This is a genomic window from Mycolicibacterium neoaurum ATCC 25795, assembly GCF_000691525.1.
Lineage (GTDB): Bacteria > Actinomycetota > Actinomycetes > Mycobacteriales > Mycobacteriaceae > Mycobacterium > Mycobacterium neoaurum.
On sequence record NZ_JMDW01000009.1, the window covers coordinates 1 to 114,579 of the forward strand.

Annotated in this window: 116 protein-coding genes (1 of these 116 only partly in view); 82 read left to right on the top strand and 34 right to left on the bottom strand. The window is 67.3% G+C overall.

Translation table 11 applies throughout. From position 1 onward, the window contains the following. Positions 1-132: 132 nt before the first annotated feature. The 10 genes from IC40_RS0111885 to IC40_RS0111930 all read left to right on the top strand — a co-directional run bounded on the left by IC40_RS0111885 (position 133) and on the right by IC40_RS0111930 (position 8,527). Positions 133-489, top strand: a complete 357-nt coding sequence (locus IC40_RS0111885) for a hypothetical protein (RefSeq protein WP_030134931.1) — start codon at positions 133-135, stop codon at positions 487-489. Next, on the top strand, positions 486-1,313 hold the full coding sequence (locus tag IC40_RS0111890) for a DUF1206 domain-containing protein (protein WP_030134932.1): 828 nt from the start codon (positions 486-488) through the stop codon (positions 1,311-1,313). Before IC40_RS0111885 ends, IC40_RS0111890 begins: the two co-directional genes overlap by 4 nt. Positions 1,314-1,359: 46 nt before the next feature. Beyond that, positions 1,360-1,839 carry an MSMEG_6728 family protein gene (locus tag IC40_RS0111895; RefSeq protein WP_030134933.1) on the top strand — a complete coding sequence of 160 codons (480 nt, stop codon included), beginning with the start codon at positions 1,360-1,362 and terminating at the stop codon, positions 1,837-1,839. A 65-nt stretch (positions 1,840-1,904) separates the two neighbouring features. Next, on the top strand, positions 1,905-2,402 hold the full coding sequence (locus IC40_RS0111900) for a GAF domain-containing protein (protein WP_036469966.1): 498 nt from the start codon (positions 1,905-1,907) through the stop codon (positions 2,400-2,402). 94 nt (positions 2,403-2,496) lie between these two features. After that, positions 2,497-2,865 carry a YraN family protein gene (locus IC40_RS0111905; protein ID WP_030134935.1) on the top strand — a complete coding sequence of 123 codons (369 nt, stop codon included), beginning with the start codon at positions 2,497-2,499 and terminating at the stop codon, positions 2,863-2,865. Then, a complete protein-coding gene (locus tag IC40_RS0111910; RefSeq protein ID WP_030134936.1) occupies positions 2,865-4,376 on the top strand; it encodes a YifB family Mg chelatase-like AAA ATPase in 1,512 nt (503 codons plus the stop codon). The genes IC40_RS0111905 and IC40_RS0111910 overlap by 1 nt, the downstream gene beginning before the upstream one ends. Then, positions 4,373-5,500 carry a DNA-processing protein DprA gene (dprA, locus tag IC40_RS0111915; protein ID WP_030134937.1) on the top strand — a complete coding sequence of 376 codons (1,128 nt, stop codon included), beginning with the start codon at positions 4,373-4,375 and terminating at the stop codon, positions 5,498-5,500. Before IC40_RS0111910 ends, dprA begins: the two co-directional genes overlap by 4 nt. Before the next feature lie 76 nt (positions 5,501-5,576). After that, positions 5,577-6,428, top strand: coding sequence for a siderophore-interacting protein (locus IC40_RS0111920; protein ID WP_030134938.1), 852 nt, complete (start codon positions 5,577-5,579; stop codon positions 6,426-6,428). A gap of 4 nt (positions 6,429-6,432) precedes the next feature. Then, positions 6,433-7,593 carry a lactate 2-monooxygenase gene (locus IC40_RS0111925; protein ID WP_030134939.1) on the top strand — a complete coding sequence of 387 codons (1,161 nt, stop codon included), beginning with the start codon at positions 6,433-6,435 and terminating at the stop codon, positions 7,591-7,593. Positions 7,594-7,639: 46 nt separating this feature from the next. Continuing rightward, entirely contained in the window at positions 7,640-8,527 is an 888-nt protein-coding gene (locus tag IC40_RS0111930) for a tyrosine recombinase XerC (protein ID WP_036469968.1), read from the top strand. 37 nt (positions 8,528-8,564) lie between these two features. Here IC40_RS0111930 and IC40_RS0111935 read toward each other — a convergent pair whose 3' ends face one another. Further along, on the bottom strand, positions 8,565-9,059 hold the full coding sequence (locus tag IC40_RS0111935) for a M23 family metallopeptidase (protein ID WP_030134941.1): 495 nt from the start codon (positions 9,057-9,059) through the stop codon (positions 8,565-8,567). A 311-nt stretch (positions 9,060-9,370) separates the two neighbouring features. On the opposite strand from IC40_RS0111935, the gene rpsB reads away from it, so the two are divergent. The 3 genes from rpsB (at position 9,371) to IC40_RS0111950 (ending at position 12,522) form a co-directional block, all read left to right on the top strand. After that, positions 9,371-10,195: a 30S ribosomal protein S2 gene (rpsB, locus tag IC40_RS0111940; RefSeq protein ID WP_030134942.1), complete on the top strand. Its 825-nt coding sequence runs from the start codon at positions 9,371-9,373 to the stop codon at positions 10,193-10,195. Between the two features lie 21 nt (positions 10,196-10,216). Beyond that, the gene (gene tsf, locus IC40_RS0111945; protein WP_030134943.1) at positions 10,217-11,032 is read left to right on the top strand and encodes a translation elongation factor Ts; all 816 of its coding nucleotides are present in this window, start codon (positions 10,217-10,219) and stop codon (positions 11,030-11,032) included. A gap of 95 nt (positions 11,033-11,127) precedes the next feature. Further along, positions 11,128-12,522, top strand: a complete 1,395-nt coding sequence (locus tag IC40_RS0111950; protein ID WP_030134944.1) for an amidase — start codon at positions 11,128-11,130, stop codon at positions 12,520-12,522. An 11-nt stretch (positions 12,523-12,533) separates the two neighbouring features. Here the strand turns inward: IC40_RS0111950 and IC40_RS0111955 are convergent, their stop codons facing one another. Then, the gene (locus IC40_RS0111955) at positions 12,534-12,965 is read right to left on the bottom strand and encodes a MarR family winged helix-turn-helix transcriptional regulator (protein WP_030134945.1); all 432 of its coding nucleotides are present in this window, start codon (positions 12,963-12,965) and stop codon (positions 12,534-12,536) included. A gap of 45 nt (positions 12,966-13,010) precedes the next feature. Between IC40_RS0111955 and IC40_RS0111960 the strand changes: the two genes are divergently transcribed. The 5 genes from IC40_RS0111960 to rlmN all read left to right on the top strand — a co-directional run bounded on the left by IC40_RS0111960 (position 13,011) and on the right by rlmN (position 17,194). Then, the gene (locus IC40_RS0111960; RefSeq protein ID WP_030134946.1) at positions 13,011-13,697 is read left to right on the top strand and encodes a class I SAM-dependent methyltransferase; all 687 of its coding nucleotides are present in this window, start codon (positions 13,011-13,013) and stop codon (positions 13,695-13,697) included. Between the two features lie 105 nt (positions 13,698-13,802). Then, positions 13,803-14,546 carry a UMP kinase gene (gene pyrH / locus IC40_RS0111965; RefSeq protein WP_019511997.1) on the top strand — a complete coding sequence of 248 codons (744 nt, stop codon included), beginning with the start codon at positions 13,803-13,805 and terminating at the stop codon, positions 14,544-14,546. A gap of 24 nt (positions 14,547-14,570) precedes the next feature. Continuing rightward, the gene (frr, locus tag IC40_RS0111970; RefSeq protein ID WP_030134947.1) at positions 14,571-15,128 is read left to right on the top strand and encodes a ribosome recycling factor; all 558 of its coding nucleotides are present in this window, start codon (positions 14,571-14,573) and stop codon (positions 15,126-15,128) included. Continuing rightward, positions 15,128-15,997, top strand: a complete 870-nt coding sequence (locus IC40_RS0111975; protein ID WP_030134948.1) for a phosphatidate cytidylyltransferase — start codon at positions 15,128-15,130, stop codon at positions 15,995-15,997. The genes frr and IC40_RS0111975 overlap by 1 nt, the downstream gene beginning before the upstream one ends. A gap of 99 nt (positions 15,998-16,096) precedes the next feature. Beyond that, positions 16,097-17,194 (top strand): dual-specificity RNA methyltransferase RlmN, encoded by a 1,098-nt coding sequence (gene rlmN, locus IC40_RS0111980; protein WP_030134949.1) that lies wholly within the window; start codon positions 16,097-16,099, stop codon positions 17,192-17,194. 20 nt (positions 17,195-17,214) lie between these two features. On the opposite strand, the gene IC40_RS0111985 is transcribed toward rlmN, so the two are convergent. Next, entirely contained in the window at positions 17,215-17,754 is a 540-nt protein-coding gene (locus IC40_RS0111985; protein ID WP_030134950.1) for a TetR/AcrR family transcriptional regulator, read from the bottom strand. Positions 17,755-17,893: 139 nt separating this feature from the next. Between IC40_RS0111985 and IC40_RS0111990 the strand changes: the two genes are divergently transcribed. After that, positions 17,894-19,051, top strand: coding sequence for a CoA transferase (locus IC40_RS0111990; protein WP_030134951.1), 1,158 nt, complete (start codon positions 17,894-17,896; stop codon positions 19,049-19,051). Here the strand turns inward: IC40_RS0111990 and IC40_RS0111995 are convergent. The 3 genes from IC40_RS0111995 to IC40_RS0112005 form a co-directional block, all read right to left on the bottom strand. Next, a complete protein-coding gene (locus IC40_RS0111995; protein ID WP_030134952.1) occupies positions 19,039-21,252 on the bottom strand; it encodes a glycoside hydrolase family 3 C-terminal domain-containing protein in 2,214 nt (737 codons plus the stop codon). The genes IC40_RS0111990 and IC40_RS0111995 overlap by 13 nt on opposite strands. 106 nt (positions 21,253-21,358) lie before the next feature. Beyond that, positions 21,359-22,054 (bottom strand): DUF427 domain-containing protein, encoded by a 696-nt coding sequence (locus IC40_RS0112000; protein ID WP_030134953.1) that lies wholly within the window; start codon positions 22,052-22,054, stop codon positions 21,359-21,361. A 118-nt stretch (positions 22,055-22,172) separates the two neighbouring features. Continuing rightward, entirely contained in the window at positions 22,173-22,427 is a 255-nt protein-coding gene (locus IC40_RS0112005; RefSeq protein WP_019512003.1) for a DUF2631 domain-containing protein, read from the bottom strand. Between the two features lie 139 nt (positions 22,428-22,566). Between IC40_RS0112005 and IC40_RS0112010 the strand changes: the two genes are divergently transcribed. Continuing rightward, the gene (locus IC40_RS0112010) at positions 22,567-24,045 is read left to right on the top strand and encodes an amino acid permease (RefSeq protein WP_030134954.1); all 1,479 of its coding nucleotides are present in this window, start codon (positions 22,567-22,569) and stop codon (positions 24,043-24,045) included. Between the two features lie 9 nt (positions 24,046-24,054). Here IC40_RS0112010 and IC40_RS0112015 read toward each other — a convergent pair whose 3' ends face one another. The 3 genes from IC40_RS0112015 to IC40_RS0112025 form a co-directional block, all read right to left on the bottom strand. Next, on the bottom strand, positions 24,055-25,764 hold the full coding sequence (locus tag IC40_RS0112015; protein ID WP_030134955.1) for a cytochrome c biogenesis protein DipZ: 1,710 nt from the start codon (positions 25,762-25,764) through the stop codon (positions 24,055-24,057). A gap of 92 nt (positions 25,765-25,856) precedes the next feature. Continuing rightward, positions 25,857-26,459: a fasciclin domain-containing protein gene (locus IC40_RS0112020; protein ID WP_030134956.1), complete on the bottom strand. Its 603-nt coding sequence runs from the start codon at positions 26,457-26,459 to the stop codon at positions 25,857-25,859. A gap of 173 nt (positions 26,460-26,632) precedes the next feature. Next, the gene (locus tag IC40_RS0112025) at positions 26,633-27,316 is read right to left on the bottom strand and encodes a fasciclin domain-containing protein (RefSeq protein WP_030134957.1); all 684 of its coding nucleotides are present in this window, start codon (positions 27,314-27,316) and stop codon (positions 26,633-26,635) included. A 121-nt stretch (positions 27,317-27,437) separates the two neighbouring features. On the opposite strand from IC40_RS0112025, the gene dxr reads away from it, so the two are divergent. The 17 genes from dxr to nicT all read left to right on the top strand — a co-directional run bounded on the left by dxr (position 27,438) and on the right by nicT (position 44,811). Next, on the top strand, positions 27,438-28,601 hold the full coding sequence (gene dxr / locus IC40_RS0112030) for a 1-deoxy-D-xylulose-5-phosphate reductoisomerase (RefSeq protein WP_030134958.1): 1,164 nt from the start codon (positions 27,438-27,440) through the stop codon (positions 28,599-28,601). Further along, on the top strand, positions 28,598-29,836 hold the full coding sequence (locus tag IC40_RS0112035) for a M50 family metallopeptidase (protein ID WP_030134959.1): 1,239 nt from the start codon (positions 28,598-28,600) through the stop codon (positions 29,834-29,836). Before dxr ends, IC40_RS0112035 begins: the two co-directional genes overlap by 4 nt. A 10-nt stretch (positions 29,837-29,846) precedes the next feature. Then, positions 29,847-31,004: a flavodoxin-dependent (E)-4-hydroxy-3-methylbut-2-enyl-diphosphate synthase gene (gene ispG / locus IC40_RS0112040; RefSeq protein ID WP_030134960.1), complete on the top strand. Its 1,158-nt coding sequence runs from the start codon at positions 29,847-29,849 to the stop codon at positions 31,002-31,004. Between the two features lie 59 nt (positions 31,005-31,063). After that, positions 31,064-31,918 carry a GNAT family N-acetyltransferase gene (locus tag IC40_RS0112045; RefSeq protein WP_030134961.1) on the top strand — a complete coding sequence of 285 codons (855 nt, stop codon included), beginning with the start codon at positions 31,064-31,066 and terminating at the stop codon, positions 31,916-31,918. A 123-nt stretch (positions 31,919-32,041) separates the two neighbouring features. Beyond that, entirely contained in the window at positions 32,042-33,886 is a 1,845-nt protein-coding gene (locus tag IC40_RS0112050; RefSeq protein WP_030134962.1) for a penicillin-binding transpeptidase domain-containing protein, read from the top strand. Positions 33,887-33,895: 9 nt separating this feature from the next. Next, positions 33,896-34,495 carry a DUF1707 SHOCT-like domain-containing protein gene (locus tag IC40_RS0112055; RefSeq protein WP_036461701.1) on the top strand — a complete coding sequence of 200 codons (600 nt, stop codon included), beginning with the start codon at positions 33,896-33,898 and terminating at the stop codon, positions 34,493-34,495. Positions 34,496-34,505: 10 nt separating this feature from the next. Next, on the top strand, positions 34,506-35,363 hold the full coding sequence (map, locus tag IC40_RS0112060) for a type I methionyl aminopeptidase (protein WP_030134964.1): 858 nt from the start codon (positions 34,506-34,508) through the stop codon (positions 35,361-35,363). Next, the gene (locus IC40_RS0112065; RefSeq protein WP_030134965.1) at positions 35,360-36,841 is read left to right on the top strand and encodes a cobyric acid synthase; all 1,482 of its coding nucleotides are present in this window, start codon (positions 35,360-35,362) and stop codon (positions 36,839-36,841) included. Before map ends, IC40_RS0112065 begins: the two co-directional genes overlap by 4 nt. A 9-nt stretch (positions 36,842-36,850) precedes the next feature. Continuing rightward, positions 36,851-37,519, top strand: coding sequence for a hypothetical protein (locus tag IC40_RS0112070; protein WP_191293390.1), 669 nt, complete (start codon positions 36,851-36,853; stop codon positions 37,517-37,519). A 52-nt stretch (positions 37,520-37,571) separates the two neighbouring features. Next, positions 37,572-38,135, top strand: coding sequence for an alpha/beta hydrolase (locus tag IC40_RS0112075; protein WP_030134967.1), 564 nt, complete (start codon positions 37,572-37,574; stop codon positions 38,133-38,135). A gap of 113 nt (positions 38,136-38,248) precedes the next feature. Beyond that, positions 38,249-39,610: a glutamine synthetase family protein gene (locus IC40_RS0112080; protein WP_030134968.1), complete on the top strand. Its 1,362-nt coding sequence runs from the start codon at positions 38,249-38,251 to the stop codon at positions 39,608-39,610. Continuing rightward, entirely contained in the window at positions 39,597-40,397 is an 801-nt protein-coding gene (locus tag IC40_RS0112085; RefSeq protein ID WP_042509558.1) for a gamma-glutamyl-gamma-aminobutyrate hydrolase family protein, read from the top strand. Before IC40_RS0112080 ends, IC40_RS0112085 begins: the two co-directional genes overlap by 14 nt. Next, complete coding sequence (locus IC40_RS0112090; protein ID WP_030134970.1) at positions 40,394-41,761, top strand: aldehyde dehydrogenase family protein; 1,368 nt, start codon at positions 40,394-40,396, stop codon at positions 41,759-41,761. Before IC40_RS0112085 ends, IC40_RS0112090 begins: the two co-directional genes overlap by 4 nt. Positions 41,762-41,772: 11 nt before the next feature. Then, positions 41,773-42,546, top strand: coding sequence for a 3-oxoacyl-ACP reductase (locus IC40_RS0112095; protein ID WP_030134971.1), 774 nt, complete (start codon positions 41,773-41,775; stop codon positions 42,544-42,546). A 12-nt stretch (positions 42,547-42,558) separates the two neighbouring features. Continuing rightward, positions 42,559-43,287 carry a FadR/GntR family transcriptional regulator gene (locus tag IC40_RS0112100; RefSeq protein WP_030134972.1) on the top strand — a complete coding sequence of 243 codons (729 nt, stop codon included), beginning with the start codon at positions 42,559-42,561 and terminating at the stop codon, positions 43,285-43,287. A 42-nt stretch (positions 43,288-43,329) separates the two neighbouring features. Further along, complete coding sequence (locus IC40_RS0112105; protein WP_030134973.1) at positions 43,330-43,650, top strand: ArsR/SmtB family transcription factor; 321 nt, start codon at positions 43,330-43,332, stop codon at positions 43,648-43,650. A 72-nt stretch (positions 43,651-43,722) separates the two neighbouring features. Next, positions 43,723-44,811 carry a Nickel transporter NicT gene (gene nicT, locus IC40_RS0112110; protein ID WP_030134974.1) on the top strand — a complete coding sequence of 363 codons (1,089 nt, stop codon included), beginning with the start codon at positions 43,723-43,725 and terminating at the stop codon, positions 44,809-44,811. Positions 44,812-44,816: 5 nt separating this feature from the next. Here nicT and mtr read toward each other — a convergent pair whose 3' ends face one another. Further along, complete coding sequence (gene mtr, locus IC40_RS0112115) at positions 44,817-46,208, bottom strand: mycothione reductase (protein WP_030134975.1); 1,392 nt, start codon at positions 46,206-46,208, stop codon at positions 44,817-44,819. Positions 46,209-46,217: 9 nt separating this feature from the next. Continuing rightward, complete coding sequence (locus IC40_RS0112120) at positions 46,218-47,210, bottom strand: alpha/beta hydrolase (RefSeq protein ID WP_036461695.1); 993 nt, start codon at positions 47,208-47,210, stop codon at positions 46,218-46,220. 144 nt (positions 47,211-47,354) lie between these two features. Here IC40_RS0112120 and mqo point away from each other — a divergent pair, with 144 nt between their 5' ends. From mqo to IC40_RS0112165, 9 genes are all read left to right on the top strand, one after another. Continuing rightward, positions 47,355-48,794, top strand: coding sequence for a malate dehydrogenase (quinone) (gene mqo, locus IC40_RS0112125; protein ID WP_234411569.1), 1,440 nt, complete (start codon positions 47,355-47,357; stop codon positions 48,792-48,794). A gap of 13 nt (positions 48,795-48,807) precedes the next feature. Continuing rightward, entirely contained in the window at positions 48,808-49,272 is a 465-nt protein-coding gene (locus IC40_RS0112130; RefSeq protein ID WP_030134978.1) for a GNAT family N-acetyltransferase, read from the top strand. Beyond that, on the top strand, positions 49,269-51,122 hold the full coding sequence (locus IC40_RS0112135; RefSeq protein ID WP_030134979.1) for a magnesium chelatase subunit D family protein: 1,854 nt from the start codon (positions 49,269-49,271) through the stop codon (positions 51,120-51,122). Before IC40_RS0112130 ends, IC40_RS0112135 begins: the two co-directional genes overlap by 4 nt. 19 nt (positions 51,123-51,141) lie before the next feature. After that, positions 51,142-51,756, top strand: a complete 615-nt coding sequence (cobO, locus tag IC40_RS0112140) for a cob(I)yrinic acid a,c-diamide adenosyltransferase (RefSeq protein ID WP_030134980.1) — start codon at positions 51,142-51,144, stop codon at positions 51,754-51,756. Next, positions 51,750-53,108, top strand: coding sequence for a cobyrinic acid a,c-diamide synthase CobB (locus tag IC40_RS0112145; protein WP_030134981.1), 1,359 nt, complete (start codon positions 51,750-51,752; stop codon positions 53,106-53,108). The genes cobO and IC40_RS0112145 overlap by 7 nt, the downstream gene beginning before the upstream one ends. A gap of 19 nt (positions 53,109-53,127) precedes the next feature. Beyond that, on the top strand, positions 53,128-54,354 hold the full coding sequence (cobA, locus tag IC40_RS0112150) for a uroporphyrinogen-III C-methyltransferase (protein WP_030134982.1): 1,227 nt from the start codon (positions 53,128-53,130) through the stop codon (positions 54,352-54,354). 126 nt (positions 54,355-54,480) lie between these two features. Next, on the top strand, positions 54,481-55,971 hold the full coding sequence (locus tag IC40_RS0112155; protein ID WP_090559176.1) for an MFS transporter: 1,491 nt from the start codon (positions 54,481-54,483) through the stop codon (positions 55,969-55,971). Between the two features lie 204 nt (positions 55,972-56,175). After that, positions 56,176-56,850, top strand: a complete 675-nt coding sequence (locus IC40_RS0112160) for a 4a-hydroxytetrahydrobiopterin dehydratase family protein (RefSeq protein WP_030134984.1) — start codon at positions 56,176-56,178, stop codon at positions 56,848-56,850. Positions 56,851-56,928: 78 nt separating this feature from the next. Beyond that, on the top strand, positions 56,929-58,686 hold the full coding sequence (locus tag IC40_RS0112165; protein WP_030134985.1) for a proline--tRNA ligase: 1,758 nt from the start codon (positions 56,929-56,931) through the stop codon (positions 58,684-58,686). Here IC40_RS0112165 and IC40_RS0112170 read toward each other — a convergent pair. Then, positions 58,683-59,177: a ferritin-like domain-containing protein gene (locus IC40_RS0112170; protein ID WP_030134986.1), complete on the bottom strand. Its 495-nt coding sequence runs from the start codon at positions 59,175-59,177 to the stop codon at positions 58,683-58,685. The genes IC40_RS0112165 and IC40_RS0112170 overlap by 4 nt on opposite strands. Beyond that, positions 59,174-59,701 carry a hypothetical protein gene (locus IC40_RS0112175; RefSeq protein WP_036469974.1) on the bottom strand — a complete coding sequence of 176 codons (528 nt, stop codon included), beginning with the start codon at positions 59,699-59,701 and terminating at the stop codon, positions 59,174-59,176. The genes IC40_RS0112170 and IC40_RS0112175 overlap by 4 nt, the downstream gene beginning before the upstream one ends. Positions 59,702-59,836: 135 nt before the next feature. Between IC40_RS0112175 and rimP the strand changes: the two genes are divergently transcribed. The 7 genes from rimP to IC40_RS0112205 all read left to right on the top strand — a co-directional run bounded on the left by rimP (position 59,837) and on the right by IC40_RS0112205 (position 67,462). Then, positions 59,837-60,379, top strand: a complete 543-nt coding sequence (rimP, locus tag IC40_RS0112180; protein ID WP_030134988.1) for a ribosome maturation factor RimP — start codon at positions 59,837-59,839, stop codon at positions 60,377-60,379. After that, entirely contained in the window at positions 60,376-61,398 is a 1,023-nt protein-coding gene (gene nusA, locus IC40_RS0112185) for a transcription termination factor NusA (protein WP_030134989.1), read from the top strand. The genes rimP and nusA overlap by 4 nt, the downstream gene beginning before the upstream one ends. Positions 61,399-61,537: 139 nt before the next feature. Continuing rightward, entirely contained in the window at positions 61,538-61,789 is a 252-nt protein-coding gene (locus IC40_RS27270) for a YlxR family protein (RefSeq protein WP_308194176.1), read from the top strand. A gap of 101 nt (positions 61,790-61,890) precedes the next feature. Continuing rightward, positions 61,891-64,674 (top strand): translation initiation factor IF-2, encoded by a 2,784-nt coding sequence (gene infB / locus IC40_RS0112190; RefSeq protein WP_030134990.1) that lies wholly within the window; start codon positions 61,891-61,893, stop codon positions 64,672-64,674. A 2-nt stretch (positions 64,675-64,676) separates the two neighbouring features. After that, on the top strand, positions 64,677-65,171 hold the full coding sequence (gene rbfA, locus IC40_RS0112195) for a 30S ribosome-binding factor RbfA (RefSeq protein ID WP_030134991.1): 495 nt from the start codon (positions 64,677-64,679) through the stop codon (positions 65,169-65,171). Continuing rightward, the gene (locus IC40_RS0112200; protein ID WP_030134992.1) at positions 65,146-66,156 is read left to right on the top strand and encodes a DHH family phosphoesterase; all 1,011 of its coding nucleotides are present in this window, start codon (positions 65,146-65,148) and stop codon (positions 66,154-66,156) included. The genes rbfA and IC40_RS0112200 overlap by 26 nt, the downstream gene beginning before the upstream one ends. After that, on the top strand, positions 66,119-67,462 hold the full coding sequence (locus IC40_RS0112205; RefSeq protein WP_042509686.1) for an MATE family efflux transporter: 1,344 nt from the start codon (positions 66,119-66,121) through the stop codon (positions 67,460-67,462). The genes IC40_RS0112200 and IC40_RS0112205 overlap by 38 nt, the downstream gene beginning before the upstream one ends. A 20-nt stretch (positions 67,463-67,482) precedes the next feature. Here IC40_RS0112205 and IC40_RS0112210 read toward each other — a convergent pair whose 3' ends face one another. The 5 genes from IC40_RS0112210 to IC40_RS0112230 all read right to left on the bottom strand — a co-directional run bounded on the left by IC40_RS0112210 (position 67,483) and on the right by IC40_RS0112230 (position 72,580). Further along, entirely contained in the window at positions 67,483-68,430 is a 948-nt protein-coding gene (locus IC40_RS0112210) for an alpha/beta hydrolase (protein ID WP_030134994.1), read from the bottom strand. A gap of 210 nt (positions 68,431-68,640) precedes the next feature. Next, positions 68,641-69,453, bottom strand: a complete 813-nt coding sequence (locus tag IC40_RS0112215) for an ABC transporter ATP-binding protein (RefSeq protein WP_030134995.1) — start codon at positions 69,451-69,453, stop codon at positions 68,641-68,643. A gap of 13 nt (positions 69,454-69,466) precedes the next feature. Next, positions 69,467-70,507 carry an ABC transporter substrate-binding protein gene (locus IC40_RS0112220; protein WP_030134996.1) on the bottom strand — a complete coding sequence of 347 codons (1,041 nt, stop codon included), beginning with the start codon at positions 70,505-70,507 and terminating at the stop codon, positions 69,467-69,469. Positions 70,508-70,532: 25 nt separating this feature from the next. Beyond that, complete coding sequence (locus IC40_RS0112225) at positions 70,533-71,417, bottom strand: ABC transporter permease (RefSeq protein ID WP_030134997.1); 885 nt, start codon at positions 71,415-71,417, stop codon at positions 70,533-70,535. Positions 71,418-71,548: 131 nt separating this feature from the next. Beyond that, complete coding sequence (locus IC40_RS0112230) at positions 71,549-72,580, bottom strand: LacI family DNA-binding transcriptional regulator (RefSeq protein ID WP_030134998.1); 1,032 nt, start codon at positions 72,578-72,580, stop codon at positions 71,549-71,551. A 170-nt stretch (positions 72,581-72,750) separates the two neighbouring features. Between IC40_RS0112230 and IC40_RS0112235 the strand changes: the two genes are divergently transcribed. Genes IC40_RS0112235 through IC40_RS0112250 form a run of 4 tightly spaced genes read left to right on the top strand, consistent with a single transcriptional unit; the run spans position 72,751 to position 77,061 of the window. Further along, on the top strand, positions 72,751-73,917 hold the full coding sequence (locus IC40_RS0112235; RefSeq protein WP_036469915.1) for a Gfo/Idh/MocA family protein: 1,167 nt from the start codon (positions 72,751-72,753) through the stop codon (positions 73,915-73,917). Further along, the gene (locus tag IC40_RS0112240) at positions 73,914-75,101 is read left to right on the top strand and encodes a dihydrodipicolinate synthase family protein (protein WP_110783316.1); all 1,188 of its coding nucleotides are present in this window, start codon (positions 73,914-73,916) and stop codon (positions 75,099-75,101) included. The genes IC40_RS0112235 and IC40_RS0112240 overlap by 4 nt, the downstream gene beginning before the upstream one ends. Next, positions 75,098-75,928: a sugar phosphate isomerase/epimerase family protein gene (locus IC40_RS0112245; RefSeq protein ID WP_030135001.1), complete on the top strand. Its 831-nt coding sequence runs from the start codon at positions 75,098-75,100 to the stop codon at positions 75,926-75,928. Before IC40_RS0112240 ends, IC40_RS0112245 begins: the two co-directional genes overlap by 4 nt. Next, entirely contained in the window at positions 75,925-77,061 is a 1,137-nt protein-coding gene (locus IC40_RS0112250) for a glycerate kinase (protein ID WP_036469917.1), read from the top strand. Before IC40_RS0112245 ends, IC40_RS0112250 begins: the two co-directional genes overlap by 4 nt. Here the strand turns inward: IC40_RS0112250 and deoC are convergent. From deoC to IC40_RS0112290, 8 genes are all read right to left on the bottom strand, one after another. Continuing rightward, positions 77,026-77,712, bottom strand: a complete 687-nt coding sequence (deoC, locus tag IC40_RS0112255; RefSeq protein WP_030135003.1) for a deoxyribose-phosphate aldolase — start codon at positions 77,710-77,712, stop codon at positions 77,026-77,028. The two genes, IC40_RS0112250 and deoC, sit on opposite strands and share 36 nt — an antisense overlap. Positions 77,713-77,738: 26 nt before the next feature. After that, positions 77,739-78,737 (bottom strand): ABC transporter permease, encoded by a 999-nt coding sequence (locus IC40_RS0112260; RefSeq protein WP_030135004.1) that lies wholly within the window; start codon positions 78,735-78,737, stop codon positions 77,739-77,741. Further along, the gene (locus tag IC40_RS0112265) at positions 78,730-80,286 is read right to left on the bottom strand and encodes a sugar ABC transporter ATP-binding protein (protein ID WP_081843424.1); all 1,557 of its coding nucleotides are present in this window, start codon (positions 80,284-80,286) and stop codon (positions 78,730-78,732) included. The genes IC40_RS0112260 and IC40_RS0112265 overlap by 8 nt, the downstream gene beginning before the upstream one ends. Beyond that, on the bottom strand, positions 80,283-81,269 hold the full coding sequence (locus IC40_RS0112270; protein WP_042509687.1) for a sugar-binding transcriptional regulator: 987 nt from the start codon (positions 81,267-81,269) through the stop codon (positions 80,283-80,285). The genes IC40_RS0112265 and IC40_RS0112270 overlap by 4 nt, the downstream gene beginning before the upstream one ends. Continuing rightward, positions 81,269-82,822: an FGGY-family carbohydrate kinase gene (locus IC40_RS0112275; protein WP_030135007.1), complete on the bottom strand. Its 1,554-nt coding sequence runs from the start codon at positions 82,820-82,822 to the stop codon at positions 81,269-81,271. The genes IC40_RS0112270 and IC40_RS0112275 overlap by 1 nt, the downstream gene beginning before the upstream one ends. Positions 82,823-82,824: 2 nt before the next feature. Then, complete coding sequence (locus IC40_RS0112280) at positions 82,825-83,913, bottom strand: galactitol-1-phosphate 5-dehydrogenase (RefSeq protein WP_036469920.1); 1,089 nt, start codon at positions 83,911-83,913, stop codon at positions 82,825-82,827. A 44-nt stretch (positions 83,914-83,957) separates the two neighbouring features. Next, positions 83,958-84,956: a substrate-binding domain-containing protein gene (locus IC40_RS0112285; RefSeq protein ID WP_030135009.1), complete on the bottom strand. Its 999-nt coding sequence runs from the start codon at positions 84,954-84,956 to the stop codon at positions 83,958-83,960. 140 nt (positions 84,957-85,096) lie between these two features. Beyond that, positions 85,097-85,852 carry an enoyl-CoA hydratase gene (locus IC40_RS0112290; RefSeq protein WP_030135010.1) on the bottom strand — a complete coding sequence of 252 codons (756 nt, stop codon included), beginning with the start codon at positions 85,850-85,852 and terminating at the stop codon, positions 85,097-85,099. Positions 85,853-85,907: 55 nt separating this feature from the next. Between IC40_RS0112290 and IC40_RS0112295 the strand changes: the two genes are divergently transcribed. Beyond that, positions 85,908-86,171, top strand: a complete 264-nt coding sequence (locus IC40_RS0112295; RefSeq protein WP_030135011.1) for a DUF2277 domain-containing protein — start codon at positions 85,908-85,910, stop codon at positions 86,169-86,171. Next, the gene (locus IC40_RS0112300; protein WP_030135012.1) at positions 86,168-86,716 is read left to right on the top strand and encodes a DUF1802 family protein; all 549 of its coding nucleotides are present in this window, start codon (positions 86,168-86,170) and stop codon (positions 86,714-86,716) included. Before IC40_RS0112295 ends, IC40_RS0112300 begins: the two co-directional genes overlap by 4 nt. Here the strand turns inward: IC40_RS0112300 and IC40_RS0112305 are convergent. After that, the gene (locus IC40_RS0112305) at positions 86,659-88,311 is read right to left on the bottom strand and encodes a CocE/NonD family hydrolase (protein ID WP_081843425.1); all 1,653 of its coding nucleotides are present in this window, start codon (positions 88,309-88,311) and stop codon (positions 86,659-86,661) included. The genes IC40_RS0112300 and IC40_RS0112305 overlap by 58 nt on opposite strands. 68 nt (positions 88,312-88,379) lie before the next feature. Continuing rightward, on the bottom strand, positions 88,380-88,952 hold the full coding sequence (locus IC40_RS0112310) for a DUF3558 domain-containing protein (protein ID WP_030135014.1): 573 nt from the start codon (positions 88,950-88,952) through the stop codon (positions 88,380-88,382). Positions 88,953-89,086: 134 nt separating this feature from the next. On the opposite strand from IC40_RS0112310, the gene IC40_RS0112315 reads away from it, so the two are divergent. The 4 genes from IC40_RS0112315 (at position 89,087) to IC40_RS0112330 (ending at position 92,443) form a co-directional block, all read left to right on the top strand. Further along, positions 89,087-90,061 (top strand): ACP phosphodiesterase PptH, encoded by a 975-nt coding sequence (locus tag IC40_RS0112315; protein WP_036469922.1) that lies wholly within the window; start codon positions 89,087-89,089, stop codon positions 90,059-90,061. After that, positions 90,062-90,718: a 4'-phosphopantetheinyl transferase PptT gene (gene pptT, locus IC40_RS0112320; protein ID WP_030135016.1), complete on the top strand. Its 657-nt coding sequence runs from the start codon at positions 90,062-90,064 to the stop codon at positions 90,716-90,718. After that, positions 90,715-91,647, top strand: a complete 933-nt coding sequence (gene truB / locus IC40_RS0112325) for a tRNA pseudouridine(55) synthase TruB (protein WP_036469924.1) — start codon at positions 90,715-90,717, stop codon at positions 91,645-91,647. Before pptT ends, truB begins: the two co-directional genes overlap by 4 nt. 181 nt (positions 91,648-91,828) lie before the next feature. Continuing rightward, on the top strand, positions 91,829-92,443 hold the full coding sequence (locus IC40_RS0112330) for a type II toxin-antitoxin system Rv0910 family toxin (protein ID WP_051644323.1): 615 nt from the start codon (positions 91,829-91,831) through the stop codon (positions 92,441-92,443). On the opposite strand, the gene mntR is transcribed toward IC40_RS0112330, so the two are convergent. Then, on the bottom strand, positions 92,440-93,144 hold the full coding sequence (gene mntR / locus IC40_RS0112335) for a manganese-binding transcriptional regulator MntR (RefSeq protein ID WP_030135019.1): 705 nt from the start codon (positions 93,142-93,144) through the stop codon (positions 92,440-92,442). The two genes, IC40_RS0112330 and mntR, sit on opposite strands and share 4 nt — an antisense overlap. Before the next feature lie 76 nt (positions 93,145-93,220). Between mntR and IC40_RS0112340 the strand changes: the two genes are divergently transcribed. From IC40_RS0112340 to bla, 7 genes are all read left to right on the top strand, one after another. Continuing rightward, positions 93,221-94,198, top strand: a complete 978-nt coding sequence (locus tag IC40_RS0112340) for a bifunctional riboflavin kinase/FAD synthetase (protein ID WP_030135020.1) — start codon at positions 93,221-93,223, stop codon at positions 94,196-94,198. Between the two features lie 97 nt (positions 94,199-94,295). Beyond that, entirely contained in the window at positions 94,296-94,565 is a 270-nt protein-coding gene (gene rpsO / locus IC40_RS0112345; protein WP_030135021.1) for a 30S ribosomal protein S15, read from the top strand. A gap of 44 nt (positions 94,566-94,609) precedes the next feature. Beyond that, positions 94,610-95,062 carry an LppU family putative lipoprotein gene (gene lppU / locus IC40_RS0112350; protein WP_051936972.1) on the top strand — a complete coding sequence of 151 codons (453 nt, stop codon included), beginning with the start codon at positions 94,610-94,612 and terminating at the stop codon, positions 95,060-95,062. 264 nt (positions 95,063-95,326) lie between these two features. Further along, positions 95,327-97,582 (top strand): polyribonucleotide nucleotidyltransferase, encoded by a 2,256-nt coding sequence (locus IC40_RS0112355; protein WP_030135023.1) that lies wholly within the window; start codon positions 95,327-95,329, stop codon positions 97,580-97,582. A gap of 149 nt (positions 97,583-97,731) precedes the next feature. Beyond that, positions 97,732-99,378, top strand: a complete 1,647-nt coding sequence (locus IC40_RS0112360) for a glutamate synthase-related protein (protein ID WP_081843426.1) — start codon at positions 97,732-97,734, stop codon at positions 99,376-99,378. 91 nt (positions 99,379-99,469) lie between these two features. Next, positions 99,470-100,756 carry a M16 family metallopeptidase gene (locus IC40_RS0112365; RefSeq protein WP_030135025.1) on the top strand — a complete coding sequence of 429 codons (1,287 nt, stop codon included), beginning with the start codon at positions 99,470-99,472 and terminating at the stop codon, positions 100,754-100,756. Between the two features lie 14 nt (positions 100,757-100,770). Beyond that, the gene (bla, locus tag IC40_RS0112370; RefSeq protein ID WP_090559186.1) at positions 100,771-101,667 is read left to right on the top strand and encodes a class A beta-lactamase; all 897 of its coding nucleotides are present in this window, start codon (positions 100,771-100,773) and stop codon (positions 101,665-101,667) included. A gap of 18 nt (positions 101,668-101,685) precedes the next feature. Here the strand turns inward: bla and ald are convergent, their stop codons facing one another. Continuing rightward, positions 101,686-102,813 (bottom strand): alanine dehydrogenase, encoded by a 1,128-nt coding sequence (gene ald, locus IC40_RS0112375; RefSeq protein ID WP_030135027.1) that lies wholly within the window; start codon positions 102,811-102,813, stop codon positions 101,686-101,688. A gap of 92 nt (positions 102,814-102,905) precedes the next feature. Here ald and aldR point away from each other — a divergent pair, with 92 nt between their 5' ends. Further along, positions 102,906-103,421 carry an HTH-type transcriptional regulator AldR gene (aldR, locus tag IC40_RS0112380; RefSeq protein WP_030135028.1) on the top strand — a complete coding sequence of 172 codons (516 nt, stop codon included), beginning with the start codon at positions 102,906-102,908 and terminating at the stop codon, positions 103,419-103,421. Further along, entirely contained in the window at positions 103,418-104,248 is an 831-nt protein-coding gene (locus IC40_RS0112385) for a hypothetical protein (protein ID WP_191293379.1), read from the top strand. The genes aldR and IC40_RS0112385 overlap by 4 nt, the downstream gene beginning before the upstream one ends. A 10-nt stretch (positions 104,249-104,258) precedes the next feature. On the opposite strand, the gene IC40_RS0112390 is transcribed toward IC40_RS0112385, so the two are convergent. Continuing rightward, positions 104,259-105,170, bottom strand: a complete 912-nt coding sequence (locus IC40_RS0112390) for an NAD-dependent epimerase/dehydratase family protein (protein ID WP_030135030.1) — start codon at positions 105,168-105,170, stop codon at positions 104,259-104,261. Between the two features lie 9 nt (positions 105,171-105,179). Beyond that, complete coding sequence (locus tag IC40_RS0112395) at positions 105,180-105,938, bottom strand: META domain-containing protein (RefSeq protein ID WP_030135031.1); 759 nt, start codon at positions 105,936-105,938, stop codon at positions 105,180-105,182. Between the two features lie 42 nt (positions 105,939-105,980). On the opposite strand from IC40_RS0112395, the gene dapB reads away from it, so the two are divergent. From dapB to IC40_RS0112415, 4 genes are all read left to right on the top strand, one after another. Further along, entirely contained in the window at positions 105,981-106,718 is a 738-nt protein-coding gene (dapB, locus tag IC40_RS0112400) for a 4-hydroxy-tetrahydrodipicolinate reductase (protein WP_030135032.1), read from the top strand. After that, the gene (locus IC40_RS0112405; RefSeq protein ID WP_030135033.1) at positions 106,715-107,185 is read left to right on the top strand and encodes a membrane protein; all 471 of its coding nucleotides are present in this window, start codon (positions 106,715-106,717) and stop codon (positions 107,183-107,185) included. The genes dapB and IC40_RS0112405 overlap by 4 nt, the downstream gene beginning before the upstream one ends. Positions 107,186-107,229: 44 nt before the next feature. Then, entirely contained in the window at positions 107,230-107,637 is a 408-nt protein-coding gene (locus IC40_RS0112410) for a flavodoxin family protein (protein WP_042509779.1), read from the top strand. A 107-nt stretch (positions 107,638-107,744) separates the two neighbouring features. Continuing rightward, positions 107,745-108,203, top strand: a complete 459-nt coding sequence (locus IC40_RS0112415) for a hypothetical protein (RefSeq protein WP_030135035.1) — start codon at positions 107,745-107,747, stop codon at positions 108,201-108,203. A gap of 1 nt (position 108,204) precedes the next feature. Here IC40_RS0112415 and IC40_RS0112420 read toward each other — a convergent pair whose 3' ends face one another. Beyond that, positions 108,205-108,942 (bottom strand): dienelactone hydrolase family protein, encoded by a 738-nt coding sequence (locus IC40_RS0112420; protein WP_030135036.1) that lies wholly within the window; start codon positions 108,940-108,942, stop codon positions 108,205-108,207. A 114-nt stretch (positions 108,943-109,056) separates the two neighbouring features. Here IC40_RS0112420 and IC40_RS0112425 point away from each other — a divergent pair, with 114 nt between their 5' ends. From IC40_RS0112425 to IC40_RS0112445, 5 genes are all read left to right on the top strand, one after another. Next, complete coding sequence (locus tag IC40_RS0112425; RefSeq protein WP_042509780.1) at positions 109,057-109,815, top strand: thymidylate synthase; 759 nt, start codon at positions 109,057-109,059, stop codon at positions 109,813-109,815. Continuing rightward, positions 109,812-110,276, top strand: coding sequence for a dihydrofolate reductase (locus IC40_RS0112430; RefSeq protein WP_030135038.1), 465 nt, complete (start codon positions 109,812-109,814; stop codon positions 110,274-110,276). The genes IC40_RS0112425 and IC40_RS0112430 overlap by 4 nt, the downstream gene beginning before the upstream one ends. Before the next feature lie 34 nt (positions 110,277-110,310). After that, entirely contained in the window at positions 110,311-111,528 is a 1,218-nt protein-coding gene (locus IC40_RS0112435; RefSeq protein WP_030135039.1) for a winged helix-turn-helix domain-containing protein, read from the top strand. Positions 111,529-111,602: 74 nt separating this feature from the next. Then, a complete protein-coding gene (locus tag IC40_RS0112440) occupies positions 111,603-112,706 on the top strand; it encodes a GGDEF domain-containing protein (RefSeq protein ID WP_030135040.1) in 1,104 nt (367 codons plus the stop codon). A 77-nt stretch (positions 112,707-112,783) separates the two neighbouring features. Beyond that, positions 112,784-113,389: an SDR family oxidoreductase gene (locus IC40_RS0112445; RefSeq protein WP_030135041.1), complete on the top strand. Its 606-nt coding sequence runs from the start codon at positions 112,784-112,786 to the stop codon at positions 113,387-113,389. A 32-nt stretch (positions 113,390-113,421) separates the two neighbouring features. On the opposite strand, the gene IC40_RS0112450 is transcribed toward IC40_RS0112445, so the two are convergent. Further along, positions 113,422-113,997, bottom strand: coding sequence for a tRNA-specific adenosine deaminase (locus tag IC40_RS0112450; protein ID WP_030135042.1), 576 nt, complete (start codon positions 113,995-113,997; stop codon positions 113,422-113,424). A gap of 130 nt (positions 113,998-114,127) precedes the next feature. Between IC40_RS0112450 and dapA the strand changes: the two genes are divergently transcribed. After that, positions 114,128-114,579 carry the 5' portion of a 4-hydroxy-tetrahydrodipicolinate synthase gene (dapA, locus tag IC40_RS0112455; RefSeq protein ID WP_234411616.1) on the top strand. 397 nt of this gene lie beyond the right edge of the window, so only the first 452 of its 849 coding nucleotides appear in the window; it begins with the start codon at positions 114,128-114,130; the stop codon falls past the right edge of the window.

The window sequence follows — 114,579 nt, forward strand, 5'->3', positions numbered from 1 at the left end:
GCGCCGTAGTCGTAATCGAGGTCGGGCAGGGTGTATTCAGCCACCGGGTTTCCTTTCGTTGCGGGTGCCTCCGCCAAGGTAGAACCTGAAGCAGCCTTGAGGTCAACCGTCGGCTGCGTCACCATGGGTGCCATGGCGAAGTACGACGTCAACCCGGCAGGCGTGCAGTGGGCTGCGGAGCTGATCGACAAACGGCAGTATGTGCTCGACAGCGACTGGGGTGAGGTGCAGCCCGGCGCCGATGCGCAGAACTCCTATCTGGAGGATCACTCCTGGGCGGACTACGCGCGCTGGCACCTGGGTTTGACCGACGGTGCCACCGATGGGACCAAGGCCCGATATGCGTTCGCATACGGCGACTTTCGTCGCGTACACCGGTCGGGTCTCATCGCGTGCGTGTACCGGGCGGCGCAATGGCGGCACAAGGCTGTCGAATTGGCCGCACATGATCTGTTGCAGCAGTTGGACAAAGCGGCCGGAATAGCGTGACCGGCCCAAGCTGGAGCGCTGTCAAGGGCGCGGTGAATCGGGCCACCGGAAGTCGGACCGTCGAGTCGATCGCCCGCATCGGATACCCCGTGAGCGGGATGTTGCATCTGTTGATCGCCTACATCATCGCGCGCATCGCATTCGGGTTCCGGGGAGAGGCTGATCAGACCGGGGCATTGGCGGTGCTTGCCGGTCAGCGCGGCGGGTCGATGTCGTTATGGGTGGTGGCATTCGGTCTGTTCGCGTTGGCGATGTGGCGATTGGCCGAGGTGGTGCTCGGGTTGCATCCGGGTGAGAGCGCCGCCGCGGACAAGCGGGATACGCCATTGGTCAACCGGCTCAAGGCGCTCGGACTGGCCGTCGTCTATCTGGCGCTGGCCTTCGCGGCGGCGCAGTTCGCGATCGGGGTGGGCAGGCAGGGTAGTGAGCGGGCCGCCGGGCTGAGCGCGCGGCTGATGCAGACCGGCGGTGGCAAGGCCGTTCTGGTCGCCGTCGGGTTGGCGATCGCGGTGTTCGGCGGCTACTTCATCTACAAAGGCGCGTCGCGGAGATTCCTCGGCGACCTCACGGTGCGGGGTGGGCAGTTGATAACCACGCTGGGGTTGGTCGGTCATGTCGGGGAAGGTCTCGTGTTGTGTGCGGCCGGGATCTCGGTGATCGCGGCATCGTTCCTGCATGATCCGGCGCGGGCGACGGGACTGGATGCGGCGGTGCGGGCGCTGGGGCAGACGGAGTATGGCCAGGTGAGCTTGCTGGCCGCGGCGGTCGGTTTTGCGGCCTATGGGTTGTACAGCATTGCGCTGACCCGGTATTCGCGGATGTGAGTGGTGCCCGCGTGTGAGGTGCGAGCGGTGCGGGTAATCGTCGCGCATGCAGACGTTCCTGCCGTATGCGGGATTCGCCCAGAGCGCCGAGGTGCTCGATGCGAAGCGCCTCGGTAAGCAACGGGTCGAGGCCATCCAGCTGTTGCGGGCGTTGACGGTGCCCGGCTACGGCTGGCGACGGCATCCCGCTGCGGCGATGTGGGCAGGCTACGAGGAGGCGTTGGTGCGGTATGGACTCGATGTCTGTGCTGCGTGGATCGAGCGCGGGCATGGTGACACCTGTGCGGCGACGCTGGTATCGGATCTGACCCAGACAACCGACGTCACGGCGATACGTTCCCAGGATCGGCTGCGCTCCGACGGTGAGCTGCCTCCCTGGTTGGGGGATGCCTTGTTTCATCGCAGCCATCAATCGGCCCTGGTGCGCAAGGATCCTGCGCATTACGGCCCGATCTTTCCCGGTGTCGAGGACGATCTTGCCTACGTGTGGCCCGCATCGGACCGGGAGCGGCGCGTGCCGGTCTAGGTTGGCAAGATCACCGCCGAGCCGAACCATTGCGTGCGTACCAGGGCGCCACGATAATCACGGTCATGAGCCAAGCCGAGCCACACAAGACCGACTCCACCCCGGCGCTGTCCGGGGTAGCGCCGCAGCTGGCGGAGTTGGCCGCGCGGCTGGGGGTCAAGTCGGTGCTGGTGATGCGCTCGGATCCGGACTCTATGGTCGTCGCCGCCACCGCCGGCGAGGCGACCAAGCATTACACCGTGGGTGCGGCGGGCAAGAAGGCCGGAACGGACGACAGCCGGACTCCGCTGTATTGCGAGCGGGTGGTCGACACCGATGAGGCACTGTTCGTTCAGGATTCGCGAGTCGACGCGACCTTTGCCGGTAACGAGGACGAGACCGAATTCGGATTGCACAACTATCTCGGTGTTGCCGTACACGATGCCGATGGGCGAGTGGTCGGCACGGTCTGCGTATTGGACGACACGGCGCGGGAATACACCACCGACGAGCGTGCCGAGCTGGACCGGGTGCGCGCCGAGGTCGAGAAGGTGGTGGCCACCCACAGCGATGCGCTGGGGTGAATGCGTCTGTGGATGAATCGGTGATTGTGGATAAGTAGGTTTTCGTCGGTCGTTGGTGGCGGTGGGTGTCCGTGGCCGGGTGCAGGGTCGGGGCATGGAAACCTGGACCCGCGCCGAGATCGGGGCTTTGGGCGAGCAGATTGCGGCGGATCATCTGAGCTCGCTCGGTTTGACGGTGCTGGAGCGTAATTGGCGGTGCCGCTTCGGCGAGTTGGATGTGATCGCGTTCGATCCGGTGTCTCGGGTCGTGGTGTTCGTGGAGGTGAAGGCGCGCACCAGTGATCGGTTCGGCGGTGTCGCGTATGCCGTCACCCCGGAGAAGGTGCGCCGGTTGCGGCGGTTGGCGGGGCTGTGGCTGGCGGCGCATCCCGGGCGTTATGCCGGGCTGCGCCTCGACGTGATCGGAATCCGATTCGGGCGCAGCCGGGAGCCGGAGCTGCGTCATCTCGAGGCGGTCGGCTGATGGCGTTGGGGCGGGCGTTCGCGGTGGCCATCCGCGGGTTGGATGGCATCACGGTGGAGATCGAGGCCGATATCACCAGCGGTCTGCCAGGGGTGTTCCTGGTGGGGTTGCCCGATACCGCCTTGCAGGAGGCACGGAATCGGGTGCGGGCGGCGATCACCAATTGCGGAAACAGTTGGCCCGACACCCGGTTGACGTTGGCGCTGTCGCCGGCGACATTGCCCAAGGGTGGCTCGGCCTATGACCTGGCGTTGGCCTCGGCGGTGTTGTCGGCACAGCTCAAGCAGCAGTGGCCGGCGTTGGAGAAGACGGTGTTGCTGGGCGAGTTGGCGCTCGATGGCCGGGTGCGGCCCGTCAACGGTGTGTTGCCCGCGGTGTTGGCGGCCAAGCGTGACGGTTGGCCCGCGGTGGTGGTCCCGGTCGGAAACCTGGCCGAGGCCAGCCTGGTCGAGGGCATCGAGGTATGGGGTGTGCAGAGCTTGCGGCAATTGCATGCCTGGTTCAAGGGCGCGGGGCGGTTGACCGGCCGGATCGAGGATGTGGAGACGCCGTCGGCGCCGCCGTGCCCGGATCTGGCTGATCTCATCGGGCAAACCGAGGCGCGGATGGCCGTCGAGATCGCGGCGGCGGGGGCGCATCATCTGTTGTTCACGGGTCCGCCAGGTATCGGGAAAACGATGCTGGCGCAACGGTTGCCGGGTCTGCTCCCGGTGTTGACCGACGAGGAGTCCATCGAGGTCACGGCCATTCACTCGATCGCGGGCACCTTGTCGCCGGACACCCCGCTGATCACCAGGGCACCGTTCATCGCGCCGCACCACTCCTCGACCGTGGCGGCGATGGTCGGTGGTGGTACGGGACTGGCGCGCCCCGGCGCGGTCAGCCGGGCCCACCGCGGGGTGCTCTTCCTCGACGAATGTGCCGAGATCGCCACGAGTGTGTTGGAAGCATTGCGAACTCCCCTGGAGGACGGCGAGATCCGGTTGGCCCGCCGTGACGGCGTGGCCCGGTACCCGGCGCGATTCCAACTGGTCATGGCGGCCAACCCGTGCCCGTGCGCTCCCACGAATCCGGCCGACTGCCTGTGCAATCCGGGAGCCAAACGACGCTATCTTGGCAAGCTGTCCGGCCCGCTCATGGATCGCGTCGATCTCAAGGTCGAGATGCATCCGATACGCTCGGGCGCCTTCACCCACGATGTGGCGGAACCGACCGCGGCGGTGCGCGACCGGGTCGCGGTGGCCCGCGCCACGGCAGCCGAGCGCTGGCAACGATTGGGTGTGCGGACCAATGCCGAGGTACCCGGAACGGCCTTGCGCACCGCTTTCCGGCCCGGCAATGCCACGATGGCGGTGCTGCGGGCGGCGGTGGACCGCGGAAAGCTCAACCTGCGCGGTGCCGACCGCACGTTGCGGATCGCATGGTCGATCGCCGATCTGGCCGGCGCGCAATCACCGACGCCCGAGCACGTGGCCACCGCGTTGAGCTTCCGTCAAGGGGGTGCGCGATGACCGACGATGTGCGGCGCGCCTGGGCGTACCTGTCGCGAGTCGCCGAGCCGCCCAACCATGAACTCGCGAAACTGGTTGCCACACATGGTCCCGTCGAGGCCGCCGCGATCATCCGGGCCGGGTCCGAACCGGACGAGTTGCGTAACGCGGTGTCCGCGCGCCGGGATATCGACCGTGCCGCAGCGGATCTGGAGATGCTCGATCGGCGCGGTGGCCGACTGATCACCGTCGATGATCCGCAGTGGCCACACCTGGCGTTCGGGGTGTTCGGCTCGTCGGATGTCACCGGCCGCCAATCTGGCCGATCCCCGCTGGTGTTGTGGGCGCTGGGGCCCGCAGCGCTCGATGATGTGGCGGCACGGTCGGCGGCCATCGTGGGAACCCGGGCGTGTACGTCCTACGGTGAGCACATGGCGGCCGATCTGGCCGCCGGTCTGGCCGAGCGCGATGTGGCCGTGGTGTCCGGCGGTGCGTACGGCATCGACGGTGCCGCGCACCGCTCGGTGCTGGGGATCGACGGCGTCACCGTGGCGGTACTGGCCTGCGGTGTCGACGTGTCCTACCCCGCTGGGCATTCCGGAATGCTGCATCGGATCGCGGCGAGCGGTCTGGTGCTCAGCGAGTACGCACCGGGGGAGCGGCCCACCCGGTACCGGTTCCTGACCCGCAACCGGCTGGTGGCCGCGCTCGGCGGGGCGACGGTGGTGGTCGAGGCGGGGTTGCGCAGTGGCGCGGCGAACACGGCGGCCTGGGCCAGGGCGATGGGCAGGACAGTGTGCGCCGTGCCCGGACCGGTCACCTCGGCTGCCTCGGCTGGGTGTCATGTATTGATCAGGAACGGGACGGCGGAATTGGTCGGCCGCGCCGAGGAGATCGTCGAAATCGTCGGCAGGATAGGCGAACTTGCCGATGATCCGGAGCATCCGCAGATGCCCCTCGACGGATTGTCCAGAGATGAGATGCGGGTGTACGAGGCGTTGCCCGCGCGCGGGTTGCGCAGCGTCGAGCAGATCGCCGTCGACGCCGGCGTACCGCCCGAGCACGTGCTCGGGCCGTTGGCGCTCCTGGAGATCGCAGGGCGGGTGGAGCGTCGCGACGGGCGGTGGCGGATCACCTACGGCTGACGCGGAGCCCACCACGACCCAAGTGTGGCTCGTAGAGTGGTGAACGGACCAGCTGACGATATTGCGAGGTAGTGCCATGGCAGGACGCCCTATTCACACATTCGAGGTGATCAGCAAGCTGCAGCTGACACCGCACATGATTCGCCTGGTGCTCGGCGGCGTCGGGTTCGACACCTTCAAACCCGGCGGGTTCACCGACTCCTACGTCAAGATCGTCATCGTCCCGGCCGATGTCGACGTCGTGGCACTGCCGCACCCGTTGACCCTGGACAGCTTCAACGAGCTGCCCGAGTCCAAGCGTCCGACGGTGCGCACGTACACGGTGCGCAGCATCGACGACGCCACACGTCAGATCGCCATCGACTTCGTCGTGCACGGCGAACTGGGCGTGGCAGGTCCCTGGGCGGCGGCCGCCGAACCGGGACAGCAGGTGTATCTGATGGGACCCAGCGGCGCCTATGCACCCGATCCGGCGGCCGACTGGCATCTGCTCGCCGGTGACGAGTCGGCGATACCCGCCATCAGTGCGGCGTTGGAAGCGCTGCCGCCCAACGCAATCGGCCAGGCCTTCATCGAAGTCAGTGGCCCCGACGACGTGCTTGAACTGATCGGTCCGGAGGGCGTCGACGTGCACTGGATCTACCGCGGTGGCCGCGCCGATCTGGTCAGCGAAAGTCAGGCAGGCGACCACGCCCCGCTGATCACCGCGGTGAAGGAGGCGAAGTGGCTGCCCGGACAGGTCCAGGTCTTCGTGCACGGCGAAGCACAGGCCGTGATGCACAATCTGCGGCCATACCTGCGCAAGGAACGCGGTGTCGAGGCCAAGTGGGCGTCCATCTCGGGCTACTGGCGCCGCGGCCGCACCGAAGAAACTTTCCGCGAATGGAAGTCGGAGCTAGCCAAAGCCGAGGCGGGCCAGACAGACTGACCCCATGGCATACGGCGACTACCAGCTGGAGATCTACCTACAAGGGCTGGCGGGGGTGCTGCCGTCGTATCCGATCCTGTTCGCCGAACTGGAACAGCGAGCCGAATACGCGTTGTCACCGTCTGTGTGGTCCTACGTGGCCGGCGGAGCGGGTGACGAGCGCACCCAACGGGTGAACGTCACCGCGTTCGAGCGCTGGGGTCTGATCCCGCGGATGGGGGTCGGGGCCACCGAACGACATCTCGAGATCGAGTTGTTCGGTCTGACACTGCCGTCCCCGGTCTTCATGGCGCCCATCGGCGTCACCGGCATCTGCAGCCAGGACGGTCATGGTGATCTCGCCGTCGCCCGGGCCGCGGCACGGACCGGGGTGCCGATGACGGTCTCGACCCTGACGGCCGATCCGCTGGAGGACGTCGCAGCCGAATTCGGCGACACCCCCGGTTTCTTCCAGCTCTACACCCCCAAGGACCGGGACTTGGCCGCCAGCCTGGTCTCGCGGGCCGAGAAGGCCGGCTATAAGGCCATCATCGTCACCCTCGACACCTGGGTGCCGGGCTGGCGCCCACGCGACCTGAGCACCTCCAACTTCCCGCAGCTACGCGGCAAATGCCTGTCCAATTACATGAGCGACCCGGTGTTCCGGGCCAGCCTGGCCCAATCACCCGAAGAGAATCCGCAGGCCGCGATCCTGAAATGGGTGAGCACCTTCGGTCAACCCGTGACGTGGGATGACCTGCGCTGGCTGCGGGACCAGACGACGCTGCCGCTGATCGTCAAGGGCATCCAGCACCCCGACGATGTCCGGCACTCCATCGACGCCGGGATGGACGGCATCTATTGCTCCAACCACGGCGGCAGGCAGGCCAACGGCGGGTTGCCTGCCATCGACTGCCTGCCCGAGGTGATCGAGGCCGCCGACGGGGTGCCGGTGCTTTTCGACTCCGGCATCCGCAGCGGTACCGACATAGTCAAGGCACTGGCATTGGGTGCCTCCGCCGTCGGCGTCGGCCGGCCCTATGTCTACGGACTCGCGCTCGGCGGCACCGACGGGGTGGTCCACGTGCTGCGGTCGCTGCTGGCCGAGACCGACCTGACGATGGCCATCGATGGCTATCGCAGCCTGGCCGATCTCACCCCGGACTCGTTGCGGCGCGTCCACTAGACACCTTCGGTAATTCTGCGACCGTGAAGCTGTGACCGAGCCACCGATCGAGACCCTGCTCGTGGAATTCGACGAGTATCTCGAGTTGAACCGCGGGCGATCGGCACATACCCGCCGGGCCTATCTGTCCGACCTGCGTTCGCTGTTCGAGTTCACCGGCGGCGGACTGAGCACCCTGACCCTGCCGCGGCTGCGGTCCTGGCTGGCCGCTCAGGCCGGTGCCGGGGCGGCGCGCAGCACGCTGGCCAGGCGCACCTCCGCGGTGAAGACCTTCACCGGCTGGGCACTGCACCGCGGGCTGCTCGGCACCGACCCGGCCGCGCGGCTGCAGACACCGAAATCGCACCGCGTGCTGCCTGCCGTGCTACGTCAAGACCAGGCCCTCGATGCCATGGATGCCCTCAGTATCGGTGCGCAGCAACATGATCCGCTGGCCCTGCGGGACAGGGTGATCGTCGAGCTGCTGTATGCGACGGGGATCCGGGTCAGCGAGCTGTGCGGCCTGGATGTCGACGATATCGATTCCGCGCGCCGGCTGCTGCGGGTCCTGGGCAAGGGCAACAAGGAGCGCACCGTGCCCTACGGCGAACCCGCCGAGGATGCGCTGACGGCCTGGCTGCAGACCGGTCGACCCGCGCTGGCCACCGCACACTCGGGTCCGGCGCTGCTGTTGGGCGCCCGCGGCGGTCGGCTGGATCAGCGGCAGGCGCGCACCGTGGTGCACCAGACCATGGCTGCCGTCGACGGGGCGCCCGATCTAGGCCCGCACGGCCTTCGGCACAGTGCGGCCACCCACCTGCTCGAAGGCGGTGCAGATCTCCGTGTGGTCCAGGAACTGCTAGGCCACTCGACGTTGGCGACCACCCAGCTCTACACCCACGTCAGCGTGGCCAGGCTGCGCTCGGTGCACGATCAGGCTCATCCGCGGGCTTGATCGTGATTTCGGCGCGCTCGCGCTCGGTGAGCGGACGTCAGCGCGCCGAAATCGGCTTGAGCACGATCGGTGTCCCTGCCAGCAGCCCCAACGGATCGACATAGTCCGCCCGCGCGGCCGGGCCCCACATCGCGCCCCAGTGCAGGCAGGCGTTCACCGGGCAGCCGGGATGACCGGCGCGCAGGGTGCCCAGCGCGGTCCGCGCCGCGACACGCTGCCCGGCCCGCACCGCGGCTTCGACCGGCTCATAGCTGGTCCGCAACCCGCCCGGATGCTGCACCGATACCAGCGGCCGACCGGCCAGCACCGCGGCGAACACGACGACACCCTCGGCTGCCGCGTACACGGTCTGCCCGTCGCTCCCGCCCAGATCGACGCCCCGATGACCGGACCGCCAATTCGGCTGCGGGGCGTCGAAACCCCGGGTGACCGCGGGGTCGGGTCGCAACGGCCAGGACAACCGCGCCGTCTCGGCCCACGCCGGCGCCGCCGCGGTCAGCGCCGCGACGACGATGGTCACAGTCCATCTCATCTGCCCAGTTCAGCGCGCTATCGTGGGAATCGGAACCCCGCACCGGCCGACTGTGGACGAACAGGCGTTTGTGGAATCCGCGCGTGGTAAAAGCACCTGTTCCCACGGTGTAAACTTCTTCCCGCAGCTCACATCCGTGGGCTGACTTCGCGCGTCTGCATCGCAGTGCTGTCCTTTCGAACCGGACAGCGTTGCAACCAGCATGCCGGGCGGTCCCGACCGGGAAACCGGACGGGTCCGGCAGCAGCAGGCGCCAGGGCGCGGCATCAACCGATGTCGGGCATCAACCGAACACCTAGTGAGGTACCACCATGGCCGTCGTGACCATGAAGCAGCTGCTCGACAGCGGCACCCATTTCGGACACCAGACCCGGCGCTGGAACCCCAAGATGAAGCGGTTCATCTTCACCGACCGCAACGGCATCTACATCATCGATCTGCAGCAGACGCTGACCTACATCGACTCGGCTTACGAGTTCGTCAAGGAAACCGTGGCCCACGGCGGCAGCATCATGTTCGTCGGTACCAAGAAGCAGGCGCAGGAATCGATCGCCGAAGAGGCGACCCGCGTGGGCATGCCCTACGTGAACCAGCGCTGGCTCGGCGGCATGCTCACCAACTTCTCCACCGTGCACAAGCGCCTTCAGCGGATGAAGGAGCTGGAGGCCATGGAGCAGACCGGTGGCTTCGAGGGTCGCACCAAGAAGGAAATCCTCATGCTCACGCGTGAGAAGAACAAGCTGGAGCGCTCGCTCGGCGGTATCCGGGACATGGCCAAGGTTCCCTCGGCTGTCTGGGTCGTCGACACCAACAAGGAGCACCTGGCCGTTGCCGAGGCCCGCAAGCTGAACATCCCGGTCATCGCGATCCTGGACACCAACTGCGATCCCGACGTGGTCGACTACCCGATCCCGGGTAACGACGACGCCATCCGCTCGGCTGCGCTGCTGACCAAGGTGATCGCCTCCGCGGTCGCCGAGGGTCTGCAGGCTCGCTCGGGCGCCGGCAAGGCCGAGGCAGGCCAGGACGCCGCCGCCGAGCCGCTCGCCGAGTGGGAGCAGGAGCTGCTCGCCGGTGCGACCACCGGTGCCGCAGAGGGCGCTCCCGCCGCCGAGACCACCACTGACGCTTCCTAAATCTTTTCAGGAGAAGGCTTTATGGCTAACTACACCGCTGCCGACGTCAAGCGCCTGCGGGAGCTGACCGGCGCCGGAATGATGGACTGTAAGAACGCGCTGGCCGAATCGGACGGCGATTTCGACAAGGCCGTCGAGCTGCTGCGCATCAAGGGCGCCAAGGATGTCGGCAAGCGCGCCGAGCGCGCGACCGCCGAGGGTCTGGTGGCCGCCAAGGACGGCGTGCTGATCGAGCTCAACTCGGAGACCGACTTCGTCGCCAAGAACGCCGAGTTCCAGGGTCTTGCCGACACGATCGTGGCTGCCGCACTGGAGGCGAAGGCCGGCGATGTCGAGGCGCTCAACGCAGCCAAGGTCGGCGATTCGACGGTCGAGCAGGCCGTTGCCGACCTGTCGGCCAAGATCGGCGAGAAGCTGGTCCTGCGCCGCGCCGCGTACTTCGACGGTCAGGTGGAGACCTACCTGCACAAGCGCGCCGCGGATCTGCCGCCGGCCGTGGGTGTGCTGGTGGAGTACACCGGTGATGACAAGAGTGCCGCGCACACCGTGGCCCTGCAGATCGCCGCGCTGAAGGCCAAGTACCTCACCCGTGAGGACGTGCCGGAGGACATCGTCGCCAACGAGCGTCGTATCGCCGAAGAGACCGCCAAGGCCGAGGGCAAGCCCGAGCAGGCGCTGCCCAAGATCGTGGAGGGTCGCGTGACCGGCTTCTACAAGGACGTCGTGCTGCTGGACCAGCCGTCGGTGTCCGACAACAAGAAGACCGTCAAGGCGCTCCTCGACGAGGCAGGCGTGACCGTGACCCGGTTCGTCCGCTTCGAGGTCGGCCAGAACTAACACGTTTCGTCCCGCCAGAACCCCGCGTCACCTCGGTGACGCGGGGTTCTCTGCTTTGGTGCGGCGCCGTGGTACGGACTGGTACCGTCGGTCGAATGGCCCGCATCCACGCTTTCGGCGATGACGCTCTCGGTGACCACGACGCGGTCGGATTGGCGGCCGCGTTGCGCGCCGGGGCGGTATCGCGCGCCGAGGTCATCGAGGCAGCCGTCGCCCGCGCCGAAGCGGTCGACCCCGCACTGAACGGATTGGCCTACCGCGCCTACGACCGGGCGCGCGTATCCGCCGCACGGGGTGGCTTCTTCGCCGGAGTGCCCACCTTCATCAAGGACAACGCCGACGTGGCCGGTATGCCCACGATGGATGGCACCGACGCCTGGACGCCGCGGCCCGCACCCGCCGACGGTGATTTCGCGCGCGCCTATCTGGGTACCGGACTTGTCGCACTGGGCAAGACGCAGCTCTCGGAGTTCGGGTTCAGCGCCTCGGCCGAGCATCCGCGCCTCGGTGCGGTGCGCAACCCGTGGGACACCGATCACACCGCGGGCGCGTCGTCATCGGGATCAGGTGCGTTCGTCGCCGCCGGTGTGGTCCCGATCGCCCATGCCAACGACGGTGGTGGTTCGATTCGCATCCCGGCCGCGTGCAACGGACTGGTCGGCCTGAAGCCGACAAGGGGTCGACTGCCGCTGGACCGGCAGATGCGTCAGATGCCGCTGCGCATCGTCGCCAATGGTGTCGTGACGCGGTCGGTCCGCGACACCGCCGCCTTCTACCGGGAGATGGAGCTGCTCTATCGCAATCCCAAGCTCCCTGCCATCGGTGACGTGACCGGACCGGGGCGGCGTCGCCTGCGTATCGCGGTCACCACCGAATCGATTGCGCGCGAGGCAGGCCCGCAGATGCGTGAGGCGACGATGAAGACTGCGGCGCTGTTGGAGGGTCTCGGCCACCAGGTCACCGAGATCGCCAATCCGATCCCGTCGTCGTTCATCAACGACTTCCTGCAGTACTGGTCGTTGCTTGCCTTCGCGCTCGTGCGTGGTGGTAAGCGCACCTTCGGGCCCAGCTTCGACCCGGACCGGCTGGACAACCTGACGCGGGGGCTGGAGCGGGTGGCAGCCCGCAATCTGCACCGCATGCCGCTGGTCATCGCCCGACTGTCGCGGATCCGCCGGATCACCGCGCAACTGGGGCATCGATACGACGTCCTCTTGATGCCCACGCTGGCCGATGTCACGCCGCGGATCGGGCACCTCGACCCCACCTCGGACTATCAGCAGATCATCGACCGGCTGATCGACTGGGTGGCCTTCACTCCGCTACAGAACATCACCGGTGACCCGGCTATCTCCTTGCCGCTCAGCACATCTGATGACGGGTTGCCGCTCGGTGCGATGTTCTCCGCAACGCAGGGCAACGAGCGCGTCCTGTTGGAGCTGGCTTTCGAGCTTGAGCAGGCCAGCCCGTTCGCGCGTATCCAGGACTGACGCTTGCGAACCTAGTCGCGCTCCGCGCCGACCGCGGCCAGGATCCGCTTCAGCGCGCTGCGATCGGTATCGCTCAGCCGGCCGAGCACGCGGTGCTCTGCCGCCCGGATGCCCTCATCGGTGCGCGTGAGCAGCATCCGGCCCTCGCGGGTCAGTTCGGCCGGTCGGGCGCGCCCGGAGGGCACGCTGGCCGGCCGCGTCACCAGACCCCGTTCCTGCAATGCACGCAGCACCATGTTCGTCGCCTGCGGCGAGACCGAAAGGTCCCGCGCCAGATCGGCATTGGACCGGCCCGGCGACTTGGACAGGATGCGCATGCAGAGATATTGCGGGAAGGCGAGGTTCAACGGTTCGAGGACACTGGCGGTCACGTCGGCGCGCAACCGCATCGCGGCGCGGTGCAGCAGATAACCCAATGGCTGGTCCGCCTGCGAAGAAGACATGTCAACCATGTTGACACATATCAACCAGGTTGATATACCGGATTCATGACGACGCCCGAGCCGCAGGAAATGTTCGAACAGGCCTACCGGGGTGATGCGCCCGAGTTCCAGGGCGTCCGTCCGCCGTGGAGTATCGGTGCGCCGCAACCCGAGATCGCGGCGCTCATCGAGGCCGGCAGGGTGCACGGTGACGTCTTGGATGCCGGATGCGGTGAGGCGGCCACCGCGCTGGAACTCGCGGCCCGGGGTTTGACCACCGTCGGCCTGGATCAGTCGCCGACGGCCATCGAGCTCGCCCGTGCCGAGGCGGCCCGTCGCGGGCTGGCGAATGCCACCTTCGAGGTGGCCGATATCAGCTCGTTCACCGGCTATGACGGCCGCTTCGGCACCATCATCGACTCCACGCTGTTCCACTCGATGCCGGTGGAGTTGCGAGAGGGATATCAAGAGTCCATCGTGCGGGCGGCCGCACCGGGCGCGTCCTATTACGTGCTGGTCTTCGACGCCGGGGCGCTGCCCGCCGGCGGACCGGTCAACGCCGTCACCGAGCCCGAACTGCGGGAGGTGGTCGGCAGGTACTGGCAGATCGACGAGATCCGTCCCGCCCGCATCCATGCCAACTTGCCCGACGCGGTCCTGGCGGCCGGACCTTTCGCCGGCAACGACATCCGAGACGAGCCCACCGGCCTCAAATCGGTGGGTGCGTGGTTGCTTTCCGCCCATCTGGCCTGACTGCCGAACCGTTCACAACGTGCCCCTGCGACCCGAGCGTCGCAGGGGCACGTTGATGAGGCAGGATTGTCTGCGAATTCTGTGTCGCGGGACCGAAGGAGTCTGATGGCAGAGCCAGGCAGCGCCAGCCCCGGAGTCATTCGACCCGCCTATACGCGGGTCCTGCTCAAGCTCGGTGGGGAGATGTTCGGCGGGGGACAGGTGGGACTGGACCCCGATGTCGTCGCCCTGGTGGCACGCCAGATCGCCGACGTCGTGCGGGCCGGTGCGCAGGTCGCCGTCGTCATCGGTGGCGGCAACTTCTTCCGGGGCGCCCAATTGCAGCAGCGCGGTATGGAACGCACTCGCAGCGACTACATGGGCATGCTCGGCACCGTCATGAACAGCCTTGCGCTGCAGGATTTCCTGCAGAAAGAGGGCATCGACACGCGGGTGCAGACCGCCATCACCATGGGGCAGGTCGCCGAGCCCTACATCCCGCTGCGGGCGCGCCGGCATCTGGAGAAGGGCCGGGTGGTCATCTTCGGTGCAGGCATGGGCTTGCCATACTTCTCCACCGACACCACCGCCGCGCAGCGCGCGCTGGAGATCGGCGCCGAGGTGGTCCTGATGGCCAAGGCCGTCGACGGTGTCTTCACCGCGGACCCCCGCAAGGTGCCCGATGCCGAGCTGCTGACCACCATCACCCACCGCGAGGTGATCGACCGGGGACTGCAGGTGGCCGATTCGACCGCCTTCAGCCTCTGCATGGACAACGGCATGCCGATTCTGGTGTTCAATCTCCTCACCGATGGCAATATCGCGCGAGCGGTTGCAGGTGAGAAGATCGGAACCCTGGTCACCAGCTGAGCGCGCCTTGAAGGAGATAGACACGTGATCGACGAAACCCTCTTCGACGCCGAGGAGAAGATGGAGAAGGCGGTGTCGGTGGCTCGCGACGACCTGTCGTCGATCCGCACCGGCCGCGCCAATCCGGGCATGTTCTCCCGGCTGAACATCGACTACTACGGTTCGATGACCCCGATCACCCAGCTTTCCAGCATCAACGTGCCGGAGGCGCGGTTGGTCGTGATCAAGCCGTACGAGGCCAACCAGCTCAAGGCCATCGAGGACGCGATCCGCAACTCGGACCTGGGGGTCAACCCGTCCAACGACGGCAGCGTCATCCGGATCTCGATTCCGCAGCTCACCGAGGAACGCCGTCGCGAATTGGTCAAGCAGGCCAAGGGCAAGGGCGAGGACGCCAAGGTGTCGGTGCGCAACATCCGGCGCAAAGCCATGGACGAACTGGCCCGCATCAAGAAGGACGGCGAGGCCGGCGAGGACGAGGTCGGGCGCGCCGAGAAGGATCTGGACAAGACCACCGGGCAGTACGTGGCCCAGATCGACGAACTGGTCAAGCACAAAGAAGGCGAGCTGTTGGAGGTCTGATGACCTCTCAGCAGCGCAGTCCCGTGGTAGACGCCGAAAAACCGAAGAAATCCTCGCGTGCGGGTCGGGACCTGCCCGCGGCCATCGCTGTCGGTGTCGTGCTCGGCGGTATGGCCATCGGGACGTTGTTGTTCGCCCCGCTGTGGTGGCTGCCGCTGCTGGCCGTTGCCATCGCCATCGCCACCCACGAGGTGATCCGGCGGTTGCGCGAGCACGGCTTCGTCCTACCGACCGTGCCGTTGCTGGTCGGTGGCCAGGCGATGATCTGGCTGACGTGGCCGTTCGGCGCCGCCGGACTGCTGGGCGCCTATGCGGGCACCGTCGTGATCTGCATGTTCTGGCGGCTGTTGGGCCAAGGACTGAACAAACAACCCATCAACTATCTGCGCGATATCGCGGCGTCGGTGCTGCTCGCGACGTGGGTGCCGTTGTTCGCGGCGTTCACCGCGCTGCTGATCTTCGCCGACGACGGTGGGGAACGGGTGTTCACCATCATCGCCACCGTCGTGTTCGCCGATATCGGTGGTTACGTCGCCGGCGTCCTGTTCGGTAAACACCTGATGGCTCCGGCGATCAGCCCCAAGAAGTCCTGGGAGGGGATGGGCGGCTCGCTGGTCTTCGGCACCGCCGCCGCGATCCTGTCGGTGGCTTTCCTGCTGGACCGGCCGGCCTGGATCGGTGTACCGCTGGGTGTGCTGCTGGTCATCACCGGCGTCCTCGGGGACCTGGTCGAATCTCAGGTCAAACGCGACCTCGGCATCAAGGACATGGGCACGTTGCTACCCGGGCACGGCGGCATCATGGATCGCATCGACGCGATGCTGCCCTCGGCCGTCGTCGGCTGGATCGTGCTGACGCTGCTCGCCTGACTGTGATTTGTGGCGCCGCAGCCGCCATGGTCGCGGCTCAGACTCCGCAAATCGCAGATTGGTGGCGTGGCCGCGCCGGATGAGATACTGGACCGGATCATGGCCGTTTCCCTTCCGCTGGTTTTCGACGCTCCGCGACGCGCGCTGCCGCCGCGGCATCTTGCCGACCTCGACGCCGACGGCCGGATCGCCGCCGTCACCGAGCTGGGGCTGCCGAAATTCCGGGCCAAACAGCTGGCCAATCACTATTACGGCAGGCTGAGCGCCGACCCGCGGGAGATGACCGATCTGCCCGCCGCGGTGCGCGAACAGGTGGCCGAATCGCTGTTCCCCACCCTCATCCAGCCGGCAAAGCAGATCCAGTGCGATGCCGGTGAGACCCGCAAGACGCTGTGGCGCGCGGTCGACGGAACCACCTTCGAGTCGGTGTTGATGCGTTATCCGCAGCGCAACACCGTGTGCATCTCCTCACAGGCCGGGTGCGGGATGGCATGCCCGTTCTGCGCGACGGGCCAGGGCGGACTGCAGCGCAATCTGTCCACCGCCGAGATTCTGGAACAGGTGCGCGCGGCATCGGTCGCAATGCGCGATGACCATGACGGCCGACTGTCCAACATCGTCTTCATGGGGATGGGGGAGCCGCTTGCCAACTACAACCGGGTACTGGCCGCCGTCCGAAGAATCACCGCATCATCGCCTGACGGCTTCGGTATCAGTGCGCGGTCGGTGACGGTGTCGACCGTCGGGCTGGCGCCGGCCATTCGCAGGCTTGCCGACGAGAGGCTCGGCGTGACGTTGGCGGTCTCGCTGCATACCCCCGACGACGAACTGCGCGACACCCTGGTCCCGGTGAACAACCGCTGGAGTGTCGACGAGGTGCTCGACGCCGCGCGCTACTACGCCGATTCGACCGGACGCCGGGTGTCCATCGAGTACGCGCTGATCCGCGATGTCAACGATCAGCCCTGGCGCGCGGATCTTCTCGGCAAGAAGCTGCACAGCAAGCTCGGCCCACTGGTCCACGTGAACCTGATCCCGCTGAACCCCACCCCGGGTAGTAAATGGGATGCAAGCCCCAAACCGGTCGAGCGTGAGTTCGTGCGACGGGTGCAGGCCAAGGGAGTGTCATGCACCGTGCGGGATACCCGTGGCCGCGAGATCGCGGCAGCCTGCGGGCAACTGGCGGCCGAAGGCTGACCTAGCGAGGACGTCGCTGATCACTTGATGCCGACGGCGTGCCGCAGTTGCGCCAGGAACTGACCGTCGTCATCACTGCGGACGATGTAGTGCGAGATGGCCACTCGGATCGCCGTCGCGGCCTTCACATCGGCGTTCGAGCCGGTCAACAACTTCAGTAACCGGGCTCGCATCACGGGGATGACGTGACCGAGTTCGGCGATGACCACCTCGGGCTCGATGTCCACCACCCGCACCCCGGAGTAGGCCTGCTGGTACTCGACGATGAAACGCAATGCGGCATCCAGCTTTTCGGTGCCACGCAGACCGGCGGTGGCGTTGCTCATGCCGGTGTCGAACATCTCGCTTTCGTAGGCGCCGAAGGCGCGCAACAACTCTTCCTTCGAGGCGAACCAGCGATACAACGTCGGACGGGACACCCCGGCTTGCAGTGCGACCTCGGACAGACTCAATTTGGTCTGCCCGTGGCGTCCGAGTACCTCCGCCGTGGCGGCCAGGATCCTTCGCCGCGTCGAGGTGTCCTCCCCGGAATCTGACTGGGTGGGCAGGGGCTTGTTCACGATCACGATGGTAGTTGCTGTCGGATCGCCGACGGGACCGTAAGGTCGGGACCGTGTCGAGGTGGCCCCGACGTCGATATGAAAAACCGCGGTCCCGCCGTTGGCCGTTACCGGAAGGATCCTCGTGACAGCAGGACCGATGCACGGATTCCGGGTGATCGAACTCGGAGTGTGGGTAGCCGCGCCGGCTGCCGGGGCAATCCTGGCCGACTGGGGCGCCGATGTCATCAAGATCGAGCCGCCGGGCGGAGATCCCGCGCGCGCCTTCGGCCGGATGATGGGTCTGGACGATGACATGGGTATCGCGTCCAACCCGCCTTTCCAGATGGACAACCGCGCCAAGCGCAGCATCGTGCTCGATCTGACCGAATCGAGCGGTCGGGCCACGGCGTTGGACCTCCTCGGCACCGCCGATGTGTTCCTCACCAACATCCGGCCAGGCGCTCTTTCGCGGTTGGGCCTGGATTTCTCCACGGTGGCCGCGGTCAACCCGCGGTTGGTCTACGGGTTGATCACCGGGTACGGCACCGAGGGCCCCGATGCCGACCGGGCCGCCTATGACGTCGCCGCGTTCTGGGCTCGTGCCGGCATCGCCGACCTCCTGACACGACCGGGGGACACCCCGCCGTTCCAGCGTGGCGGAATGGGTGACCACTCCGCCGCGATGACCCTGGCGGCCGCCGTGTGTGCGGCGTTGCTGGCCCGGACGCGCACCGGCACAGGGCAACTGGTCACCACATCGCTGTACCGGCAGGGTGCGTATACCGTCAGCTTCGACTTGAACACGGTGCTGATGACCGGGCAGCAGATCGCGATCGGGCAACGCGAAGCCATGGGTAACCCCTGCATGAACAACTACGCCGCGGGCGATGGTCGTCGCTTCTGGATCGTCGGCCTGGATGTCTCCCGGCACTGGCCGTCGCTGTGCCGGGTCGTCGGCCGCGACGAGTGGCTACACCGGTATCCGACACCGCGGGACCGGTTCACCCACGCGCGCGAGATCATCGCCGAACTCGACGACATCTTCGCCTGCCGCCCCTTGGCGGACTGGGAGCAGGTGTTCGCCGGTGAGCCGGACTTCTTCTGGTCACCGATCAACACCCTCGACGATGTGCTCGCCGACGCGCAGTTCCATGCGGCCGGAGGAATCGTCGATGTGCCCGAAGGGAATTCGAGCGCTCCGATGGTGGCCAGCCCTGTCGATTTCTCCGGCACGCCGTGGCAACCGCGCGGGCGCGCCCCCGAACTGGGCGAGCACACCGAAGAAATCCTCACCGAATTGTCTCAGGACCGCTGACGGTTCACCTCGCCGATCAGCTGGGCTACCTGCTCGTGGCTGACCGATCCACCGCTCAACGACGTGATCCGGCCGACCGGGATGGATGCCAGCATGCGGATCATGTCGCCACCCGGGACGGCGCCCTGACCCTCGTTCTGACCCATACCGGACATCGCGGCAGCCAGGATCGGCGCGGCCACCGGGTCGGCCAGCAGTTCGCCGAGGGTGGATTCCAGGGTGAACGGTGCGATCGCGGTATCACCGGTCACGCCGACGGTGGCGTGCAACCGCAGATCCCGGCTCGACGCACCGGCGTGCACCGTGTAGTCGCCGGTTTCGACCGTCCAGCGCGCCGAGTCAACATCCCAGTACGCGAGTTCGTTCCGGGGAATGGCGACTTCCACGATGCGTCGGTCACCTGGGGCCAATGTCACATCACCGAACCCGACGAGCCACTGCGGCGGCCGGGACACCCGGGATCCGGGCAAGCCGGCGTAGATCTGCACCACCTCCCGACCTGTCCGGTCGCCGGTATTGGTCACCGTCACGCGCACGGTCAGTTCGTGGGTGCCCGCGTGCACGACGAGGTCGTCATAGTCGAAGCTGGTGTAGGACAGCCCGTGCCCGAACGGAAAGGTGACCGCCAGATCGCGCGCGCCGTACCACCGGTAGCCCACGAAAACCCTTTCGCCGTAGATGATTCGGCCGTCCTCGGGAGTGAAGTTCAGGTATCCGGGGCAGTCCTGCAGACGCGCCGGTACGGTCTCGGTCAGCCGGCCTGACGGATTGACCGCACCGAACAGCACATCGGCGATGGCGGCCCCGCCGCCCTGGCCGAGTAGGGCGCCATCGAGGATCGCCGGCGCCAGTTCGGCGACGGTGTCGAGTCTGACGATGCCGCCGTGGGAGAGCACTGCCACGGTGCGCGGTTGCGCCTGCACGACCGCCGCCAGCAGTTGCAGCTGCTCGTCGGGCAGGTCGATGTGGGTGCGGTCGAAGCCCTCCGACTCCTCCTCGGCGGGCAGGCCGAGAAAGACGACTGCGACATCGGCCGCGCGCGCCGCCTCCAGGGTGTCCTCGGTGATGCCGTCAGCATGACTGACCGATCCGGCACGAGAACGGATCTCGTCGAGCGGGATGTCGAGGCGGGTCGGGTTCACATGGGAACTGCCGCCGCCCTGATAGCGCGGGTTCGTCGCGAAGCCACCGACCACCGCGACCGACGACGCCGGGGACAGCGGGAGCAGATCTGCTTCGTTCTTGAGCAACACGATGGAGCGGGCCGCCGCGGTACGCGCCAGGCCATGGTGCTCGTCGACGTCGAAAGATGTTGTGCTGTCGGCGTGTTCGGAGGCCTTGTTGGCGAGCCGCGCCACCCGGGCGGCGGCACGCGCCACCACGGCGGCATCCAGGGCCCCGGACTGGACCGCAGCGCTGACCTCGGTATCGGTCATCCCGCCGGTGGCGGGCATCTCCAGATCCAGTCCCGCCGCGACGGCGGTGACCCGGTCGCGAACCGCGCCCCAGTCGCTGACCACCACACCGTCGAAACCCCACTCGTCGCGCAGCACGGTGGACAGCAACCACTCGTTCTCCGCTGCGTATACCCCATTGATGCGGTTGTAGGAGCACATCACGGTCCACGGCTGCTCGCGGGTGATGATGCGTTCGAAGGCGCGTAGATAGATCTCCCGCAGCGTGCGCTCGTCGACCTGCGAACTGGCCCGCATCCGGTCGTCCTCGGCGTTGTTGGCGGCGAAGTGTTTCAGCGAGGCGCCGACGCCGCGGCTCTGCACACCGGCCACCCATGCCGCACCGAGCACGCCGGCGATCAGCGGGTCCTCGGAGAAGTACTCGAAGTTACGGCCGCAGCGGGGATCTCGTTTGATGTTGACACCCGGTCCGAGCAGCACCCCGACGCCCAGCGCCCGGCTCTCGGTGCCCAGCGCCTCGCCGACCCGGCGCACCAGATCCGGATCCCAGGACTGGCCCAGTGCCACCGCCGGCGGGAAACAGGTGGCAGGTTCGCTGGCCCCGATGCCGACGTGGTCGGGGTTGCCCGACTGTTTTCGCACCCCGTGCGGGCCGTCGGTCAGCACGATCGACGGGATATCGCCGACGGCCTTGGTGGTCCAGAACGTCTCGCCGCTGCCAAGTGCGGCCTGCTCGGCCGTGGTCAGGGCGGTGGTGGGGTCGGTGTGCTCGGTCACCGTGACCATTGTCCATACGGGTGTGCGTATGGGGTGCCGGCTCGTGCGAGATTCCGGCGCGCACCGGTCGGTTCGGGCCGACGTTATCCGGGAAAGCCCTACTGCGCGGCCCGATTCAACACCCGCGACCCGACTTGCTCGTCGGCAGCTCGGCGGTCATCTCGACACGCGTCTCGTCGAAGCTGAGAAAGCCGGCGATGGCCATCGATTCCGGGGGTGTGTCCGGATAACTCCACGCGATGTCCGGCAGCACCCTGTTGTCGACCGCGGCAGACCAGTATCGGGCGTGGCCCTTGTAGTTGCAGTAGCTCGTTGTCGGGCTGGGTTGCAGGAGATCCGTGCGCACCATCGCCGGGTCGACGTACAGCCTCGGCGCCAACGCTGTCTCGTAGACGATCACGGTGTCGGTGGTATCGACCAGGACGGTGCCTGCGATGCTGACCCGCAGCCCGCGGCCGGAAGGCAGGCAGTCCACCCGGTGATACGGGTTGGGTGGATAGTGGACGAGTCTTCGCCCCTCCTCCATCCAGACGTCGACGGCGTCCCACGGCACGCGCACGTACCCGGGTCGCTCGCGGACCGGCTCGGTGGGCAATCCGTGGATCTCGCAGGCCGGGAAGGCGTAGCCGAGGGGATGGTCGCGGCGGTGTACCAGCAGCGCAGCTTCGGTGTCGATCACGGTGCTGCCGTTCAGGACCGCCTGGACCCGGCGGGGATGCGGTTCGATGAAGACCACGTCGGTCGGGACGGCCGGGAAGAACCTGCCCGCCGGATCCCGGCTGAAGGGCCCATGACCGGCGTACAGCGTCATAACGCAGAACTTTACAGATCAGTAGTGAGTTGTCACTTTGAACATGTCCTGCCGTTCACGGCGATGAAAAACGCCCCGGAACCCATGGGCTCCGGGGCGTTCTCGTGCGGTGTGTGTGTTAGCGGTACCAGCCGCGGCTGCGGGCGATCCAGTCGCGCGCCACGATGCCGAGGATCAGCACGGCGAAGAAGATGAGGAAGACGTCCTCGACGTGTCCGACATGGTTGCCGTGGGTCATCACGACCAGGAAGATCGCGGCGAAGATGCCGATGATGTGCAGCACCCGCGGGTTCTCCACAGACCAGCCCCATGCCGCCGAGGGCACATCTTCGGTATCGACGCCGTTGTGACGCTCGACCTCGGTGCTGGACACGCCTTCTCCTCACGCCCGGTGGACAGTGCGCCCATTCTGGCACACCTCGATGATCGAGCCCGAACGAGGTTCGCGAGCAGGCCCGCATACAGGGCCGAAAAAGAGGTGGAAAAGGGCCGGTAGTGGGTACGTTGCGTGCGTGACGGAACGATTGCGCAGGAAGTCCGTAGAGCAGTCCATCGCCGATACCGACGAACCGGGGACGCGGCTGCGCAAGGATCTGACCTGGTGGGACCTGACGGTCTTCGGAGTGTCGGTCGTCGTGGGCGCCGGCATCTTCACCGTCACCGCCTCGACCGCGGCCAACATCACCGGCCCGGCGATCTCGGTGTCGTTCCTCCTGGCTGCGGTCACCTGTGGGCTGGCCGCCCTGTGTTACGCCGAATTCGCCTCGACGGTGCCGGTGGCAGGTAGTGCTTACACGTTCTCCTATGCGACCTTCGGCGAATTCATCGCCTGGATCATCGGCTGGGATCTGATCCTGGAGTTCGCCGTCGGCGCTGCCGTCGTCGCCAAGGGGTGGTCGAGCTATCTGGGAACGGTGTTCGGTTTCTCCGGTGGCGTCGTCGCGGTCGGACCGCTCGATTTCGATTGGGGTGCCCTGTTGATCGTCGGCACCGTCGCGGCACTGCTGGCACTCGGCACCAAACTGTCCTCGCACTTCAGCCTTGTCATCACCGCTATCAAGGTGTCGGTGGTGCTGCTGGTGGTGATCGTCGGCGCCTTTTACATCAAGATGGCCAACTACACACCCTTCATCCCGCCGACCGAATCAGGGGAGTCCGCGGGGTCCGGTGTGGACCAGTCGGTGTTCTCGCTGCTGACCGGCGCGGCGGGCAGCCACTACGGCATCTACGGTCTGCTGGCGGGTGCGTCGATCGTCTTCTTCGCCTTCATCGGTTTCGACGTGGTCGCGACGACGGCCGAGGAGACCAGGAATCCCCAGCGCGACGTCGCCAGGGGCATCCTGGCCTCGTTGGCGATCGTTACCGTCCTCTACGTCGCGGTGTCGGTGGTGCTGTCCGGGATGGCCTCCTACGTCGACATGAAGGAGGCCGGTGGTGGACATCCCAACCTGGCCACCGCGTTCGAACTCAATGGTGTGGACTGGGCCGCGAAAGTCATCTCCATCGGAGCGCTGGCGGGCCTGACCACCGTGGTGATGGTGCTGATGCTCGGCCTGTCGCGCGTGCTGTTCGCGATGTCGCGTGACGGACTGCTCCCTCGGTCGCTGGCCCGCACCGGCTCCCGGGGCACCCCGGTGCGGATCACCGTCATCGTGGCTGTGCTCGTGGCGCTGGCCGCCTCGCTGTTCCCGGTCAACCGGCTCGAAGAGATGGTCAACGTCGGCACGTTGTTCGCCTTTGTGCTGGTGTCGGCGGGTGTCATCGTGCTGCGGCGCAGTCGCCCGGATCTCGAACGTGGCTTCCGGGTGCCGTGGGTGCCGCTGCTGCCGATTGCCTCGATCGTCGCATGTCTGTGGTTGATGCTGAACCTGACCGCGCTGACCTGGATCAGGTTCATCGCGTGGATGGCCCTAGGCGTGCTGATCTACCTTGCCTACGGCCGCAGGCATTCGCTACTCGGTCAGCGGCAGGCGCTGGACGGGAAGATCTGAGCTGTCGAGTCAGCCATAGGTGAACGAAAACGCCTGCAGCCCAGCGTCGAGTGACACTTCGACGGTGCCGGTACCCGCGGGATCGTCGGCGATGATCTGGCGCATGTTCGGCGGGCCGCTGACCGCCAACTCGCGGGTGACGCCGTCGCGGGTGACCCGCACGGTGCCGTTGCCGCCGACGACGAGATAGACGTTGCGCGCGCGATAGTTCAGCCGGATCGTCGCACCGTCAGCCCGCGCGGTGATGCCCTGATAGTCCAGTGCCCACGGCCCACGCAGAGCGAAGCTGTCCGGGGCGAGCCGGTCCGGGAAGTCGAAGGTGTGGCTGCCCTCGTCGTACACGCCGGTGCCGCCGTAGTTGACCACCTTGCCGACGCTGAAGTACGTCTCCGGTGTGGTGGGCGCGGTCGGGGTGTCATCGGAGCGTTCGGTGGCGGCCGGCAGGGCGCTGTCATCACCATCGGAGAGAAGTTGGCGGATCAACTTTTCGGTGGTCGCGTAGTCGCCCTCGCCGAACTTGATGTGCCGTACCACGCCCTGCTTGTCGATCAGGTAGTGGGCGGGCCAGTAACGGTTGCGATAGTTCGTCCAGGTCGAGAAGTTGTTGTCCATCGCCACCGGATAGGTGATGCCGAGGTCAGCGGCACCGCTGACGACATTGGCCTCCTCCTTCTCGAAGGCGTACTCGGGGGTGTGCACCCCGATGACCTCCAGGCCGCGATCCCGGTAGGCCGCATACCAGTCGACCAGATGCGGTGTGGCGCGCTGACAGTTGATACACGAGTAGGCCCAGAAGTCGATCATTACCACCTTGCCGCGCAACGATTTCAGTTCGATCGGTGCGTTGCCCGGCGTATTGAGCCACTTCGTGATGCCCTTGATATCCGGTGCGGTACCGCAGCTCTCCAGCTCGGGCGCGCCGTTGGTGCAGTTCGACAACTCGGCATTCTGATCGTTGACCAACCCGCCGAGGTTGAGTTTCTCGCGCAGCTGCTCCTCGCCGCCGACGCGGTCCTGCAGGGCGGCGGTGTAATCGGGGATGGTGCGCTGTAGCGCCGCCGGCAGGTTGAACACCAGTGCCACGGCCAACATGATCGTGACGAGGCCTGCGGTCACGCGGATCTCACGCTGCCGGCGACGGAACGCCGCGACCCGCTCGGTGACCCGCCGCCCGGCCAGCGCGAAGAACAGCAGCGGCAGGGCCGCGCCGATCGCGAATGACAGCGTCAGTGCGATGATATCGGCCCCGATGCTGCCCGTGGCGCCGGCGACGACGATCGCGGCCAGCACCGGACCCGCGCACGGTACGTACAGCACGCCCAGGGTGAGGCCCAGTACGAAACCGCTGGTGCCCGAACCGAACTGCCGCTGCGGCAGCAGAGCGAACGGTTTCTCCAACAGCGCTTCGAATCGCGGGAAGATCAACCCCAGGCCGATCGCGATTAACGCCACCAGCGCCACCCAGCGGATGGCGTCCTGGGGCAGGTGCAGCATCGACAGCAAAGCCGATCCGGCGAGGGTGACCAGACTGAAGCTGAGCACCAGGCCGGCGATCACCAGATACGGCCGCAGCCGCGAGGTCAGCGCCGAGCGCGCAGGTGCATTGGTGTCCCCGCTCTGGGTCCCGGAAAAGAAGACGACCGGCAACACCGGCAGGATGCACGGCGAGATGCCGGTGATCAGGCCACCGAGGAAACCGATCGCGATCAGAGTGACCATATGAGTTATTCGTCACGGCAACGCAATTGGATGGCCCGAATACACATCAGCCCGACCGCGGTTGCGGCCGGGCTGATGTGGTGGAGAACAGATCACATGGGCGGCATCAGCACGGTGTCGATGAGGTAGACGGTGGCGTTGGCGGTCTGCACGCCCCCGCACACCACGTTGGCATCGTTGACCTTCAGCTCGGCGGGCATGGCCATGTTCGGCACGGTGACGTTCACCTCGGCGCCCTGCATGGTCTTGTGCACACCGACCACCTGCTCGGGGCTGGCCTGACCCTCGACCACGTGATAGGTCAGGATGCTGGTCAGCAGCGCCGAGTCGGTCTTGAGACGTTCGATGGTCGCGGGATCGATCTTCGCGAACGCCTCATCGGTGGGCGCGAACACCGTCAGCGCGGGTGCGCTGTTCAGGGTGTCGACCAGATTCACGTGCGGGTTGAGCTGACCCGAGAGCGCCTGGGTGAGGGTCTTGAGCATCGGGTTGTTCGCCGCCGCAAAGGCCACCGGATCGGCGGCCATACCGGTCACCGAGGCCGGACCCACGGGATTCTGGGCGGCGTAGGCGGCGCAGCCGGGGCCGACCGGCGCGGCCTGGGCGACTCCGGCGGAGGCGAACATGAGGCCGGTGGCGGCGGCTGCGGTACATGCGATGCCGGCGAGCTTGCGGGTGTTCAGCGAGAGGGTCATCGGTCGAATCCTTTTACTTGGTCGTCTTCACGTTTCGTATGAGGGAGTCAGACAGCGGTGCCGTCGATGGGGCCCGACGGCGGTGCCGTCGATGGGGCGGGACGGCGGTGCCGTCGAGGGGCGAGGCAGCCCGGTCGGGGGAACGGGCTGCCTCGCCGGTTCGGTGCCGGCTATCAGGCAGCCGGGGGCATCAGGACGGTGTCGATCATGTAGACGGTGGCGTTGGCGGTCTTCACACCGCCGCAGACCAGGCCTGCGTCGCCGACCTTGAGGTCGTTGCCCGCACCGGTAACGGTGACCGGGGCGCCCTGAACGGTGGTGTGCTCGCCGGCGACCTGGTCGGGGCTGGCCTGGCCGGGGACCACGTGATAGGTCAGGATCGAGGTCAGCAGGTCCGAGTCGGTCTTGAGGGTCTCCAGCGTGGCCGGATCGATCTTGGCGAACGCGTCATCGGTCGGGGCGAACACGGTGAACTCGCCGCCGTTGAGGGTGTCGACCAGGTTGACGTTCGGGTTCAGCTGGCCCGAGAGCGCCTGGGTGAGGGTCTTGAGCATCGGGTTGTTGGAGGCGGCGACGGTCACCGGATCGGCGGCCATGCCGGTCACCGAGCCGGGTCCTTCGGGATTCTGTTCGGCGTATGCGGCGCAGCCCGAACCGATCAGGTTGCCGGCGGGCGCGGCCATGCTGGAGGTGGTCTCCGGTGCCGCCATCGATGAGGTCATCGAGGAGATTGAGGAACTGGCTTCACTGGCACTGCTCTCGACTGACGAAGAGCCGCCCGAACAGGCGGACAGCCCGAGCGCCGCGACGGCGGCGAATCCGGCGAATGCGATGCGATGCTGGTGGGTCAATGTCATGAGACTCAACTTCCTTGTTGGCGGGTGGCTGGTACCGACCCGGTTGGCCCTACATCGCTCATTCGGTGCCCACCGCGGCCCGGATGGGTCTACACCGGAATTCGTGTCCGGGCGGGGCACAATGGTCGGTGTGAGTTCTGACCGCCGGCGCGTGCTGATCCTGGGTAGTACCGGATCGATCGGCACCCAGGCCCTCGATGTGATCGCCGCGAACCCGGACAGTTTCGAAGTGGTCGGGCTGGCCGCCGGTGGCGGCAACGCCGAATTGCTGGCCCGCCAGGCCGCCGAGACCGGTGTGACGAACGTGGCCGTCGCCGACCCCGAAGCACCCATCGAGGCCCGCTACCGCGGACCGGAGGCCGCCACCCGACTCGTCGAGGACACCGACGCCGATGTCGTGCTCAACGCGCTCGTCGGGGCCTTGGGTCTCAAGCCCACCCTGGCTGCGCTGCACAGCGGCGCCCGGCTGGCGCTGGCGAACAAGGAATCCCTTGTCGCAGGCGGTCCGCTCGCCCTTGCCGCGGCGGCCCCCGGCCAGATCGTGCCGGTGGACTCCGAGCATTCCGCGCTGGCGCAGTGTCTGCGCGGCGGGACCGCCGACGAGGTCGCCAGTCTGGTGCTGACCGCATCGGGCGGACCGTTCCGGGGCTGGTCGGCGCAGGCGTTGGAGGATGTCACCCCCGAGCAGGCCGGCGCCCATCCGACCTGGTCGATGGGTCCGATGAACACCTTGAACTCGGCGACCCTGGTCAACAAGGGTCTTGAGCTGATCGAGACGCACCTGCTGTTCGGGGTCGACTACGACCGCATCGAGGTGGTCGTGCATCCCCAGTCGATCGTGCACTCGATGGTCACCTTCACCGACGGCTCGACGCTGGCCCAGGCCAGTCCGCCGGATATGAAGCTGCCGATCGCCCTGGCGCTGGGATGGCCGGCACGGGTGCCCGGCGCCGCCGCGGCATGTGATTGGTCCACAGCCTCGACCTGGACATTCGAGCCGCTCGATGCGTCGGTGTTCCCGGCCGTCGACCTGGCCCGCGAGGCCGGCCGCCGGGGCGGCAGCCTGACCGCGGTGTACAACGCCGCCAACGAGGAAGCGGCGGCGGCGTTCCTCGACGGCCGGATCCGTTTCCCGGCGATTGTCCGAACCGTTGCCGATGTGCTGCACGCCGCAGATCAGTGGGCCGCGCAACCAGCTACCGTGGAAGAGATACTCGAAGCGCAGGACTGGGCCCGAGCACGGGCCGGCAGCGCCATCGACCGGGAGGTAGTCGGAAGCCGATGATGTTCACTGTCGGCATCGTGCTCTTCGCACTGGCCATCCTCGCGTCGGTGGCGTTGCATGAGTGTGGCCACATGTGGGTTGCCCGGGCCACCGGGATGAAGGTGCGCCGCTACTTCGTCGGCTTCGGTCCGACGCTGTGGTCGACTCGGCGACCCAACAAGCTCGGCAGCACCGAGTACGGCATCAAGGCCGTCCCGCTCGGCGGGTTCTGCGATATCGCAGGGATGACCGCAGTCGACGAGATCGCCGACGAGGACCGGCCCTACGCGATGTACCGCCAGAAGGTGTGGAAGCGCGTCGCGGTGTTGTTCGCCGGTCCCGCGATGAACTTCGTCATCGGCCTCGTGCTCATCTACGGCATCGCCGTCGTGTGGGGTCTGCCCAGCCTCACGCCGCCGCCGACGACCGCTGTGATCGGTGAAACCGCCTGTGTGGCACCGCAGGTGGCCAAGGAAGGCGACAACCCCTACGGTCCGTGCCCGCAGCCAGGCCCCGGCCCGGCGGCGCTGGCGGGTCTGAAGCCCGGGGACACCATCGTCAAGGTCGGCGAGACCGAGGTGTCGACATTCCCGGAGATGGCGGCCGAGATCCGCAAGCTCGACGGCCCGGTCCAGGTGGTCTACGAGCGAGACGGCCAGCGCCTGTCCACCGTCGTCGACGTCGCCCGCACCCAGCGTTTCACCTCGGCCGAGGCGGCCACCCCGGACACCGTCGGCGCCATCGGTGTCAGCGCGGTGCAGCCGCCGGGACCCACGCAGTACAACCCGTTGACCGCCGTCCCGGCGACCTTCACCTTCACCGGTGATCTGGCCGTCGAGCTCGGCAAGGCGCTGGCGAAGATCCCCACCAAGATCGGCGCCCTCGTCGATGCCATCGGCGGTGGGGAACGGGACAAGGAAACCCCGATCTCGGTGGTGGGTGCCTCGATCATCGGCGGTGAGACCGTCGACGCCGGGCTGTGGGTGGCCTTCTGGTTCTTCCTGGCCCAGCTGAATTTCGTGCTGGGAGCGGTCAACCTGATCCCGCTGCTGCCCTTCGACGGTGGTCACATCGCGGTGGCCACCTACGAGAAATTACGGAACATGTTCCGTGCGGCCCGCGGCAAAGTCGCCGCGGAACCGGTCAACTATCTCAAGCTGATGCCCGCCACCTACGTAGTGCTGGCGGTGGTCGCCGGGTACATGCTGTTGACGGTCACCGCCGACTTTGTCAACCCGATCAGCATCTTCGACTAGGAGTTCGACTGTGACGTCCATCGGCCTCGGCATGCCGGCCCCGCCGCCGCCCGTGCTGGCCCCCCGCCGCAAGACCCGGCAGCTCAAGGTCGGCGATGTCGGTGTGGGCAGTGAATCCCCGATCTCGGTGCAGTCCATGTGCACCACCAAGACCCATGACATCAACTCGACGCTGCAGCAGATCGCCGAGTTGACCGCCTCCGGGTGCGATATCGTCCGCGTCGCCTGCCCGCGTCAGGAAGACGCCGACGCGCTGCCGATCATCGCCAAGAAGGCCAACATCCCGGTCATCGCGGACATCCACTTCCAGCCCAAGTACATCTTCGCCGCCATCGACGCCGGATGTGCGGCGGTGCGGGTCAACCCCGGCAACATCAAGGAATTCGACGGCCGGGTCAAGGAAGTGGCCAAAGCCGCGGGCGCGGCGGGTATTCCGATCCGGATCGGGGTCAACGCCGGCTCGCTGGACAAGCGCATGCTGGAGAAGTACGGCAAGGCGACCCCGGAGGCGCTGGTCGAATCCGCGTTGTGGGAGGCCTCGCTGTTCGAGGAGCACGGGTTCGGCGACATCAAGATCAGCGTCAAGCACAATGACCCCGTCGTCATGGTCGAGGCCTACGAGCAGTTGGCTGCCCAGTGCGACTACCCGCTGCACCTGGGTGTCACCGAGGCCGGGCCGGCGTTCCAGGGCACCATCAAGTCCGCCGTCGCGTTCGGGGCGTTGCTCTCCCGGGGGATCGGCGACACCATCCGTGTCTCCTTGTCGGCGCCGCCCGCCGAGGAGATCAAGGTCGGCACACAGATCCTGGAGTCGCTGAACCTGCGTCCGCGCGGCTTGGAGATCGTCTCCTGCCCGTCCTGCGGACGCGCCCAGGTCGACGTGTACACGCTTGCCAACGAGGTCTCGGCCGGCCTGGACGGGCTCGATGTGCCGCTGCGGGTCGCCGTGATGGGCTGTGTGGTCAACGGACCCGGTGAGGCACGGGAGGCCGACCTGGGGGTGGCCTCGGGTAACGGTAAGGGGCAGATCTTCGTCAAGGGTGAGGTCGTCAAGACCGTGCCCGAGGCCCAGATCGTGGAAACCCTGATCGAGGAGGCCATGCGCATCGCCGGGGAGGCCGACGCGCAGGGAACTCCCTCCGGTCCGCCGGTTGTCACCGTAAGCTGAGAAACGGCCCTGCGCAGCGGGGCCACCATCATAGGCCGGCCCCGAGAAAGAGTTCCCTAATGTCGGCTCCGCCGCTGTCCCGCTTCGCCGCAGACCGCAGGGTCTCGGTGGTGCGCGACCTGGAGCCGGTGCGCGTGGTCTTGGACCAGGATCCCGTCGCCGCATGCATGGTGGCCTGCCGGGTACAGGAATTCGGGGTGGACCCCAGTGCCATCGGCGGCGAGCTGTGGACACGCCGGCGGCCGGCCGAATCCCTGTGCTACGCCGGGGCGAATCTGATCCCGCTGCGTGGCGGTGGCGATGATCTGGCTGCGTTCGCGGCCAAGGCGCTCAGTGGCCCCCGGCGCTGTTCCTCCCTCGTCGGCCGGGCCGAGCTGGTGATGCCCATGTGGCGGCATCTGGCGCCCGGGTGGGGACCGGCCCGAGATGTCCGTGATGACCAACCACTGATGGCGCTGAGCGATGCCCCGGTCTGCGCGCCCGACCCGGCGGTTCGCCAGGTGCGGATGGAAGAACTGGACACCTACCTGGTGGCCGCCATCGAGATGTTCATCGGTGAGGTCGGTATCGATCCTCGGATGGGTGATGGCGGCCGCAGCTACCGCCGCCGGGTCGCGGGCCTTATCGCCGCGGGGCGGGCCTGGGCACGATTCGAACGGGGCGAGGTCGTCTTCAAGGCGGAGATCGGTTCGCAGTCACCGACGGTCGGACAGATCCAGGGTGTCTGGGTACACCCGGACTGGCGCGGCCGAGGGCTGGGAGCCGCCGGGACCGCGGCGGTGTCGGACGCGGTGCTGCGCAGCGGTCGCATTGCAAGCCTGTATGTCAACGGGTTCAACCACATCGCGCGCGCGACGTACGCCCGGATCGGTTTCACCCAGGTCGGTACGTTCGCCACGATCCTGCTGGACTGAGATCGACGTTTCTGTGGTCCGCGCGCGCCGTGGACCGCACAAGTGTTGATCTCGACGCAATCACAGTTGTGTGTCGGTGCGCCTCCGCCGTCGGCGCGCGTCACGCTTTTAACATCTGTCTCAATGACAACACAGGCATCGGTGACCACATCCGCATCACGGCGTGCGCGGCTGCGCACCGCGGTCGCCGTGCTGGCGGTCGCTGCCCTGGGCATCTCGCTGAGCGCCTGCACGCCGAAACCCGACGGGCCCGAACCCGCGGCCGCGAGGTTTTTCGCGGCGCTGTCCACCGGTGACACCGCGGCCGCGGCGGCTCTTGCCGACAAGCCCGAGGAAGCCAAGGAGGCGCTCAACGAGGCATGGGCAGGTCTGCAGGCCAACCGGCTGGACACCCAGATCACCGGATCGAAGTACGAACTCGACACCGGCACCGTGAAATACCGCTACACCTGGCACCTGCCCAAGGAACGCACCTGGACCTATGACGGTGAACTCAACATGGTGCGCAACGAAGGGCAGTGGGAGGTCCGGTGGACCACCACCGGCCTGCATCCGGGTCTCGGCGCCAATCAGACCCTGGCGCTGCGCGCCGATCCGCCGCGGCGGGCCTCGGTCAACGAACGCTCCGGCAGCGACGTGTTGGTGCCCGGCTACCTGTACCACTACGCCCTCGACGCACGTGCCGCCGGCGCCGAGCTGATGCCGACGGCCCGCGCCATCGTCGATGCGCTGCGACCGTTCGACGCCACCCTCGACGCCCAGCGGCTGGCGGAGGAGGCCAGCTCGAAGGCCACCCCGCTGAGCCTGATCACCCTGCGCAAGACCGACCACGACCGGGTGTTCGCCGCGATCGGCTCCCGACCAGGCGTGGTGGCCACGCCGCAACCGGAGATGCTGCCGACCGACGAGAAGTTCGCCCCGGCGATCGTGCAGGAGGTCAAGAAGGCGGTCAGCGGCGACCTGGCCGGCGAGCCGGGTTGGCGGGTGGTCAGCGTGAACCAGAACGGTGTCGATGTCGCCGTGCTCAGCGAGGAGCCCGGCACCCCGGCGCCGTCGGTGACGATCAGTTTGGACCGCTCGGTGCAGAACGCGGCGCAGGATGCCGTCGACATGGTCGGCAAGAAGGCGATGATCGTGGCGATCAAGCCGTCGACCGGTGAGATCCTGGCCGTGGCGCAGAACGCCGCCGCCGACGTCGACGGCCCCACCGCGACGATGGGTCTCTACCCGCCGGGGTCGACGTTCAAGATCGTCACCGCGGCCGCGGCTCTCGAACGCGATATGGCCACCCCCAACACCCTGCTCGGCTGCCCGGGCACCCTGGACATCGGGCATCGCACCGTGACCAACTACAACGCCTTCGATCTCGGCACCGTGCCGCTGTCGCGGGCCTTCGCCAATTCCTGCAACACCACCTTCGCCGAATTGGCCAGCGTGATGCCACCGCGCGGACTGACCACCGCAGCGGCCCGTTACGGACTGGGTCCCGATTTCATCGTCGACGGTGTGCCGACGGTCACCGGATCGGTGCCGCCCACGGTGGATCTGGCCGAACGGACCGAGGACGGTTTCGGCCAGGGCAAGGTGCTGGCCAGCCCCTTCGGCATGGCCCTCGTCGCAGCGACGGTCGCCGCGGGCAAGACCCCGGTGCCGCATCTGATCGAGGGACGTCAGACCGAGATCCACGGGCAGGCGGGCGAGCCGCTGAACCCGGAGATCGTCGACGGACTGCGGCCGATGATGCGGCTGGTGGTGACCAATGGCACCGCCAAGGACCTCAACGGACTCGGCGATGTACGGGGCAAGACCGGTGAGGCCGAGTTCGACGGCGGCTCACACGCCTGGTTCACCGGGTATCGCGGAGACATGGCGTTCGCCGCCCTCATCGTCGGCGGCGGCAGCTCGGAGTACGCGGTACGGATGTGCCGCGACATGCTCAACGGGCTGCCCCCGGACTACTTGGCCTAGCCTGGACCGGTGACCGACGATCTGACGCTGCGGGTCTCCGATGCGGACCGCAACGGCACTCTGCGCAGACTGCACAACGCCGTCGCGCTCGGGCTCATCGATATCCAGGAGTTCGAGGAGCGCTCCGCGCTGGTGGCCTCGGCCCGGCTGCATTCGGATCTGACCGCCCTCGTCGACGACCTGCCCGGCCCCGGTGCGATCGTCACCTCCGCCGCCGACCGGGTCGAACTGCGCGGGGTGATGGGTTCGCTGAAACGCCAGGGGGAGTGGGTGGTTCCGACCCGGCTGGCGCTCACCCGGCGGATGGGCTCGGTGGATCTGGACCTCACCCGAGCCCGGTTCGCCGGACCGATGGTGGTGGTCGAACTGGACCTCAAGTTCGGTTCGTTGGACCTGCGCCTGCCCGCCGGTGCCAGCGCCTCGATCGACGATGTCGAGGTGGTGGTCGGCAGCGCCCGCGATCATCGCGTGGACGCGCCCGCCGAAGGCACCCCGCACATCATCCTGACCGGCAAGGTGGTCTGCGGGTCGGTGGACATCCGCGGGCCGCGGCGGAACTGGAAGCCGAGCCTGCGGACACCGGTACGGCGCGGTCCCCGATCTCGGTAGGCTGACAGTCATGCCTGTTCGTGCCCCATTGCGCTCCGGAGAGCTGTCACCGACCCTGCCGGTGCCCAAATCGATCGAGCGGCCGGAGTACGCCTGGAAGCCCACAGCAGTCGAGGGCAGCGAGCCCTGGGTCCAGACCCCGGAGGTCATCGAGAAGATGCGTGTCGCCGGGCGCATCGCCGCGGGCGCGCTGCTCGAGGCGGGCAAGGCCGTCGCACCCGGTGTCACCACCGACCACCTCGACCGGGTGGCCCACGAATACATGATCGACCACGGCGCCTACCCGTCGACGCTCGGCTACAAGGGCTTTCCCAAATCGTGCTGCACCTCGCTCAACGAGGTCATCTGTCACGGCATCCCGGATTCCACGGTGATCGCCGACGGTGACATCGTCAACATCGACGTCACCGCCTATATCGGCGGCGTGCACGGCGATACGAACGCAACCTTTCTGGCCGGCGATGTCTCCGAGGAACACCGGCTGCTCGTGGAGCGCACCCACGAGGCGACCATGAGGGCGATCAAGGCGGTCAAACCCGGCCGCCAGCTCTCGATCGTCGGACGGGTCATCGAGGCGTACGCCAACCGGTTCGGCTACAACGTCGTTCGCGATTTCACCGGCCACGGTATCGGTGAGACGTTCCACAACGGATTGGTCGTGCTGCACTACGACCAGCCGGCCGTCGATACGGTGCTCGAGCCCGGGATGACGTTCACCATCGAACCGATGATCAACCTCGGATCGCTGGACTACGAGATCTGGGATGACGGGTGGACGGTGGCCACCCGGGACCTGAAGTGGACGGCCCAGTTCGAGCACACGCTCGTCGTCACCGAGGACGGTGCCGAGATTCTGACCCTGCCTTGAGGGGCGCACTGCTGATCGCCGGCACCACCTCAGATGCGGGTAAGTCGATGGTGGTGGCCGGTCTCTGTAAATTGTTGGCGCGCAGGGGCATCAGCGTCGCGCCGTTCAAGGCGCAGAACATGAGCAACAACTCGGCGGTGACGGTCGAGGGCGGTGAGATCGGTCGGGCGCAGGCGGTCCAGGCCCGCGCCTGTGGGCTGGCACCCAGCGTGCGATTCAATCCCGTGTTGCTCAAACCCGGCAGCGATCGCACCTCGCAGCTGGTGGTGCGCGGCCAGGTCGCCGGCACCATGGCCGCCGGCGACTATTTCACCAGGCGCACCCAGCTCGCCGAGATCGTCAACGACGAATTACGTTCCCTGCGATCCGAATTCGATGTCGTGATCTGCGAGGGTGCCGGCTCGCCTGCCGAGATCAACCTGCGCGCCACCGACCTGTCGAACATGGGGCTGGCGCGCGCCGCCGACCTGCCGGTGGTCGTGGTCGGTGATATCGACCGCGGTGGCCTGCTGGCCCATCTGTTCGGCACCGTCGCCGTGCTGTCACCGGAGGACCAGCGACTGGTCAGCGGCTTCCTTGTCAACAAGTTCCGCGGCGATCCGGGGCTGCTGGCGCCCGGGCTGGACCAGCTGCGCGGGCTGACCGGCCGCCCCACCTACGGGGTGGTCCCGTATCTGGACGAGCTGTGGATGGACACCGAGGACTCGTTGTCGGTACAGGCCGGCCGCACGTTGGGTGCACCGGTACCTGCCCTGGGCCGTGATGGGCTGCGCGTCGGTGCGATCCGGCTGCCGCGCATCTCCAATTCCACCGACGTCGAGGCGCTGGCCTGCGAACCCGGTGTGGAGGTGCACTGGATCACCGAACCCACCGAGCTCGCCGACGTCGACGTGGTGGTGCTGCCGGGCAGCAAGGCCACGGTGTCCGATCTGGACTGGTTGCGGGCCCGTGGGCTGGCCGACGCGGTGACCGCCCACGCGGCGGCCGGTGGTCCGGTGCTCGGTGTGTGCGGTGGCTTCCAGATGCTGTGCCGATCTATCGACGATCCGGTCGAGTCGAAGGCCGGCACCGTCGACGGACTGGGCCTGCTGGCCGCCGATATCGTGTTCGCGCAGCAGAAGACGTTGCGGCACTGGGAGTCTCCGCTGACGGGCTATGAGATTCACCACGGTCAGGTGGTCGGCGGCGCGGAGGCCGACTGGCTGGGTGTCGGCATCCGGCGAGGCCAGGTGTACGGCACCCACTGGCACGGACTGCTCGACAACGACGAACTGCGCCGGGCTTGGCTGGCCGAGGTCGCCGAGGCTGCCGGGCGTACCGGCTTCGTGGTGGCGACCGACGTCAGCGTGCCCGCCCGTCGCGATGCCCAGCTCGACGCGATGGCCGACGCGTTGCAGGCGCATGTCGACATCGAGGCGATGCTGGCGCTGCTCGCCGGCGCCCCGCAGCGACCCGTGATCACCCACCACGCTCGGTAGCCTGGGCCCATGATGTGCGCACTCCGGTGGTTGTCCGTATTGGTCGCCGTGCTGGCGACGCTGACGGGCTGCACGAGCGCCGTTTCGGGCACGCCGACGTGGCCCGGTGCGCGCCTGGAGAAGGTGGTGCTGACGGCGGCCGATTTCCCCGACGGTGTGCAGTACGACCGCATCATCGAGGAGGAAGGGGTACCCGACGGAGCCGGCGGACCGCCGCCCATGCTCTCGGACCCGCCGGGGTGCAGCGAGGGATTCAGCAAGTCGATCGGCGCCACGGCCGAGCGCGGAGCGGGCAGCGCCGCGAAATACGTCGTCGGCTACAACGGGGCGCGGATGCTGATCACCGTGTTGAGCTGGTCCCTGGATACCGAGACGCTGCAGGCGATCGCCGAACGTTGTGAACGCTTCGTCACCTATTTCGGGCCGGGATCGCCCTCGATCCCGATGACAACGACCGCACTGGACACCGACCGCGACGGCGCGCTGGTCTATCAGCAGACCATGGAGCTGGGCGGGGCTCGCAGCAGCGTCTTCTTCTCGTTCGAGAACGTGGGTTCGATGGCGGTGTTCGGCGTCGCCTTTCCCACCCCGGATCCCCGGATCCCGGTCAAAGCGACGCTGCCACAGACCTTTCTGGAGGCGATGGGCAAGCAGGCCGAACGCTTGGAACAGCCGTGAAGACCGGTGAAAACAGCCCCGCCGGACAGCGGGATGACCTAGCGTGACCGAGATGCCCACCACGACCGTGACCGTCGACGGAACTGGATTCGCGGTGGCCGTCGCAGGTCCGGAGAGCGCCGGGGTGGTGGTGCTGCTCGGCTCGGCACAACTCGCGCCCGCCGCCTATGACGGTGTGTGCCAGCGACTGCACACCGCATCGCTGCGCACCGTGGTGATCGCCGCACATCCGCGCCTGGATGCGGCGACGGTCATCGCCATCATGGACAGCCTCGACATCCGGTGGAGCACACTGGTCGGCGACCGGGCCGGCGCAGAGATAGCCTGGGAGCTCGCCGCGACCCGACTGGACCGGTTCACCGGCCTGGTGGTGATCGACCGTGGTCACCCGCGGGTCACCGATGAGGCCGGTGTGATCCGCAACGAGAACTGCAAGCCGGTCGAGGTCGCCACGACCGTATTGGTCAGCACCGCCGTGGCTGCCGATATCGCCAAGGCCAGCCAGCGCTATGTCTACGGCGAGTTCCGTCTCGTCGAATTGCTGGGCCGGCGCAACGCCGGCGAGTCGACCGCGCAATTGGCTGCCGAGATCGTGATGCGCACCAGCACCTGGTGACTTTGCCCCCGACCTGGCGGGTCCTCTCGCTTTCCATTGGTCTGATGGCCTACCTTTAGAGGTGACGGCTGGGTCGATGCCGATCCGCGCCGAGCCGACAGGACGGAGCCAGCATGCTGACGCAAGCCGAATTGGAGCGTCTCGTCGCCGCCGGAGAGATCGACACGGTCATCGTCGCCTTCCCCGACATGCAGGGCAGGCTGACCGGTAAACGGGTATCGGCACGGCTGTTCGTCGAGGAAGTTGCCGCCCACGGCGCCGAATGCTGTAACTACCTGCTGGCCGTCGACGTGGACATGAACACCGTCGAGGGTTACGCAATGTCCAGCTGGGAAACCGGCTACGGCGATATGGTGATGACCCCCGACTTCGACACGCTGCGCCTGCTGCCGTGGTTGCCCGGCTCGGCGCTGCTGATGGCCGATCTGTCGTTCACCGACGGCACGCCGGTCGCCCCGGCGCCGCGCAGCATCCTGGCCGCGCAGCTCAAACGGCTGGCCGACCGCGGGCTGAGCGCGTATGTGGGCACCGAGCTGGAGTTCATGGTTTTCGACGACACCTTCCGCGATGCGTGGAAGGCCGGCTACCGCGGGCTGACCCCGGCCAGCGACTACAACATCGACTACGCGATGTTGGCCTCGACCCGGATGGAACCGCTACTGCGCGATATCCGACTCGGCATGGACGGCGCCGGAATGTACTGCGAGGGCGTCAAGGGGGAGTGCAATCTCGGCCAGCAGGAGATCGCCTTCCGGTACGACGAAGCGCTGGTCACCTGCGACAACCACACCATCTACAAGAACGGTGCCAAGGAAATCGCCGACCAGCACGGCAAGTCGTTGACCTTCATGGCCAAGTTCGACGAACGCGAAGGCAACAGCTGCCATATCCACATATCTCTTCGGGGTGCCGGTGGGGACAACGACGGAGCGGCCGTCTTCGCCGATGACAATGATCCGCTCGGGATGTCGGCGATGTTTCGCAGCTTCGTGGCCGGCCAGCTCGCCACGCTGCGCGAGATGAGCCTGTGGTATGCGCCGAACATCAACTCCTACAAGAGATTCGCCGACGGCAGTTTCGCCCCGACCGCGGTGGCCTGGGGGCTGGACAACCGGACCTGCGCGCTGCGCGTCGTCGGGCACGGCCAGGGCATGCGGATGGAGAACCGGGCACCCGGTGGCGATGTCAACCAGTACCTGGCCGTATCGGCGCTGATCGCCGGTGGGCTCTACGGTATCGACAACGAGCTGGAACTCCCGGATGCGTTGGCGGGCAATGCCTATACCAGCGGTGCCGACCGCCTGCCGACCACTCTGGCCGAGGCCGCCGATCTCTTCGAGGCATCGCAGGTCGCGCGCGACGCGTTCGGGGACGAGGTTGTCGAGCACTACCTGAACAACGCTCGGGTCGAGCTGAAGGCCTTCAACGCCGCGGTCACCGACTGGGAGAGGGTACGGGGTTTTGAGCGGCTCTGAGAATCCCGAAACACACCCCGGGTCGCTCCGCTCCAGCCCGCCGATCCTGGGCCTGACGACGTATCTGCAGCAGGCCCAGACCGGTGTCTGGGACGTGCAGGCCAGCTTCCTGCCCGCCATCTATCTGCAGGGGGTGAACCTGGCCGGCGGCACCGCGGTACTGCTGCCGCCCCAGCGGCCCGACGTCGCCGACCGGGTGCTCGACGGTCTCGACGGATTGGTCATCACCGGAGGTCGCGATGTCGATCCCGCGACGTACGGCCAGGGCAGGCACCCGCTGACCGACGAGCCTGCCGGTGACCGCGATGCCTGGGAATTCGCCCTCGTCGAGCGGGCGTTGGCGCGTCGGCTTCCGGTGCTCGGGATCTGCCGCGGTGCACAGGTTCTCAACGTCGTGCTCGGGGGCACGCTGCACCAGCATCTGCCCGATGTGCTCGGGCACAGCCGCCACCAACTCGGCAATGCGGTGTTCACCACCTCGGCGGTGGTGACGGTGCCCGGAACCCGGCTTGCCGCATTGATCGGTGAGAGCACCGACGCCCAGTGCTATCACCACCAGGGCATCGACCGGCTCGGGCGCGGGCTGATCGTCAGCGCGCTCGACGGTGCCGACCGCACCATCGAAGCCGTGGAACTCGACCCCGGCGCCCACCCGGATCAGTTCGCCATCGCCGTGCAATGGCATCCCGAGGAGCGTCTGGACGATCTGCGCCTGTTCGCCGCCGTCGTCGCCGCCGCCCGGGAGCACGCGCACACCAGACATCCATCGACAGAAAGCGTTTCATGACCAGCTGTGACGTCATCAACCCGGCGACCGAGGAGGTGCTGCGCCAGGTCGAACTGCTCGACGTCGCCGCCGTCGACGATGCGGTGGCCCGTGCCGTCGTCGCGCAACGGAAGTGGGCCCGGCTCGCACCCGCGGAGCGGGCTGCCGCACTGCGTGCCTTCGCCGCGGCCGTGGACACCCACATCGGCGAACTCGCCGCCCTCGAGGTGGCCAACTCCGGGCACCCGATCGGCCAGGCCGAATGGGAGGCCGCCCATGTCCGGGATGTGCTGACCTTCTATGCGGCGAGCCCGGAACGCCTGTCCGGCAAGCAGATCCCGGTCGCCGGCGGCATCGACGTGACGTTCAACGAACCACTCGGAGTGGTGGGCATCATCACCCCGTGGAACTTCCCGATGACCATCGCGTCCTGGGGATTCGCTCCCGCGCTGGCCGCAGGCAATGCCGTCTTGGTCAAACCCGCCGAGTGGACCCCGCTGACCACGTTGCGGCTGGCCGAGCTGGCCGTCACCGCCGGCCTGGACCCCGACCTGTTCCAGGTGCTGCCCGGGGCGGGCCCGGTGGTGGGGGAGCGGTTCGTCACCCACGAGAACGTTCGCAAGGTCGTCTTCACCGGCTCCACTGCGGTCGGCACCCGGGTGATGGCAGGGGCCGCCGCGCACGTCAAGCGGGTGACCCTGGAACTGGGTGGCAAGAGCGCCAACATCATCTTCGACGATTGCGATCTCGAGCGAGCGGCGGCGACAGCACCCTACGGCGTTTTCGACAACGCCGGACAGGACTGTTGCGCGCGCAGCCGGATCCTGGTGCAGCGCAATGTCTACGAGCGATTCATGGAACTCCTTGAGCCCGCCGTTGCCGGGGTCAGGGTGGGTGACCCGTCATCACCGGCGACCGAGATGGGGCCGCTGGTATCGCGCAAGCATTGGGAGTCGGTGCGTAGCTACGTGCCCGACGACGCGCCGATCGCGTTCCGCGGATCTGCACCGCAGGGCCCCGGCTTCTGGTTCCCGCCGACTGTCCTGACCCCGCAGCGCACCGACCGCACCGTCACCGAGGAGATCTTCGGACCCGTCGTCACGGTGCTGCCCTTCGACGACGAGGCCGACGCCATCGCGCTGGCCAACGACACCGAATACGGGTTGTCCGGTTCGATCTGGACCGACAACCTGTCGCGGGCGTTGCGGGTGTCGCGTGCCGTCGAGGCGGGCAACCTGAGCGTCAACTCGCATTCGTCGGTCCGCTACACCACCCCCTTCGGTGGATTCAAGCAATCCGGTCTCGGCCGCGAGCTCGGCCCGGATGCGCCGCTGTCCTTCACCGAGACCAAGAACGTGTTCATCGCCGTCGGCGAAGCCCAGTAGAGGAGAGGCAAGTGGATCTGACCCAGCGACTCAAGGACAAGGTCGCCGTCATCACCGGCGGCGCCAGCGGGATAGGTCTGGCCGCCGCGAAGCGCATGCAGGCCGAGGGCGCCATCGTGGTCATCGGTGATGTGGACCCGGCCACCGGTCAGTCGGTCGCCAACGATCTCAATGTGACATTCGTCCAGGTCGATGTCTCCGACCCGATCGCGGTGGACAACCTTTTCGACACCGCCTTCGAGGTACACGGCGGGGTGGACATCGCCTTCAACAACGCCGGAATCAGCCCGCCCGAGGATGACCTGATCGAGAACACCAGCCTGGATGCTTGGCAGCGGGTGCAGGACATAAACCTCAAATCGGTCTTCCTCTGCTCGAAAGCCGCACTGCGGCACATGGTTCCCGCGCAGCGCGGGTCGATCATCAACACCGCGTCGTTCGTCGCGGTGATGGGTTCGGCGACCTCCCAGATCTCCTACACCGCCTCCAAGGGCGGCGTGCTGGCGATGTCGCGTGAGCTCGGTGTTCAGTTCGCGCGCCAGGGTATTCGGGTCAACGCGTTGTGCCCGGGGCCGGTGAACACCCCGCTGCTCAAGGAATTGTTCGCCAAGGATCCCGAGCGGGCGGCGCGCAGGCTGGTGCACGTGCCGGTCGGCCGGTTCGCTGAGCCCGAGGAGCTCGCCGCCGCCGTGGCCTTCCTGGCCAGCGATGACGCGTCGTTCATCACCGGCTCGTCGTTCCTCGTCGACGGCGGCATCAGCTCGGCCTACGTGACACCGCTGTAAGGGAGGCTTCCGTTGTCGGTGGGACCGGATCCGCAGCCTGCCAGTGATGCCTTGTTGCGTCCGGTCCGGCTCGGCAACGCGTTCGAGGACACCGTGGGCAGGCTGCTGCAGATGATTCGGCTCGGGGTGTTGGCCCCCGGTGACTCGTTGCCACCGGAACGGGAGCTCGCCGCCCGGCTCGGTGTCAGCCGCGACACCGTGCGCGAGGCCATCAAATCGCTGGCAGATACCGGCTATCTGGTCTCCAAACGCGGCCGTTACGGCGGCACCTTCCTGGCCGACGCGCTGCCCGAGCATGCGCAGGCCGGCGACGGTGACACGGTCACCCGCGATGTCCTCGATGATGTGCTGCGGCTGCGCGAGATCCTGGAGGTGGGGGCGGCGCGGACGGCGGCCACTCGCACCCTGACCGAGGCCGAGGCCGCCGAATTGCGCTCGCGCTGCGCGGATGTCCGCGGTGCCGCCGCCGAGGACTACCGAAGGCTGGACTCACGTTTGCACCTGGCCATCGCCGAGGCCGCCGGTTCGGTCTCCTTGGTGCCGCTGGTAGCCGAGAACCGGATGCGGATCAATGCATTGCTCGACCAGATCCCGCTGCTGGGCCGCAACATCTCGCACTCGGACGAACAGCACGATGCCATCGTCGAGGCCATCCTGGCCGGGGACGCCGGCGCCGCCGCCGACGCCATGTGCGCGCACCTTGCCGGCTCGGCGGCGCTGCTGCACGGCTTCCTGGACTGAGCACCGCGACGAACACCGCGGTCGGCGACTAGATTGCCAGTCATGGAGGACGCGTCGGCGGTAGGAAAGGCGTCATCGGCGCTGACCGATGTCGACACCGGTGAATGGGCCCGTCGCTTCGATCTGTTGTCCGACGCACACCGGCTGGAGATCCTGCTCAGCCTGCACCGTGTGCCGGGCATCTGTGTCGGCGATCTTGCCGCAGCCCTGAACCGGTCGGAAAATGCCGTCTCACAAGCGCTTCGAGTGCTACGCGGGCAGGGCTGGGTGGAGAGCACTCGCACCGGCCGAACGGTGAGCTACCGGCTCGACGACGAGATCGTGCACGATCTGCTGCATTGGATCGGCGCCGGTCACAGCTGAGGCGAGCGCGGGGAGCGGACCGGACATCTTTTCGCTTGGACAGATGTTGGAGTGTCGGCTTAGGCTCGGTCGATGAACACCCCCGCGCCTCGGTCGAGCACGCTCACCTTCGACCGAACCGACTGGATGACGATCGCCGCAATGGCCGTCGTCGTGGTCTCGTTGCACGCTTTCGGCTGGGGAGTGCTTGTGCTGGGGGTTGCGCCCCAACACATCACGCTCGGATCGGCCGGGGTCTTCGGCGTCGGTCTCGGGGTCACCGCCTACCTGCTCGGCGTCCGGCACGCGTTCGACGCCGACCATATCGCCGTCATCGACAACACCACCCGCAAGTTGGTCGGTGAGGGCAGGCGATCGATGTCGACGGGCTTCTGGTTCTCGCTCGGACATTCCAGCGTCGTCTTCGGATTGGCGCTGCTGCTCGCGCTCGGGGTGCGGGCGCTGGCCGGCCCCGTGCAGGATGAGAGCTCGTCGATGCTGCAGACCCTCGGACTCATCGGTTCGGTGGTCGCGGGGACATTCCTCATCCTGATCGGGGTGACGAACCTGTTCGCGGTGGTGGGTATCGCCAAGGTGTTGCGCGATATGCGCTCCGGTGACTTCGACGAGGCCGAGCTCGAGCGTCAACTGAACAATCGTGGCTTCCTGGCACGGCTTCTGGGCAGGGTGATGAGGCGGGTCAGCAAGCCCTGGCACCTGTATCCGGTCGGTCTGCTGATGGGTCTGGGATTCGACACTGCCACCCAGGTCGCGCTGCTGGTGTTGGCGGCGGGGACCGCGGCCTTCACGCTGCCGTGGTACGCGATCATGGTGCTGCCGGTCTTGTTCGCGGCCGGGATGAGCCTGTTCGACGCGCTCGACGGAATCTTCATGTCCCGCGCATACGGGTGGGCGTTCCTGCATCCGGTCCGCAAGGTGTACTACAACCTGACCGTGACGGTGCTTTCGGTGTTCGTCGCACTCGCCGTGGGCGTCATCGTGTTGGCCGGATTGGTCACCGATCGCTTCGGCCTGGAGACCGGTGTGCTGGCCGCGATCGGTTCGGCCGATCTCGAATTCGTCGGCTTCATGATCGTCGGAATGTTCGTCGGTACCTGGCTGATCGCCTTGGCGTACTGGCGGTTCGGGCGCGTCGAGCAGCGCTGGAGCGGCAGCGTCTGATCTCGCTAGACCAGACCCAGCAGCGCGTTCTCGATGACCTCGGGCAGCGCGGGATGAATCCAATACTGCCCGGTGGCAACCTCTTTGGCGGTCTGGCCAAAGCTGATCGCCTGGATCAACGGCTGGATGATCGACGATGCCTGATACCCCATGATGTGCGCGCCGAGTAGCTTGCCGGTCGCCCGGTCGCCGATGAGCTTGGCGATCCCGGTGGTGTCCTCCATGGCCCAGCCGTAGGCGGTGTCGCCGTAGCTCTGCACCTTGACGATGACATCGTGACCGGCGTCGCGGGCCTGGGCCTCGGTGAGTCCGACGGTGGCCAGTTGGGGATCGGTGAACACCGCCGAGGGCACATACCGGTGGTCGCTGGCGATCATCGCTGCGGTGTCGTCCCAGTCCCGCAGCAGGTTGTGCCGCACCACCCGCATCTCATGGTTGGCCACGTGCTTGAGCTGATAATTCGAGGACACGTCGCCCAGGGCCCACACCCCGCGCGCGCTGGTGCGCTGGAACTCGTCGACGACGATCATGCCATCGGAGACGTCGACGCCCGCCAGTTCGGCATCGAGCTGATCGCCGTTGGGCCGACGACCGGTGGCCACCAGCAGCATGTCGGCGGCCAACTCGGTGCCGTCGTCGAGTTCGAGGACGACACCGTCGCCGTCCTGCGGGCGCGAGCCCACGACGTTGACGTGCGTCCGCAGATCCCATTTCTGGGCGGCCAGATCGGTGAAACGGTGGCACAGCGTCTCGTCGCAATGGGTCAGCAGACCAGGTCCGCGCACCACGATGGTGATCCGCACGCCGAGTGCGGAGAACACGTGCGCGAACTCCGCGGCGACGAAACCGCCACCGACGATCACGAGCTGCTCGGGCAGTTCGTCGATGCGCATGATGTTGTCGCTGGTGTAGTACCGGACCCCGCACTCGGTGATCGCCGGCGGGATGACCGCCCGTGCGCCGGCGGCGATCACCACCTGATCAGAGCTGAACTGCGCGCCGTCCTCGGTGCGCAGCGTGTAACGCCCATCGGATACGCCGCTGAATCGGGTGTGACTGCCGTAGACGTCGATATTGGGCAGGCTGCGCTTGTAGGCCTCGCCGCCGCTGGCGATGGGGTCGATCCGGCCGAAGACCCGTGCGACGATATCGGGCCAGCGGATCTTGTCGATATGAGCATCCACGCCGTACTGCGCGCTGTGGCGCACGGTGTGGGCGACCTCCGCGGCGTAGACGAACATCTTGGTCGGAATGCAGCCGACGTTCAGGCAGGTGCCGCCGAAGACGCCCTGCTCACAGATGGCGATGCGCATGTCGGCGTAGCGGGGGTCGACGTTCGGGTCGGGGATGCTGTTACCCGAACCGGTGCCGATGATCGTCAGGTCGTAATGCTGCATATGAGAGTCCTATCCGGCATGGGGCGCGGTCGATGTGGTCCCGCTCGTCAGATACCAGTCCAGCCACGTATCGAGTTCGCGGTAGGCCGCGGCCCGCGGTTCGGGCAGCGAGAGGAATACGTCGTGCTTGGCGTCGGTGATGGGCACGACCGTGAGCCGATTGCCGACACAGCCTGCCCAGCGCGCGATCTGGTCGACGTCGAGCACCGCGTCGCCGCGCTGGATCAGGTCCGGGTCGGAGACCTCGGCGACGCTGTGGTCCGAACGCAGGATGAGGCTGGGCACCCCGATATCGAGGCCCCGGTGTAACCGTCTCTGCCCCCGGCGGATTGCGTTGATCCAGCCGAAGGTGATCGGGAATCCGCCGACGGGCTTCCAGTCCAGGTTGTAGTCGAACTCGCCGGCGAAGTCGCGGTGCAGGGTGGTGCCGTAGCCACCCACGCCGGGCTTGCGGACCACCGTCAGCTTGCGGACGCGCGCCAGCGCCATCAGTGCCGCGGAAGTGGGTGGGGTGCGCAGGACCGCCGGGCCGTGCAGGTCGAGGAAGGGGCTGTTGAGCACCAGCCCGGTGATCGGGCCGGTGGCGCCGCGCCGGTGCAGCCGATCCAGCCACAGCGAAAGGATCAGTCCACCGGCCGAATGTCCGTACATCAGCACCTGCTCGGCATCGACGGCAGTCAGTGCCGCCTGCAGCGCCGAATCGTAATGGGCCAGGTCCGAGGTGAAATGCGGGGTTTGGCCGGCCCGCCGCGACCGCCCGCACTTGGGTAGGTCCAGGGCGTAACAGGCGAATCCGCGCCCGGCCAGGTGGTCGGCCAGTTCGGTGTGGAAGAAGTAGTCGGTGTAACCGTGCACCACCAGGACCGCGCGTGCGGCCCGCGGCTGCGGACGGTCGCGCGATACCAGCGTCGCCACCAGCTCGCCCTCACCATCGGGGTCGGCACCGAGAGGCAACTGGTGCTGCCAATAGCCTGGCAAGACGTCGGGCTCCCAGCCGGTCACGTCTGCCACTCTAGTGACCCGTACGTCCGAACGGTCGGCGTGGCCGGGGCGAGCGATGCCACCGAGCCCGACGACGATAACCTTGTGGTCGTGTCTGACTCGAAGACCGTGAAGACGGACGTGGTACTCGTCGGTGCCGGCATCATGAGCGCCACCCTGAGTGCTCTGCTGCGCCTGCTCGAACCGAACTGGTCGATCACCTTGGTCGAGCGCCTCGACGGTGCGGCCGCCGAGAGCAGCGACCCGTGGAACAACGCGGGCACCGGGCATTCGGCGCTCTGTGAGCTGAACTACACGCCGCAGAACTCCGACGGCACCATCGACATCGCGAAGGCCGTCAACGTCAATGAGCAGTTCCAGGTCTCGCGTCAATTCTGGACCTACGCCGTGGAGAACGGCGTGCTGCCCGACGTGCGCAACTTCTTGAACCCGATCCCACACGTCAGCTTCGTCGAGGGCGCCGACAATGTCGCCTATCTGCGCGCCCGGTACGAGGCGTTGGTGTCCAACCCGCTGTTCTCGGGCATGGAGTACATCGATGACGCCGATGAGTTCGCCCGCCGGCTGCCTTTCATGGCCGCCAAGCGGACGTTCGCCAAGCCGGTCGCGCTGAACTGGACCCAGTCCGGTACCGATGTGGACTTCGGCTCGCTGTCGCGCCAGTTGATCGGCTACACCGCGAGTCAGGGTATGACGACGCTGTTCGGGCATGATGTGCGCGACCTGTCCAAGGATTCCGACGGCAGCTGGACGGTCAAGGTCGTCAATCGGCGCACCCGGGCCAAGCACAAGATCAAGGCGAAGTTCGTGTTCGTCGGCGCGGGCGGCGGGGCGCTTCCACTGCTGCAGAAGGCGGGCATCCCCGAGGCAAAGGGATTCGGCGGATTCCCCGTCGGCGGTCAGTGGTTGCGGTCGGCCAATCCCGAGCTCACGGCCGGACATCAGGCCAAGGTCTACGGCGCGCCGCCGCTGGGTGCGCCGCCGATGTCGGTGCCCCACCTGGACACCCGGGTGATCAACGGCAAGTCCTATCTGCTGTTCGGGCCGTTCGCCGGGTGGTCGCCCAAGTTCCTCAAGCAGGGCAAGGTCACCGATCTGCCGCTCTCGGTCAAGCCCAACAACCTGGCCTCGATGGTGGGTGTCGGACTCACCGAGATGAGCCTGCTGAAGTACCTGATCGGCCAGCTGTTGCTCAGCGAGGCAGACCGAGTCGACGCGCTGCGCGAATTCGCACCCAGCGCAGTCGATTCGGACTGGGACCTGGACATCGCAGGGCAGCGTGTGCAGGTGATCCGGCGCAAGGGTGCCGGAGGGGTGCTGGAATTCGGCACCACCGTGCTCACCGCCGCCGACGGCAGCATCGCCGGTCTGCTCGGTGCGTCCCCCGGTGCCTCGACCGCGGTACCGGCCATGCTCGAGGTGATGGAACGCTGCTTCGCAGACCGCTACCCGACCTGGTTGCCCAAGCTCAAGGAGATGGTGCCCTCGCTGGGAACCAAGCTCTCCGGCGAGCCGGCACTGTTCCGCGAGATCTGGGATCACGGCACCAAGGTGCTCAAACTCGATGCACCAGCGCCCGTATGACGGTGAGCTCACCATGACCGTCGCGCTGCGCCGAAATTGGGCCAAGGATCTCGACGCCGCCACCCTCTACGAACTGCTCAAGTTGCGTGTCGAGGTGTTCGTCGTCGAACAGGCCTGTCCCTACCCGGAACTCGACGGCCGCGACCTGCTCGCCGAGACCCGGCACTTCTGGCTGGAAGGTGAAGACGGACAGGTGATTTCGACGCTGCGACTGATGGAGGAACATCCGGGCGGGGAGAAGGTCTTCCGCATCGGCCGGGTGTGCACCAAGCGCAGCGACCGTGGCCGCGGGCACACCTCACGGCTGATGCAGGCCGCGCTCGCCGAGGTGGGCACCTATCCGTGCCGGATCGACGCGCAGACCTATCTGCAGGACATGTACGCCGCACACGGGTTCGTCCGTGAGGGCGAGGAATTCATCGAGGACGGCATTCCGCACATCGCGATGGTGCGTCCGGCATCGGGGGGTGCCGCGTGACATATCCGTTCAGCGCGTTGATCGGCCACGACCGATTGCGGCTGGCCCTGGTGCTGTGCGCGGTGCGCCCCGATATCGGAGGGGTGCTGATCCGCGGCGAGAAGGGCACCGCCAAGTCGACCGCCGTGCGCGCGCTGGCGGCCGTCCTCGCCCACGTGGACGAGGATGCGCGGTTGGTCGAACTGCCGATCGGAGCCACCGAGGACCGCGTCGTCGGGTCGCTCGATCTGCAGAAGGTGCTCCGCGAAGGTGAGCACGCTTTCTCGCCGGGACTGCTGGCGCGCGCCCACGGCGGTGTGCTCTACGTCGACGAGGTCAACCTGTTGCACGACCATCTGGTCGACGTCCTGCTGGACGCTGCCGCGATGGGCCGGGTGCACATCGAACGCGATGGTGTGTCGCACTCCCATGACGCCCGGTTCGTCCTGATCGGCACCATGAACCCCGAAGAGGGCGAGTTGCGGCCGCAGCTGCTGGATCGGTTCGGCCTCACCGTCGACGTGGCGGCCTCCCGCGATGTCGATATCCGCGTCGAGGTGATCCGGTCGAGGTTGGCCTATGAGGCCGACCCGGAAGGTTTCGCCGCCGGTTACGCCGCGGCCGATGTCGAGTTGGCCCGCCGCATCGCCACCGCTCGTGCCGCGCTCGCCGATGTCGCGCTGGGAGACAACGAGTTACGGCGTATCGCGGCGCTGTGTGCGGCGTTCGACGTGGACGGGATGCGGGCCGATCTGGTACTGGCGCGCACCGCGGTGGCGCATGCCGCATGGCGCGGCAGCACGGTCGTGGAGGAAGAAGACATCCGGGTGGCCGCGGAGCTGGCGCTGCCGCACCGCCGGCGCCGTGACCCGTTCGACGATCCCGGCCTGGATCCCGACCGGCTCGACGATGCGTTGTCACAGACCGCAGAGGCACCCGATGAGCCCGAACCCGAGCCCGAGCCGCCCGGTGGCGGCGGGGGATCGGATGCGCCCACCGAAGGTTCCGCCGCACCGGCCGATTCGTCGGAGCGCGGCGATCAGCAGCAGGCCACTCCACCACCGACCCGGTCCAGCGCACCGCCGACGTCGACATTCCGTACCCGCGCCCTGGTGGTGCCCGGGGTCGGCGAAGGAGCGCCGGGCCGACGGTCCAAGGCCCGCAACCGCACCGGCAGCACCGTCGGGTCGACCGAGGTCGTGGGCGAGGGCCACGGCACTCATGTCTTTGCGACCCTGCTGGCGGCGGTCAACAATCAGCGCCGACCCGGGCGGCCGCAGGTGCAACCCGAGGATGTGCGGCGCGCCCTCCGCGAGGGCCGCGAAGGCAATCTGGTGATCTTCGTCGTGGACGCCTCCGGTTCGATGGCGGCGCGCGACCGGATGTCGGCGGTCGGTGGGGCCGCCCTGTCGTTGTTGCGGGACGCCTATCAGCGGCGTGACAAGGTCGCGGTGATCACCTTCCGCGGCCGGCAGGCCGATGTGCTGCTGCCGCCGACATCATCGGTGTACATCGCCGGCCGGCGGTTGGCCCGGTTCGACACCGGCGGCAAAACGCCACTGGCGCAAGGCCTGCTGGCCGCGCGTGACGTGGTGGTGCGAGAGAAGGCACGCGACCGTGCGCGCCGACCACTGGTGGTGGTGCTCACCGACGGACGAGCGACCGGGGGACCGGACCCGCTGGGCCGAACCAGGACGGCGGCGCGGATGCTGCTGGCCGAAGGGGCCGCCGCGGTCGTGGTGGACTGCGAGACATCGTTCGTGCGGCTGGGTTTGGCCGAAGAGCTGGCGCGCCAGCTGGACGCCCCGGCGGTCCGGCTCGCGCACCTGCAGGCCGGGGAACTGACCTCGCTGGTCAAGACTGCGGCCTGAGAACAACCGAGGAGACCCGATGCCACAGGGACAACCGCTGACCGTGCCGGACGACGGGCTGACCACCAAGGCCCGGCGCAATGCGCCGCTGCTGGCGGTGCACACCGGGCCGGGCAAGGGGAAGTCGACCGCGGCGTTCGGGATGGCCTTGCGGGCGTGGAATCAGGGTTTCGATATCGGTGTTTTTCAGTTCGTCAAGAGCGCGAAGTGGAAAGTGGGCGAGGAGAGCGTCTTTCGGGAGCTCGGCCGGCTGCACGAGGAGCACGGCGCCGGCGGGCCCGTGCAATGGCACAAGATGGGTTCGGGCTGGTCCTGGACGCGTAAGCAGGGATCCGAGGTGGATCACGCCGAGACCGCGCGCGACGGCTGGGCCGAGATCAGCCGCCGAATCGCCGTCGGACAGCACGACTTCTACGTGCTCGACGAGTTCACCTATCCGCTCAAATGGGGCTGGATCGATGTCGACGAGGTGATTGCGACGCTGGCCGACCGACCGGGCCGCCAGCACGTGGTGATCACCGGTCGCGATGCGCCGCAGGCCCTGATCGATGCCGCCGACCTGGTCACCGAGATGACCAAGGTGAAGCATCCGATGGATGCGGGCCGCAAGGGGCAGCGGGGCATCGAGTGGTAGCTCCCGCGATCGTCATCGCCGCGCCGTCGTCGGGCAGCGGAAAGACCACGATCGCAACGGGTCTGATGGGTGCACTGCGGCGCGCCGGACGACGGGTGGCGCCGTTCAAGGTCGGCCCCGACTTCATCGACCCCGGCTACCACGCGCTCGCCGCCGGTGTGCCGGGGCGCAACCTGGATCCCGTCCTGGTGGGCGAGAACCTGATCGGACCGCTCTACCGGCACGGTGTCGCGACCGCCGACATCGCCGTCGTCGAAGGCGTGATGGGGTTGTTCGACGGGCGCATCAGTGCGCACCACACCGGCCCGGCCCAGGGGTCCACCGCGCACGTGGCCGCGCTACTCGGCGCGCCGGTGGTCCTGGTGGTCGATGCCCGCGGACAGGCCCACAGCATCGGTGCACTGCTGCACGGTTTCTCGACATTCGACAGCTCGATCCGGCTGGCCGGGGTGATCCTGAACCGGGTCGGGTCGGCGCGCCATGAACAGGTGTTGCGCCAGGGCTGTGAACAGGCCGGGGTGCCCGTGTTCGGGGCGATCCCCCGGTCGGCCGAGCTTGAGGTGCCCTCCCGCCATCTCGGATTGGTGACGGCCGTCGAATTCGGTGCGCTGGCTCAGCGTGCGGTCGCGGCGATGACCGATCTGGTCGCCCAGCACGTCGACGTGGCCGCGCTGGCCGGGGCGGCCACCGCCCACGTGCAGGCTCCCGCCTGGAGCCCGGAGCCCGAACACCGGGCCGGGGAGTCGGTCACCATCGCTCTGGCCGCCGGACGTGCGTTCAGCTTCGGCTATGCCGAACATCGCGAACTGCTGACCGCCGCCGGGGCAGATGTCGTCGACTTCGACCCGCTCACCGATCTGCTGCCCGCGGGCACCGCGGGTGTGGTCATCCCCGGCGGGTTTCCCGAACAGTTCACCACCGAGTTGTCGGCCAATGCGGCCGTGCGCACCGAGATTCGGACGCTGGCGGCCGCGGGCGGCCCCGTGCATGCCGAGTGCGCCGGCCTGACGTATCTGATGGACGATCTGGACGGCGCGCCGATGTGTGGCGTACTCGCCGGTTCGGCATCGTTCACCGAGCGGCTCACTCTGGGCTACCGGGATGCCGTCGCGGTGGCCGATTCGTCCATGCACATCGCGGGCGAGCGGGTCAGTGGGCATGAGTTCCACCGGACCGCAGTGACTTTCGCCACAGACTACGAGCCCGCGTGGGGGTTCGCGGGGACCGGCGGCCGGGACGGCGCGGTGCATGCCGGGGTACATGCGGGGTACCTGCACACGCATCCGGCCGGGCACCCGCAGGCGTGCTCGCGCTTCGTCACAGCGGCGGCAACCTTTAAGCTCGGCGGGTGACGCGCACCCGAGGAGCCCAGTGACAGACAACGCCTACCTTGTCGGTCTGCGTCTGGAGGGCCGCAAAGTCGTCGTGGTCGGCGGCGGCACCGTGGCGCAGCGCCGGCTCCCGCTTCTGGTCGCTGCCGGCGCGGAAGTCCACGTCATCACCCTGGCGGCCACCCCGGCGGTGGAAGCCTTCGGCGACTCGTCGGCGACCGTCACCGTGACCCTTCGGGCGTTCCGTGACGAAGACCTCGACGGCGCCTGGTACGCCCTGGCCGCCACCGACGATCCGGAAGTCAACGCCGCGATCGTCGCCGGCGCGGATCGGCGGCGGATCTTCTGCGTGCGCGCCGACGTCGCCCGGGAGGGCACGGCGGTCACGCCCGCCTCCTTCGAATACGAGGGGTTGTCGGTCGGAGTGCTGGCCAGCGGTGAGCACCGCCGGTCGGCGGCCATCCGCTCGGCCATCCACGAGGCGCTGCAACAGGGACTCATCAGTGACCGGGAGCGCAACACCGGCGCCGAGGGTGTGACCGTGCACGAGGGGGTTGCCCTCGTCGGTGGCGGGCCGGGGGACCCGGAGTTGATCACGGTGCGCGGCCGGCGACTGCTGGCCAATGCCGATGTCGTCGTCGCCGACCGCCTCGCTCCGCCCGAGCTGCTGGCCGAACTGCCGCCCCATGTCGAGGTGATCGACGCCGCCAAGATCCCGTACGGGCGTGCGATGGCCCAGGAGGCCATCAACGATGTGCTGATCGACCGTGCGAAGGCGGGCAAGTTCGTCGTGCGGCTCAAGGGCGGCGACCCGTTCGTCTTCGCGCGTGGCTACGAGGAGGTGATCGCGTGCGCCGAAGCAGGTGTGCCGGTGACCGTGGTACCCGGTGTCACCAGCGCCATCGGTGTGCCGGCCCTGGCCGGTGTGCCGGTGACGCATCGGCATATCACCCACGAGTTCGTCGTGGTCAGCGGCCATGTTGCGCCGGGGCACCCCGAATCGTTAGTGAATTGGGATGCGCTGGCCGCGATGTCAGGAACCATGGTGCTGCTGATGGCCGTCGAGCGGATCGAACTCTTCGCTCAGGCGCTGCTCGCGGGCGGCAGACCTGCGGATACACCGGTGATGGTGGTCCAACACGGAACGACGGCTGCGCAACGGACGGTGCGGGCCACCCTGACCGACGTTGCCGAAAAGGTACGTTCGGAGGGGATTCGACCGCCTGCGATCATCGTCATCGGGGCTGTGGCGGCGTTCGGCAGTTAAAGGATTCTTAAGATTACTGTAAGGTAACCCGGTATGACTGCTCTCAACGACGCTGGCCGGAAATCCAGCCGAGACGGTGCAGGCGGCAGCAATCGGGCCCTGCCAGTGCACGTAGGCCGAGGGGATATGCAGCAAAACGGCAAGTCACCGGCGTTCCTGCCGTCCTGGAACTTCATCGCCGCTGTCATCGCCATCGGCGGTATGCAGCTGCTGGCCACGATGGACAGCACCGTCGCCATCGTCGCGCTTCCTAAGATCCAGGACGAGCTCGGTCTTTCCGATGCCGGTCGCAGCTGGGTCATCACCGCGTATGTGCTCACATTCGGTGGGCTGATGTTGCTGGGTGGTCGCCTCGGCGACACCATCGGTCGCAAGCGCACCTTCATCGTGGGCGTCGCACTCTTCACGATCGCCTCGGTGCTCTGCGGTGTGGCCTGGGATGAGGCCACGCTGGTCATCGCCCGGTTGCTGCAGGGTGTGGGTGCGGCGATCGCCTCGCCCACCGGTTTGGCGCTGATCGCCACGACATTCCCCAAGGGACCTGCCCGCAACAGCGCGACGGCCGTGTTCGCCGCCATGACCGGTATCGGGTCGGTGATGGGCCTCGTGGTCGGCGGAGCGCTGACCGAGGTGTCGTGGCGCTGGGCCTTCCTGGTCAATGTGCCGATCGGCCTGGTGATGTTGTACCTGGCCCGCACGCACCTGCGCGAGACCGACCGCGCCCCGATGAAGCTGGACGCCGCGGGTGCCATCCTGGCGACGCTGACCTGCACCGCGGCCGTCTTCGGGTTCTCGATGGGCCCCGAGAAGGGTTGGGCCTCGCCGCTGACGCTGGCATCGTTGGCCGGCGCCGGGATCTTCGGACTGGCGTTCCTGTACGCCGAACGCACCGCGGAGAACCCGGTGGTGCCGTTCTCGCTGTTCCGTGACCGCAACCGCGTCGCCACCTTCGCGGCGGTCTTCCTGGCCGGCGGCGTGATGTTCACCCTGACGGTGCTCATCGGGCTCTACGTCCAGGACATCATGGGCTACAGCGCGCTGCGCGCCGGCATCGGCTTCATCCCATTCGTGATCGCGCTCGGCGTCGGTCTCGGCGTGTCCTCGCAACTGGTGTCCCGGTTCGCTCCGCGTTGGCTCGTGATCGCCGGCGGCGTGCTGGTCCTCGCCGCGATGATCTACGGTTCGACGCTCAACGGCGACATCCCGTACTTCCCCAACCTCGTGTTGCCCATCACCATCGGCGGGTTCGGTATCGGCATGATCGTCGTGCCGCTGACGGTCTCGGCCATCGCCGGTGTGGGCCTCGACGAGATCGGACCGGTGTCGGCGATCGCGCTGATGCTGCAGAACCTCGGTGGCCCCGTGGTGCTGGCGGTCATCCAGGCCGTCATCACCTCGCGCACGCTGTACCTGGGCGGAACGACGGGCCCGGTCAAGAACATGAACGAGGCGCAGCATCATGCGCTGGACCAGGGATATACCTACGGTCTGCTCTGGGTTGCCGCCGTCGCGGTGGTGGTCGGTGCCGCCGCGTTGTTCATCCGCTACACCGCGGAAGAGGTGGCGCACGCCCAGGAGGTCAAGGACGCCATCGACGCCGGCGAGCTGGAGAACTGAGCGCGCCCCACGGGTCGCAGGCCTCGATCGGGATGGGTAGAGAAATTTTCAGATCGATGTTTGGTTGCATCACGCGGTGGGTACATCGCTGATGGGAGCCGGTCGCCCCGGTCGTCGTGCGCCCAAAACACAAGCGTGTAATTTCTCCACACCTGTGGATGGAATCTGTGGATAACTCCGCATACATCGGAGCAGAGGCACCCGTTGCGCCGTCAGGACATCAGCACCGCGGTAGACCCGCTCGGCTGGCGCCTGGTGCTGGGGACCCTCATTGCGCACGTCCCGGTCGATTCACTGAATTCCGCCGTGCGCGTCGTCGAGCGCGCCGTGGACGCCCTGACTGCCACGGACGCAGCCGGACATCTCAGCGTCGATCTATGCGATGACCGGGTGGTGCTGCGACTGCAGGACCGGACGGCAGGGACGATCAGCGAATCGGATCTCAGGCTGGCCGCCCGGATCACCGGCACCCTGTCGGAAGCGGGATGGGTCACGGTCGCCGGTGACGCGGCGATACCGCCGCAAATCGTGGAGATCGCGATCGACGCGCTCGACATCGCATCGGTGCGCCCGTTCTGGCGGGCGATCACCGGCTATGTCGACCTCCCCGACGCGGCATACCTGCCGCCGTGGGCGCTGATCGACCCGTTGGGACGCGGACCCACGATCTGGTTCCAGCAGATGGATTCGCCGCGGCCGCAACGCAACCGGATTCACCTGGACGTCGATGTGCCACCCGAGCACGCCGGTGCGCGCATCACGGCGGCGCTGGCCGCGGGTGGACGACTCGTCTCGGATGCCGCCGCACCGGCGTTCTGGGTGCTCGCCGACGCCGAGGGCAACGAGGCCTGCATCTGCACCTGGCAGGGCCGCGACTGAAACGGGTTCGCGGGCTACCGTGTCGCCCGCGAGGCTGAATTGTCGGGCTCCTACGTCGCCCGACTAGGCTGACCGGTCGTGATCACCCGTATGTCCGAGCTGTTCCTGCGCACCCTGCGCGACGACCCTGCCGACGCCGAAGTCCCCAGCCACAAGCTGCTGATCCGCGCGGGCTATGTGCGGGCTGTCGGACCGGGCATCTACAGCTGGTTACCGCTGGGCCTGCGGGTGCTGCGCAAGATCGAGAACGTCGTGCGCAGCGAGATGAACGCCATCGGCGGCCAGGAGATCCTGCTGCCCGCGCTGCTGCCGCGCGCACCCTATGAGACCACCAACCGTTGGACCGAGTACGGCGACACCCTGTTCCGCCTCCAGGACCGTCGCAACAACGACTATCTGCTCGGCCCGACACACGAGGAACTCTTCACCCTGATGGTCAAGGGGGAGTACTCCTCCTATAAGGATCTTCCCGTCCTGCTCTACCAGATCCAGACCAAGTACCGCGACGAGGCCCGCCCCCGCGCAGGCATCCTGCGCGGCCGTGAATTCGTCATGAAGGACTCCTACTCCTTCGATCTCGACGACGACGGCCTCAAGACCGCCTACCACCACCACCGCGAGGCCTACCAGCGCATCTTCGGCCGGCTCGGGATCGACTACGTGATCGTCTCGGCAGTGTCCGGAGCCATGGGCGGCAGTGCGTCCGAGGAGTTCCTCGCCGAGAGCGAGGTCGGCGAGGACACCTTCGTGCGATGCGTCGAATCTGGCTATGCCGCCAACGTGGAGGCCGTCATCACCCGGGCACCGGAGGCGCTGCCCATCGAGGGGCAGCCGCCCGCGCAGGTGTACGACACCCCCGACGCCCCGACCATCGCGACCCTGGTCGACTGGGCCAACTCGGCCGCGCTTCCGCAATTCGGCGACCGGGCCGTCACCGCGGCCGACACCCTGAAGAACGTCCTGCTCAAGACCCGCCAGCCCGGCGGCGAGTGGGAATTGCTCGGCATCGGAGTGCCCGGTGACCGAGAGGTCGACGAGAAGCGACTCGGCGCGGCGTTGGAGCCCGCCGAGTTCGCCCTGCTCGACGATGCCGATTTCGCCGCCAACCCGTTCCTGGTGAAGGGATACGTGGGTCCGAAAGCATTGCTGGACAACGGGGTCCGGTATCTCGTCGATCCCAGAGTGGTGTTCGGCACTTCCTGGATCACCGGTGCCGATGAGCCCAACAAGCACGTGGTGGGGCTGGTCACGGGTCGTGATTTCACCCCGGATGGCACCATCGAGGCCGCCGATGTGCGCGACGGTGATCCGTCCCCGGACGGCGCCGGTGTGCTGACCTCGGCCCGCGGTATCGAGATCGGCCACATATTCCAGCTCGGCCGTAAGTACGCGGACGCGTTCAGCGCCGATGTGCTCGGTGAGAACGGCAAACCGGTGCGCCTGACCATGGGGTCCTACGGCATCGGGGTTTCGCGACTGGTCGCCGTGATCGCCGAGCAGCAACACGATGAGATCGGGCTGCGCTGGCCGGCCTCGGTCGCACCTTTTGATGTGCACGTCGTGATCGCCAACAAGGATGCCGGTGCGCGTGCCGGTGCCGAAGATCTGGCAGGCGAGCTGTCCAGGCTGGGCTTCGAGGTGCTCCTCGACGACCGCACCTCATCACCCGGGGTCAAGTTCAAGGATGCCGAACTACTCGGCATGCCCTGGATCGTTGTGGTCGGTCGCGGCTGGGCCGACGGGGTGGTCGAACTGCGCAACAGGTTCACCGGGGAGGCCAGTGAGCTCGCCGTCGCCGGTGCGGCGGCCGAGGTCGCAGCCGCGCTGAGCGGCTAACCGGCCTGTTCGGAGCCGCCCGGGAAGGCCACCGTCACCGGTGGCACCCCCAGGATGCTGCGCCACCGGGCGGCCAGCACCGCGGCCTGTGTCATGGCGGTCAGCGCAAAGGTGCGGTCCTGCGGCTCTGTGGCCTGTTCCAGCACGGCTCGCCACGCGGTGGCCGTGTCGGCCTCCATGCGGACGGCCAGCTCGGCGGCGTCGCCGGGATCGGCGACCTCGGTCGGCAGCTGATAGCCCGGTGCGGGAAGGGGTGCGGTGACCCGGCGACCGGCCAGTATCTCCAACGCCTCCTCGCGCCGTTGCCGGTGTTGGGCCATCGCCTCGGCGACCAGCCAGTTGTCCTCCGGCGTGGAGTGCGCGGACACGATGCCGTAGCCATAGATGGCGCCGTGTTCGGTGGCGACGGCGTCGAACCATGCCGCGGCGGCGGGATCCTCCGGGCGGTCCGGATCAGGGGTCGGCTCGGGTGCCGTGTTCGGCGCCGTCATGGTTTCTCGTCTCCGCCGAGCGCCACCAGATAAGCCGCGGTGCACGCCGCCGAGATGGAACCGAACAGTCCGGCGCGGTAGCCGGCCAGCTTTTCGGCCGCGCGGGCGGCTTGTTCGGCGGACCCGCGGAGTTCCTCGATGACCTTGGCGACGGTCGGTGCGGGCACGGGGGCAGACGTCGTGCTCGGGGGAGTGCCGGTCGCGGTCGTCGGACCGTCACCCCCGGTCAGCCTGGTGATCTCGGCGGCCAGCGCGTCGGCGTGGGCCGAACGTTCGGCGGCGACAGAGGTCAGCGCGGCGACCAGCGACTGACGCGATGGTCCGGTCATCGCCGTGGCCGCATCGCCGGCCAGCTCGCTGTCGGAGCGGGCCCGGTCGTATCCGGTCTGTAGATCGTCGAGGTCGGCGGGCGGGGGCGCAGGTGCGCAGGCGGTGGCGGAGCCGAGCAGGCCGAGAGCGACGCCGGCGGGCAGGGCGCCGAGCAGCAGTCGCCGCCGACTCAGGATGGGCAGGGCGCTCGGCACGCTCACATCCTGCCATGTGGGGTCGGGCCGCTCGTTTGGTGATTGTCGCGTCACGGCTGGCGTATCGTTTGGTAGTTGATTCTCCGGCCGTGCCGGTCGGAGGTTGTCCGCACAACTCAAGATGAGGAGCTCGCCGTGGCATCGGATGACCCGCTGCGGTCTGCGCGCCTTCCGTCGCGTGAGCAGGTGATCGAGCTCCTCACCGGCGAGTTCGCGCGCGCGGGTTACGAAATCGAGGATGTCACGATCACGGCCGCGCGACCGCCGAGCATCACCGTGGTCGCCGACGGCGATGCGCCGCTGGACCTGGATGCGGTGGCCGAATTGTCCCGGCTCGCCTCGGCGGCGCTGGACGAGGCCGATCGCGGTTTCGACCCGTACGTGCTCGAGGTCACGTCCCGGGGTGTGGACCGCCCGTTGACCGAGGAGAAACACTTCCGCCGGGCCAAGGGGCGCAAGGTCGCTATGACCCTTGCGGACGGGTCGGAGCTCGCCGGACGCATCGGCGCCACCGGCGACGGGGTGGTCGCCTTGGTGGTCCCGGACGGCAAGAATCTCGTCCTGCGGCCGGTGGCCGTCGGCGAGATCGTCAAAGCAATTGTGCAAGTAGAGTTTTCGAAGCCAAGTCGACGTGAGTTGGAGTTGGTCGAACAGTCAGAAGAGGGGGCCGGGTCGTGAACATCGACATGGCGGCATTACATGCCATCGAGGCGGACAAAGGCATCTCGGTCGATGTCGTGGTGGACACCATCAAATCGGCGTTGCTGACCGCTTATCGGCACACCGAAGGGCACGAGGCCGATGCGCGCATCGACGTCGACCGCAAGACCGGTGTGGTCAAGGTGATGGCCAGGGAGACCGACGCCGACGGCAACCTGATCAGCGAATGGGATGACACCCCAGAAGGTTTCGGGCGTATCGCGGCCACCACGGCCCGCCAGGTGATCCTGCAGCGGCTGCGCGACGCCGAGAACGAAAAGATGTACGGTGAGTTCTCCGCCCGCGAGGGCGACATCGTCGCCGGGGTGGTGCAGCGTGATGCCCGTGAGAACACCCGCGGCAACGTCGTGGTGCGGGTGGGGACCGAGGCCAAGGGCTCCGACGGAATGATCCGTCCCGCCGAGCAGGTACCCGGTGAGGGCTACGAGCACGGCGACCGGTTGCGCTGCTACGTCATCGGGGTGACGCGCGGCGCCCGCGAGCCCAAGATCGAGCTGTCGCGCACCCACCCGAATCTGGTGCGCAAGCTCTTCGCCCTCGAGGTCCCCGAGATCGCCGACGGTTCGGTCGACATCGTGGCGGTGGCCAGGGAGGCCGGTCACCGGTCCAAGATCGCGGTCACCTCCCGGGTCTCGGGTCTCAACGCAAAGGGAGCCTGCATCGGTCCGATGGGCCAGCGCGTCCGCAATGTGATGAGCGAGCTGTCGGGGGAGAAGATCGACATCATCGACTACGACGACGATCCGGCGCGGTTCGTCGCCAACGCGCTTTCGCCGGCCAAGGTGGTCTCGGTCACCGTCATCGACGAGAACGCCCGCGCCGCCCGTGTCGTGGTGCCCGATTTCCAGCTGTCGTTGGCCATCGGCAAGGAAGGTCAGAACGCCCGGCTCGCCGCGCGCCTGACCGGATGGCGCATCGACATCCGCAGCGATTCGGCTCCCACAGCCGATGCCGACGGCGCCGAACACGCCACGTAGAGAAGCCGGCGCGGGGTGTAGTGACACGCGATTGAAGTCTGGACGCCCCGGAACGGTAGACTGAGCCGTGATCCAGCGTGAGACTCCGGTAGACCGGCCTCGTGCGCATCGACATCCCGCGGGACCGGTGCGTACGTGTGTGGGGTGTCGGAAGCGAGCGTTGGCCGTCGATCTGGTCAGACTGTCCACCGTTTCCGACATGCCCGGCGTCAACGCCGTGACTGTGGATACAGCGGGTAATCTGCCGGGGCGGGGTGCGTGGTTGCATCCCGACCCGCAGTGTCTGGACGTGGCGCTTCGCCGGCGAGCAATCGGTCGAGCGTTGCGTATACCCGGTTCGCCGGACACCACCTTGGTGGAAGAGCTTTTCCGCCGGTTAGAGAACAGGTAGCGAAGAACATGAGCACACCGTGAAGTCCCGATGACCATGCGTCATAGCTAAACCCGAGGCGCGGCCCAACCACCGCTGTCGCCTCCAAACGAGGAGAAGTAGTGGCAGGTAAGGCCCGCGTGCACGAGTTGGCGAAGGAACTCGGTGTCACAAGTAAGGAAGTTCTCGCCCGTCTGAGCGATCAGGGCGAGTTCGTCAAATCCGCATCATCGACGGTCGAGGCCCCCGTGGCCCGTCGTCTGCGGGAATCGTTCGGCGGCGGTAAGCCGGCCGCCGACGCACCCGCTCCCAAAGCTCCCGGTAAGCCCGCGGCACCGTCCGGCGGCCCCAAGCCCGGACCCAAGCCCGCGCCCCAGGCGCCTGCCGCACCGGCTCCGGCCGCACCCGCGGCCCAGGCTCCGACGCCGGCCCCGGCTCCGACTCCGACCCCCGGTCCTGCGGCTCCCACACCCGGACCCGCACCGACGCCCGGGCCTGCACCGTCGGCACCCGCAGCTTCGGCCACTCCAGGGGCCACCCAAACCCCCGGCCCCCGTCCGGGTCCGACTCCCGGCCCCAAGCCCGCACCGCGCGCACCGCGGGTCGGCAACAATCCGTTCTCCTCGCAGGCGCCGGTCGAGCGTCCGGCTCCGCGTCCTGCCGCAGGTCCCGGCGGCCCCCGCCCGGGCCCCGGCCCCGGCGGACCACGCCCGGGCGCCCCGCGTCCCGGTGCTGCCTCGCCCGGCAACATGCCGCCTCGTCCGCCCGGCGCGCGTCCCGGTGCGACCGGTCGTCCCGGCGGTCCGCGTCCCGGACCCGGCGGTCGTCCGGCCCCGGGTGGTCGTCCCGGCGGCGGCGGTGGTGGTAACTACCGCGGCGGCGGTGCCGGTGGTGGTGCCGGAGCAGGCGCCGGTGGCGGCGCGGCCGGTGGATTCCGCGGTCGTCCCGGTGGCGGCGGCGGTGGTGGTCGCCCCGGTCAGCGCGGTGGCGCCGCAGGTGCCTTCGGTCGTCCCGGCGGTGCCCCGCGGCGCGGGCGCAAGAGCAAGCGCGCGAAAAGGGCCGAATACGAGAACATGCAGGCCCCGGTCGTCGGTGGTGTGCGGTTGCCGCACGGCAACGGCGAGACCATCCGGTTGGCCCGTGGCGCCTCGCTGAGCGATTTCGCCGACAAGATCAACGCCAACCCGGCTTCGCTGGTGCAGGCGCTGTTCAACCTCGGTGAGATGGTCACCGCCACGCAGTCGGTGGACGATTCCACACTGGAACTGCTGGGCAGCGAGATGAACTACGTCGTCCAGGTGGTCTCCCCGGAGGACGAGGACCGCGAGCTGCTGTCGTCCTTCGACCTCACCTATGGCGAGGACGAGGGCGGCGAGGAGGACCTCGAGTTCCGCCCGCCGGTGGTCACCGTGATGGGTCACGTCGACCACGGCAAGACCCGCCTGCTCGACACCATCCGTAATGCCACCGTTCGCGAGGGCGAGGCCGGTGGTATCACCCAGCACATCGGTGCCTACCAGGTCCTCACCGAACTGGACGGCAACGAGCGGCTGGTCACCTTCATCGATACCCCGGGTCACGAGGCGTTCACCGCGATGCGTGCCCGTGGCGCGAAGGCCACCGATATCGCGATCCTGGTGGTCGCCGCCGACGACGGTGTGATGCCGCAGACGGTGGAGGCCATCAACCACGCGCAGGCGGCCGATGTGCCGATCGTGGTGGCGGTCAACAAGATCGACAAGGAAGGTGCCGACCCGAGCAAGATCCGGGCGCAGCTCACCGAATACAACCTGGTGGCCGAGGAGTATGGCGGCGACACCATGTTCGTCGATATCTCCGCAAAGCAGGGCACCAACATCGATGCGCTGCTGGAAGCGGTGCTGTTGACCGCGGATGCGTCGTTGGACCTGCGGGCCAACCCCGATATGGAAGCCCAGGGTGTGGCCATCGAAGCGCACCTGGACCGCGGTCGCGGACCGGTGGCGACGGTGCTGATCCAGCGTGGCACGCTGCGCGTCGGCGACTCGATCGTCGCCGGCGATGCCTACGGTCGCGTCCGTCGCATGGTCGACGAGCACGGCGAAGATGTCGAGGAGGCGCTGCCGTCGCGTCCGGTGCAGGTGGTCGGTTTCACCTCGGTGCCCGGCGCCGGCGACAACCTGCTGGTCGTCGACGAGGACCGCATCGCCCGCCAGATCGCCGACCGGCGCAGCGCGCGCAAGCGCAACGCCCTGGCCGCGCGCAGCCGCAAGCGGATCAGCCTGGAAGACCTGGATTCGGCGCTGAAGGAAACCAGCCAGCTGAACCTGATCCTCAAGGGCGACAACGCCGGTACCGTCGAGGCGCTGGAAGAGGCCTTGATGAACATCGAGATCGACGACGAGGTGCAGTTGCGCGTCATCGACCGTGGTGTCGGTGGCGTCACCGAGACCAACGTCAACCTGGCCTCGGCCTCGGATGCCATCATCATCGGCTTCAACGTCCGTGCCGAGGGCAAGGCCACCGAGCTGGCCAACCGCGATGGTGTCGAGATCCGTTACTACTCGATCATCTACCAGGCGATCGACGAGATCGAAGCCGCGCTCAAGGGCATGCTCAAGCCCGTCTACGAGGAGAAGGAGCTCGGCCGCGCCGAGATCCGGGCGATCTTCCGCAGCTCGAAGGTCGGCAATATCGCCGGTTGCCTGGTGCAGTCGGGCATCATGCGGCGTAACGCCAAGGCCCGCCTGCTGCGTGACAACGTCGTCGTCGCCGAGAACCTCACCATCTCCTCGCTCAAGCGGGAGAAGGATGATGCCACCGAGGTGCGCGAGGGTTACGAGTGTGGTCTGACGCTGACGTACTCCGATATCAAGGAAGGCGACGTCATCGAGACCTACGAGCTGGTCGAAAAGGCGCGTACGTAGCGATGGCCGATCCAGCACGCGCACGCCGGCTGGCCAAGCGGATCTCGACGATCGTGGCCTCGGCCATCGAGTACGAGATCAAGGATCCGCGGCTGGCCGGCGTGACGATCACCGACGCGAAGGTGACCGCCGACCTGCACGACGCAACGCTGTACTACACGGTGTTGGGGCCGACTTTGGAGGACGAGCCCGATTACGCCGGTGCTGCGGCCGCCCTGGAGAGCGCGAAAGGTGTGCTGCGCTCCAAGGTGGGCTCGGGCACCGGCGTGCGGTTCACCCCGACGCTGGCCTTCGTGCGCGACACCGTCCCGGACGCGGCCAATCGGATGGAAGAACTGCTGTCGAAGGTGCGCGCGGCCGACGCCGACTTGGCGCGAGTTCGGGAGGGTGCGGTGCCGGCAGGCGATGCCGACCCGTACCGTGTGAGCGGGGGAGACGCTCGCGGGGACGAACTCGACGCTGAGGACACCGGTGACGACGACCGATACGACCGCTGAGACCGCTACCGACGCGGTCCCACCCGGCGCGCGGATCGACGCCGCGGGTGCGGCGCAGTTGTTCGATGCCGCCGATTCGATCGTCATCATCGCCCACGTCCATCCCGACGCCGACACCATCGGCGCCGGTTTGGCACTCGGGCAGGTTGCTGCGGCGGCGGGGAAGGATGTCGCGGTCAGCTTCGCGGCGCCGGACGAACTTCCCGAGTCGCTGATGACGCTGCCGGGTGGGCAGCTGCTGGTCGCACCTGCCGAGGTAACCCGAGACCCGGATCTGGTGGTCACCGTCGACATCCCATCGGTCAACCGGCTCGGCAGCCTCGGCGAGCTGACCCTTGATGCGCGCGCGGTCCTGGTCATCGACCACCACGCCTCCAACACGATGTTCGGTACCGCGAACTTCGTTGATCCCCAGGCGGATTCGACCACCATGCTGGTGGCCGAGTTGTTGGATGCCTGGGACAAGCCGATCGACGAACCGGTGGCGCACTGCCTCTACGCCGGGTTGACCACCGATACCGGCTCCTTCCGGTGGGCCAGCGCACGCGCGCACCGGTTGGCATCCCGGCTGCTGGATATCGGGGTGGACAATGCCGAGATCAGCCGTGCCCTGATGGACACCCACCCGTTCGCCTGGCTGCCGATGTTGTCGCGTGTGCTGGGTTCGGCCCGGCTGATCGAGGATGTCGCAGGTGGACGGGGGCTGGTCTACGCCGTCGTCGACCACCAGGAATGGACCGACGCCCGGCCCGAAGAGGTCGAGAGCATCGTGGATATCGTGCGCACCACCGCCCAGGCAGAGGTCGCCGCGGTGTTCAAGGAGATCGAACCACGGCAGTGGTCGGTATCGATGCGATCCAAGTCCTTCGACGTCTCGGCCGTCGCCGGTGGATTCGGTGGCGGTGGGCACCGCAAGGCGGCCGGATACTCGACGATCGGTTCGGCCGATGACGTGGTGGCAGCTCTGCGGGCCGCTCTTGGCTGAGCAGCCGGTCACCGCCCGGCGGATCGCCGGACTGGCGTTACCCGCACTGGGAGTGCTTGCCGCCGAACCTCTCTACCTACTGTTCGACCTTGCCGTCGTTGGTCGGCTCGGGGCGCTCAGTCTGGCCGGTCTGGCGATCGGCGGGTTGGTGATCTCCCTGGTCGCCTCGCAGGGCACCTTCCTGTCCTACGGCACCACCGCACGGGCGGCACGGTTCTTCGGCGCCGGTGACCGGGCGGCCGCGGTGCGTGAAGGCGTGCAGGCAACCTGGCTCGCAGTGGGTCTCGGGTTGCTGATCGTGGCCGTGGTGCAGGTCTTCGCCGATCCGCTGGTCTCGGTGCTCGCCGACGGCGGCGAGCTGGCCCACGAGACGCTGCCATGGCTGCGGATCGCCATCTGCGGGGCGCCGGCGTTGCTGATCTCGTTGGCGGGCAATGGTTGGATGCGCGGTGTCCAGGACACCGTGCGGCCCCTTCGCTACGTCGTGTTCGGTTTCGCCGTGTCGGCACTGCTGTGCCCGCTGTTGGTCTACGGCTGGCTGGGCTTGCCGCGACTGGAGTTGGCCGGCTCGGCGATCGCCAACCTGGTCGGGCAATGGCTGGCGGCGTTGTTGTTCTGCCGGGCACTGCTCGCCGAGAAGGTTCCGCTGGCGGCGACTCCTGCCGTGCTGGGTGCCCAGTTGCTGATGGGGCGTGACCTGCTGGTGCGTTCACTCGCCTTCCAGGCCTGCTTCGTCTCCGCGGCGGCGGTGGCAGCGCGGTTCGGCGCCGCCTCGGTGGCAGCCCACCAGGTGGTGCTGCAACTGTGGAGTTTTCTTGCCTTGGTGTTGGACTCGCTGGCCATCGCTGCTCAATCACTGGTCGGTGCCGCCCTCGGCGGTGGTCAGCTGAGCCACGCGAAGTCGGTGGCCGCCCGCGTCACCATCTTCTCCACCGCGGCCGCCGCGGTGCTCGCGCTGATCTTTGCCGCCGGCTCGGAGGTGATCCCGCGGTTGTTCACCTCCGATGCGGAGGTCCTCGACCAGATCGGCGTGCCGTGGTGGTTCCTGGTGGGCCAATTGATCGTCGCCGGAATCGTTTTCGCACTGGACGGGGTATTGCTCGGTGCCGGTGACGCCCGATTCATGCGTAACGCCACGGTGTGCAGTGCGTTGGTCGGCTTCCTACCGCTGATCTGGTTGTCGTTGGCGTTCGGCTGGGGATTGGCCGGCATCTGGTCGGGTCTGTCCCTTTTCATGGTGCTGCGCCTGGTGTTCGTCGGCTGGCGCACCTTCTCGGGACGCTGGCTGGTGGCAGGCACCGGATGATCCCCAGCTGAAGCCGTTCGTCAGGCTCCCAGCGTGCGCTGGATGTCACCCTTCATGGCATTGAGCTGGCTGCCCCAGTAACCCCAGCCGTGGGTGCCGTTGGGCGGGAAGTTGAACGTGCCGTTGGTGCCGCCGGCCTTTTCGTACTGGGTCTGGAAGTTGCGGTTGCTGTCCAAGGTGATGGTTTCCAGCACCTGCCCGGCGACATCGCCGCCACCGCCGAGCTCGCCGGGACGACCGGTGCCGCAGTACACCCAGATACGGGTGCCGTTGGCGACGAGCTTGCCGACGTTCACGGTCGGGTCGTTGCGCTGCCAGGCGGGTCCGCCGCCCAGGCCCCACATGTTGATCGCGTTGAATCCGCCGGCATCGGCCATGGCGAAGGTGACCAGCAGCGGCCACAGACCCTGGGAGAGGTTCAGGTAGCCCGACAGCGAGGCCGCGTAGCTGAACTGGCCGGGGTGGAAGGCGGCCAGCGTCAGCGCGGCGCTACCCGACATCGACAGTCCGACAACGGCATTGCCGTTCGGCGAGATCCCCTTGTTGGCGGCCAGGTAGTTCGGCAACTCAGAGGTCAGGAAGGTCTCCCACTGGTAGTTGTAGGTTTGGCCGTTGCCGACCGCGGGCCCCTGCCAGTTGGTGTAGAAGCTCGACATGCCGCCGACCGGCATGACGACCGATACACCCGATTCGAAGAAGGTCTCGAACGCCGCGGTCTCGATATCCCAGCCGCTGTTGTCGTCGCGGGCGCGCAGACCGTCGAGTAGATATACCGCCCGCGGGCCGCCACCTTGGAAGCGCACCGGGATATCGCGACCCATCGCGGCCGACGGAACCATCAGTGTCTCGACCGGCAACCCGGGTCGGGAGTATGCCGAGGCGGTCGTCGGCTGGACCGCCGCCACCAGCAGGAGTGCGGCCATCAGGCCGACCAGTACTCGGCGGGTCACGTTTTGCAGCTTGTTCATGGAATTGATGCCGTCCTGTCGGGCGAGCCCCCCGCGGCGCGCAGGTACGAAGATGCGGTCCGACACGGCGCCGGGCCGGACCGGTGTCACCCGTTACGTCGTGCGCTCACGGCTTTTCGTTACGACGCCTTCAATTCGCTGTCGGTGAACGGCCGTGAACACCACGGACGCCCGACGCGGCAGCGCGTCGGGCGTCCGGTCGGTGCTCGATCAGTCCGCGGCGCTGGAGCTTCCCAGCAGATCGCGGACCCGGTTGGCCACCTTGATGAACTCCGGACGTTCCATCGTCTCGGCGTAGTCCCGTTCGGCGGGGAGGTCGACGTCGAGGGTCTCGATGATGCGCCCCGGCCGTGGACTCATCACGACGACCCGGTTGGCCAGGTACACCGCCTCGGCCACCGAGTGCGTCACCAGTACGACGGTGGTGCCGGTTTCCCGCCAGATCCGGTGTAGCTCGACATTCATCTTTTCCCGGGTCAGTGCGTCGAGTGCACCGAAGGGCTCATCCATCAACAGCACCTCGGGTTGGTGCAGCAGCGCCCGGCAGAGCGAAACACGTTGCTGCATACCGCCGGACAGCTCGTGGGGCAGGGCGTTCTCGAATCCCGCGAGTCCGGTCATCTCGATCAGATAGTCGCAGCGGGACTGCGCCTCCCTGCGGGGCATGCCCCGCATTTCGGCCTGCAGCAGGATATTCTTGCGGACCGAACGCCATTCGAGCAGGGCGGCCCGCTGGAAGACATACCCGATATCGCGCTGCGGCCCCTTGACCTGCTTGCCACGCAGGCGGACGTCCCCGGAGGTGGCGGTGGTCAAGCCCGCGACCACCTTGAGCAAGGTGGACTTGCCGCAGCCAGACGGCCCGGCGATGGAGACGAACTCCCCGTGGGCCACTCGCAGGTCGACATCGTCGACGGCGGTGACGGTGGACCGTTTCGAGGAGAACGTGACGGTCAGCTTGTCGATGGAGATGGCGTCTGAGGTCACGGTGGTCCTCGGTGCGGTGATCGTTGCGGAGGTCATGGTCGGGCTCTCCCTATTGTCCCGCGGCGGCGGGGACGAATGACGACGCCCAGTAGTCGGCCGGGTCCTTGGCCGACTGCAGCAGCCCGGCCTCGCTCAGGGTGGCGATGGTGGAGGTCCAGTCCTGTTCTGCATTGGTGCCGGGGAGCTTGCCGGTGGTGGCAGGGGTGTTCAGCAGGGGAATGGTCTCCTGCCACTGCTGCAGCAGCACCTTCTCCGGCGGGGTCTGCGGGTCGACACCGACCATGGCCTTGGCGGCGGCTTCGGGATCGTTCTTGGCCGACTCGTAGGATTCGCTGACCGCATCCAGCATCGACTGCACCAGTTCGGGATTGTCGGCGATGGTCGAGTTGTGGGTGATCAACCCGTTGCTGTAGAAGTTCAACCCGGCGTCGGAGTAGCGGAAGTAGCGCATCTCGCGGCCGCTCTTGTTGGCGATGGTGGGTCCCTGGTCGTGGGCGAAACCGATCAGCCCGTCGACGCGGCCGGCCATCAACGCGGCCATCTTGCCCGCGGAGTCCAGGTTCTGCTCCTGCACCGCACCGGGTTCCAGGCCGACATCGGCGAGGTACATCGGGAACGTGGTGGTGGGGGCGTCACCGGCGGACACTGCGATGGTGCGCCCGGCCAGATCGGCCGGCTCCTCGATTCCGGAGTCGGCGAACACCTGGACGGCCGAGGGAGTGGTCTGCAGGAACACGCCGACGCTCTTGATGTCGACACCCTGGTCGATATTGCTCAACACCGCGGCGGTATCGGACCAGCCGAAGTCGACCTGCTTACCGCCGACCGCCTGCGCGGTGCGGGTGGAGCCCTGGCCGGGATCGATGGTCAGGTCGATACCGTGCTTTGCGAAGATGCCCTCTTTCACACCGAGATAGAGGGGAGCGTGCTCGCCGTAGGGGTACCAGTTCAGCATCAGCGTCACCGGGGTGCTGCCTTCACCGCCGTCGGCGGCAGAATTGTTCTGACTTGCACCCCCGCACGCGGCGAGGGTGAGCATGGCGGTGGTGGCGGCGATGGCGCCGGCGGCGCGGCGATTCAGCGAAAACATGGGTTCTCCTGTTCAGGGGTTGGTGTCAGACGGCCGCGGTCGAGGCGGAGTTGGACGTGCGGCGCGAGGCGTGCCAGGGGATGAGCAGCTTCTCGGCGATCTCGATGATGGCGAACAGCACGATTCCGAGGATGGACATGATGATCAATGCCGAGAACAGCATCGCGGTGTCCAGACTTCCGTTGGCCTGCAGGATCACATAGCCCAGACCTTCGTTGGCGCCGACGAATTCACCGACAACGGCGCCGGTGACGGCGAGGGTGGCGGCCACCTTGAGTCCGGACATCAGCTGCGGCAGGGACGCGGGGAAGCGGACTTTCATGAAGGTCTTGAACCGGCTGGCTCCCATGGTGGAGGTGAGTTCCAGGATCTCGGGATCCACCGAACGCAGACCGGCCAGCCCGGAGATCACGATGGGGAAGAAGGCCATCAGCACCGCGACCAGGATCTTGGGGGACGGGCCGAAGCCCAGCCACACGATGAACAGCGGGGCGATGGCGATCTTCGGGACCACCTGGGCGAACAGGATCAGTGGGTAGACGGTCTTCTCGAAGCTGGTCGAGTAGATCATCATGACCGCGACGAAGACGCCGACGACGGTGGCGATGAGGAAACCGATGACCGTCTCCCAGGTGGTCACCCAGGTGTTGGCCGCGAGGTATGCCGCGTTCTGCTGGGTCGCGGCCCAGGTGTCGGCCGGCGAGGGAAGGATGTAGGGCGCAACGAGTTCGGCCTCGGTGACTGCCCACCAGCCGGCCAGCAGCGCGAGCACCAGAGCGATCGGCCGCCAGGTGTTCGACAACGTGCGTCCCGGTGAGAATGATCGGCGAGCCCGTCCGGACCCGGGGCGCGACTGTGCCCGCGTGCCGGTGTCCGGTGATTGGACGCGGGCCGATGCGGTTACCGCCATGGAATGTCCTCTAGTTCGCAGTGAACGGGATGAACCCGTTGGGAATGCGCTTTCCGAAGCAATTCCGACAGTAACGTGACCTGGCGCACACTGTCAACAAAGCGGTGGCGCGCGTCTCGTAGAGCTGAGAATCAACTCAGTTTGGTGCTGTCCCGTAGCACGATCCGGCCGGGGATGCGCTCGCGGAGATCGTCGGCTCCGTCGTGATTGCGTAACGCCAAATCGACTGCACGCACGCCGATTTCCTCGAGTGGAAGGATCACCGTGGTGAGGCTGGGGGTGTGGTCGCGCAGGGTCGGTATATCGTCGAACCCTGCCACGCAGATATCTCGCGGGACACTCAGGCCCAGCTCCCGCCATGCGGCGATCGCCCCGATGGCCATCACGTCGGTGACCGCGAACACGCAGACCGGCGGTGTCATCGCACCCGGGTGCAGATCCAGTGCGGCCGCGAGCCGGCGGGCGGCCGAATGGCCACCGTCGCGGTCGAAATCTCCGGATACCTCCACCAGCGGGGTCAATCCGTGTCTGCCGAGCGCCTCGACGAATCCGTTGCGCCGGTCCACCGAGGTGCGGATGTTGCCCGGTCCGCCGATCACGGCGAACTGCCGGTGTCCGGACGCCACCAGTGCATCGGCCAATTCGGCTGAGGCAAAATGATTTTCGGGCTCGACGGCGCCGCCGAAGGCCAACGGTTGGCCGACCACCACGACCCGGCCGCCATTGGCCCGGTAGCGACCAAACTCGGCCTCCAGTTCGCGGTCGAGATCACCGCTCTGTCGTGAACCGGCGAGCACGATCGCATCGGCACGGTGTGCGATGAACGTGCTGACGGCCTCGCGTTCGATGTCGAAGTCGCGGTCGGTGCCGGCCAGGAGTACCTGCTTGCGGGCGGCCCTGGCAGCGGCCTGTACGCCGCGGGCGATCGAGGAGAAATATGGATCGGCGATATCGTGCACGATCAGGCCGAGGAGTCCGGTGGATGCCCGTGCCAACGCCTGAGCCTGGGCATTCGGCACGTAGCCCAGCTCGCGGGCGGCCGCCCGCACGCGGTCTGCCACCCCTTCTCCCGGGATCCGGCTGGACCCGTTGAGCACCCGCGACGCCGTCGCCTGTGAGACGCCCGCGCGCACCGCCACATCCTGCAGAGTGACTGCTGCCATGCCCGCTCTTCCCCTGTATCGCCGAAGTCCGGAGTTGACCGGAGAGTGTCGACAGCTTACCTTGGAAAGCGCATTCCGAAGTGCAGACGCCGCCGTCACTCGCTCGACGGGTTCGGCCGCGGTGTCGGTCCGCACGCCTTTCACCGTCTCTTCAGACAAGGAATCTGCACATGTCTCCAGCTGAATCATCCGGACGCCGTACGTTGCGCATCGCCATGAACGGCGTCACCGGGCGGATGGGCTACCGGCAACACCTGGTGCGTTCGATCCTGCCGCTGCGCGAATCCGGGCTGGTGCTCGACGATGGCACCCGGGTGGCCATCGAGCCGATTCTGGTCGGCCGCAATGCCGACAAGCTCGCCGAACTTGCCGCAGAGCACGGGATCGAATCCTGGACCACCGACGTCGCCTCGGTGATCGCGGACCCGACGGTGGACGTCTACTTCGATGCGCAGGTGACCTCCCGCCGGATGGAGGCGCTCTCGACCGCCATCAAGGCGGGCAAGCATGTCTACACCGAGAAGCCCACCGCGGAAACCCTCACCGAGGCAATCGAACTGGCACGGATGGCCGAGAATGCCGGAGTGGTGGCCGGTGTCGTCCACGACAAGCTGTACCTGCCCGGATTGGTGAAGCTGCGTAGGCTGATCGACGAAGGATTCTTCGGCCGCATCCTCTCGATGCGCGGCGAATTCGGTTACTGGGTGTTCGAGGGTGATCACCAGCCCGCGCAGCGGCCCAGCTGGAACTACCGCGCCGAGGACGGTGGCGGTATCACCGTCGACATGTTCTGCCACTGGAACTACGTGATGGAGGGTCTGCTCGGCACCGTCGAAGCCGTCACGGCGCGCACCGTGACCCACATCCCGACCCGCTGGGACGAGCAGGGCAAGGAGTATGCGGCCACCGCCGACGACGCCGCCTACGGCATCTTCGAGATCGCGGGCGGCGTGATCGCCCAGATCAATTCGTCCTGGGCGGTACGGGTGCACCGCGACGAGCTGGTCGAGTTCCAGATCGACGGCACGCACGGTTCCGCGGTGGCGGGTCTGCGCCAATGCGTGGCCCAGCAGCGCGCGCACACCCCGAAACCGGTGTGGAATCCCGATCTGCCGGTCACCGAGAAGTTCCGCGACCAGTGGCTGGAGGTCCCGGCCAACGCCGATCTGGACAACGGCTTCAAGCTGCAGTGGGAGGAGTACCTGCGCGACGTGTTGGCAGGCCGCCCACACCGTTTCGGCCTGCTGTCGGCGGCCCGCGGTGTGCAGCTCGCCGAACTCGGTCTGCAGAGTTCGGCCGAGGGACGGCGCATGAGCGTGCCGGAGATCGTGCTGTGACCGTGGCCAGCGCCGGCACCGGCGTGCTTGTCGACCTGCCGGGGCACGGATCCTATGAGCTCTCCCGCCCGGGGCCGTGGCGCAAACCCGACTCGCCGATCACCTCCCGGATCGCCTATGCCGCAGCCCATGTGGTGCCCACCGGCACGGCCGACTGCACCCCGGGCGCGCCGGCCCAGCTCGACTGGGACGTCACCATGGCCTATCGGCACGAGCTGTGGTCCTACGGGCTCGGCGTCGCCGAGGCCATGGACACCGCCCAGCGCGGGATGGGTCTGGACTGGGCCGCCACACAAGAACTGATAGTCCGTAGCGGCCGCGAGGCCGCCGCGTCGGGCGGTCGGCTCGCGTGCGGGGCGGGTACCGATCAGCTCGACCTGGCCGACGTTCCCGGTGGCGCAGCCGGTTTGGCGGTCGTCACCGATGCCTACCGTGAACAGATCGACGTCGTCCGCAACGCCGGGGCCGAGGTGATCCTGATGGCATCGCGGGCGCTGGCCCGCGTGGCACAGTCACCCGCGGATTATCTGTCGGTGTACGGCAGGGTGCTGGCCCAGGTCGACCGGCCGGTGATCCTGCACTGGTTGGGCGAGATGTTCGACCCGGCGTTGCGCGGATACTGGGGTGATACCGATATCGACGCCGCCACCGCCACCTTCCGGGAACTGCTGGGCACCCACGCCGACAAGATCGACGGTGTGAAGGTCTCGCTGCTCGACGCGGGCCACGAGGTGGCGCTGCGACGTGCGCTGCCCGCCGGTGTCCGGCTCTACACCGGTGACGATTTCAACTACCCGGAACTCATCATCGGCGACGGTACGAGCCATTCCGACGCGTTGCTGGGGATCTTCGCCGCAATCTACCCGGCCGCGGCCACGGCACTGCAGGAACTGGACGCCGGCAATATCGCTGTGGCACACGACATCCTGGAATCCACCCGCGCGCTGGGGCGGCATATCTTCGCCGCGCCGACCTACTACTACAAGACCGGGATCGCGTTCCTGTCCTGGCTCAACGGTCATCAGCCCGGTTTCACCATGGTCAACGGTCTGGCCGCGGGACGCTCGGTCGGGCATATGTGCGAGTTGTTCGTGCTCGCCGACCGGGCCGGCCTGCTCGACGATCCGCACATGGCCGCCGAGCGGATGCGCATCTTTCTGACGCTGAACGGATTCCGGCGATGAGCGATCCCTATGCCAGGCTGTCGTTGAACACCATGACCACCAAGACCTGGACCCTGCGTGAGGCAGTCGAGGCGACCGCTGCGGCGGGATTGCCTGCAATCGGGCTGTGGCGGGACCGGGTCGCCGAGGTCGGAGTCGACGATGCTTCGAAGATCGTGCGCGATAACGGACTTCGGGTGTCCAGTCTGTGTCGCGGCGGTTTCCTCACCGGCCTCGACGATGGTGATGCGGCGTTGGCGGACAACCGTCGCGCCATCGACGAGGCGGCGACCCTGGGTGCGCGCGAACTGGTGCTGGTGGCCGGTGGCGTGCCGGACCGGGATCTACCCGGCGCCCGGGCCCGGCTCGCCGACCGCATCGCCGAACTGGTGCCCTATGCCGCACAGCGGGATGTCCGACTGGCCCTGGAACCCTTGCATCCGATGTTCTGCGCCGACCGCGCCGTGATCTCCACCCTCGGGCAGGCCTTGGAATTGGCGGCTCCGCACCCGGCCGAGTCGGTGGGTGTCGTCGTCGACACCTTCCACATCTGGTGGGATCCCGACATCGCGCAACGGGTTGTCGACGCCGGTGCCGCGGGCCGGATCAGCTCGTACCAGATCTGTGACTGGTTGGTCCCGATGACTCCGGACCCGCTGGTCTCGCGGGGCATGATGGGCGACGGTGTCATCGACTTCGGTGCCATCACCGCGATGGTGGCCGCGGCTGGCTACACCGGCGACGTCGAGGTGGAGATCTTCAACGAGGCGGTGTGGGCCACCGACGGGCACCTGGTGCTGGAGACGATGAAGAGCCGATACCGCGACCTGGTGCTGCCCGCGCTGTGAGAATTCTGGTCGCACCGGACTCGTTCAAGGGCACTGCGGCGGCGATCGAGGTCGCCGAGGCACTGGCCGCCGGCTGGAAAGCGGTGCGCGGCAACGACGATATCGTCCTGCTTCCACAGGCCGACGGGGGCGAGGGCACCTTGAGTGCCGTCGCCGCGTCGGCCTCTTGGCAATGGCACCAGACCGTGGTGGATGGACCCGATGGCGGCACGGTGTCTGCCCGGTGGTTGCTTGACTGCGGCGGTAGACATCCCCGAGCGGTGGTGGAACTCGCCGAGTCGTCCGGGATAGCGCTGATGTCGCGACTGGACCCCTGGCGGGCCGACAGCCGCGGTCTCGGCCAGGTGATCGGTGCCGCCTTACGCGCCGGCGCCTGGTCGGTCCAGGTGGGGCTCGGCGGTTCGGCGAGCACCGACGGTGGCGCCGGCGCATTGATGGCGTTGGGACTGAAGGCGTTCGATAGCCATGGTCACCCGATCGGCGCGGGCGCATCCGGACTGCGCGATGTCGACCGGGTCGAGGTGGACGGGCTGACGCAGCTGCCGCCCGGCGGGGTCGAGATACTGGTCGACACCGCCGCACCGCTGACCGGCCCGCACGGCGCGGCGGCGGTGTTCGGCCCGCAGAAGGGTGCCGTTCCTTCCGATATCGCGCTGCTCGACGAGGGGCTGCTACGTTGGTCCCGGGCGTTGCGAGCGGCCGGGCTACACGCCGATCCGGCCTTCCCGGGGGCCGGTGCGGCCGGCGGCGCGGGCTTCGGATTGCTGGCCTGGGGTGCGGCGGTCGCTTCGGGATCCGAACGCATCGCCACCATCACCGGACTCTATGACCACCTGCCGCACACGGATCTGCTCATCACCGGGGAAGGTCGATTCGACGGCACCTCCTGGACGGGCAAGTTGGTCGGCCATCTGCTCACCGCGGCCGACCGTGCCGGGGTGCCGGCGTTGGTGGTGGCCGGTCAGGTCACCGCCGAGGCGGACGGGTCCACCCTGTCGCTCACGGAACTGGCCGGCTCGGCGGATGCGGCGATGACCGATCCGCGGCGCTGGCTGCGGGCCGCGGGATCGGTTGCCGCACGTCGATTCGAGCCGGGATCAGTAACCCGAGCCGCCGTCGCCGGAGGTCAGTAGCGCTCGCGACCCGGACACCCCGAGCCGGGTGGCGCCGGCGGCGATCATCTCGCGCGCCTGCTCCAGGGTCCGCACCCCGCCGGAGGCCTTCACCTGCAGACCGGCACTGGACACGGTGCGGTGCATCAACTCGACGGCGTGCACGCTGGCCCCGCCGGTCGGGTGGAATCCGGTGGAGGTCTTCACGAAATCGGCTCCGGCGGCGACCGCGGCCCGGCACACGCCGATGATCTCGTCGTCGGTCAGCGCCGCCGACTCGATGATCACCTTGAGTACCGTCGGAACCGGTGCGGCCGCGCGGACCGCGGCGATATCGGACTGGACTGCGGCGAAGTCACCCGCCTTCGCAGCACCGACGTCGATCACCATGTCGATCTCGTGGGCGCCCTTGCCGACGGCCTCGGCCGCCTCGGCGGCCTTCACCGCCGAGGAGTGCTTACCGCTCGGGAATCCGCACACCACCGCCACTTTGAGACTCTCTGGCACGGTTATGGGCAGCATCGACGGGGATACGCAGACCGAGTAGGTGCCGAGTTCGGTGGCCTCGGCCACCAGCGCGGTGACATCGGCGGCGGTGGCCTCCGGCTTGAGCAGCGTGTGGTCGATCATCGCGGCGATATCGGCAACGGTGGGTGCGGTGGGGGTGCTCATGTTTCCTTCTTTGGTGGTGGGAGAAATCAGGCGGCGCTCTTGGACTGGCGGTCCAGCAGGTAGTTCATGATGAGCGCCGCGATCAGGATCAGGCCGGTGACCAGCATCTGGAAGAACGAGCTGAGTCCCAGCAGGTTGAACAGGTTGCGCAGCACCGACAGCAACAGTACGGCGATGAAGGTGCCCAGCACACCACCCTTGCCGCCGAACAGGCTGGTGCCGCCGAGCACGACCGCGGCGATCGCGTCGAGTTCCAGGCCGGCGTTGGCGGTCGGCTGGCCGATGGTGAGCCGCGCGGTGAGCAGCACCCCGGTCAGTGCGGCCAGGCCGCCGCTGATCACATAGGCCATGGTGGTGATCCGTTGCACGGGCAGACCGGACAGCCGGGCGGCCTGGGCGTTGCTGCCCACGGCGTAGATGTGTTCGCCGAAGGTCGTGCGCCGCAGCACGAGTCCCACGATGATCGTGGTCGCCACGAAGATGATGCCGACGACCGGGATGCCGGCGATCGACCCGGCGCCCAGGAAGCGCAGACCCATCGGGATCTCCGCGGTGGTCGGCGTGCCGTTGGTGGTCAGGTACGTCAGACCGCGGATGCTCTGCATACCGGCCAGGGTGACCATGAAGGCAGGCAGCACCAGATAGGCGCTCAGGCCACCCATCACGCCGCCGAGCACCAGCCCGGAGGCGATCGCCAGCGCCATCGCGATCGGCCAGGGCAGACCCATCCCGATGAAGATGGCGACCAGCATGCCCGACAGTGCGGCGACGCTGCCGACCGACAGGTCGATGCCAGAGGTCAGGATCACCACGGTCATCCCGATCGCGACGATTCCGGTCAGGCTGGACTGCTGCAACAGGTTCGCCATGTTCTGCGTGGTGAGGAATTGCGGTGCGGACACCGAGGCCACCACGAACAACGCGATGAAGATGAACAGCAGGTTGAACCGCATGAAGACGGCGCGGCGGCTCGATTTCGTTGTGCCGGCAGCCGAGTCGGCGGGCCGATCCATCAGGTCAGTCATTGTCAGTCTTCGTTCTTCCGGTGACGATGCAGCGGGCGATGTCCGCTGTGGGGGTGGTGGCGGGCTCGAACTGCGCGATGTTGCGTCCCTCGTGCAGGACCCAGATGCGGTGACAGTTCTCGGTGAGCTCGCTCAATTCGCTCGACGCCATCACGACACCGACACCGGTCTCGGCCAGCGCCTGGACCTGTTCGAAAAGGTCGGCCTTGGCGCCGATGTCCAAACCGCGGGTCGGCTCGTCGAGCAGCAGCAGGTCGATGCCACGGGCAATCCACTTGGCCAGCACCACCTTCTGCTGGTTACCGCCGGAGAGCTGCCCGACGGGCTGCTCGACGCTGGCGAACTTCACACCGAGACGCTCCAACGGCGGACCACACACGTCGCGGGCCCGGGCCATCGGGTTGATCCGCCCCGGCTGCAGGGCGGCGATGGCGGCGTTACGCAGGATGGACTGCTCCAGGAACAGGCCCTGACGTTTGCGGTCCTCGGGCACCAGCCCGATACCGCGACCGACCGCAGACCGCGGTGTCAGCGCGGTGATGTGGCGATCGTTGAAGGTCATGTCCAGCGTGGCCTTGCGGTCCCCGAAGATGGTGGCCAGCAGCGTCGATCGACCGGCCCCGCCCAAACCTGCCAGGCCGACGATCTCGCCGCGACCGACGGTGATGTCACGGATGTCGATGACACCATCGATGGTGGCCCGGTGCACGTGCAGCAGGGGAGGGCCGGACACCGCGCGAGGCTGCCGCGGTGGGCGCGCCTGCACGGCACGGCCGATCATGGCCTCCACCAACTCGTCCTTGGACACTGATGCGATATCGAAGACGCCGACGGTGGTGCCGTCGCGCATCACGGTGGCCCGATCGCCGATCGCCTTGATCTCGTCGAGCCGATGCGAGATGTAGATGACCGATTTGCCCTCGGCGGTCAGTTCGCGGATCACCGTGAAGACGGCCGCGAGGTCATGATCGGTCAGGGTGGCGCTGGGTTCGTCCATGATGACGATGCGGGCCTCGGTAGTGAGCGCCTTGGCGATCGCGGTGAGCTGTTGATCCGATACCGACAGTTCACCCACGACGGCGGTCGGTGCGAACGTGCCGCCGACCCGGCCGATCGCGGCGGCCGCCCGCCGATCACGCTCCCTGCGATTGACGAAGGGGCCACGGCGCGGCTCGTGTCCGAGAAACAGGTTCTGCGACACCGTCATGTCCGGGACCAGATCGAGCTCCTGGTAGATGGTGTTGATACCGGCGCGAACCCCGTCGATGGGGGAGTTGAACGACACGTCCTTCCCGGCCAGGGTGATCGTCCCCGAATCCGGTGTGTACGAACCGGACAGGATCTTCATCATTGTGGACTTGCCGGCGCCGTTCTCGCCGAGCAGGCAGTGGACCTCGCCCTCGGCGACCTCCAGGCCGGCGCCATTGCATGCCCTGGTACCCGGGAACGACTTGACGATGCCGGTCATGCGCAGCGCGGTGGGTCGATCGGCCCGGTGCGGTAGGGGACCTGTCGCCGGCGACGGTGGAGTCGAATCGAGATAGGTCATGCTATGCCTCCAGCCCTGGCGTTCTGCTCCAGAACCGCCGTCGCGGTGGGTTCGTCGGTGATCAGCACCGAACACAGCCCACTGCGCAGCGCCGCCCGCACCATCGGGACCTTCGCCGGTCCGGCGGCGACGGCGATCGCACAGTTTGCGTTGCGGACATCGTCGAGTCCCAGCCCGACGGTTCTGCTGTCGATACCGGGATGGGCGATCTGCCCGTCGGTGGTCAGGAAGTGGGCCAGCACGTCACCACAGGCCCCCGCCGCGTCGAGTTCCCGTAGTTCGGCGGGGGTGACGGCACCGGACTCGACCAGCACCGAGGTGGGCCCGGACGCGCCGAGCGAGAACAGCAGCGCATCGGCCTGCCGAGCACCGTTGAGCACGTCGACGACAAAACCCTCGGCATACAACGCATCCCGGGTTTCGATCCGCTCGACGATGGCGGGCACCGGTAGCAGGGTGGCCCGGCCGTTGCCGCTGTGCGCGATGCTGGTGGCGATGTTGGCCGCCGTGGTGGGCCGCACCGAGCGGCTGACCCCGCCATTGGCCTGGATGACCTCGATATTGCTCGTCCAGCCGGCCGGCAGCACTGCAGCCACATGCTGCAAGGTGTTGCCCCAGGAGACCGCCAGCGTGGTGATCCACCCTGCGTTGGCCTTCAGGTAACCCGCTGCGGCGGCGGCGATGTGGTCGTCGGAGCCGGGATTCTCCGGTCCGGGCACCACGATGCACTCACGCAGCCCGAACTCGCTGCGCATGCCAACCTCGAGCGGGGTGCGCCGGGCCTGTGGGTGCACGATTTTGATCTGCACGATACCCACCTCGCGGGCCTCGTCGAGCAGGCGCCCGACCTTCCAGCGGGTGAGGTGCAGCTCCCGGCCGATGTCCTCCTGGGTGCGGCCCTGTTCGTAGTAGCTCTGCGCGACGTGCAGCATCAATTGGGTGTGGCTGGGTCCACCGGCTTTGGATTCGGTCGGGCGCGCCATCAGGAGTCCTTCCGGTCCGTCGTGGCGTCAGTGCGCGCGGTCAGTGCCTCGGCACTGTCGCGCATGAACGGCGCCATGATCTCGGTCAGCCGCTGATACTCGTCGAACGTGTTCTGGTACAACGGGATCCGCACAGGATCGGGTTCGAGCATCCGTACCGTCGGCGCGAACAGCGCCGACCCCTCGTCCAGCGATCCGGCGACCCCGGCGGCGGTCGCGGCGATCACCGCGCAGGCACGCAGGGTGAGGTTCTCGCCGACCACCAGTTCGGCGGGACGGCCCAGCACGTCGACGGTCACCTGCTGCCACAACGTGTTGCGTTCGATACCACCGGAGAACACCAGCCGCTCGCAAGAGACCCCGGCCCGCTCGAAGGAGTCGATGACGCTGCGGGTGCCGCAGGCGACCGCCTCGACCATTGCCCGGTAGAGCTCGGCTTTGGTGGTGCCCAGCGACAGGCCGACCACCGTCCCGCGCAGTCGTGGCTCGCGGTACGGCGTGCGGTTACCCATGAAGTAGTCCAGTGCATGCAACCCGTGTGCAGCCGGATCCACCGCGGCCGCCTCGTCGATCAACGCCGGAAGGTCATGGCGGGCAACGCCCATGATGGATTCACCCGCCCATTTGAGCACCGAACCGCTCGCGACCTGTCCACCCTCGACAAGCCACTTGTCCTGGTGCAACGCCCGCGGGTAGGGGCCCCAGATCTCGCGGGTGTCGGTCGGGTTATCGACCTCGGCGATGATCGCCGACGAGGTCCCCGAGACCAGCGAGACCAGCCCGTCGAGTTCGGCTCCGCAGGCCAGCAATGAGACATGCGCATCGATGCCGCCGACGGCGACCACCGGGCTGCCGGTGATCCCGAGATCGGCTGCGGCCGCGGGATGCAGCGCTCCGGCGACACCGCCGACGGCAACGATGCGGTCGGGAAGCTTGGCGGTCAGATCCGGAACACCGAGAGCCCGGTACAGCTCATCGGGGAAGCGACCGACGAGGGTGTCGTAGTTGTACTTGCACACCGCGTTCATCTGCGAGCCCACCCATTCGCCGGTGAGCCGGAAGGTGACATAGTCGACAGCCTCGACGATGCGCGCTGCCGACCGATAGATGTCCGGTTCGTGGGTGTGCAGCCACATCGCCTTGGGCGCCAACCATTCCGCGGCATCGGAGCCCCCGGACCATTTCAGGATGGGGTGCTCGTCGACGAGTTCGGCGGTGCGTGCGGACTCGGCACCGCTGCGGCAATCCATCCACAGAATGGCCGGCCGTAACGGTTCGCCCGCCTCGTCGAGCACGGCGACGGTCGATGCCGTGGTGGATGCGGCGATGGCGACCACCGCTCCCGCGGCGCGACATGCGTCGCCGTCCAACAACTCTCGGCTGGCGGCCGTGAGTGCCGCCCACCAGTCTCGAGGGTCTTGTTCGGCCCAGCCGGGTCGCGGAAACCGGGTGCCGTACGGCCGGTGCGCGGTGCCGAGCACCCGACCGTCCTCGGTGAAGGCGCCGACCCGCGCACCCTCGGTGCCCAGGTCGATCGACAACAGAATCCCCATGGTCAGTCCTCGTTGGGCAGGAACAGAACCTTCGAGGAGAAGATCGAGCGCTCACCGAGTTGATGCATCGTCTGCGGAAGTGCCGACAGTGGCAGCTCGTGAGTGATCATGAACTCCCACTCGAGTTGGCCGGTCGACATCATCTTCGCCGATGTCCGCCATTCGTCGCCGGGGAACGGTGCGGAGAACGAGTTCCACGACCCGTGCAGGGTGGCCTCCAGGCGCATGAACTGGTTGAAGGTCTCCTTGCCCAGCGGCACCGGTGCGTGCGGAATGCCGATGAACACGGCGTGCCCGTGCGGACCGGTCAGATTGGCCGCCATGTCGGCGGTCGCAGGCACGCCTGCCGATTCCAGGACGATGTCGAACCCACGCCCGCCGAGCGCTTTTGCCTCCTCGACACCCTGGACGGCGTGGTCGGCACCGGCCTGGCGGGCCATCGCCGCCTTCTCCTCGCTGAGGTCGACGGCGACCACCTCGCTGGCACCGTGCAGTCGTGCCCACTGGACACCGAACAGGCCGATCGGGCCCGCACCGATCACCAGCACCCGGTGCCCGGCCCGCAGTCCGGTCTTCCACAGACCGTGCAGGGCGATGGCGGCCGGGTCCAGCATGGCCGCGGCGCGCGGGTCGATACCCGCGGGCAGCTTGAGCAGGTTGCCCACCGGGGACACCGCATACTGCGCGTACGCACCGTCGCAGCGACTGCCGAAGTAGTCGTAGTTCTCGCACAGTCCGAACGCGCCCTTGAGGCAGAAATCGCAGGCGCGGCAAGGGATCAGCGGTGGCACCGACACCAACTCACCCAGTTCGAATCCGGTGACGCCCTCGCCGAGTTCGACAACCCAGCCGGAGAACTCGTGGCCGCAGATGATCGGCATGATGTAGCCACCGTTGCGCAACATCCGGGGGATGTCGGAACCGCAGACACCGCACGCCGCGATCTTCAGCAGCACCTGGCCGGGCCCGGGCCGGGGCGTCGCGACCTCCTCGACCCTGATATCGCCGGGGGCGTGCATGACGGCGGCGGTCATCGTCTGTGGAATGTTCTGCTCGGGCGTCAGGTCGCGCGCCGGTGCTTCGGTTGTCATGATTTCTCTCTCTTGATGTTTCGCGATTCGAAGGCGTATCGGCGTCAGGCCGGCGGCTGCGGTGCCTTGGCGAAGGTGGTGTCACCGACCAGCGATGCGGCATTGGACTTGTCGACCAAACCCGTTCCGGCATCGATGAACTCGTCAACCGTCTCACCGCGGGCCACCTTGACGGCGGTCTGCACGGCCAATGCGCCCTCGGCATTGGGGTCGTTGAGCGCGGTGGCGACGTATTCGTTGCCGTCGGCGATGGCCCGGACGGCCTCCATCAGACCGTCGACGCCGAACACCTTGACGTCGGCGCGGTTGTTCTCGGCCAGCACCTGCAGGGCACCGAGGGCCATATCGTCGTTCTGAGCGTAGACGGCCTTGAGGTCGGGGTGGGCCTGCAGCAGATCCTGCATGGCGGTGACGGCATTGGAGCGGATGTAGTCGCTGTAGGGGCCGGCGACCACGGTGATATTGGGCTGCGCGGCCACGGCGGCGGCGAAACCTTCGTGCCGGTCGCGGGCCACCGCGCCGCCGGCATCACCCTGGATCTCGATGATCTTGCCGCCGGCCGGGCCGAGCGCCGCGACCGCGGCCTCGCCGACGATCTGGCCCATGGCCTTGTTGTCGCGGCCGACGAAGGCCGCCGCACCGGATTCGACCGGCCGGTCGACGGTGACGACCTTGATGCCGGCGGCGTCGGCGGCCGCCAGCGACGGCGCGATGCCCTTCGGGTCGACCGGGTTGATCACCAGCACGTTGATACCGCGGGTGATCAGGTCCTGCACATCGTTGTTCTGCTTGGTCACGTCACCATTGGCGTCGGCGAAGTAGAACTCGTTGCCGTCGTTCTCGGCGGTCTGGCGCGCGGCATCGGAGAGCGCGACATAGAACGGGCTCTGTTGGGTGGCCTGGCTGAAACCGATGACGACGGCGCCGTCGGCGGTGGCGGCGTTGTTGGCGGATCCGTTCTCGCCGGGCATCGAGCACGCGGTGGCGCCGATTGCCACTGCGGCCGAGATCGCGAATCTGGTGACGACCTTTGCGAACCTCATTGCAACTCCTTACGTGCGCTTCGGCGTCGAAGCGCGTGACGTCCATCACCGTAGGAATTGCCCTGAGGTCACGTCAACGTATGCGCATATCTTTGCTCATATGAGCAAAGCGAGGTGTGGGTGGGGTCGTTTGGAAGCGGTTACACCTGGCTTCGGCCGCGCTCGATGACCGAACCCCGGCTGGCAGCGATATCGTCACCGGTCGTCGTGGCCATCCATGCCCGCGCCGATTCGGCCTCGATCCACAGTCCGGCCTGGGTCTGCTCGGCATCGATGTGGTGGTAGGAGTCCAACAGCGCCCGGACAGCCTTCTGGTTGTTGCCGACGATGGTCGTCGCGATTCGTCGGGCAGTGGGCAGCAACTCGTCGTGCGGCACCACCTCGGTCACCAGCCCGGCGCGCAGTGCGTCCTCGGCCGATAGGTAGTCACCGGTCAGGCTCATCCGTCGGGCCATGCCGACGCCGACCTTCTGCGGCAGCCGCACCGAGAGTCCCCACGTGGGCAACAGGCCGACGCGAGCGTGGGTGTCGGCGAACTTGGCCCGCTCCGAGGCGATCAGCACATCGCAGTACAGGGCCATCTCCAACCCGCCGGTGACGGCCGCGCCGTTGATGGCGCCGATGACGGGTTTGCGCATCGGGGGCCACTTCGGGGAGATGTCCGGCAGTTCGGTGGTGTCGCCGAGTTCCTTGAGGTCCAGTCCGGCACAGAACACCGGGTCGGCGCCGGTCAGGATGACCACGTCGACGGCATCATCGGCCTCGGCGGCCCGCAGGGCGGCGAAGAATTCCTGGCGCAACTGCGCCGAGAGCGCATTGCGGGCATGCGGGCGGTTGAAGGTCAGGGTGCGGACCCGGTCGGTGGTGTCGATCAGCAGGACGGGCGAGTCGGTCATCGGCACACCGTATCGACTCCTGTCATGGCTGTGCGGGCGGGCCTATCGTGGACTCATGTGCCGAAACATCACCGAGTTGCGCGGGTTGGAACCGGCGGCGACGGCTGAGGAGATCGAGGCCGCCGCCCGTCAGTACATCCGCAAGATCAGTGGGGTCACCCGTCCGACCGCGGCGAATGTCGACGCCTTCGAGGCGGCTGTCGCCGAGGTCACCGCCACCACCGAACGACTGCTCGCGCAGTTGCCACCGCGACGACAGCCGCCGAAAACCGTGCCGCCGTTGCGCCGTCCCGAGGTGCGGGCGCGGCTCGGTCTGTGAGCACACCGGCGCTCAAGGAATGGGGCGCGGCGGTGCACGCCCTGCTGGACGGACGGCAGACCGTGCTGTTGCGCAAGGGCGGTATCCACGAGAAGCGTTTCGAGGTCAGCTCCGAGGAATTCCTGTTGTTCCCCACGGCCGCACATTCGCACACCGAGCGGGTTCGTCCCGAACACCGCGACACGTTGTCCGGTTCGGCGGACAGCGCCGATGATGCGGTGCTGGTGCGGGCCGGAGCGAAGGTGATCGCCGCGGTGGAGGTCGACCGGCCCGACCGGATCGAGGACATCTCCGACCTGCACATCTGGACCGCTGAGTCCGTGCGCGCCGACCGGCTGGACTTCCGCCCGCGGCATCGGCTGACGGTGCTGGTGGTGCAGGCCCGGCCGCTGGTCCACCCCGTACGACTGGAGCGCACCCCGCAGTACCGCGGCTGCGCCAGTTGGGTCAGCCTGCCGATCTCCGAAAGCCGTTATGCCGCACCCGTTCACGATCCCGACACGTTGAGGGCCATCGGTGAACGGGTGCGCCGGTCAGTGGGCTGACGGCGGCTGCCGGTGGGCAGGATCACCCGGGTCTGCTCGCCGAAGGCGACGGTATGGGTGGCCGCGCGCATCGCCGTTCCCGACACCGCGGGATCGCCGGTGCCCAGGTTCCGCGCATACCGCGGATGCGACCCGCCGGCCACCAGCAGCCGGATTCGTGACCCCGCGGCGAACCGGTGCGCGACCGCGTCCGTTTCGATGCTGACCTGTTCGGATGCGGAATCGCCCGCATATCTTCGGTATCCGTCACTCACGTTGTACGACCGGCCCTTGGCGTCGACCTCGCTGATCCGGACGAACACATCGTGGTGTGGATTGTCGGCACGATGGGCGAGTTCGACGACGGGAGTGCCGACGACATAGAGGTCGGCGGGCAGTGGCTCGCCGGTGAACGCGAGCACATCGGCGCGGTCGGCAAGCGCGGAATCGTCTCGGTAACCGCCGTCGGGGGACAGCAGTCGGCCACCGACGGTGGGGGTCGGGTCGGCAGGCTGGTAGGTGAACATCAGGTGCCCGCCGCCCGGGGTCTGGGCCAGTGCGCCGCCGGCGCGCGGGTACAGCGTGTGGTGTGTCGGGTCCGGCGGCCAGTCGTCCAGCTCGACCCACCCGTCGTCGGCCGCCCGATGAATGTGGATGTGCACCGGATGGCGCCGTGTCGTCGGTGCGCCGCCGAGGTGCGTGCTCAACCAGTCCAGCGTCTCGCGCAGGACGGTGGCACCGCCGCGGGTCATCACCTGGGTGTGCGTCCACGACCCGAAGGTCAGGGCCACCTCGACACCGCGGTCGCGCAGACGCCGGTACTGGGCCAGCGTCTGCTCGAGGAAGAGATCCTGCCATCCGCTGAACAACAACACCGGTACGTCCGTGCGGTCCAGGGCGGCGGTGGCGGCCAGGCGTTGCCAATGCTCGGGATCGTCTTGCGGTGGCCGCAACCAGGACTCGTACCACGGCGCACCCTCACCGAGCAGCGTGCGCCCGCCCGTGCTCAGCGGCAGATCGAGGGCCGCGGTCGTGACCCGCCGGCCCGCGGTCGCCTGACGGGCAAGCATCCGCACCAGGCTCGGTTCCTCCTGGTGGGCGACCATATCGCTCCACCCGAGGAAGTCGTTGAGCGAGAACGCGCCGGTGCCCCACGACGACTCCGCGAAATCGTGCGGACCGACGGTGATGATCGCCGCGGCGAGCTCGGCGGGTGGATCGACCAGCAGCGCCCACTGGGTGAAGCCCAGATAGGACAGTCCGACGGTGGCGAAGGTGCCGGTGAACCAGGACTGCTCGCGCAGCCAGGCCACCGTGTCGGCGCCGTCGGCGATCTCGTTGACCATGGGCGTGAACTCGCCGCCGGAACCGAACGTGCCGCGCACGCTCTGGAAAATGACGTGATATCCGCGGCTGGCGTAGACGCTGCCGAACGACAGGGTGAAGGGGAAGCGTCTGCCGTAGGGCGCCCGGACCAGCAGCGTGCCCGCCGGGGTCGCGGTCAGCGGTTGGTAATGGTCGGCCAGCAGCTCGACACCGTCGCGCATCGGCACCCGGACGCCCTTGTGCACGACGAAGTCGGTGCTGGGCGAGGGGACTTCCAAGACCCGGCTCATGGCCTGCCGGGCATGACGGGACAGTCGTGAGCTCACCTAATAAACACTACGTGGTGTCAGAACTGGTCTCAGAACTTGTAGTACGGCGCCAATTCGTTGGCGCGCTGCAGATTCACCTGCAGGCAGTCCGGTCGGTCCGGGGAGTGAATGGGGGAGTAGAACACCGACTGCTGCAGGACGCCGTAGCTGGTCTTGAAGGCGATCATGCAGGTCACCCACCAGCGGTCATTCCAGTCGGTCGGCTTCATGATCCAGAACTGGGCGGCCCGATGCCCGGCGATGTCGAGTTCGACCGCATCGGCGGGCAGCGTTGCCTCGTAGGTGCGCCACACGAAGGCCTCGATGGCCATCTGGTAATTGCCGGCATCGTATTTGCAGCGCAGCCCGTCCTCGGGCGTCGGCGGGGTGAAGGCAAGGCCGATGCGCTGCACCACATCGATCGGGATGTCTTCACACGGGTCAAACGGCCGCGGATCGGTCGTCTCGATGACCGGCCATTTGATGGTGGTCGACACGTTGGTCATCGGCAGGTCATCGACGCTGACCATGGCGGGCGTGCCGGCCGGGTTGGTCTGCCAGACGACGATCACCGCCGCGACGAGCGCGCTCAACGCCGACAGCAGGCGCAGCTTGGCACCCATCGAACCCCCATACATCGTCATCCGACCCGAGGGTCCGCACGAACCCTGCCGGGAGTCTAAACGAGAACAGGTTCTAGTTGCCGGGGTTCGGGCATCTCGGGGGCGTCGCCGTCCGGCAAGTACGCTGGACCGCTGTGTCCTCGCCTGTTTCGAAGCCGTCCCGTGAGCAGCGACGACCGGTGTTGTGGGCGATCAGTGACCTGCACACCGGGCACACCGGCAACAAACCGGTGACCGAGTCGCTGTATCCGTCCAGTCCCGATGACTGGCTGATCGTCGCGGGTGACGTCGGCGAACGCACCGACGAGATTCGCTGGGCGCTGGACCTGCTGCGTAAGAGGTTCGCCAAGGTCATCTGGGTGCCGGGTAACCACGAACTGTGGACCACCACCCGCGACCCCATGCAGATCTTCGGTCGTGCCCGCTACGACTACCTCGTCGACATGTGCGACCAGATGGGCATCGTCACTCCCGAGCATCCGTTCCCGGTGTGGAACGAGCAGGGCGGTCCGGCTACGGTCGTGCCGATGTTCCTGCTCTACGACTATTCGTTCCTTCCGGAGGGCACCGGCACCAAGGCCGAGGGCCTGGCGCTGGCCAAGGAGCGCAATATCGTCGGCACCGACGAATACCTGCTCTCGGCCGAGCCCTACGCCACCCGCGATGCGTGGTGCCGCGACCGGGTGGCCTACACCCGCAAGCGGCTCGAGGAACTCGACTGGATGACGCCGACCGTGCTGGTGAACCATTTCCCGATGGTGCGCGAGCCCTGCGATGCGTTGTTCTACCCCGAGTTCGCGCTGTGGTGTGGGACCACCGCGACCCGGGATTGGCATACCCGGTACAACGCCATCTGTTCGGTGTACGGCCATCTGCACATCCCGCGCACCACCTGGTATGACGATGTGCGCTTCGAAGAGGTGTCGGTCGGATACCCCCGAGAATGGCGCCGTCGCAAGCCATATCGCTGGCTACGGCAGATCCTGCCGGACCCGAAGTATCCGCCCGGCTACCTCAACGACTTCGGCGGCCATTTCGAGATCACCGACGAGATGCGGGAGAACGCACAGAAAATGCAGGACCGGATCGCCTCGCGCAGGAGCAGGTAGATGTTGCTGCCCGCCGTCGTCCCCGAGCTGGTCTCGACCGCCGAGCTGTACGACGATCCGCCGGATCTGACGCCGCTGCCGGAGGAGGCGCCGCTGGTGGCGCGATCGGTGGCCAAGCGCCGCAACGAATTCGTCACCGTGCGCCACTGCGCGCGGATCGCGCTCGGCGAGATCGGCGTGCCGCCGGTGCCGATCCTCAAGGGCGACAAGGGCGAACCATGCTGGCCCGATGGGGTCGTCGGCAGCCTCACCCACTGTGATGGTTTCCGGGGTGCCGTTGTCGGCAGGCAGGGCCAGGTACGGTCGGTCGGTATCGACGCCGAGCCCCATGGTGTGCTGCCCAAGGGCGTGCTCGACGCCATCAGTCTGCCTGTCGAACGGCACCAGATCTCGGCGCTTCCCGCAGAGCTGCACTGGGACCGAATTCTGTTCTGCGCCAAGGAGGCCACCTACAAGGCGTGGTATCCGCTCACGCATCGCTGGCTGGGATTCGAGGACGCCCACATCACGTTCACCGTCGACGGCACCGGCACCGCCGGGACGTTCCGGTCGACCATCCTGGTCGACCCCGCCGCCGAGCACGGCCCGCCGTTGAACGCGCTGGATGGTCGGTGGTCGGTGGCCGGTGGTATCGCGCTTACGGCGATCACGCTGTGAGCAAGCCACCGGCGGGGGAGAGCGCAGCGACCGGGGGATCGACGCAGCCTGCTCCGGGGCTGGTGATCGTCGACAAGCCGGCCGGGATGACCAGCCATGACGTCGTCGGCCGCTGCCGGCGGCTGTTCGGTACCCGCAAGGTGGGCCATGCCGGCACGCTGGATCCCATGGCCACCGGGGTGCTGGTCGTCGGTATCGAACGGGCCACCAAACTGCTGGGGCTGATCACCGGGACGGACAAGTCCTACGCCGCCACCATCCGGCTCGGTCAGACGACCTCCACCGAGGACGCCGAGGGTGAGGTCCTGCAGACGGTGCCCGCCGAGCATGTCACCGATGCCCAGATCGAGCAGGCGCTGGAGCGGTTGCGTGGCGATATCGAGCAGGTGCCGTCGGCGGTCAGCGCGATCAAGGTTGCCGGTGAGCGGTCCTACAAACTGGCTCGGGAAGGGCGCGCCGTCGAGCTACCCGCCCGGCCGGTGCGCATCTCCCGATTCGAGGTGATCAGAGCGCGCAGGGGCGGCGGGTTCACCGATGTCGACGTCGAGGTGGACTGTTCCTCGGGTACCTACATCCGGGCGCTGGCGCGCGATGTGGGCGCCGAGCTGCAGGTCGGTGGGCACCTCACGGCGCTACGGCGTACCGCGGTCGGCCGGTATGACCTGCAGCAGGCCAGGACTCTCGAAGAGCTGGCCGAGCAGGCCCGGCTGTCCTACAGCCTCGACCAGGCCTGCCTGCAGGGGTTTGCCCGGCGCGATCTCACCGAGAAGGAAGCGGTGGACACCGGCCACGGCCGACCTCTGGATGTGGCGGGCATCAACGGGATCTATGCGGCCGTCGCGCCCGACGGTCGCGTGATCGCCTTGCTCCAGGACGGTGCATCGCACACCAGCCCCGTGGTCGTGCTGCGCCCGGCTACCTTGTCCTGAGCCGGTCGGCGCCTCCCGGACATCCGCGCTGCGCGCGGGGAAGTGGCACTGGTTACCCCGGGCAGCGGTGTGTGAAACGAGTGGGCCGTTTATCAGGTTTTCCCTAACCAGAGGCCGTTTTTATTAGCCAAATCCCAGGTTTCCTGTGAACTTTCTGCGCCGGCCGGGCGTTGAAGAAGGTATGAGCGAGCACGCACCGGTTTGCGACCATCCGCTGTTCACCTACCAGCCCGCGTGGGCGCATGGTGAGCGGGGAGCGCGCGTCGGCCATGTGACCCACACCGTCGATCTGCCGATCGCTCCGACGGCGCTGTGGTCGGCGTTATCGGATCCGCGCACCTGGTCGGACTGGCTGACCGTTCATCAGCGCTGGATCGGCCAGGCGCGGACCGGCTTCGTGCCCGGCGCCCGAATGACCGCCGAGACACTGATGCTCGGCGTGTCCGGGACCGTGGAGTGGACGGTCGAGTCCGCGATCGCCCCGGGCACCCTGGTGCTCATCGGTACCGGTGCGGCCGGGCTGCGCACGCGGTTCACCGTCCTGGTCAACGCCGCCGAGGGTGGCTCACAGCTCACGGTCACCAGCGAGGTCACCGGTGACCTGTTGACCGCTCCGCTGATCGCTGCCATCGAGCGCGATGGGGCCGAGCAACTCGAACTGAGCGTGCAGAAGCTCCTGGCGTGTGCCGACGGGAAGGTTGCGCCGAAGCCGCGCGTGTTGCGGCTGGTGCATTCGGCCACCGACGTCGTGCCGGTCGAGAGCGGCACCGCCCCGCGGTTGCGGGCGGTGCGTTAGACCACCCAGATCGCCTCTGCTGCAGGACTTCCCAGGTCTACGGTCACGGAGGTCGCGGTGTCGCTCGACGGCGCCTGCACAGCCACCGAGATCATCCCGGCGAAGTCTCGCCGGGCCACCACCTGTAGCCGGGAATCCAAGGTGATGCCCACACTGTCGAAATAGCGCAACATCTCCGGATCGGCATCCGAGATCCGGGCCACGGTGCCGTCCTCGCCGTCCGCGCACACCGAGAGTTGCCGAGCCGGAGGCGTGGGAACCCGACCATCCGGTGCGGGTATCGGATCACCATGCGGATCGCGGGTGGGAAACCCGAGTTTGGCGTCGATGCGGTCGAGCATGCGGTCCGATACCGCGTGCTCGAGGATCTCGGCCTCGTCGTGTACCTCGTCCCAGCCGTAGCCCAGCTCACGTACCAGGAAGGTCTCCATCAGCCGATGCCGGCGGACCATCGCCAGTGCGGCCTTGCGGCCTGCGTCGGTGAGCGTCACCGCGCCGTACTTGGCGTGATCGACCAGTCCCTGATCGGCCAGCTTGCGGATGGACTCCGACGCCGTGCTCGCCGACACACCGATGCGTTCGGCCAGCAGTTTCGTGCTCACCTTGTCCGGTGACCACTCCTGGGCCGTCCAGATGACTTTGAGGTAATCCTGCGCAACCGTCGTCAGTTCCTGCGGGTCGCTGTTGGAGTCCACGGTCACCGAGTTTAGGCAATCTTTGCCTGTTGCGGGTATCCCAGGCAGACGGCTGCCACACCCGCGCCGTAGGCTTGCGACCGTGCAGCGGTGGCGGGGCCGGGACGACATCCCCACGGACTGGGGCCGGTGTGTCCTGACGATCGGTGTGTTCGACGGTGTTCACCGTGGTCACGCCGAGCTGATCAATCGTGCCGTGAAGTCGGGCCGATCGCGCGGGGTTCCCACCGTGCTGATGACCTTCGACCCGCACCCCATGGAGGTCGTGTTTCCCGGCAGCCATCCGGCGCAGCTCACCACACTGGCCCGGCGGGCCGAACTCGTGGAGGAAACCGGCGTCGACGTCTTCCTGGTGATGCCGTTCACCGCGGATTTCATGAAGCTCACCCCCGAGCGCTACATCCACGAACTGCTCGTCGAAAGCCTGCACGTGGTCGAGGTCGTGGTGGGGGAGAACTTCACCTTCGGGCGGAAGGCGGCAGGCAATGTGGACCTGCTGCGCAAGGCCGGTGAACGTTTCGGATTCGCGGTCGAGGGGATGCGGCTGGTATCCGAGGAATTCGCCCGCGACGAGTCGGTGACGTTCTCCTCGACCTACATCCGCTCCTGCGTGGACGCCGGCGATGTCGTTGCCGCCGCGGAGGCGCTGGGCCGGCCGCATCGCGTCGAGGGTGTCGTGGTGCGCGGTGACGGCCGCGGCCGGGGCCTGGGATTCCCGACGGCCAACGTCGCGCCGCCCATGCATTCGGCGATCCCTGCCGACGGCGTCTACGCGGCCTGGTTCACCGTGCTGGGACACGGGCCGGTCGTCGGCACGGTGACCCCCGGCGAGCGCTATCAGGCGGCGGTGTCGGTGGGCACGAACCCGACATTCTCCGGGCGAACCCGCACCGTGGAGGCGTTCGTCCTCGACGCCGAGGCCGATCTGTACGGCCAGCATGTGGCAGTCGATTTCATCGCGCGCATCCGCGGCCAGGAGAAGTTCGATTCGGTCGAGGATCTGGTGCGCCAGATGGGTGCCGACACCGAGCGGGCGCGCTCGATTCTCGCTGCGGGCTGAGGTCCTGTTAGTATTCCGTCCCGACCCAGCGTGTGCTGCAGTTCGCGGCGGCCGCGCCTCAGATGTTCCTCGCGGACCTTTTTGATGGAGTTGTTTCGTGGCGCTCACTGCCGAACAGAAGAAGGAAATCCTCGGCCAGTACGGTCTGCATGACACCGATACCGGTTCGCCGGAGGCCCAGGTCGCGCTGCTGACCAAGCGGATCCAGGATCTGACCGAACACCTCAAGCAGCACAAGCACGATCACCACTCGCGGCGGGGGCTGCTGCTGCTGGTCGGTCGTCGGCGTCGGTTGCTCAAGTACGTCGCACAGGTCGACGTCGAGCGCTACCGCTCGCTGATCGAGCGCCTCGGCCTGCGCCGCTGACGCTCCGGACCGCGGCCCTGGCCGCGATCTGCACCCTCGGGTGTGTGTTGGGGGGACTCACCGGCTGCTCATCGGCCGCCGCCGCAGCGCTGCAGGTCGGCGACTGTCTGAAGGTGGTCGGTACCCCCGATCGCCCGGATGCCGTCAAGGCCGCCTGTGGAAGCCCGGATTCGACGTTCAAGGTCGTGGCCACCGCGACCTCCAGTGACGGTTGTCCGACCGATGTGGATTCCTACTACTCCACACACAGCACCTTCAGCGACACCACCAGCACCATCTGTATGGATGTCGATTGGGTTGTCGGACAATGCATGAGCGTCGATCCCGACAACGGCCGCGATCCGGTGCGGGTGGATTGTGCCGACACCGCACAGCCGAACCGGCAGCGTGCCACCGAGATCCTGCGCGGCGTGGCCAATGTCGACCAGTGCCGCAGCGGCATGGGCTACGCCTATGACCAACGCGAGTTCACCGTGTGTGTCGATGACGTGGCCTGAAGGCGGTCATCACCCGCCGGTGTAACATGAAGATGTTTTGGGCCACATGTGTTCATGAGCAGGCCCGAGCAACAAGGTGCGGTTCGCGCAGTTCCGCGCGCACCGTCCCTGCGCGTCACAGCAGTGCCCGCCTGTTCGGGCGGTCTTCGGTAGTGGCTGCCGGGGTGTTCGAACCCCGGCCGCTTCGATCGACGGCCGTAGCCGATTTCAGGGGACCGCTGACGCGTGCACGCGCAAAACAGCTGAATACCCAGAAAGGCTGCAATGTCTGCAGTTGAAACCGACGAGGGCGTGTTCGAGTCCACCGCCGTCATCGACAACGGGAGCTTCGGCACCCGGACCATCCGTTTCGAGACCGGCCGTCTGGCCCGTCAGGCCGCCGGCTCCGTCGTCGCCTACCTCGACGAAGAGACGATGCTGCTGAGCGCCACCACCGCCAGCAAGTCGCCGAAGGATCATTTCGACTTCTTCCCGCTGACCATCGACGTCGAGGAGCGGATGTACGCCGCCGGCCGGATCCCCGGCTCGTTCTTCCGTCGTGAGGGACGTCCCTCCACCGACGCGATCCTGACCTGCCGTCTGATCGACCGGCCGCTGCGCCCGACCTTCGTCTCCGGTCTGCGCAACGAGATCCAGGTCGTGGTGACCGTGCTCAGCCTGGATCCCAAGGATCTGTACGACGTGCTGGCCATCAACGCCGCATCGGCGTCCACCCAGATTTCCGGCCTGCCGTTCTCCGGCCCGGTCGGCGGCGTGCGTGTCGCCCTGATCTCCACTCCTGAAAACAAGGCCGGCCAGTGGGTTGCGTTCCCGACCGTCGAGCAACTCGAAGACGCCGTGTTCGACATGGTGGTAGCCGGGCGTAAGGCCGGTGACGACGTCGCCATCATGATGGTCGAGGCCGAGGCCACCGAGAAGGTCATCGAACTGATCGCCGACGGCGCCGGTGCCCCCACCGAGTCCGTCGTGGCCGAGGGCCTGGAGGCCGCCAAGCCGTTCATCTCGGCACTGTGCACCGCGCAGGAGGAACTGCACGCCGCCGCGGGTAAGGCGACCGTGGAGTACCCGCTGTTCCCGGATTACCAGGCAGATGTCTACGAGCAGGTCGCCGCGGTGGCCACCGAGGCGCTCTCGCAGGCGCTCACCATCGCAGGCAAGGCCGAGCGTGACGACCGCACCGACGAGATCAAGGGCGAGGTGCTCGAGCGCCTGGCCGGTCAGTTCGAGGGCCGCGAGAAGGAGATCGGCGCCGCCTACCGCTCGCTGACCAAGAAGCTTGTGCGGCAACGCATCCTGACCGACCACTTCCGCATCGACGGTCGTGGCGTCACCGATATCCGGGCCCTGTCGGCCGAGGTCGCGGTCATCCCGCGGGCGCACGGCAGCGCGTTGTTCGAGCGGGGCGAGACCCAGATCATGGGTGTCACCACCCTCGACATGGTCAAGATGGCCCAGCAGATCGACTCGCTGGGGCCCGAGACCTCCAAGCGCTACATGCATCACTACAACTTCCCGCCGTTCTCGACCGGCGAGACCGGCCGCGTGGGTTCGCCCAAGCGCCGTGAGATCGGCCACGGTGCGCTCGCCGAGCGCGCCCTGGTGCCGGTGTTGCCCAGCGTCGAGGAGTTCCCGTACGCCATCCGCCAGGTCTCGGAGGCGTTGGGCTCCAACGGTTCCACCTCGATGGGCTCGGTGTGTGCCTCGACCCTGTCGCTGCTGAACGCCGGTGTGCCGCTCAAGGCGCCGGTCGCCGGTATCGCCATGGGTCTGGTCTCCGACGACGTCGATGGTGAGCGCAAGTTCGTCACCCTGACCGATATCCTCGGCGCCGAGGATGCCTTCGGCGACATGGACTTCAAGTGCGCGGGCACCAAGGACTTCGTCACGGCCCTGCAGTTGGACACCAAGCTCGACGGCATCCCCTCGCAGGTGCTCGCCGGCGCGCTGGCCCAGGCCAAGGACGCTCGGATCACCATCCTGGAGGTGATGGCCGAGGCCATCGACGCCCCCGACGAGATGAGCCCGTTCGCGCCGCGCATCACCACCATCAAGGTCCCGGTGGACAAGATCGGCGAGGTCATCGGGCCCAAGGGCAAGATGATCAACTCGATCACCGAGGAGACCGGCGCGTCGATCTCCATCGAGGACGACGGCACCGTTTTCGTCGGCGCCAGCAATGGCGAGGCCGCGCAGGCCGCGATCGACAAGATCAATGCCATCGCCAATCCGCAGCTGCCCAAGGTGGGGGAGCGGTTCCTGGGAACGGTGGTCAAGACCACCGACTTCGGAGCGTTCGTCTCGCTGTTGCCGGGTCGTGACGGTCTGGTGCACATCAGCAAGCTGGGCCGTGGCAAGCGCATCGCCAAGGTCGAGGATGTCGCCAAGGTCGGTGACAAGATGCGTGTCGAGATCGCCGATATCGACAACCGCGGAAAGATCTCGCTGGTGCTGGTCGACGAGGAGAGCTCGACGAGCGCCCCGGAGACCGAGGCGGCCGAGCCCGCCGGCGCGGAAGCGTAGTTCGACAGCGTCATTTCGACAGACATGCCCCGGTGCCCACACGGCATCGGGGCATGTTCCGTTTCTTGCGAAAGAATGTGACCAGCAAGCGCTTTCCGTATGCTGACGGCTGTGGAGCCCCGCTGGGTGGACTTGCTCGGCGCACAGCAATGAGGAGTGCCGCTTTGCCCTCGGTCGCCGAGAAGTACGAAACGACGATCCGGCTGACCGATCTGGTGACCGGCGTTCCGCATCCCCTGACCCTCGCCGGGGTCGACCTGGTCCTGGTCCGGCGCGCCGACGATTCGGTGTCGGCTCTCTACGGGCGGTGCGCACATCGTGGTGTCCGCCTCGCTGATGGTCACGTCGAGGGTGCGCACCTGGTCTGCGGTGTGCACGGTTGGCGCTACGACCTGGACTCCGGGGTGTCGCCGGTGAACAATTCGGTGGCCCTGGCCACGTTCGACACCACCGTGCGTGACGGGTACGTGGCGATCGATGCGGCGGCGGTGCGGGCCCATGCGGCAGGCCATCCGCACTCCCAGGACGGTGGCTACCAGGCGGAATTCTCCGATCGGGCACCGACATCCGAGGAGCCCTACGTCGCCGATATCCAGGAACTGGCCGAGCACGGACTATCTCGGCTGGGAATGCACGGCAAGACCGGCGCCATGGGGGTACCGCGTTCGGAGCTGCCGTCGTGGGACAGCATCCAGTTCGTCACCGCGCAGCTGGCGCGCCCGCCGCTTCTCGACGGTGAGCCGGTGGACACCGACGTGGTCATCGGGCCGGCGGCAGCCAAGCCGCTCGCCCTCGACATCCCGCTGTTCGTCACCGATATGAGTTTCGGGGCGTTGTCGCAGGAGGCCAAGGTCGCCCTGGCATCCGGCGCCGAACTCGCAGGCACCGGAATCTGTTCCGGTGAGGGCGGCATGCTTCCCGAGGAGCAGCAGGCCAACTCCAGGTACTTCTACGAGCTTGCCTCCGGCCGGTTCGGTTGGAGTTTCGAGCGGCTCGACGTCGTGCAGGCGTTTCACTTCAAGGGTGGCCAGGCAGCGAAAACCGGTACCGGTGGCCATCTTTCGGGGAAGAAGGTGGTCGGCAAGATTGCCGAGGTGCGCGGCCTTGCCCCCGGGACGGATGCCATTTCACCCGCCCGATTCCCGGACTGGACGACGGTCGGTCAGTACGCCGACTTCGCTGCCGAGGTCCGCGCCCGATCCGGGGGCATTCCGATCGGCTACAAGATGAGCGCCCAGCGCATCGAGGAAGATATCGATGCCGCGCTCGAGATCGGGGTGGACTACCTGATCATCGACGGGCGCGGTGGCGGTACGGGTGCGGCGCCGCTGATCTTTCGGGAGAACATCTCGGTGCCGACCATCCCCGCTCTCGCGCGGGCGCGTCGGCACCTCGATCGCTGCGGCAAGTCCGGCGAGGTGACCCTGGTGGCGACGGGTGGTATCAGGACGGCCGCCGACATGGCCAAGGCGATGGCGCTCGGCGCGGACGCGATCGCGCTGGCCAACTCGGCGCTGCAGGCGATCGGATGCGTCGGCATGCGGGCCTGCGGCAGCAACAACTGTCCGGTGGGCATCGCGACCCAACAGCAACACCTGCGCGACCGGCTCGACGTCCAGGTCGCGGGACAGCGTCTGGCACGGTTTCTTCAGGCATCGGTCGATCTGATGTCGGTGCTGGCCAGGGCGTGTGGCCACCGGCGACTCGCCGATTTCGATATCTCCGACCTGGTGACCTTCGACCGCGACATGGCCTACCTGAGCGGGGTGCCCTACGCCGGTGTGATGCCCCTGTGAGTGGCCGGTGGATGGCTCGAACTACGGGTGGGCCGCGTGTGGGTGCCCGACAGGCATACGGCAACATGGGTCGCCGCAGAGAGGAGCGCCGATGTCGACGGCAGTGCGCCGAACAGACCTACCCGGCGGCTTACGGGTGGTCACCGAGCACCTCCCGTCGGTGCACTCGGCGTCGGTGGGTGTCTGGGTAGGTGTCGGTTCGCGCGATGAGGGCGCCACGGTGGCCGGTGCTGCGCACTTCCTTGAGCATCTGCTGTTCAAGTCCACGCCCACCCGGTCGGCGGTGCAGATAGCGCAAGCCGTCGATGCGGTGGGCGGTGAACTCAATGCGTTCACCGCGCGCGAACACACCTGCTATTACGCCCATGTGCTCGATTCCGATGTGGAACTGGCCGTCGATCTGGTGGCCGACGTGGTCCTGCGAGGTCGCTGCGCCGCCGAGGACGTCGAGGTGGAGCGCGATGTCGTGCTCGAGGAGATCGCGATGCGCGACGACGACCCCGAGGACACGCTCGGCGATGTGTTCCTGTCGGCCATGTTCGGCAATCACCCGGTCGGCAGACCGGTGATCGGCACCGTCGATTCGATCTCGGCCATGACACGCACCCAGCTGCACTCGTTCCACATGCGGCGCTACACACCGGAACGGATGGTGCTGGCGGTGGCCGGCAACGTCGACCACGACCACATCGTCGGACTGGCCACGGAGTACTTCGGTCCGCGACTGTCGCGCGATCGTGTTCCGGCCCCGCACCGCAAAGGCACCGGACGGGTGCCGGGGGCACCCTCGCTGGAACTGGTCAGCCGGGATGCCGAGCAGAGTCACCTGTTGGCCGGTGTGCGCAGTCCGGGCCGCTACTGGGAGCATCGCTGGGCGCTGTCGGTGCTGAACACCGCGATCGGCGGAGGATTGAGCTCGCGGCTGTTCCAGGAGATCCGGGAGAGTCGCGGGCTGGCCTATTCGGTGTACTCGAGTGTGGACACGTTCTCCGACGCCGGCGCCTTCTCGGTGTACGCGGCCTGCTTGCCCGAACGGTTCGACGAGGTGGTGCGATTGGCCACCGACGTGCTCGCCGATGTGGCACGTGACGGCATCACCTCCTCGGAGTGCGCGATCGCCAAGGGCTCGTTGCGTGGTGGGCTCGTGCTGGGGCTGGAGGACTCGAGTTCCCGGATGCACCGGATCGGGCGCAGTGAACTCAACTTCGGAGCGCACCGCAGCATCGCCCAAACTCTGGAGCAGATCGACGCCGTCACTCTCGACGAGGTCAACGCCGTCGCGCGTCGCTTACTGTCGAAACCCCTCGGTGCGGCGGTGCTCGGTCCGTACAAATCCAAAAGGTCCCTACCGCAGCGCCTTCGAGATATCCCGGGGTAGTGGGTTACAGTCGGGTGATGCGCCTGTCACGACGCGAGCTGTTGATCGGCGGTCTGACGCTGGTGGCGGTGGGGTCGGTCGCCGGTTGCGCGGACGATACCGCGCTGGCCGCCCCGACGACCGCGCTGCCCGAGCGGATCCGCGATCTGGAGGCTCGGCACAATGCCTTCATCGGTGTATTCGGGATGAACCTGGACTCCGGGATGTCCGTTCGGCACCGCGCCGAAGAACCGTTCGCGATGTGCTCCACGTTCAAGACCTATGCGGCGGCGGCGGTGTTGAGAAGGGTGGCCGAGGGTGAACTCTCCTTGGACAAGCCTGTTTTCGTCGATCCGGCGGGGATCCTTCCGAACTCTCCGGTGACCGAGGAGCGTGCCGGTGGGCAGATGACACTGGCCGAGCTGTGCCAGGCCGCGCTGCAACGCAGCGACAACCTGGCTGCCAACCTGCTGCTCGCCACACTCGGCGGCCCGCGCGCGATCACCGATTTCGCGCGCAGCATCGGTGATGACAAGACTCGGTTGGACCGCTGGGAGACCGATCTGAACTCGGCGATCCCCGGCGATCCGCGCGACACCAGCACGCCCGAGGCGCTGGGTACCGGATATCGAAATCTGTTGGCGGGTGACGCTTTACCACCCGCGCAGCGTGATCTTCTCGACGGTTGGATGCGGGCCAACCAGACGTCGAGCATGCGGGCGGGTCTGCCGCCGGACTGGACGACTGCGGACAAGACCGGCAGCGGTGATTACGCCACTACCAATGACGTGGGTATCGCCTACGGACCGGGCGGCTCTCGCGTTCTGTTGTCGATCATGACCCGAACGCAGTCCGCCGATCCCGACGCCGAAGGGCTGCGGCCGGTGATCGGTGAGATCGCCGCGCTGGTCCTACCGGATCTGCTCGCCTGACCCGCAGCCGCCCGACATTCAGGCAAGCAGTGCCGCGGGGTCGGTGAACGGCAGGTCGAGATCGCCGGCCACCTGCTCGGAGAGCAGCGCGCCTTCATGGGTGGACAGGCCCTTCGCCAGTGCCGGGTCGGCGCGGCAGGCCTCCCGCCAGCCCTTGTCGGCCAGCTTGAGCACGTAGGGCATGGTGGCATTGGTCAATGCATACGTCGATGTCCGGGGCACGGCGCCGGGCATGTTGGCGACGCAGTAGAACACGGTGTCGTGGACGGCGAAGGTCGGGTCGTCATGGGTGGTTGGACGGGAGTCCTCGAAACAACCGCCCTGGTCGATGGCGATGTCGACGAGCACCGCGCCGGTCTTCATCTGCGCCACCGTCGAGTTGGTCACCAGTTTGGGAGCTTTGGCGCCGGGCACCAGCACGGCACCGATCACCAGATCGGCCTGTTTCACCGCGTCTTCGAGGTCGAGGCTGGACGAGTACCGGGTCTCGATTGCGCCGCCGTATTCGGCATCGATCTTGCGCAGGGTGTTGATGTTGAGATCGAACACGGTGACGTGGGCGCCCATGCCCCATGCCACGGCGGCGGCGTTGTCGCCGGCCATGCCGCCACCGATCACGACAACCCGCGCGGGCGCGACGCCGGGGACCCCACCCATCAGCACACCGCGACCACCCTGGGTACGCATCAGGTGGTACGCGCCGACCTGTGCGGCCAGACGTCCGGCGACCTCGCTCATGGGGGCCAGCAGGGGGAGCGCGACCGATCCGTCCGATCCGGTGGTCTGCACGGTCTCGTAGGCGATGGCGGTGGTGCCGGAGGCCATCAGCGCATCGGTGCACGGCCTGGACGCGGCCAGATGCAGGTAGGTGAACAGCGTTTGGCCCTGTCGCAGCCGCGCGTACTCGGCTTCGATGGGTTCTTTGACCTTGAGGAGCAGATCCGCATCGGCCCAGACCTTTTCGGCGCTCTCGACGATCTGGGCACCGGCGGCCTTGAAGTCGTTGTCGGTGATGGCCGAGCCTGCGCCCGCGCCGGCCTGGATGATGACGTCGTGACCGCGCTTGGTCAGCTCGGCCACCCCGGCGGGCGTGATCGCGACGCGGTATTCGTTGTTCTTGATCTCGGTCGGGATGCCGACGAGCATGATGGCTCCTAAAGTCTGGGATGTACGATCAAGTGTGAATAAACATCGGTAAGCACACAATGTTTATGTCGATAATTCGCTAAGCTCGCAGCATGGCAGAACGATCATCGAACCGTGGTCCGCGGTTGGCGTCTGGACCGAAAGATGTTCGCCCCTCCGATCTCGACGATATCGATCGGCGCATGTTGCTCGCCCTGCACGCGGATGCGCGGATGTCCAACAGTGCGTTGGCCGAGGCGGTCGGGATCGCGCCGTCGACATGTCACGGCCGGCTGCGCCGACTCCAGGACATCGGAGTGATCCGTGGGTTCTACACCGATATCAACCCGGCGGCGGTCGGCCTTACCCTCCAGGCGATGATCTCGGTGAGCCTGCAATCCAATGCGCGGGGCCGTATTCGGGATTTCATCGCCCAGATCCGGCAACGCCCGCAGGTGATGGACGTCTACTTCCTGGCCGGTGGTGACGATTTCATTCTGCACGTCGCCGCACGGGACACCGAAGATCTGCGTGCCTTCGTGGTGGAGAACCTCAATGCCGATGGCGATGTCGCAGGCACACAGACATCCCTGATCTTCGAGCATCTGCGGGGAGCGTCGCCATTGTGACAATCGAGGACGATCTGGACACGCTCTACGGGGTGCCGCCGCCCGAGTTCACTGCATTGCGTGGCCAATTGGTGGCGCAGGCGAAGAAACGTGGCGAAACCGAAGCGGCTCGCACGATCGGTGCGGCGCGGCGGCCCACCGTGGCCGCCTGGGTGGTCAACGCGTTGGTACGGGCGGATCCCGCGGCTGCGGATCGGCTGGCGGAACTGCGTGCACAGTTGCAGGCTGCGCACGCCGCCATGGATGGTGCCCGTATCCGCGAGTTGACCGCGGCGCAACGCAGAGTCGTCACCGACCTCACCCGGGCCGGCCTTGCGGCAGCACGGGTGGACTCGCCGACACCCGCTCTGCGTGCTGACATCACCAACACGCTGCAGGCGGCGATCGCAGATCCGGGGGTACACGCCAGACTCGGTCGCCTGGAGAAGGCCGAGGAGTGGTCGGGCTTCGGTGATTTCGGCGTGTCGATGGCCGTCGGTGCGGGCCGCCCCGACACCGACGACCCCGCCCCGCGCGGTCCCGATGGCGGTCAGCGGCGGCGCGTCCTGGTCGAGCGACGCGGCGCGGCCGCAGCGGCGCTCGCACAGTCCGAGAAGGTCCACGCCGCCGCCATCGGCACGGTCGCGGACCGGCAGGCCGCGCTCGTCGCCGCGCGCCAACGCCTCGAGCAGGCGCGTGAATTGCTGGCGGCCGCCGAGCATGATGTCGATATCGCCGCCGCCGACCTTGCTGACGCCCGCCACGCAGACCACGTCGCGAAATCCGATGTAGAGCGTGACGCCGCGGCGCTGGCCGCCGCCGATGCCGCGCTCGATGCCCTGATCTGACCGCGGGCGACTACACGGCGCTGGGCGCGACCAGTTCCGGGTGAAACGTGCTCACCATCCGGCGGATGCCGTCGCGCCAATCCACCGATGTACCGCCCGCGATCTCGTGCATCTTCGTCGTATCGGTGGGGCCGGTGGGCAGGGCCTGATCGCTCACCTCGAATACCGGATCGCGGCCGATGAGCTCACCGATGTAGGTGCACCATTCCTGCAAGCTGACCGTCTGGTCGCCACACCAGTTGACCGTGGTGGCCGGGACCGTCGCGGCCTCCAGCATCCGGGGCAGCATGGCGATGATGTCGTCCTGGTGGATCGGGTTGTAACGCGCCGGTCCGCCCGGCGGCACCGGTAGCGGGATACCCGCCAGCATCATCTCCATCTGATAGAACGGCCAGCCGCCGTTGTCGCCGTAGGGGACGTTGAGCCGCGCGATCACGGTGGGCAGCCCCAACGTTCGCGCCATCGTCCGCGCCACCACCTCACCGGCGATCTTGGAGATCGAATAGGTCGGGAACAGCGGCTTGTGGTTGTCGCCCAACGCCGCTGCCTCGGTGCGGGGTTCATCGCCGGGCGGGTCGTACACGGCCGCCGATGAGCAGTGCAGAAATGCAGTCGCGTCGGCGCAGTGCGCCATCAGCAGGCCCACCGATTCTGCATTCGCCGCCAAGTCCTTGTCCCAGCGGCCACTCTTGGCGACGGCCAGATTCAGCACATAATCGAAATCCGATGGCAGCCGGGAGAAGTCGCCGGCGGCAAGGTTCACCTGTTCGCAGTGGATTCCCGCCCGCTCCAGGCGTTCCCGTGCCGCACCATCGGTGAATCGGGCGATACCCCAGACTTCGTTGTCGGCTGCCAACGACATCGCGATGGGAGTTGCCACCTGTCCGGTCGGGCCGGTGATGAGGATCTTGTGACCACGCATGGCCGGATGCTACTCGGCGCGCAGGACCAATCCGTTGCCTTCTGCGTTGGTCAGCGTCAACCGGTCTGCCACGACATGCGCTGTCACCTCACCGGTGAGCACATCCAGGACCGATCGCTCGATCTCGCCGACCTCGCCGGGGCAGGGCGGACCACTGGTGTTGATCGGCCCGAAGGTGATGATGCCGGCCACGGCCGTGGCGCGACCATAGAAGGTGTTACATCCGGTCCAGCCGACCACCGTATCGTCATGGCGAACCGTCAACCCCGGTTTGGCCTGCTCCAGGGCCACCGATGTCATCGCCGCATCACCCGAGATCAGGGTGTCCACCCGCCAGCTGGTGTCGACGACCGGCCGGTCGGGATCCAGCACCGCCTTGTCGCGCAGGGTCACCGTCGTGGCGGCGGTGGTCAGGGTGAGTTCGTCACCGGTCAACGTCCACCCCGGCCGAGCCTGTAGTAGCTGAGTCATCCAGGCATCGGCCTCGGCGAACGGCGGCGGGCAGGCCATCATGGTGGTGGCGAGTTCACCGGTGCTCAGGTGCCCGCCGGACAGGTCGGCGGTGGCCGATCCGCGGTTGCATCCGGCAAAGGCGGAGATATGGCCGTCGCGGAACTCCAGCGTCAGCGGCCCGCCACCGGGGATCGGTTCACCGACGACACCGACCGATACGAAGGTCCGCCCCTCCGGGGTGGGGTCTTGCGCATCGGCCACGCCGCCGCAGCCGGCAAGAGCCGCGACCGCCAGGGGAAGCCACGCGATCCGCATGTGCCCACGGTACCGACCGGCGCGCGCAGTAGGCTGCCCCTCATGCGAGTCGCAGTGTTGGGTGCCCACGGCAAGGTCGGCGCCACCATGGTCGAGGCCGTCCGGGATGCCGCCGATCTCGAGCTCTCCGCCGAGGTGGACGCCGGGGATGCGATGAGCCGGCTGACCGAGAGCGGTACCGACGTCGTCATCGATTTCACCCATCCCGATGTGGTGATGGACAACCTGAAGTTCGTCATCGACAACGGTATTCACGCGGTGGTGGGCACCACCGGATTCACCGAGGAGCGCATCGCCACGGTGCGCGGGTGGCTGGCCGACGCGCCCGGATCTGCCGTCCTGATCGCCCCGAACTTTGCCATCGGCGCCGTGCTGAGCATGCACTTCGCCAAGCTGGCAGCGCGGCACTTCGAGTCGGTCGAAGTCATCGAACTGCATCACCCGCACAAGGCCGATGCGCCTTCGGGTACCGCCACCCGCACCGCGCAGCTGATCGCCGAGGCGCGAAAGGGTCTGCCGCCGAGCCCCGACGCGACCAGTACCGGGCTGGAGGGTGCGCGCGGCGCCGATGTCGACGGTGTCCGGGTGCATTCGGTCCGGCTGGCCGGGCTGATCGCCCACCAAGAGGTGCTGTTCGGCACGCAGGGGGAGACCTTGACCATCCGTCACGACAGTCTCGACCGCACCTCCTTCGTGCCCGGTGTCCTGCTCGGCGTGCGTCAGGTGGCCGGACGTCCTGGCCTGACCATCGGGATTGAGCCTCTGCTCGACCTGTCATGAACAACGACGGTGGGCGTGCCCTGCGAATCCAGGTGTTGATCGGATTCATGTGCATAGCGCTGCTGGTCTACTTCGTCATGTTGGGCCGAACGGCGTTGGCGCTCATCGCTTCCGGTGAGCCGGCGCCCGTCGGGTTGGGCGTGGCGCTGCTGGTGTTACCGCTGATCGGGTTGTGGGCCATGGTGGCCACGCTGCGCGCCGGCTTGGCCCATCAGCGTTTGGTCCGGCTGGCCCGCGAGTCCGGAATGGATCTCGACGTGAGTGATCTTCCGCGCCGGGCCTCGGGTCGCATCGAGCGTGACGCCGCCGACGCGTTGTTCGAGCGGACCCGTGCGGAGCTGGAAGCCGACCGCGACAACTGGGTTCGCTGGTATCGGCTGGCTCGTGCCTACGATTTTGCCGGGGACCGCGGCCGGGCCAGGGAGACGATGCGCACCGCCGTCGAGATGGAGCGCGACGCGCGGTGAAACTGCTGATCGTGCACCACACCCCGAGCCCGCACTGCCAGGCGATGTTCGAGGCGGTGCTGTCCGGCGCCACCGATCCCGAGATCGAGGGTGTCGAAGTGGTGCGGCGGCCGGCGCTGACGGTGTCGGCGGCCGAGATGCTTTCCGCGGACGGTTATCTGCTGGGTTCCCCGGTGAATCTCGGTTACATATCCGGGGCCCTCAAGCATGCCTTTGACGGCGCCTACTACCAGCTGCTGGACAGCACCCGCGGAAGACCATTCGGCCTGTTTCTCCATGGCAACGAGGGTGCCGAGGGTGCGGTGCGCGCGGTCGACGGCATCACCGCCGGCTTGGGTTGGCAGAAGGCGGCCGAGCATGTGGTGGTCTCCGGTGCGCCGGGTAAGGCCGATCTGCAGGCCTGCTGGAACCTCGGCGCCACGATCGCGGCGAGCGTGATGGACGCCTTCTGAAAACTGCGGACCGGCAATCCACGCTCGCGACTTTGTTTCCAAGCCGAGGATGTCCGACCGGTGGAATGGCACACTGACCGCGACGCCGAGTCAACAACGGAGGGGCTATGCCGGGAATCGCCGAGATCGCGTTGGGTGCCGCACCGATCGCTGGTGGCGCATTGCTGGGCCTGGCGGCCGGTGCCTTCAAAGGACCGGACATCCGCGGCAACATCAAGGCCGATATGGAACTGCTGGAGAAGATCCCGGCGGATCAGGTCGAACGCCGCGCGGCGTTGCAGCGTTCCATCGATATCCGCATCGACGATATCGTCAACGCCGTCGACAAACAGCGCGAGATCCGCCAGTTGGCCGCCTCCTACGAGGGCAACTGGCGCGATATCGTGGTGTTCGTCTGCACGGTGCTGTTCGCGATCGTGTGGTGGAACGTCAGCCATGACCGCACCAATTGGCTGGTCATGTTCGTGCTGCTGATCATCCTGTCCGTCATCGCCGCGATCTACGCTTCACGCGGGATCCTCCGTGCGTTCGCGACCTACCTGCACGACCGCCGCACAGCCACCTAGCTCAACCGAGTGCGCGCCCGAATACCGCGCCCATCGCCTCCCAGTGCCGCTCCGCCGCCGCAGAGTCATACGGGGCGTTGTCCGGCACCGCGAAACCATGTGCCGCGGAATAGAACTCGATGGTGTGTTCCACCCCGGAGGCCGTCAGCGCCTGCTCGAGGGTCTGGGCGTCCTGCTCGGTGAACGACGCGTCATCCTGCGCCCCGCCCACATAGACGACCGCCTCGATATCGCCGGCCAGCAGATGCGGGCTGTCCGGTTTGTCGGTGGCAAGCCCGCCGCCGTGGAACGACATGGCCGCCGCCACCCGAGCCGGCAACCGCCCCGCGACGATCAGCGATGTGCGCCCGCCCATGCAGTATCCGGTGGTCCCGAACCGCTCGCCGACCACGTCGGGTCGGGTGGCCAGATAGTCGAAGAACGCCGTGGCATCGGCGGCCATGATGTCGGCGGTGATGGTTTTGATCATCCCGAACAGCCGCCGGCGTTCGGACTCGTCGCCGAACACCGTGGCCATGTCGAACGGCGCCCAGCCGGCCTGGCGGTAGTAGACATCCGGCACCAGCACCACGTAGCCGTACCCGGCCAGTCGCGCGGCCATCTCGTCGAACGTTTCGCGCGCACCGCCGGCGTCGGGGTACATCACGACGGCAGGCCAGGGACCGTCGCCGTCCGGGGTTGCCACGGTGACCCGGCAGGCGCCGTCGGCAGTGGTGATGGTGTCGGTGGTGGTGGGCATGGTCTCAGTTCTACCCGACATCGGGGTCGGGTCCGAGCGTGTCGGGTGGGTGCGACGTAAGCTGGCCCAGTGGCCCGGGTCGACACTCCGTACGAGGATCTACTGCGTCTGGTGATGGAGCGGGGCACCCCGAAGTCCGATCGCACCGGCACCGGTACCCGCAGTGTGTTCGGACACCAGCTGCGCTATGACCTGAATGCCGGGTTCCCGCTGATCACCACCAAGAAGGTGCACACCAAATCGATCGTCTACGAGTTGCTGTGGTTTCTGCGCGGTGATTCCAACGTGCGCTGGCTGCAGGAGCGCGGAGTCACGATCTGGGACGAATGGGCCTCTGAGACAGGTGATCTCGGCCCGGTCTACGGCGTGCAATGGCGATCTTGGCCGACCCCGTCCGGCGAGCACATCGACCAGATCTCGGCGGCGCTGGAACTGCTCAAGCGTGACCCCGACTCGCGCCGCAACATCGTCTCGGCGTGGAATGTCGGCGAGATCCCGCAGATGGCGCTGCCGCCGTGTCACGCGTTCTTCCAGTTCTATGTCGCCGACGGCCGACTGTCCTGTCAGCTGTATCAGCGCAGCGCCGATCTGTTCCTCGGCGTGCCTTTCAACATCGCCAGCTATGCCCTGCTGACCCACATGATGGCCGCCCAGGCCGGTCTGGGTGTCGGGGAATTCATCTGGACCGGCGGCGATTGCCACATCTATGACAACCACGTCGAGCAGGTGACGTTGCAGCTGTCGCGAGATCCGCGTCCCTACCCGGAACTCGTTCTCGCCCCACGTGATTCGATCTTCGACTACACCTATGAGGACATCGCGATCGTGAACTATGACCCGCATCCGGGGATCAAGGCCCCGGTGGCGGTGTGAAGCTGATCTGGGCCCAGTCGACCTCCGGTGTCATCGGACGGGCCAACGGCATCCCGTGGCGGCTGCCCGAGGACCAGGCGCGCTTCAAAGAGCTGACGCTGGGACAGACCGTCGTGATGGGCAGGTTGACCTGGGAGTCGCTGCCCGCCGCGGTCCGCCCGCTGCCGGGCCGTCGCAATATCGTGGTGTCCCGTGACCCGGCCTATCAGGCAGCGGGCGCCGAGGTGGTCACCGAACTTCCCGCCGATATCGACGGCTGGGTGATCGGTGGTGCGCAACTCTACGGCCAGGCGGTGACGTCTGCGGATCGTTGCGAGGTCACCGAGATCGAGATCGACCTGGTGCGCGATGACGAGGACGCGGTTGCCCCGGTGCTCGACGAGACGTGGACCGGTACCGTCGGAGACTGGCTGACCAGCAGTTCGGGGTTGCGGTACCGATTCTCCAGCTACGTGCGCTGACGGGCTTGTCGGTGCCATACGGCACGATGACCATGTGGCGACCCTGACCCCAGCACAGGCCCGCCGGCTCGCCGTGGCCGCACAGGGATTCCATGAACCCAAACCGCGCGGTCCCGTCACCCGCGCGCATCTCAAACGGTTGGTCGCGCGCACGCAGGTGCTGCAACTGGATTCGGTGTCGGTCTCGGTGCGTGCGCACTACGCGCCGGTGTTCAGCCGGCTGGGCCCCTATGACCGGGACATCCTCGACCGTGCCGCTTGGAGCCACAGCGCCAGGTCCCCACGATTGCTGACCGAGTATTGGGCACACGAAGCGGCCCTGATGTCGGTGGAGGACTGGCCGCTGATGCGCTGGCGGATGCGGGAGTTCGAGCACGGCCGTTGGGGTAGCGAGATCGTCAAGAGGAACGGCCGGCTCGCCGAGGACGTCATCGCAGCGATCACCGAACTCGGGCCGTCGACCGCCGGCCAGATCGAGGCCCACCTGCAGACCGAACCGCGCGGCCGTAAAGGTCCGTGGTGGGACCGCAGCGACACCAAGTGGGTGGCCGAGGCGCTGTGGTCGGCAGGCGTACTCACCACCGCGACGCGGATCGGGTTCGCTCGCCACTACGACCTCACCGAACGGGTGTTGCCGCCCGAGGTGCTGGCCCGGGAGGTCTCCGACGAGCAGGCGATGCGTGAATTGATGCTGCGGGCGGCCGGCGCACTCGGGATCGGCACCGAACCGGATCTGCGCGATTACTTCCGGCTGAGCCCGAAACTGAGCAAGCCCGCGCTGGCCGCGCTGGTGGCCGACGGCGAATTGGAGACCGTCGAGGTCGACGGGTGGGGCGCGCAGGCCTACCTGTTACCGGGCCGCACGATCCCGCGCCGAGATCGCGGGACGGCGCTGTTGTGTCCATTCGACCCGCTGATCTTCTTCCGCCCGCGGGTAGCGCGCTTGTTCGACGGATTCCACTACCGCATCGAGATCTACACCCCGGCCCCCAAGCGCCAGTTCGGGTACTACGTGTGGCCGTTCCTGCTGGACGGGCAACTGGTCGGCCGTGTGGACCTCAAGCGCGCCGACGGGGCCCTGCACGTTCTGGGTGCGTTCACCGAGGAGGGGCACGATCGCGGGCACGTCGCCGCCGCCATGGCACCGGAGCTGACGGCGATGGCGCGCTGGCTGGGGCTCGATGACGTCGCCGTGGGGCATCGTGGCGAACTGTGTGGGCCGCTGCGCGCAGCATTGCGGACCGCCGGTTGACCGCACACCGTTGACCGCACACCGTTGCGCGCACAAAGATGACGCGGGCGTCATCAAAAGGCACACTGTTACGAATGTCCGGGCGGGACCGACAGTGGTGGCAACGCAGCGATCAGTTCCACTGGTTCAGCGCCTATCTGCAGGACCGTGACCTCGCGCTGCAGTGGCGGCTGGCCACCTTCACCTTCACGGTGCTGTTTGCCTCGGTACCGGTGCTGATGATGGGCAGCCCGCTCGGTCCCAGCACGAACGCAACCCGCACGCTGGCCGTCCTGGTGTCGGTACTGGCTGTCGCGGCGGGATCGGTGTGGCTGCTCGGCTGGCCCAGCCGTGGGCGCTCGTTGGCGTATCACGCGATCTGCAGCGGCTCCATCGCCTTGGGCTGCCTGACGCTCTCCGGTCCCTATGGCGGTCTCATGGGTTGCGCGATGTTCGCCGCGATCGGCGGCATGCTCGCCTACTTCCACGCGCTCATCCATGTGTTGGCCAATTTCGTCGTCGCCGCCACCTGCGTGGCCGTCACGGCGTGGCGTCTACACGCAGATACCGGCGACACCGCTCTGGTCGTGGCATCGGTCCTGGTGGTACTCGGTCTCAACCTCGGCGTGCCGTTCGGTATCCACGCGTTGGTGCACTCCTTGCATTCCGATCTCAGGCTGGCCGACCATGACCCGTTGACGGGGCTGCCGAATCGACGATCGTTCTTCAACGCGGTGCACGAACTCTTCCTGTCCCGCGTCGGTATGCCCATCCCGTTCAACGTCACGATGATCGACGTCGATGATTTCAAGAAACTGAACGACACGCGGGGGCACGCTGCCGGGGACGCGGCGCTGGTGGGTATCGGTGCTGTGCTGCAACGATTCTGCGCGCCGGGAGCCCTCGTGGGGCGCATCGGCGGTGAGGAGTTCGTGGTCGCCGATATCGGTCCGAAGGAGCAGCACGTGGCTGCGGCCGAGAGCATCCGGCGCGGTATCTCGGCGCTGCCGGGTCAGCTCACCGCGAGCCTGGGCTGTTGCACCGCGACGCTGGCGGCCGGTGCTGCGTTCCCGGCGTTCCTGGACGAAATGATCGCGATCGCCGATGCCGCGATGTATCGGTCCAAGCGGGCCGGGGGTGACCGGGTGCAGTACGTGGAACTGGCCGATGACGGTGACGCTCTCTCCACCTCACCGTGACCTTAAGTATCCCTTATTTTTCTTATTTTTGGTGTACGGTGGTCCGAGAAGCCCAGGGACGGCGAAAGGATCCGAACATGCACGACACCCAGATTGCCTTGGTGACCGGCGCCTCCCGGGGTATCGGCGCCGAGGTCGCCCAGCTGTTGGCACACCCGGGCACCCGGGTCATCAATGCTCCCGACATCGCCGACGAGACGGCCGCAGAGTCGGTGATCGCGGACATCCGCCAGCGGTTCGGCCGGCTGGACACCTTGATTCTCAATGCCCCCGGCGTGCTGGCACACGGCGTGGACGCCCGTGCTGCGATGCGGGTGAACCGCGATGCTCAGCGCCGGATCGTGGAGCTGGCCATGCCGCTGATGCCGATCGGTGGACGTGTCGTGTTCGTCACGAGCCACCAGGCGCACTTCTATCCGCACAAGGCCGTCCCCAAGGGCTATGCGCCGATCGCGGCGAGCATGCGCGCGGGGGAGACGGCCATGTACGGCATGCGTTACGAATTCAACCGCCGCGGAATCCATTTCACCGTCGTCTCGGCCGATATGATCGATGGCGCATACTTCGCGCCGCCACCGTCGGCCGACGGGTTTGCCGCGGCGGTCGCCGGGGCGGCGCAGTCGGAGTACCACCCCGGCATCGTCTACGTCGGCGGCGGTTCGCAGTATCTCTGTTCGGCCTAGGGGGTCGCCGAGCAGCACCGTTCGGTTGTTCCCTAACCCAGCGGAATGTCGTTGCCGCTCTTTGACTTCTGATACTGCTGCGACAGCTGGGCGTATCGGTCGGTGATACGACTCTGCTGGGCGCGCAACGCGGGTTCGGTGCCTATCAGCTCGTCGATGCTGACCGCGGTCCAGAACGCATTGCGGCGACGGTAGCCACCGGGCTCCAGGCCGAACACCTCGGACAGGATGCGCAGATCGTGCGGGATGGCGAAGCTGTCGCGGGAATCCTCGTGGCTGAAGAAGTAGTAGAAGTTGTCGAAACCCGCCCAGGTGATCGCCGACATACACATGGTGCACGGTTCGTGGGTCGACAGGAACACCAGATCCGCGGTCGGAGGGCGGTCGGGCAGTTCGTAGAACTGGTTGAGCGTGTGCACCTCGCCGTGCCACAGCGGATTGCTCAGTTCGGCGTTGGTGCCGGCGACCACCAGCGACAGATCGGACTTGCGCAAGATTGCAGCGCCGAAGACCTTGTTACCCGTTGCGACCCCGGCCGATGTGAGCGGCAGCACATCGGACTCGATCACATCGAGTAGGCGGCGGGCGAGTGCGGTCGCTGAAGTCATGTCGAACACTAAACCGAAACCGCCCGACCCGCCCGCGCTGCAAAATCGGGTCGACCGAGCGGGTAATCTGACGCCCGTGACCACCAGTGGAATTGATGTCAGCGCACGTTTGGGCACCGTGCTGACTGCCATGGTGACGCCGTTCGGCCCGGACGGCTCGCTTGATCTGGCGACCGCCAAGAAGGTAGCCACCCACCTGGTCGACACCGGTTGCGATGGTCTGGTGGTCTCCGGGACCACCGGCGAGTCGCCGACCACCACCGATGACGAAAAGATCGCGCTGCTGGAGGCCGTGCTGGACGCCGTCGGCGACCGTGCGCGCATCATCGCCGGAGCCGGCACCTATGACACCGCGCACAGTGTGGGCCTGGCCAAAGCCAGCGCGGCCGCCGGCGCGCACGGCCTGCTGGTGGTGACCCCTTACTATTCCCGCCCGTCGCAGCGCGGGGTCGAGGCGCACTTCACCGCCGTCGCCGACGCGACCGAGCTGCCGGTGGTGCTCTACGACATCCCGCCGCGCTCGATCATCCCGATCGACTGGCACACCCTGCACAACCTGTCAGCTCACCCCAACATCGTCGC

Coding starts and splice junctions, on each gene's coding strand:
- IC40_RS0111885 (WP_030134931.1), top strand. CDS start 133: ATGGCGAAGTACGACGTCAACCCGGCAGGCGTGCAGTGGGCTGCGGAG.
- IC40_RS0111895 (WP_030134933.1), top strand. CDS start 1,360: ATGCAGACGTTCCTGCCGTATGCGGGATTCGCCCAGAGCGCCGAGGTG.
- IC40_RS0111900 (WP_036469966.1), top strand. CDS start 1,905: ATGAGCCAAGCCGAGCCACACAAGACCGACTCCACCCCGGCGCTGTCC.
- IC40_RS0111905 (WP_030134935.1), top strand. CDS start 2,497: ATGGAAACCTGGACCCGCGCCGAGATCGGGGCTTTGGGCGAGCAGATT.
- IC40_RS0111910 (WP_030134936.1), top strand. CDS start 2,865: ATGGCGTTGGGGCGGGCGTTCGCGGTGGCCATCCGCGGGTTGGATGGC.
- dprA (WP_030134937.1), top strand. CDS start 4,373: ATGACCGACGATGTGCGGCGCGCCTGGGCGTACCTGTCGCGAGTCGCC.
- IC40_RS0111920 (WP_030134938.1), top strand. CDS start 5,577: ATGGCAGGACGCCCTATTCACACATTCGAGGTGATCAGCAAGCTGCAG.
- IC40_RS0111925 (WP_030134939.1), top strand. CDS start 6,433: ATGGCATACGGCGACTACCAGCTGGAGATCTACCTACAAGGGCTGGCG.
- IC40_RS0111935 (WP_030134941.1), bottom strand. CDS start 9,059: ATGAGATGGACTGTGACCATCGTCGTCGCGGCGCTGACCGCGGCGGCG.
- rpsB (WP_030134942.1), top strand. CDS start 9,371: ATGGCCGTCGTGACCATGAAGCAGCTGCTCGACAGCGGCACCCATTTC.
- tsf (WP_030134943.1), top strand. CDS start 10,217: ATGGCTAACTACACCGCTGCCGACGTCAAGCGCCTGCGGGAGCTGACC.
- IC40_RS0111950 (WP_030134944.1), top strand. CDS start 11,128: ATGGCCCGCATCCACGCTTTCGGCGATGACGCTCTCGGTGACCACGAC.
- IC40_RS0111955 (WP_030134945.1), bottom strand. CDS start 12,965: ATGTCTTCTTCGCAGGCGGACCAGCCATTGGGTTATCTGCTGCACCGC.
- IC40_RS0111960 (WP_030134946.1), top strand. CDS start 13,011: ATGACGACGCCCGAGCCGCAGGAAATGTTCGAACAGGCCTACCGGGGT.
- pyrH (WP_019511997.1), top strand. CDS start 13,803: ATGGCAGAGCCAGGCAGCGCCAGCCCCGGAGTCATTCGACCCGCCTAT.
- IC40_RS0111975 (WP_030134948.1), top strand. CDS start 15,128: ATGACCTCTCAGCAGCGCAGTCCCGTGGTAGACGCCGAAAAACCGAAG.
- rlmN (WP_030134949.1), top strand. CDS start 16,097: ATGGCCGTTTCCCTTCCGCTGGTTTTCGACGCTCCGCGACGCGCGCTG.
- IC40_RS0111990 (WP_030134951.1), top strand. CDS start 17,894: ATGCACGGATTCCGGGTGATCGAACTCGGAGTGTGGGTAGCCGCGCCG.
- IC40_RS0111995 (WP_030134952.1), bottom strand. CDS start 21,252: ATGGTCACGGTGACCGAGCACACCGACCCCACCACCGCCCTGACCACG.
- IC40_RS0112000 (WP_030134953.1), bottom strand. CDS start 22,054: ATGACGCTGTACGCCGGTCATGGGCCCTTCAGCCGGGATCCGGCGGGC.
- IC40_RS0112015 (WP_030134955.1), bottom strand. CDS start 25,764: ATGGTCACTCTGATCGCGATCGGTTTCCTCGGTGGCCTGATCACCGGC.
- IC40_RS0112020 (WP_030134956.1), bottom strand. CDS start 26,459: ATGACCCTCTCGCTGAACACCCGCAAGCTCGCCGGCATCGCATGTACC.
- IC40_RS0112025 (WP_030134957.1), bottom strand. CDS start 27,316: ATGACATTGACCCACCAGCATCGCATCGCATTCGCCGGATTCGCCGCC.
- dxr (WP_030134958.1), top strand. CDS start 27,438: ATGGTCGGTGTGAGTTCTGACCGCCGGCGCGTGCTGATCCTGGGTAGT.
- IC40_RS0112035 (WP_030134959.1), top strand. CDS start 28,598: ATGATGTTCACTGTCGGCATCGTGCTCTTCGCACTGGCCATCCTCGCG.
- IC40_RS0112045 (WP_030134961.1), top strand. CDS start 31,064: ATGTCGGCTCCGCCGCTGTCCCGCTTCGCCGCAGACCGCAGGGTCTCG.
- IC40_RS0112050 (WP_030134962.1), top strand. CDS start 32,042: ATGACAACACAGGCATCGGTGACCACATCCGCATCACGGCGTGCGCGG.
- map (WP_030134964.1), top strand. CDS start 34,506: ATGCCTGTTCGTGCCCCATTGCGCTCCGGAGAGCTGTCACCGACCCTG.
- IC40_RS0112070 (WP_191293390.1), top strand. CDS start 36,851: ATGATGTGCGCACTCCGGTGGTTGTCCGTATTGGTCGCCGTGCTGGCG.
- IC40_RS0112075 (WP_030134967.1), top strand. CDS start 37,572: ATGCCCACCACGACCGTGACCGTCGACGGAACTGGATTCGCGGTGGCC.
- IC40_RS0112080 (WP_030134968.1), top strand. CDS start 38,249: ATGCTGACGCAAGCCGAATTGGAGCGTCTCGTCGCCGCCGGAGAGATC.
- IC40_RS0112090 (WP_030134970.1), top strand. CDS start 40,394: ATGACCAGCTGTGACGTCATCAACCCGGCGACCGAGGAGGTGCTGCGC.
- IC40_RS0112105 (WP_030134973.1), top strand. CDS start 43,330: ATGGAGGACGCGTCGGCGGTAGGAAAGGCGTCATCGGCGCTGACCGAT.
- nicT (WP_030134974.1), top strand. CDS start 43,723: ATGAACACCCCCGCGCCTCGGTCGAGCACGCTCACCTTCGACCGAACC.
- mtr (WP_030134975.1), bottom strand. CDS start 46,208: ATGCAGCATTACGACCTGACGATCATCGGCACCGGTTCGGGTAACAGC.
- mqo (WP_234411569.1), top strand. CDS start 47,355: ATGAGCGCCACCCTGAGTGCTCTGCTGCGCCTGCTCGAACCGAACTGG.
- IC40_RS0112130 (WP_030134978.1), top strand. CDS start 48,808: ATGACCGTCGCGCTGCGCCGAAATTGGGCCAAGGATCTCGACGCCGCC.
- cobO (WP_030134980.1), top strand. CDS start 51,142: ATGCCACAGGGACAACCGCTGACCGTGCCGGACGACGGGCTGACCACC.
- IC40_RS0112155 (WP_090559176.1), top strand. CDS start 54,481: ATGCAGCAAAACGGCAAGTCACCGGCGTTCCTGCCGTCCTGGAACTTC.
- IC40_RS0112170 (WP_030134986.1), bottom strand. CDS start 59,177: ATGACGGCGCCGAACACGGCACCCGAGCCGACCCCTGATCCGGACCGC.
- rbfA (WP_030134991.1), top strand. CDS start 64,677: ATGGCCGATCCAGCACGCGCACGCCGGCTGGCCAAGCGGATCTCGACG.
- IC40_RS0112205 (WP_042509686.1), top strand. CDS start 66,119: ATGACGTGGTGGCAGCTCTGCGGGCCGCTCTTGGCTGAGCAGCCGGTC.
- IC40_RS0112210 (WP_030134994.1), bottom strand. CDS start 68,430: ATGAACAAGCTGCAAAACGTGACCCGCCGAGTACTGGTCGGCCTGATG.
- IC40_RS0112215 (WP_030134995.1), bottom strand. CDS start 69,453: ATGACCTCCGCAACGATCACCGCACCGAGGACCACCGTGACCTCAGAC.
- IC40_RS0112220 (WP_030134996.1), bottom strand. CDS start 70,507: ATGTTTTCGCTGAATCGCCGCGCCGCCGGCGCCATCGCCGCCACCACC.
- IC40_RS0112225 (WP_030134997.1), bottom strand. CDS start 71,417: ATGGCGGTAACCGCATCGGCCCGCGTCCAATCACCGGACACCGGCACG.
- IC40_RS0112230 (WP_030134998.1), bottom strand. CDS start 72,580: ATGGCAGCAGTCACTCTGCAGGATGTGGCGGTGCGCGCGGGCGTCTCA.
- IC40_RS0112235 (WP_036469915.1), top strand. CDS start 72,751: ATGTCTCCAGCTGAATCATCCGGACGCCGTACGTTGCGCATCGCCATG.
- IC40_RS0112245 (WP_030135001.1), top strand. CDS start 75,098: ATGAGCGATCCCTATGCCAGGCTGTCGTTGAACACCATGACCACCAAG.
- deoC (WP_030135003.1), bottom strand. CDS start 77,712: ATGAGCACCCCCACCGCACCCACCGTTGCCGATATCGCCGCGATGATC.
- IC40_RS0112260 (WP_030135004.1), bottom strand. CDS start 78,737: ATGACTGACCTGATGGATCGGCCCGCCGACTCGGCTGCCGGCACAACG.
- IC40_RS0112265 (WP_081843424.1), bottom strand. CDS start 80,286: ATGACCTATCTCGATTCGACTCCACCGTCGCCGGCGACAGGTCCCCTA.
- IC40_RS0112270 (WP_042509687.1), bottom strand. CDS start 81,269: ATGGCGCGCCCGACCGAATCCAAAGCCGGTGGACCCAGCCACACCCAA.
- IC40_RS0112275 (WP_030135007.1), bottom strand. CDS start 82,822: ATGGGGATTCTGTTGTCGATCGACCTGGGCACCGAGGGTGCGCGGGTC.
- IC40_RS0112280 (WP_036469920.1), bottom strand. CDS start 83,913: ATGACAACCGAAGCACCGGCGCGCGACCTGACGCCCGAGCAGAACATT.
- IC40_RS0112285 (WP_030135009.1), bottom strand. CDS start 84,956: ATGAGGTTCGCAAAGGTCGTCACCAGATTCGCGATCTCGGCCGCAGTG.
- IC40_RS0112290 (WP_030135010.1), bottom strand. CDS start 85,852: ATGACCGACTCGCCCGTCCTGCTGATCGACACCACCGACCGGGTCCGC.
- IC40_RS0112295 (WP_030135011.1), top strand. CDS start 85,908: ATGTGCCGAAACATCACCGAGTTGCGCGGGTTGGAACCGGCGGCGACG.
- IC40_RS0112305 (WP_081843425.1), bottom strand. CDS start 88,311: ATGAGCCGGGTCTTGGAAGTCCCCTCGCCCAGCACCGACTTCGTCGTG.
- IC40_RS0112310 (WP_030135014.1), bottom strand. CDS start 88,952: ATGGGTGCCAAGCTGCGCCTGCTGTCGGCGTTGAGCGCGCTCGTCGCG.
- pptT (WP_030135016.1), top strand. CDS start 90,062: ATGTTGCTGCCCGCCGTCGTCCCCGAGCTGGTCTCGACCGCCGAGCTG.
- IC40_RS0112330 (WP_051644323.1), top strand. CDS start 91,829: ATGAGCGAGCACGCACCGGTTTGCGACCATCCGCTGTTCACCTACCAG.
- IC40_RS0112355 (WP_030135023.1), top strand. CDS start 95,327: ATGTCTGCAGTTGAAACCGACGAGGGCGTGTTCGAGTCCACCGCCGTC.
- IC40_RS0112360 (WP_081843426.1), top strand. CDS start 97,732: ATGAGGAGTGCCGCTTTGCCCTCGGTCGCCGAGAAGTACGAAACGACG.
- IC40_RS0112365 (WP_030135025.1), top strand. CDS start 99,470: ATGTCGACGGCAGTGCGCCGAACAGACCTACCCGGCGGCTTACGGGTG.
- ald (WP_030135027.1), bottom strand. CDS start 102,813: ATGCTCGTCGGCATCCCGACCGAGATCAAGAACAACGAATACCGCGTC.
- aldR (WP_030135028.1), top strand. CDS start 102,906: ATGGCAGAACGATCATCGAACCGTGGTCCGCGGTTGGCGTCTGGACCG.
- IC40_RS0112390 (WP_030135030.1), bottom strand. CDS start 105,170: ATGCGTGGTCACAAGATCCTCATCACCGGCCCGACCGGACAGGTGGCA.
- IC40_RS0112395 (WP_030135031.1), bottom strand. CDS start 105,938: ATGCGGATCGCGTGGCTTCCCCTGGCGGTCGCGGCTCTTGCCGGCTGC.
- dapB (WP_030135032.1), top strand. CDS start 105,981: ATGCGAGTCGCAGTGTTGGGTGCCCACGGCAAGGTCGGCGCCACCATG.
- IC40_RS0112405 (WP_030135033.1), top strand. CDS start 106,715: ATGAACAACGACGGTGGGCGTGCCCTGCGAATCCAGGTGTTGATCGGA.
- IC40_RS0112410 (WP_042509779.1), top strand. CDS start 107,230: ATGTTCGAGGCGGTGCTGTCCGGCGCCACCGATCCCGAGATCGAGGGT.
- IC40_RS0112415 (WP_030135035.1), top strand. CDS start 107,745: ATGCCGGGAATCGCCGAGATCGCGTTGGGTGCCGCACCGATCGCTGGT.
- IC40_RS0112420 (WP_030135036.1), bottom strand. CDS start 108,942: ATGCCCACCACCACCGACACCATCACCACTGCCGACGGCGCCTGCCGG.
- IC40_RS0112425 (WP_042509780.1), top strand. CDS start 109,057: ATGGAGCGGGGCACCCCGAAGTCCGATCGCACCGGCACCGGTACCCGC.
- IC40_RS0112440 (WP_030135040.1), top strand. CDS start 111,603: ATGTCCGGGCGGGACCGACAGTGGTGGCAACGCAGCGATCAGTTCCAC.
- IC40_RS0112445 (WP_030135041.1), top strand. CDS start 112,784: ATGCACGACACCCAGATTGCCTTGGTGACCGGCGCCTCCCGGGGTATC.
- IC40_RS0112450 (WP_030135042.1), bottom strand. CDS start 113,997: ATGACTTCAGCGACCGCACTCGCCCGCCGCCTACTCGATGTGATCGAG.